The sequence below is a fragment of the Dyadobacter chenhuakuii genome (genome assembly GCF_023821985.2).
GTDB classification, from domain to species: domain Bacteria; phylum Bacteroidota; class Bacteroidia; order Cytophagales; family Spirosomataceae; genus Dyadobacter; species Dyadobacter chenhuakuii.
In genome coordinates this window covers 1,614,799-1,730,141 of the sequence record NZ_CP098805.1, presented here as the reverse complement: position 1 = coordinate 1,730,141, position 115,343 = coordinate 1,614,799, and the positions used below count along the sequence as shown (strand labels likewise).

The following is a 115,343-nucleotide window of genomic DNA, read 5'->3' as shown; positions in this document are numbered from 1 at the left end:
TGATCAGCAATTCCATCAAATTTTCTACGGAAAAGCCCGTAATAACCATTAAAGCAGAAATCGTTGATGGGGCAGATGTGGTGGCGTATGCTGCCATTAATCACGATCAGCTGTTCCATCACATTACATTTTCAGACAACGGAATCGGGTTCGAACAGGAATTTAGCGAGAAGATTTTCAGCCTTTTCCAACGGCTGCACGGCAAGCACGAATATTCGGGAACCGGGATCGGGCTGAGCATTGTGAAGAAAATCGTGGAGCAGCACGGCGGTTACATTTCGGCACATTCAAGCCCGGGTAATGGTGCTGTGTTTAACATCTGGCTTCCTGTTTAGCATTTTTAATTTTAACTACATAAAAAAATCGCCTCCCAGATAAGGAAGGCGATTTTTTTTAGCTAATGGATCCTTGATCCGTGTTAATAAGTGAGCTTATACACTTTACTATTTCCAAGCGAAACGGCATAGTAAGTGTTTGTATAAACTTTTTCGATGTCCGTTGGCATGTTCAGTCCGGCCATAACAACAGCACCGTCTTCACTGGTAACTGTTCCTGTATTTTGCTCAAACATGAAAGCGGATGAGAAACTGGCGAAATGTACAGCCAATGGCTTATTGCTGTCTGTTAGTACAACATCCACCAGTGTTGTGAAACCTTTTTTATGATCCGATACATTGCCATGCTGGTCAACAGTTTTGATTTCAGCCAGGCCCTCATTGAAAGGGAAACCTGTTAAAGATGTAACGTAGAACTTGCTGCCGTCCCAAGCGATACCCGTAGGAACAAAATCCACTGTCGGGCCGCCCACAGGTTTTTTCGGATTGTCGAAATCCGGGAAAGTAGCAAATACGCTTTTCGAGCCGTCACTTTTTCTGCGAATGATCATGTTACCCGCTGCGTCTGTAATGAAAAGATCGCCCTCTGGCCCCCATGTCAGATTGTACAAATTGGATTCCGCAGTTGCCGGATCAGGAAGCTGTGATTTTACAAAACTGCCAAGATCTTCAAAACTAAGCTCACTTGCTTTCAATGGGGCGTCGCCAGGGTTCCAGGACGAAACATTTGCTTTGTAAAGCCTGCCTTCCACGCCGTGAAGAATGTACAGCATTCCATCTTTGTATAAAAGGTGCGTAAGGCCGCTAGGCATTTTTTCAACGCTGCTTTTAGATAAAAAGCCGGTGATTGCAGGATAAACCGTGCCATCAGGCCCGATCATGGAAACCCGGCCGTCATAAGTGTCGCCCTTGTCGGTAGCGCTGCCTTGTTCCGTTACCCAAAGTCTGTTATTATCGCCCTTGGTAATAGCGATTGGAGCAATTAGCGCACCTTTTGAAAACTCAGTGGAACTGAATTCGACAGGGTCCGGCGCGTGGTCGGTGCAACTGAGGGCAGAAGCAAAAAGGAAAAAGCTCAGGCCAAGTAAACGAATGGTTTTCATAGGAAAGAGATTAGAGAATTGTGAGTAAAATTAGAAGCGGCAATATTAATAAAACAAGCTGCAAACGGACTATTCCGATATAGAGTTCTTATTTAATGGTAAGGTCACCCAGATGATCAGGCAGTGGGCCAGTTGTATGTAGGGTATGAATGATAATGATTCGTCTTAATAATGAAACTTCTTAACTGATAAAATGAAACTCAAAAGAATACTCGTAGCAACTGTTGCCTTTGCATTGGGTGTCAACACGCTTTTTGCCCAAAAAACAAAACCCCTTTTCCCTGACATGCCGGGGATGGTTTCTTACACTTTCCGCAAGAGCCTGGCCAAAGACCCTGCGGCTACGTTGGATACATTGCAGCAGCTTGGCATTAAAGACATGGAATTTTCAAGTTTGTTCGGAAAAACGGCAGCTGAGCTGCGCAAGCTTCTGGATGAGCGGGGGATCAAATGTTCATCCTTTGGTGTGCAATATTCGGACGCATTGAATAAAACGAAAGAAGTGGGAGAGAATGCTAAAGCGCTGGGGGCGAAGTTCGTACGCGTTGCCTGGATTCCGCATAAAGGCCCTTTCACATTGGAAATGGCTCAGCAGACTGTTGCTGATTTTAACAAGATCGGTAAGCAATTGAAAGAGGAATTCGGCCTCACATTTTGCTACCATAATCATGGTTATGAGTTTGAAAAACATGAAGACGGCACTTTGATGGATTATCTGATCCAGAAAACAGACCCGAAATATGTCAGCTTTGAAATTGATCTGTTATGGACTTTTTTCCCAGGCGCCGACCCTGCTGCACTGATCGCAAAGTATCCTAAGCGCTTCAAATTAATGCACATGAAGGATTTGAAAAAGGGAGTGACCGGAAACATGTCCGGAGGAACGCCTGTTGAAAACGACGTGGCATTAGGAACCGGACAACTCGACATTCCAGCCATTCTGAAAGCCGCGAAAAAATCGTCTATTGAACATTACTATATAGAAGACGAGAGCCCGAGTTACGCTACGCAGGTGCCGCAGACCATTGCCTATCTGAAAAGTCTGACTTACTAAATTAAAACGAAACCGGGCCGCTTAGCAGTCCGGTTTCGTTTTTTAAATGCCTACAGGGCAGGGTTAGCAAGCGGTTTAAAGCTTATTCTTCCGGATCGGCAATGTCTATCCAGGTAGGCGCATGGTCACTCGATTTCTCCCAACCACGGACCTCCTTATCCACACCCGCCGCAAGCAGGCGCGCATCCACGTGCGGACTTAGCAAAAAGTGATCGATGCGAAGGCCGGCATTGCGGCCGTAAGCATTTCTGAAATAGTCCCAGAATGTGTATATCGTTTCATCGGGATGCAATTTCCGGATGGCATCCGTCCAGCCCTGGTCCACAACCTTCTTGAAAGCCTCCCGGACCTCGGGACGGAAAAGCGCATCGTCTACCCACCGTTCGGGTTTGTAAACGTCCAGCTCAGTGGGCATCACATTGTAGTCCCCCGCCAGGACGACCGGCACATCGTAAGCCAGCAATTCCGCAGCGTGTGCTGTAAAGTGTTCGAACCAGCGCAATTTGTATTCCAGCTTCGGCCCGGGCGCCGGGTTGCCATTTGGCAGGTAAAGACAGCCTACGAGCATTCCGTTCACAATGGCCTCAATGTATCGGCTATGCAGATCATCTTCATAGCCGGGAAGCGTTCTGCGCACTTCTTTCAGTTCCAAGCCCCGTGACAGGATCGCTACGCCATTCCAGCTTTTCTGACCATGCCAAATCGCATTGTAACCCGCGTCCAATAGGGCTTTTTCGGGAAATTTCTCCTGCGGCGCTTTTAATTCCTGCAAACAAACGACATCGGGTTTTGTCATTTCCAGCCAGCGCAGCAGCACTGGCAGCCGGCCATTGACTCCATTGACATTATAGGTGGCAATTCTCATAGCAGTCGATCAGTGATTTGATTAAAATATGAATATAAAAATCAGTCCTGGTGAAAGTGAAGTCTGGCCGTTTGCCAGGAGACATTATAAGCCTGGATTTATCAAAAATAGCCTGCTATCGGCCCTAAGCCGGTAGAATAGGGCGTGGGCAAGCCTTTTTTCAATAACATTTACAGTACACAAGAGATGAAAATCAAGTTTTATGCGCCGCAATGGGGCAACACCCTGCCTTTTGACGCTTTTTGCAGCCATGTAAAATCAGCAGGTTACGACGGCGTTGAGATGGCGCTGCCTTTTGACCGGGAGGAAACGGACGTAATCCTGGAAGCGCTGGCCAAGCATGGCCTCGAACTGATTGGTCAGTATTGGCAGTCATTTGAACGGGACATTGATGCGCATGCGGCTAGTTATGAAAAGTGTCTTCGAAATCTGATCGCAGCCAAGCCGGTCTTTATCAACTGCCAGACCGGAAAAGATTACTTTTCTTTTGATCATAACAAGCGGCTTTTTGATCTGGCTGCTTCGCTTGCAGCAGAATCCGGCATCCCCATTATCCATGAAACGCATCGTGGAAAAAGTTTATACGCCGCGCATGTTACGCACGGATATCTTTCACAAATCCCGGATCTGCGCATTACGCTGGACATTTCTCACTGGTGCAACGTGCACGAGTCGCTGCTGGAAGATCAGGTGGAAGAGGTCGCATTAGCAATAGCACATACAGACCACATTCACAGTAGGGTAGGCCACGCCGAAGGGCCGCAGGTAAATGACCCCCGCGCACCCGAATGGGCAGAAACGCTTGAAACACATTTGCAATGGTGGGACCAGGTGGTTGCTTCGCATCACGCAAAGCAGTCGCAGCTCACCGTCACTACCGAATTCGGCCCTTCACCTTACATGCCGTCGTTACCATACGCACAAACGCCCGTGGCGAGCCAGTGGGACATTAATGTATACATGATGAATCTTTTAAAGGAACGATATCGTCAGGAGACCGCCTCTGCGAGACATTGATTGCTATAACATTCAGGCAAATGCATCATATTTTCAGGAACCAAAATCGAGATGGGGCGCTTGTATAATGTAGCATGGACCAGAAATCTTATCACGTAAAGAAAAGCCAGAGAGTCGTCGGAGTGTTAATTGCCGCCGCATTTACAGGTGTAATATCCGCATTGATCGCAGATACGCTTAAAGTGATCACGGAACATTACGAGGAGAATTTGCTTGAAAAGATCCATGAAAACGCCTATCTCATTTTTGTTTTGCCACTGATCGGCATCACGACGATCCATGTGCTCAGGCGATTTCTTTTCAGGAATAAGGCCAATAAAGGCATCAAAGAGGTTTTGGACACGATCAATAAAAATGGAAATACGCTTCCCGCATACAAGGTCCCTTCCCATTACTTTAACGGATTCCTGACAGTCATTTTCGGCGGATCAACTGGCATCGAAGTTTCCACAGTCGTTGCTACGGCGTCGGTAGGCGCATTATCGAGTCGCAAAGTGAGTTATCTCAAAAAATACAGGACCGATCTCGTTTGTTCGGGCCTGGCTGCGGGCGTTACAGCATTGTTCAATGCGCCTATTGCGGGTTTTTTGTTTGCATTTGAGGTTTTTACCAAAAGAAAAAGCAAGCTGCATACAGCCAGCGTCATTACGGCCGTGCTGGTTTCTTACCTGTTAACCCGCTATTTCTTTTTCAAACAGATATTCAATTTCAATGTCTCCGTTTGGAATGGCTACGCCTTGCCTTACTTTGTATTGCTCGGGGTTATCGCTGGATTTAATTCGGTGTACCTGACCAAAAGTGTCCTCTTTTTCAAACGTTTTTTCAGCTCTTTGAACAATGACCTCACCAAAATCCTGGCTGGTTCGTTGCTGATTTCGTTGCTTGTTTTCTTCTTTCCCAGCTTATATGGCGAAGGCTACGCCGGGATCAATAACCTGTTGAAACTCACGCCGGACACTGCAATGTCAACCATTTTACCATTGTTGCTGATCTTGCTTTTGAAACCGCTGGCAACCTCCATAACATTAGGCGCCGGGGGCGATGGCGGGGTTTTCGCACCCAGCTTATTCATTGGCGCGTTCCTTGGATTGATCGTTTGTACGGTCTTAAACCATTTTTTCGGCCTTAATCTGATCGCTGTCAATTTTATGGTCATCGGCATGGCAGCAGTACTGAGCGGCAGCATTCACGCACCCTTCACAGCGATTTTCCTGGTTTGTGCCATCGCTGATAACTATATGCTTTTCGTCCCTATTGTAGTGGCCAGCCTTATTTCCAAGCTGGTTGCACATTACATTTTCCCTTACACCGTCTACACATACAAAGCACCTGCTTTGGCGAAAGTGCAGCAGTAAGCATTCGGGAGATATCATAATAAGGTAATTTGTCAGCACATATATTTGACTAATTTTATTGGTCAAATATATCCTAACCTTATGATCCTACGCAGCGCGCTGTTTTGGCTCTGGCTTTCAGTCAGCAGTCTTTTTTCCTCATTTTGTTTTTCCCAAAGTGTAACTGAAATCCGGTCGTTTCAGGTAACTGAAGCAAAGCAGGCTGTTGCCGTTGATGCAGATCATTTTTATGTTATCAACAACAACACCATAACCAAACATACCAAATCTGACGGCAAGCAAGTTGCTGTTTGGGACGGCTCAAAAGAAGGCATCAAACATTTAAACAGCGGCGTGGTCATTAAAGGAAAAATGTATTGCGCCAACACAAATTACCCTGAAATTCCGATGGCAAGCTCCATTGAAATCTTCGATGTGAAGTCAATGCAACACATTGGTAACCATAGCTTTGGCATCGCTCAGCACGGCTCTTTGACATGGATAAATCAGAGAGATGGCTTTTGGTGGTGCGGGTTTGCACATTATTCCGGAAAAGAAGCCAGCGAAGGCAGGGACACCCGATGGACGGCGGTAGTAAAATACGATCCCGAATGGCGCCAGCTTGAATCCTGGGTTTTTCCCAAGCATATTATAGCTCTTTTTACGCCGAAAAGTAATTCAGGCGGCGCCTGGGGCGAAGACGGATTGCTCTATTGCACAGGTCACGACGAGCAGGACCTTTACGTCATGCGCCTCCCGAAATCTGGATTCACGCTCGAACACGTCCGTACGCTACCCGCACCAATGCACGGTCAAGGCATCGCCATGGACCATTGGGTAAAGGGCAAGCAAATCATCTACGGCATCAACCGCGCCGAAAAAAAAGTGATTGCAGCTGAAATCAAGTGAGAGGCTTGCTCTGAAAGCGGGTGGGGATGGTAAGTGTTGAGTTTCTAACATTTATTCCAAATCCCTAAGCTCGCTTCGAGCGCATGGCTTTTACGGTTTTTAGCTTTTCGTCGGAGGAGAGTTTGTTATATTCTTTTGATTCGAGGCCGTATAACGCAACTTTTCCTTCGGCGTTGCTGTGGACGCCCCAGCCGTATCGCTTCGTGAGTGGTGAGGCTCTTAGGCAGGGCTGGCCCTTGGAAAAGAATTTTTCGCGCTCTGCTTCAAGCTCCGCCTCGTCCAGACCCTGGCGAACGGCGTAAGTCTGGAAGATCACGTCGTCGGATGTGTATTGATAGGGATGGGTGCTGATGATTTCAAACTGAATGGTGGCGACAGATTTTTCGCCCCCCTTTGTTGGCGGCACTTCGCTCGCTTTGGCCTGGCTGTCTTCTGCAACCTGGATAAATGTATCGAAGTAATTAGTTGTATGCGTCTTCATTTGTTCGGAATAGATGTTTTTGATACTAATGTAAACAATATAAAAAGTCGGGAAGTAATTACAAAAAGTTAACTTTGAACAAACAAACTGATATAAAATGAAAGCGACATTTGCATTCTTATTTTTACTGATTTCGGCTCCTCTATGGGCACAACTTCCTGCTGCCGATGATCTGTCTACGTCCAAAGGCCCCCTGAAAATACAGCCGCTCAACCACGCCACCATGTCGCTGACCTGGGCCGGAAAGACAATTTATGTGGATCCATATGGCGGCACGAAAACATTCAAAGGCATTGCTGCACCCGATCTTGTCCTGATTTCAGACATTCACGGCGACCATTTCGATCCCAAAACATTGGATTCTCTGGACCTGAGCAAAGCCATCATCGTAGCACCGAAAGCGGTCATTGATATGATGTCGGACAAGCTGAAAGCCAAAGCCGTTGCAGTTAATAACGGTCAGACAATCAGCAAACTGGATATCTCTATCATGGGTATTCCGATGTATAACCTTCCCGAATCAGCGGATGCAAAACATACCAAAGGCCGCGGCAATGGTTATGTATTGAAATTTGGTGACAAAACGGTCTATATCAGCGGTGACACAGCCGGAATCCCGGAAATGCGCGCGTTGAAGAACATTGATCTGGCATTCGTTTGCATGAACCTTCCCTACACCATGGACGTGCCCGAAGCTGCCTCCGCAGTCCTGGATTTCAAACCAAAAATCGTTTATCCTTACCACTACCGCGGCCAAAACGGCCTAAGCGACACCGAAGCTTTCAAAAAGCTGGTGAATGCCGGCGATAAGAAAATCGATGTGAGGCTTAGGGATTGGTATTCTATTAAGTAAACATCAACCACAATTGACTCTTGACCATAACTGTGTTATATTTGAAAAAAGCACAGCTATGGTCATCACACGTCAGGATCGAAATATTATTATTGAGGCTAGCGACTCCATCAATATGGGCGCAGTCCAAAAGGTAATTGACTACATTAACATTCTCGAGATAGTTGCCAAGAATCAAGGCTCAGAGGAACAGGCTTCTGATTTGGCTGAATTGGTTAATAAGAGTTGGTGGTCTGAAAACAAATCGCGTTTTCTTCCATGATCGTTGTCATCGATACAAACATCTTATTTAGCGCCTGCATATCTCCAAACAACCGAATTTCCGAAATTCTTTTCAGCCCTCTGCCAAACATAGAGCGGATAAGTTGTTACTATGCAATGGCAGAGTTGTTCAAGCATCAGGCCAAAATTGTTCAGCTCTCCAGGCAGCCGATAGAAGCGGTGAGCACGTTGCTGTATACGATTATGAAGCAGGTTGATTTCCTGAATGAGAAAATGATAGCAACTGAACATTTTGAGGAAGCGGATAGGTTGACTGCCGGTGTTGACTCAAACGACTTGGCTTTTGTGGCGCTCAGTTTACAGAAAAACGGAATGCTATGGACAGGTGATAAAAAACTCACTAACCACTTAAAAAGCCTCGGGTTCGATCGTGTAGTTAACACGAATGATCTCTATGAGCTGTTGGATATCAGCTGAACTGTAAGGGTCTCCCGCCATTATATATTAAACCAGAATTGTCGCAAAACACCCTGCGATTTGTCGTATAATCCCTGTTGCTTGTGGCGGCTGGGCGGTATTTTTGTTTAGGCACCGACTGGTTTGAAAATGGCGACGCGTATCTCTCCCTATCTGACATTCAATGGTAATTGCAAGGAAGCAATGCACTTTTATAAGGATTGCTTTGGCGGGAAACTCACGCTCGAAACGATCGGCGACACGCCTTATGCCATAGAGTTTCCGGATGACATGCAGCATCAGGTTATGCATGCAATGCTTACGACTGTGGAGTTTACTATCATGGCCACTGATTTCATGGGTGGGCACGTGTTTGTTGCTGATAATGATATTTCTATCGCATTGTTATTTGATGATCAGCAGGAGATCATCCGTTGCTTTTCGAAGCTTGCTGCTGACGGAAAGGTTATTTACGCATTAAATCCTGAACCCACCGAGGTGCTTTTCGGTGTGGTCCAGGATCAGTTTGACATCATCTGGATGTTTAATTATAATACCAACTGCTATAACAGCCCTTGCTAAGCAATTACGTTAGCCATACTACTTTTTGACTGGAAGCATGATCTGCGCCGATGACGTCGCTGTAAAGTTCGGGCCGGCGTGCCATTCTGTAACGGTGACCACCCGCCTGGGTCAGTTTCTCCGGTGTGCATGTGGCGATCGCGATGTCATCGCCAAGTGTTCTGCATTCTGCTATAATGTCGCCAAATGGGTCGAGGATCATAGAGCAGCCGTTTTTGAGCTGATCGTCGTCCATCCCGATCGGATTTGAGAATATGGCATAAATCCCATTGTCATAAGCTCTTGCCGGCAGCCATTTCATAAGCCAGGCACGCCCTTTCAAGCCGTCAAATTCCAGCCGGAGCGCGGTCGGATCTTCATGCCTTTTTTCCCATAAAGCCGGATCGGCAAAGCCAGCGCCGGGGCGGGTGGAGGGTGTCATCATGGTCACGTGCGGCATGAAGATAATGTCCGCGCCAAGCAATGCAGTAGCACGCACATTTTCGACAATGTTATTATCGTAGCAGATTAGTATCCCGCATTTCCAGCCATACAAATCGAACACAACGTATTCGCTGCCCGGCGTGAGGTTGCTGTTGATGAACGGATGCAGTTTTCTGAATTTGGCGATCAAACCTGTTTTGTCCACGCAAACGTATGCCTTGAAAAGATTTCCCGCTTCGTCTTTCTCAAAAAGTCCGGCCAGTACGGCAATGTTATGTCTGGCAGCAATGTCTACGAGTTTCGTTATGCTGGGCCCGTCGGGAATGGGCTCGGCAAGTTCGGTGAGTTGCTCGCGATCGAGCTTTCTGGCGAATGTGTAGCCAGTCACGGAACATTCGTGAAAAGCGATAACCTGCGCGCCGTCGGCTGCTGCTTTCTCCGCCAGCCTGTCGATAGCGAGCAGATTGTAGGCCTTGTCACCGCTTTTGTTTTCAAACTGGGCCGTAGCAATTTTTAGGTTCTGCATACAAATAAGATCTTTTTGTACAAAGCTATATGCTATGAGCATAACTGGAAATAGAAAGCGCCGAGAAGTTGCAACCGAGTTTCTGAACGGTAAATTCCCGGCAGTCTGCATTATTGGATTATTTTATTTAATAATTAGATAAAAAAGTTGCCAGGTAAGGTTTGGTTAATGTTTTATTAATCATTTCTTAATAAGCCTCGCTTTACTTTGACCCATGGTTTGGCCAACCTGCTACACTTGAATTGCTGTCACCGACTTTAAATGACTTTATGGAAAATCAACTTTTATTAAAACGGGAAGTATTGCGAAGCTTCCAGAAATACCTCTTGCAATGCTGCCTGGCATTCGCTGTCACACTGCTGGCGGGGCACATGGCGCTGGCGCAGGAAACCAACATTTCCGGTGAAATCAGGGATGAAAAAAACAGCGCGATCCCTGGCGCGAGCATTGTTTTGCAAGGCACCGCAAAAGGAACTACAACCGACGCAGATGGCCGTTTTTCATTGAGCGTTCCAAGATCAGGCTCCGTGCTCATCGTGAGCTTTCTGGGTTATAAGCGCCAGGAAATTGTGGTGGGAAGCCAAACGAATTTTCAGATCAGACTGGAACCTAGCACCGACGACTTACAGGAAGTGGTGGTTGTAGGATACGGAACGCAGCGTAAACAAACGCTCACCGGTGCGATCTCCAACATTGTTTCCGAAGACATTAAAACCACCACGCATACGAGTCTTGCGCAGAGCCTGCAGGGAAAAGTGGCTGGTGTGCAGATCCGTCAGAACTCGGGGGAACCGGGTTCATTCAGTACAAGCATTAACATCCGTGGGTTTGGCGAGCCGCTTTATGTGGTGGACGGCGTAGCGCGTGACGGCGGTTATGAATTTCAAAAGATCAATCCGGATGATATCGAAAGCATTTCTGTGTTAAAGGATGCTTCTGCTGCGATTTTCGGGATACGGGCAGGGAATGGTGTCGTGATCGTAACAACCAAGAAAGGCAGTAAGGGCAAGCCTAAGTTCAGCTATAACGCGGTTTACGGACGCCAGAGCCCTACGGATGTTCCGCAAATGACTTCTGCATTACAATGGGCTGAAATGCGGAATGATGCTGCCAGAAACCTGGGCGAAACGCCGGTATATACTGCCGATGAAATCGAAAAATTCAGAAAAGGAGCGCCTGGATATGAAGGAACAGACTGGTATAAGACAGTTTTGAACAAATCAGCTTCACAGCAGCAACATTTTCTTTCGGCTTCCGGTGGGGAAGGGGCTGTGTCGTATTTTACGAGTTTTGGTTTTCAAAATGAAAATGGCCTTTTGAAAAGCAAGGATATGGGTTACAAAAAGTACACTTTCCGGGCGAATGTGGGCATTGATCTTACCCAAAACCTGAAAGCAGACCTGATCCTTTCCGGGCTATTTGACAAAAGAGATCAGCCTGGGGACAACTTTTTCAATATTTACAAAGGAACAAGGATTGCACTGGCGACAGAGCGGCCTTATGCCAATGACAATCCAAAATATCCTTCGTTGCTGAGCGGTGGCTACAATCCCGTTGCGCTTGCAGATGGCGACCTGACCGGCTACAATGAAGAAGCGAACAAATTTTTCCAGTCGACCTTTGCATTAACGTATTCGGTTCCGTTTGTTCCGGGATTGAAATTGAAGGGATTGGTAGCTTACGACAGCAACAATTACCGGAATAAATCAGTCTCAAAAAGCTATAACCTGTACACTTACGATGCAGCGACGGATAAATACACGGCGCATTTGCAACGGAATCCTTCACGCATTGGCAATAATTTTTCGGATAACAATCGTGTCACATTTCAGGGACAGTTGTTTTACAACACAGTAATCGCCAAGAACCACAACTTAGGGGCAACATTGGTTTACGAACAACAGGAATCCAAAAACCGCTGGGCGGGATTGGGAAGGGAATATGCTTTTTATACCAATGACCAGATTGACCAGGCCGGGCTTAACAACCAGACAACCAGTGGCTCAGAAAGCGAATATGCGAGCCAATCGTTTGTAGGAAGATTGAACTACGATTTTAAAGAAAAATATCTGCTTGAAGTTGCGGCGCGCTATGACGGTTCTTACCGCTACCACCCGGATCGTCGCTGGGGACTGTTCCCGGTGGTCTCGGCCGGCTGGCGGGTTTCCGAAGAACAATTTATGGACAAGATTCCATTGATTTCAAATCTTAAACTGAGAGGTTCTTACGGGCTTGTAGGCGCCGATGCAGGCGCGCCCTTCCAGTATGTGCCCGGCTTCTCACTCACGGGCGGGGGCGGATATGAGTTTACCAACGGCAACTATACAACCGGTGCCGCTTCACCCGCCATTGTTAACGAACAACTAACCTGGTTCAAATCGAAAATCAAGGACGTCGGCATAGACATTGGGCTTTGGGACAACCGCATCGACCTGACTTTTGATGTATACCAACGCGACCGCAAAGGCTTGCTGGCCAGAAGGAATGTTTCATTGCCCAACACATTCGGCGGAACATTGCCGGACGAAAACCTGAACAGCGACCGGGTGCAAGGAATTGAATTTTCCGCTGCCTACAATGGTCAGATACGCGATTTCAAATATGGCATTTCGGGGAATTTCAACTTTGCCCGCACCATGAACCGCTACGTGGAAAGAGGTGATTTCCTGAACAGCATGGATAAATGGAAAACAGGAACAACCAACCGCTGGAACGACGTCGTATGGGCTTATCAGTTAGAAGGCCAGTTCCAAAACAAAGATGAGGTGATTTATGCGCCGATTCAGAATGGCGACCTGGGTAACACACGTGAGCTTCCCGGTGATTTTAAATACAAAGATGTGGACGGAAACGGCATGATCGATGGGAATGATGCATTGCCTTTGTTCTTTGGCGGCGATCCGAAAATGTATTACGGCGTGACATTGAATGCTTCCTGGAAGGGTTTTGACTTCACAGCATTGTTCCAGGGATCGGGAAAATACAGCGTGCGTTTCCGCGAAGTATATGCTGAGGTTTTTGCCTTCCGCGGCAACACGCCAGAATATTTTTATGACAGATGGCATCTGGATGGTGATAATGAGTGGATTCCAGGAAAATGGCCTGCTTCGCGTTTCAATTATAATGTCGGTGCGATGTATGCAGAAAGCTCGGCGTGGCGGAAAGATGCTTCGTATCTGCGGTTTAAAAGCGCGCAGCTGGGTTACACTTTCAATTTGGCATGGCTTAAAAAGATCGGTATTGATGACGTGCGGATCTACGGAAATGCGCACAACATTTTCACCTGGGCCGATCCGTTCGTGAAGCCATTTGACCCGGAAAAAATTGAAGGATTGTTTGGCGCAGGCCTTACTTATCCCGTAACCAGAAGCTACAACTTTGGTATTAATGTTACATTCTAACAGCTGAAATAATGAAATTGACCAAACATATATTCATGCTCCTTGTGCTGCTAACGGCCATTAGCTGCGACAATGTGCTCGATAAGCAGCCATTGGACAAATTGCAGGGAGAAAACCTCTTTTCCAATCCGGAAGGGGTCAAATTATACATGGCGAATTTGTATTATCAATTGCCTATCGAGGATTTTACGTTTTTCAGACAGGGTTTCAACTGGAATACAGGCGACCCCAACAATGGTGGATTCGCACCTGCCATGATCACCGACGAAGCGGTTCACACGGAGTTTGGGGATTTCATCGGTAATGATGATTTTCAATGGTGGGACCAGGGTTACAAGCTCATCCGCGACACCAATATCTTGATCGACATTATCCCTACATTGGATGTGAGCGAAGACGAGACCAAAGCACTTGTGGGCGAAAGTGCGTTTATTCGTGCATATGCCTATTTTGCATTGGTAAAAAGATACGGCGGCGTTCCGCTGATCACGGCTGTCCAAAAATATGAAGGCGATGTGGAAGCGCTGAAAGTGCCGCGCAGCACAGAAAAAGAGACGTGGGATTTTGTCTTAAAAGAATGTGACATCGCCATTGCAAACCTGGCCGATTCATGGCCTGGCGGTGAGAGGCGTGCTACAAAATGGGTGGCTTATGCACTCAAATCCAGGGCTGCATTGCATGCTGCTTCGCTGGCAAAATATGGAGACAGGGCACCAATTTCCGGCACTGCGGTGGATCAGAAACTGGTTGGATTAGAAAAATCGGCTGCTGCGGAGTACTATAAGGCTGCCATAGAAGCTTCTGAGGCGATTATCTCATCGGGCAAATTTGCGCTTTACAAGCCTTCACCTGCCAGTCCTGAGGAAGCTGCGGAAAACTATCGAAAGCTTTTCGAAGATCCGAACATTGCGCCTACGGAAGCTATTTTTATCAAAGGTTATGCACGTCCAGGTTCAGGAACGGGACATAATTACGGCATCTGGTTTCAGCCCAACCAGACCGCTAACGGATGGCCGCACCCAGGCCGCATGAATCCGACGCTGGACCTGATCGATGCTTATGAAAGTTATACAAATCCAGGACAAAGTGCACCGGTTACCACGACCGTTGCGGGCAATGATGTGAGCGATTACAATGGTTTTGATCCTGCCAAGAATTACAAGCGTTACGACGATCCTGCTGGAATTTATAAAGATAAGGATGCACGCTTATGGGCAACGGCAATCCTGCCGGGGACTGCCTGGAAGGGCCAGAAGATTATCATTCAGGCGGGTTTCATCAAACCGGACGGTAGCGCACAGCTGTTTGGCGGTGAACCAATCAAGGTTGGTAGCGCGACCATTTATCCATACGGTGCAGCCGACAGGACACAATATTCAGGCTTCGATACCTGGGGAGGAAATAACACCCGCACGGGCGTCAGCTTCAAGAAATTTTTGAATGAGGGCGTGAATGTTGCGCCGGGCTGGAACCAGACCGTTTCTGACTGGGCAGACTTCCGTTATGCCGAAATTCTTCTGAATTACGCCGAAGCCATCGTTGAAAGCGGCACCGGAACGGCGACAAAAGGGGCACAGGCATTGAATGACATTCGCCGCCGGGCAGGCCATACCAAAGACATTCCTTTAACGATCGATAATGTGATCCGGGAAAGAAGGGTTGAGCTGGCTTTTGAGAACAAACGTTTCTGGGATTTGATCAGAAGGCGTGAATATCATACGCTATTCAACAACCGCGTACGCCATGCGCTTGTTCCTGTGCTGGATCTGCGTGTTACGCCTGCAAAATACATTTTCATCCGTCAGAACATTGCAAGGCTAAACCCGGCAACATTCGATTACAAGAACTATTACCGCTATGTTCCGGGTATCGGTGCGAATGGATTGGTACAAAATCCGCAGTATTAGGCCGTTCAGCCAGTGATCTGATTAGAAATTAAAACATTGAACTAAAATCGCAAAAATTGTGAAATCACCGATATACGTAAGCGCGCTGGCATTAATGCTCTTTGCGGCGGGCTGTAAAATAGACAATTACCCTGCACCGGATGCGCAGCTTTACGGAACTTTCCTGGATGCGGAAACCAATGAGCCGGTGGAGCAGGACATTATCCGCGGGAGTACGATCGAATATATTGAGCATGGTTATGCATCTCAAACAAAGCAGGTTATGCTAGTCAAAAATGACGGAACATACCGTAACAACCTGATCTTCGCGAATCAATACACGATTACACCGGTAAGGGGAAATTTTGTTCCTACTGAGCCGCAGGAAGTGACCGTTGCTGGCGAAACCCAGCTTGATTTTAAAGTGCAGCCTTACATTCGTTTGAAAGATGCGAAAATTGAAAAGTCGGGCTCCAAGGTGATCGCGACGTTCAAAATCCAGCAGACCGTAATCAACAATGTGCGGAAAATTGGTCTTTATGCACATCCTGAACCATCCGTAGGGGAGCCTATGCGGACTGTTTTGTCAGAAACGGAGATCAATGGGGCGACGGATCCCAACAAGGTATACAAGCTGGAAATTGATATTCCTTCTAACAGCAATAACTTGAAAACAGGTAACCAATATTTTTTCCGGGTCGGAGCGATTATTGATGCCCCGGAATCCAAGTTTAACTATGCGAAGGCGGTGCGGATTGCTTTGTGACGGAGCGATGAGCTGTTAGGCTGTGAGGGATGAGCGCTGTCAGGTGTGGTGTCCCTGGATTAAAATCCAGGGTTAGGTGTCTTTCGAGCCTGACGGCTCTTTTGAGACGAAACCTGATTTGGGCAGAAAAGAGCCATCAGGCTCGACCATTTTCTTGCGATGGATTTCAATCCATCGAATGCAGTGATGTTTTTTAATCCCTGGATTAAAATCCAGGGTTAGGTGTCTTTCGAGCCTGACGGCTCTTTTGAGCAGAAACCTGCTTTGAGCAGAAAAGAGCCGTCAGGCTCGACCATTTACTTGCGATGGATTTCAATCCATCGAATTCAGTGATGATTTTTTAATCCCTGGATTGAAATCTAGGGTTAGGGTGTGTTTCGAGCCTGACGGCTCGTTTGGGCGAAAGCTGCTTCGGGCAGAAAAGAGCCGTCAGGCTCGACCATTTACTTGCGATGGATTTCAATCATCGGCTTGATGATTTTTTAAATCCTGGATTAAAATCTAGGGTTAGGGTGTGTTTCGAGCCCGACGGCTCTTTTGGGCGAAAGCTGCTCGAGCAGACAAGAGCCATCAGGCTCGACCATTTCTTGCGATGGATTTCAATCCATCGGCTTGATGTTTTTTTAATCCCTGGATTAAAATCCAGGGTTAGGGTGTCTTTCGAGCCTGACGGCTCTTTTGAGGAGAAACCTGCTTTGGGCAGAAAAGAGCCGTCAGGCTCGACCATTTACTTGCGATGGATTTCAATCCATCGGTTTGATAATATTTCAATTCATCCAAAACTAAGATTTTTAAACTAAACCTTTAACCATGAAGTTTTTTCGATTCCTTTTACTCTTGCCTTTTCTTTCATTCGGATGTAATGGTTCGGATGGTGTTAAGCAACCTGTTGATCCTAAACCAATTGAGGAAGTTAAGTATGATGAAACCGGTGTGCTTTTTAAGAGCTACAAAGGACTGGTAATGGCCGGTTACCAGGGCTGGTTTACTGCCGAAGGTGATGGTGCTGGCCGCGGCTGGCATCATTACCAAAAAGGTGGCAAGTTCGAGCCAGGTTCCACTTCTATCGACTTTTGGCCGGATGTAAGCGACTATCCTAAAACGTATAAGACCGCCTTTAAATACAAAAACGGTGAAACAGCGCCGATTTACAGCCCATACGATGAAGAGAGCGTCGACCTGCATTTCAAGTGGATGAAGGAGCATGGCATTGACGGCGTTTATATGCAGCGGTTTGTGTCGGAAGTGAAGGGCGAGAGCGGCAAAAAGCATTTTAATAAAGTGCTGGCCAATGCATTGAAAGCTTCCAAAAAATATGGCAGGGCGATCAGCATTATGTACGATCTGAGCGGCTCTACATCTGCGGATATGGATTTTATCGTAAAAGATTGGGAGGAGCTGCAAAGCACATTTAAGCTTTTTGATAACAAAGAAAATCCGCAATATCTGCGCCATAACGGCCGGCCTTTGCTGGCGATCTGGGGCGTGGGATTCAATGACGGGCGCAAGTACACCATTGCAGATATTCAAAAACTCGTTGAAAAAGTAAAAGGGCCGACCAAAAAGGCTTCAATCTTGCTGGGCGTGCCTTATTACTGGAGAAGTCTGGGCAAGGATACGGAAAATTCCACTTTGCTGCATACAGTTGTAAAAAGCGTGGATGTGGTGATGCCCTGGGCAGTTGGGCGCTACAATGCATCCACGTATACGAGCGTTGCGGGACCTAATTTACCGGCCGACATCGCCTGGTGCAAGGCCAACAATGTGGATTACGCGCCGCTCGTTTTTCCTGGTTTTAGCTGGGGTAATTTGAAGAACGACAAATCGCTCTATAACGAGATCCCCCGCGGAAAAGGGGACTTCTTATGGCAACAGATTGCAGGTGCAAAGCTTTCGGGCGCCGAGGCGTTGTACGTGGCAATGTTCGACGAGGTGGATGAAGGAACGGCGATTTTCAAATGCCGGCGTGAAGGTGAATTGCCCGAAAATGCAGGCGGGAAATTCGTAGGGATAGAGGCGGATCTGAAAACGGATCACTATCTGTGGCTCACCGGACAAGGCGCCAAATGGTTTCACGGAGAGCCGGGTTTCAGTGCTAAGAAACCTGAAAGACCGAATTAAGTTTGGAAACGGGCGGTCAGGAATGTAAAACTTCCGGCATGTCCTTTTGAAATTCTTCCCCGTAAATCCGGCTGTATTCTCTGGCGAAATTCTCAAAAGTCGTTTTCGCCAGAGAATGCTTGCCCAAAAGCGCCAGCGCCTTGCATTTGATGGTCATCGCTTCTTCATTAACCGGGTCAAAATAAAAGATATAATTGGCAACTTTAATCATAAATTCCGGATCATCCGTGATTTTTACGGAAGTAACATAACGCAAGTAAGCATCGACGATCTCGTTCGAAATTTCAGATTTAAAGCTGTCCAGCCACTCATATTCCAGGTCGGCGAGAAATGTGCCGCGTTTGCTGATCTGCGACAGGTCTACAATGTCCTGCTTCGAAAGCACGCGCTTATCGGACACCAGCTTCAAATATTCGGCATAATCGACGTGGATCTGCTCATAATCAATGTTGACGCGCCAATAACCGCTTTCCTTGGAAACATGGCACCATTTGAGTTTGTCCAAAATCCCTTTCAGCTTCGCAATGTTAACGGCGCGGTTGTTGCGGGCACTCTCAGACGATTTATCGGACCAAAGCAATTCCTTCAATCTTTCAGAACTAATCCCTTCCCGGCGCACGGAATGTAACAGGATTACCAGGAAAAGCTCCTTCAACAAAGGCGTGAATAACCTTGTAATCTCAGTCCCTTCATCATCAAACAATTGCAGGTTACCAAAGAGCATAATGCTGCTATGAAGCGGAAGGACCTTCGTTTCAATGCTTTTTTCAGGAATGTTAATGACAGGAACGGTTGCAAGGCCAGCCTCCATGTCCGGATGTTTTTCGGCAGGAATAGGAAGAGTTGTTTGAACCGTTTCAACGGGTTTACGCCTTTTGTAAAAATATATCCCTGCAATCACGGCCACCGCCGCTCCGATGATCCAGAACATATTTCCTGGCTTCGCAGAAGCCTGCGCAATAGTGGGAACTGTTGCTAATGGCGGGGAGAAGAGGGAGTAGATCGAGACTTTTGTCTGGTTTTTGTCTGTCCGGAATAGGGTTACTGCGACAAACCTGTCTGTCGATTCATCGAAAAACAGGTCTGCAAATGATTCCGTATCAATGAATTCGAAAGGGATCTTTGAGCCGACGGCCTTGTATTCTGGCTTCGAAAGCGATCCGGTGATGAGCTGTAACTCAGAGTTGAATTTGTCTTTTGGGGAAATCAGCGCATAATATGCGTTTTCTTTTTCCCGGACGATCATGGAGTTGGCAAATACAAAATCCTCCTGAGGAGCTTTCAGCTCATATATTTTTTTAAATGTCCCGGTTTTGGTATTAAAATAAATGAGATCGTACCAGTTTCTCGGGTTCAGAATTTGCCTGCCGGTAATGCTGCCATATCCGCCCATTATGTACGCACCGCCCGTTGCCTCGCCTGCGGCCGCCAGATAACGCGGCGAAAAAACACTGTCTTGCGGGCTCGCTTGCGACCATTGTCCGGTTGCCGGCTTATATTTTTGAATAATGTTTTTGTATTCAAGATGGCCGTAACCGCCTAGTATATAAATCGTTGAATCCGTTTTGGAGTAAAATTTATTGGCATGCAGGAAATGCGTTTTCAATTCGGCCTTTACATTGTTTTTGTCCCATTTGCGGCCGATCGTATCAAAACTGGCGACCTGTTTTTCGTTGATAAAAAGGTTATAGATCCGGTTTTTTGATTTCTCATAAAACACCTGATTGTCCATAAAAAGTGGCTGGTTCTCATGCGGAATGCGCTTTGTCAGGTTGTTAGAAATGTGGTAGGATGTCAATGTATCGGTTCCAGCCACGTAAACGATCCCGGTTGATTGGTCGCAGGTAACGCGGGCCGGGCCTTGCACCAGGAACGTTTGCAATGGCTGCCATTCGTGATGCATCTTTTTGATCCATAAGGGATTCGTAACGAGGCCATCTGTATTTTTTGTCGTTCCAATTGCTTTAACCCCGGCCATTTCATCCAGATTCCACCGGTATTTTTCACTGCCGTTTTCGCTGATGGCCACATTCCGGATTTTCATCGGCGGAACGTCCGTCGTATTGAAGTTTTTGTATTTGTTTGCCCCAAAGAGAATCTTGAAACAGCCATTTTTCTCCAAAGCAACTGCCTGCCTGAATTGTTGCGTCCGGCTGAAAACCGTAAGCGTGCCAGTGCTTTTATCAAACACCAGCCTTATTTTGTTCCAATGCTGGTAAAGCGCGTTTTCGCTGATATCAAAGGCAATCTTGGAAAATTTATCGCCTATAACCACCTTAAAGCGGTCTTTATTCAAAGAAGAGTTGTCATAGAGAATGTCAATGTTCTTCTGGTCGTTTTCGATAAGACGGACAATGTAGCCGAAGTAATTTTTTTTGTGTTTGAGAAAAGAAACCTCAAAGGACAGCTCGAAATTTTTATCAAAACATAATGTCCCGTCCGGCGAAAGATCCAGGCCGGTCCTTTTATCCTGCACCGATTCAAAACTTTCAAAACCAAGTCCGTAAGATTGGGCAAGGCACAAGTTGATCATCCCGTATCCAAACTGGAATGCAAGCAGGATGACAACGACTTTTAAACATTTACACATATTCAAACGACCACGATCTGGCAGGGTACTAATATTGGCTTAATAAGTAAATATTAAGATTTTTTTGTCTCTATTTTACTTTGCTCCCAATTTATTTGTTTCACCAACAATCCAGCCAGGTTGCCGGGAAGCAAAAAAGGCACCGGAATAATATCCCGATGCCTTTTCGATATGCAACTTTAAGATTCTATTTTACCGGTTTCTTGAAAACAGCTGAGTCCACAGGCGTGTTTACGGATACTTTGTTGGTAATGAACGACATTGTGCCCATTTGCGCGTTGGTAATGTCCATGATGTTGGGAAATTTAACGCCTTCCACTTCCTTGTAATCCGAAAGCTCGATCTCGCCGCTCTGCCCATTCATGTCCACTTTTACCTTACTAACCAGGAATGTTTCCGCGTCCAGATATTCGTCCATTGATGTGCCTTCCTTCGAAGTTACTTTCAGGTGATACACATCTTTCTTGTCCAGTTTTTCTTTGCCGACAAGCTCCACTTTGTTGCCCTTTTCCTTATAGTTAACAAGGCCGCCAAACGGATCCAGGGATGCAATCTGTTGTTTCAGCTGATCGGCAGGCATATCCTCAGGCTCGCCCGTTCCGCCCATTTGTGCCGGACGGATCATCCAGCCCTTGGAATCGTCCACAACCTGCACCATTGAATTGCCCATAATAGTCGATTCATTGCGAAGCGATTTGCCCACCACAAGAATCGTTTTCGTTGGGATTTCCATTCCCTGAACAGCCAGTGAACGTTCGGTGATAACCGTGTTAACGGCTTTAATTTTATCCATTCCGCCAAGCGCAGCCACATGCTTATCCACGATTTCATCGACAGTTTGCGCAAAGGTGCTTGCCGAGATCAATGCCGCTGCAACAGCGACGAACAATTTGGTTGTTTTCATATGTAGGTTTATTTGGAGTAAGTAGCTTTTTATCCTCTTAAAGTACTGATAGTTAAATTACTACCGGGGTGTTCCGCCACCTGCCGGAGCCGGACCGGATTGCTGTCCGCCGCCTTCGCTTTTCACATCGTCGTTGTTAACCGATTTCGCCTTGCGTTTTGGCGCATCCATGGTCATCTTTCCGATTTTGTATGTAAATGTCAGCCTTATGCCTCGGTTGTACATGTAAATGTCGTTCACCTGATTGAATTCCAGCGATTTCAGTTCGGTGTGCATTTTGAAACGTCTGCTCAGGAAGTTTTCGGCTGCAAGTCCAAGGCTAGCTTTTTTATCCGCAAATTCTTTTTTCACACCCACGGTATAAAATCCGAAACCACCCTGGTAACCCTGCAACTGGACCGTATTTCCCTGCATAAATCCGAACGCCTGTGCGCCCCAGCCATTTTTGAATGTTGCCTGAGAAAACAACCCGCCGCTCACCACAAAACCTGTATTCTCCAATTTCCGTGTAACACCTTTTTCCAGTGTCTGACCAGTCAGTGTGGCATAATACATGTTGGAGAAGATCCCGAAGCTGATCTTGGAAGTGGCAGCCACGTTTGCGAAAATGTTTACACCATAAGCGTGCTGTTTTCCAATATTCTCATAAGTGGTAATAATGGCTCCTTCAAGCGTATCCGATGGCTGGCGCACTTGCGAGATGGCATTGTTGGTGACGCGGCCAAAGAAAGTGGCATTCACGAACGTCTTTTTGATGTTTTTACTAACGCCTAACTCGAAGTTGTTTGTAAGCTCGGGTCTCAGTTCCGGGTTACCGATGGTAATGTTCTGCGGGTTGGCAGAGTTGAAGTTCGGGTTCAGTTGCTGTAATCCGGGACGTTGGATCCGGCGGTTATAACCCAGTTTCAATGTTGTTCCTTTAAAAGTTTTGGAAGCATTTACACTCGGCACAAGCACGCCATAATTTCCTACGCCCACAGTTCCTTCATTGGTGCTTGCATCGATAAATGTATGCTCGTAACGCAAACCTCCTTTGAAAGTATAACGCTTCTTGGTTGTATAAGTGTAGGAACTGTAACCAGCCGCAATGTTCTGGTGATAGGTCAGATCTCCCGCGGGCTGATTCAGTTCGGGACGGAAGTCGCCGGTTGGTTCAGCGATCAGGAAGTTGTATGCGCTGGTAACCTCTCTGAAAATAGCTTTTCCACCAAATTCGAGCAACTGGTTTTTCTTGATAGGTGTCTGATAATCAGATTGAAATGTAAACTCTTGGTTGATGCTTTTGTTCAGGTTGCGCTGACGGTTAACGAGCTCGCTGCTGCCATTCAGGATATCTGCGTCAAAGTCGTTGGTCAGGTCGTTTCGGCTGTAAAGCGTCGAAATGCTCCATTCCTGCTGTGGTTTGAAAGTATGCAGGTAATCAATGTTCGCATCAATCGTTCCCGAAAGATTCTTCGCATCCACATTGCGGGCGGTGTTGAAGTCCATTTCACCCGTTTTCATGATGCGTGTCATCAGGTCCTGCTGGCTGCGGAAATTCCGGACCCCATAACGCACACCGGCCGTAATGCTTTGATTTTTGGCCAGGTCATAATCAAATCCAAGGTTGTAATTTCCAAATAATCCACGGCTTGATCCGTCGCCCGTTTGGCGCGTTACCGTGGAAACGTTGTCGACAATGCTGGTCTGTTCGAGGTTTGTTTTCGTGATCGTATTGTACATGCCGCGTCCGAAACCGCCGATGGTGAAACCAGCTTTTCCTTTGCGGTAACCACCATTCAGCGAGAGAATAGATCCTCTGTTTCCAATGCCGGAGTCCACATTCAGGTTCAATCCCTGCAAGCTGTTTTTCTTGGTAATAATGTTAATGATCCCGCCTGAACCTTCGGCATCGTATTTGGCCGATGGGCTTGTGATCACTTCCACTGTTTTGATCTGATCGGCAGGAATTTGCTTCAACGCATCTGCAACGCTGTTGGCAATGATCGTGCTCGGTTTGTTGTTCACCAGCACGCGAATGTTCTGGCTTCCGCGCAAAGACACATTACCGTCCAGGTCGACTGTTAGTAACGGCACTTTTCTCAAAATATCCGTCGCATCTCCGCCTTTTGCCGTAATGTCCTTTTCTGCATTATAAACAAGCCTGTCAACTTTTTCTTCTATCAAAGCAGCTTGTCCGGTAACCGTAACTTCGTTCAAAGTTTTCGTATTGGATGACAAAGTAATTACGCCAAGATCCAGTTCCTGGCCTTTCCCGATTGCAATGTTATCTATTGTTTTATTTACAAATCCAATAAACGAAATCAAGACTTTGTAATCGCCCGCTGCGAGCTTGGATAATGTGAATTTTCCTTTTTCATCGGCTACTGTTCCGTCCACAGCCTGGCCGGTTGCTTTATTATAAAGTGCAATGCTTGCGAATTCAATGCCTTTTGCGGATGAAGAGTCAACGATTGCGCCGGATAGTTTTGCGTTTCCTTTCGGAGTTTGGTCGCCCGCAGTTCCGGGCAGTGCTTTGGGCTGGGCGGTTCCGCCGGCACCTGGAAATTGTGCAATTGCAGGAGAAACGAGGGTGGCCAGAATGATGATTGAAGCTAGAAAAAGTTTATTCATTTTTATAGGATTGTATTTGCACCATAAAAATGCAACAGAATAAAAAAACCTTATAGTAAATTATGATAAAGGCTTGATTAAACGGGATGGATGAAGCGCTGGGACAGATGGAAGTGTGGGATGATATGCATGCAGATGCATAGCCTGATTTAGACATCTGTATCGTATATATGGAGATTAGAGAAATAATTAGGATTAAACTTTGAATCCTATTTGTAAAATGACTAAAATCGGTATGACTATCTCGGTTAAAGCCATATTATTTGCGTCATGCGTCTTGGGAATGCTGGCTTGCGGACCCGAGCTGCCTCAGGATGTACAGCTTGCGTACGAGGAACTGCCGGAAAAGCTGGATTATAATCAGCATGTGAAACCGGTGCTGTCCGACAAATGCTTCGCCTGTCACGGACCGGATAAAGCCAAACAAAAGGCCGGGTTAAGGCTTGATTTACAGGAAGCTGCATATAGTGTTCTTCCGGAAAATAAAGGGAAAGTGGCGATTGACCCGGGCAGCCTGAAAAACAGCGAAGTATTCCACCGCATTCTTTCAGGCGATCCTAATTATATGATGCCGACGCCGGCATCGCATTTGAGTTTGAACGCCAGGGAAAAGGCAATTTTGATCAAATGGATCGAAGAAGGCGCTGCTTACAAACCACATTGGGCCTTTGTGAAGCCTGAAAAAGTGGAAATCCCAGACGTCAAAAATAATAACTGGATCAAAAACCAGATCGATCATTTTATCCTGGCCAAGCTGGAAACCGAAAATCTCAGACCTTCCGCCGAAGCAGATAAAGAACTTTTACTGCGTCGGTTATCATTCGATTTGACCGGATTGCCTCCATCCATTGCAGAAATGGATGGCTTCTTAAATGACAAGTCGGCCAATGCTTATGAAAAACAGGTTGACCGGCTCATGAACTCACCACATTATGGCGAAAAAATGGCTGTCGACTGGCTGGATCTGGCGCGTTTTGCGGATTCGCATGGCTATACTGTGGATCGTCTCCGTGACATGTCACCTTACCGCGACTGGGTTATCGGCGCATTCAACGGGAATTTGCCTTATGATAAATTCCTGCAATGGCAGCTCGCCGGCGACCTGATGCCAAAACCTACAAAAGAAATGCTGATCGCTACTGCATTCAACCGGAACCATCAGCAGAATATGGAGGGTGGGATCATTGAAGAAGAGTTTCAAACGGAGTATGTCGTAGACCGCACCAATACATTCGGCGATGCAATGCTTGGATTATCAGTAGGTTGTGCCAAATGTCACGACCATAAATACGATCCGATTTCCCAAAAAAACTACTACGAGCTGTTCAGCTTTTTCAATAATGTAAAAGAAGCTGGACAAATTTCATGGGACGACGCCCTTCCCACGCCAACGCTCATGCTACCGACCGATGCGGAGGAGACGATGCTGAAATTCCTGAAATCGCGGGAAATGGAGCAGCAAAAGGCTGTCGTGCAAATGAAAAACAGTGATCAGGCTGGTTTCGAGAAATGGCTCAGCAGTGCTGGTTTGCGGAAGTTGGCGGGTGAAAGAATTCCGTTGGCGGGTTTACAAGCACATTTTTCGTTTGATAAAAGCGCATTAAGCAGTAAAGGTTTATCCAATGAGGTCAATCAGGCTGAAAAGGCGGTGATGAAACGGGAGTCGGGCCAGCCGGGCGGAAAGCCGGTTTTTGTGACGAATCGAGATGGTTATGCCATGCGATTTGACGGTGATGTTTTTTTGGATTTAAACCAAACCGGTGTTTTCAGAAAGTCGGAACCTTTCAGCATTGGGATCTGGGTGAATGTTCCTGAGGAAATGAAAGAGGGGGTGATTTTGCATAAGAGTCAGGCGGAGCGGCTTTATAATTTTCGAGGCTATCATCTCTATCTGAAAAATAATAAGCTGGAACTGAATATGGCGCATACTTCGCCTTCAAATGCGATTACAAAAGTTTCGAAAGACAATGTGCCGAGAAATAAATGGATCCAGCTGACAATCACTTATGACGGATCGTCGAAAGCTGCTGGTTTTAAGCTGTTTATGAATGGCGCAGAAATGGCGATGGTTACGGAAACGGATCAGCTGACCAAAGATATTTTATTCAATTCTAATGTGCAGCCCGGCCTTCAAATAGGTGCCTGGTGGCGTGGCAATGGTTTCAAGAATGGTCTGGCAGACGATATAGTAGTGTACAAACGGGCGCTAACCCCGTTTGAAATCGGCATTTTGGCAGCAAAAAATGATTGGAAGTCGATTATTTCCTCAGATCAAACCGCATGGACGGACGAGCAGCGGAAGGTGTTGAAAGAATATTATTTATCAGCTGTTTCTCAATCGGTTACCAAAGCGGAAATGGATCTTCAAAAGACCCGGACTGCGCTGGCTGATTCTACGGAGCATATCAAGGAATTAATGGTAATGCAGGAAATGCCAAAACGGAAAAAGGCGCACATTTTGCTGCGCGGAAATTACGATTCTTTCGGGGAAGAGGTTTTCCCTAACACACCCGAATCAATATTGGCATTCCCTGAAAATTTACCCAAAAACAGATACGGACTCGCGCAGTGGTTGACGAGTAAGGACAATCCGCTGACGGCCCGAGTCGCGGTGAACCGGTTCTGGCAGAACTTCTTTGGCACCGGGTTGGTGAAAACAACGGAAGATTTTGGTAACCAGGGAGAAATGCCCAGCCACCTTGAATTGCTGGATTGGCTGGCGATTCGTTTTCAGGAATCGGAATGGAATGTGAAAGAGCTTAATAAGCTGATTGTCATGTCGGCCACTTACCGGCAGCGCTCGGACGTTTCGAAGGAAGTGCGCGAAAGAGACCCGGAAAACCGGTTACTTTCGCACAGTCCTGCCAACCGGCTTACCGCCGAAATGATCCGGGATAATGCATTGGCAGCGAGCGGATTGATCAATAAAAAAATTGGTGGAAAGAGCGTCAAGCCTTATCAGCCGGATGGGCTTTGGGAGATTAATAATACAAGTTATCAACGGGATTCAGGCGACGCAATCTACCGGCGGAGCTTATATGTGATCACCAAAAGATCCGTCCCAAATCCTACGCTCGCCACATTCGATGCTACGTCGCGTAGTTTTTGCGTGGTAAGGCGGCAAAAAACCAACACCCCACTGCAAGCGCTTGTCACATTGAATGATCCGACGTTCAACGAAGCCATGAAAGTGATGGGGCAGCAAATGGCTTCAATGAAGAATACAAATGATGCCATTATAATGGCTTACCGCAGATTGACAGGCAGAAAGCCTTCGCCGAAGGAAGTTGTGCTTTTGATGGATCTGCAAAGAAAGCAGGTCGAAAAGTTTAGCAAAGAACCCGGAAAAGCGTTGGGCTGGCTTGCGCAAGGGCAGTTTGTTATTGACAAAAGAATGGATATGACCCAAATAGCGGCTAATGCAGTTGTAGCAAGCACGATATTGAATTCGGATGCATCCCTAACCAAGCGATGAACCATGGAAGACCATCATAAAGAACCGTTCAGGATCAATAGCCCTGAATTTGATATACTAAATAAAAAGCTGGAAAGGCGGAATTTCCTGGTTAAAACCTCGCTGGGACTGGGCGCGCTGGCGATGGGATCGCTATTTGGTTCGCAAAAGCTCTTTGGTTCCAATGCGGCCGCCACCACCGAAGGGGCGGCCGCATTGGAAGAAAAAGTCCTGAAAGCGCTGCCACACATTGCACCGAAGGCAAAACGGGTGGTTTACCTGTTCATGGCGGGCGGCCCTTCACAGTTTGAAACATTCGATTACAAACCAAAACTGGTTAATATGGCTGGCCAGAACTTGCCGGATTCAGTCAGGAAAGGGCAGAGGCTTACGGGCATGAGCGCGAACCAGAGTTCTCTGCCGGTGGTCCCGTCGGTTTATGGATTTAACCAGCATGGTAAAAGCGGCACTTGGGTGAGTGAGTTGATGCCGCATACTGCTAAGGTTGTGGATGAGTTGTGTATGATCAAATCCGTTTATTCCGAGGCCATTAACCACGATCCGGCGATCACTTTTTTCCAAACTGGCAATCAGCTCCCGGGCAGGCCGTCTATCGGTTCGTGGGTTAGTTATGGGTTAGGGACGGATAATCAGAATCTGCCATCATTCATTGTTTTGGTTTCTAAAAATGGTGCAAAAGATCAGCCTTTGTACGCCAGGCTCTGGGGAAACGGCTTTTTGCCTTCCAAACACCAGGGCGTTCAGTTCAGGTCGGGGAAAGATCCGGTGCTTTTCCTGAATAATCCCGAAGGCTATGACGGCGCCGACCGGAAGGAAATGCTGGATTATCTGGCAAAGCTGAATCAACTCCAAAATGAGCCCTACGGCGATCCCGAAGTGGACGCGCGCATTGCGCAGTATGAAATGGCTTTCCGGATGCAGACATCCGTGCCGGAAGTGATGGATACCGCCGGTGAACCGGATGAAGTTTTCGATTTGTATGGGCCGGACAGCCGTGATGCAGGGACTTATGCAGCCAATTGCATTCTCGCCCGCAAGCTTTTGGAAAAGGATGTCAAGTTTGTGCAGCTCTACCATCAAGGCTGGGACAACCACGGCGGACTGCCCAAAAGCATCGCCGAACAATGTAAAAACACAGATCAGGCGACGGCTGCATTGATCATGGATCTGAAACGCAGGGGTCTGCTGGACGATACATTGGTTGTTTGGGGTGGAGAATTCGGGCGCACCGTTTATTCACAAGGCAAGCTTACCGCCGATGATTACGGCCGCGACCATCACCCACGCTGCTTTACTATGTGGATGGCCGGGGCGGGAGTGAAGCCGGGAATCAGTTTCGGTGAGACGGACGATTTTAGCTATAATATTGTAAAAGATCCTGTCCATGTGCATGATTTTCAGGCAACATTAATGCACTTGATGGGCGTTGACCATGAGCAGTTGACTTATAAATTTCAAGGTAGGAGGTTCCGGCTCACGGATGTGCATGGCCATGTGGTAAAAAGTATCCTTACTTAGGCAATGTGCAGTGCAACCGTTTTAAGGGATTTTGTGTCAAAAGTTATGATGTACAAAATTTGCTTTCTGCTTGTAATGATTATTGGCGTTGCACTAACGGGCTGCAAAACTGCTGAATCAACACTTTCGATCCGGCAGGTCAGAAATTTCGACCCTAATGCTGCAAACCACATCCTTTTCCTGGATATCAAGATTAGTAAAGGGAAAGGGAAAATGGAAACGGTTGAGCTGGTTAATGCAGTTTCAGGAAAGGGGAAGCTGAAAAATTTGACTGCGCCTATTCATAGTCCGTATCGGATCCATGTAATCCCGCGCTATCTGGTTGATGATATGGAAAACGCATTGGTTTTCGAGCATCCGCTTTACAAGTCCGTAGAGGTTGCCAGCGAGGACGGACGTTTGACCAAACAGAATTTAAATGCAAAAGAGGCCATGCTTTCTGTTCGCATTCAAAACGATAATGGCCTGAAAAAGATCGAATTATACAGCATAACGCCTGGAAAAGAAAACATTAAAATCTACACACTTAACTTAGAATAGATGGCCAGATTTTTTACCCTCGTATTATTTTTAATTTCATCTTTTGCCTGCTTCTCTCAAACTTTTGAGGTCGATACTATCTATAAACAGGGCTCCATCGATAACAGGGTTAATGTTGTTATTCTGGGGGACGGTTTTACGCAGGCCGAACTTCCCAAGTTTACGGAAGAGGCCAGGAAATTTGCGGATTTCTTTCTCAACTACGCGCCGTACAATGTTTACCGCAACTATTTCAACTTTTTCTCTATTGCAACACCGTCCAGGGAGAGTGGCGTAAGCAATCCGGGCAATGCACCTGACGCGTATCCCGATCAGCCTGGCGGTAAGAAGGACACTTATTATGGAACGACATTCGGCGAATACATTCATCGCCTCGTTGTTGTCCAAAACTATCAGAATCTCACGAATGTGCTGGCTTTCAACTTTCCGACGGCCGATCTGGTCGTTATGCTGGTTAACACACCCTTCTATGGCGGTTCGGGCGGCGGCATTGCAGTCCATACATTGCATTCTGCTGCGAACACCATTGGCGTTCATGAAATCGGACATACTTTTTCTTTTCTGAATGATGAATACTGGGCTGGGCCGCAATATGGCTGGGAGGCGCCTAATATGACAGCCATTACCGATCCGGCAACAATAAAATGGAGGAACTGGCTGGATGAAACGAACATTGGTATATTCCCACACGGCGAAGGTGAGGCCGCTAAATGGTTTAAGCCAACGCACGCCAACTGCCTGATGGAATATCTCGACCGACCATTTTGTGCAGTTTGTAAGGAGGCCACAGCTGAGCGGATTTTGCAATATGTAAGTCCGATTGACCAGGTTTTCCCTAAGCCATCGCAGGGAATCGTGCTTTCGGAACAACCCAAAACATTTAAATTAACCCTGGTCGAGCCCGAGCCCAACAGCTTGAAAGTAGCATGGACCCTGGACGGAAAGTTGATCAGGACCGGAAGCGAAATAAGCTTAAATGTGACTGATATGGAGGAAAATTCGGGCACTTTAGTTGCCTCGGTATTTGACTCAACATTGCTAAGCAGACGGGATAACAGGGCGAATGAGCGTACTAAAACGGTTCAATGGACTTTGGTTAAAAGCAATGCGCCGCTTGTCTTTAAGGTAAAAATTTCTCATCCGGGCATTTGTCCGGATGCGTTTAGCCTGCTCACGGCATCGGGCTGTGCCGGAAATGTTTCCTGGTCCACGGGTGAAGCTGGCTTGTCCATTAATGTAAGCCCAAAGGCAACAACCGACTACACTGTAACATGCAAAACGCCCGGCCAGCCTGATTCAACATTAAAAGCAAAAGTCATCGTCTTTGATCAGCCAAAAGCCACTGCAACCAATACAGGCCCTTACTTTGAAAAAGAGACCATTGAACTTTCGGCCAACGGAGGCATCAATTATTCCTGGCAAGGACCGGAAAATTTCAAATCCCAAACCCAGACGGCACGGATCGAAAATGCAACTGTCAAAAATTCCGGCGTTTATGAAGTTCGGGTGGTAGACGGAAATGGCTGTGCAGACACCGCGACAACGGAAGTAAAAGTGGCGCCGATATTAGCTGTTGAAAATCCAGCCAATGCACTTGTACAGGTTTCACCTAATCCGGCAAGAGGTTTTGTGAAAGTCACTACGAAGCTGGCAGGAACGTCCCTGTTCACGCTGTTCGACATTCAGGGTAGAAAAGTAATGGAAAAGCAGTTCGAGCAGCAAACAGAACTGAATCTGAATAGAACGACGGGATTGTATTTATACAAATTCAGCAATGGTGGAAAAGAGGTTTCCGGGAAGCTGCTGATTGAATAAAGTTTACAACCCCTGTCACACTGAGCGGAGCCGAAGTGCGCCTCTGCTAGCAGCAACGCACTTCGGCTCCGCTCAGTGTGACAGGGGTTGTGTGTGACAGGGGATGTAACACATCTTACTCACTAACCGACTTTGGCTTGCGGCCTACTTTTGTGCGGTTTCTAATTTTGTCTGGTCTTGGGCGGATTTCTTTGTCCTGAAAATACAGCTTTAAGGATTCAAGAATGATATCTTTTTGCGTCAGGCCTTCCCAGTAACCGTAATCTTTCATGTTTTCCATTAAAATGTAGTCACAATCAAATGTTACTTTGGTGGGCGCTCCGTCTGCAACCTCATTGGTTTTGTTGTTATCAACCTCCTCCTGAATGTCAGCAACCCGCGGAAGCGGCGCAAAATCGAATTTCCTTTCCTTAGCCATCGTGTCAGTTATTAATTCGTTCTAAAATTTCTCGTGTCAGTTTGTAATAATCTTCGGCACCATTGCTATTCGGTGCGTAATCAAATATGGTCGTTCCGTTTGCCTGCGCTTCGGAAAGCGCAATATTGTCCCGGATATAAGATGCCATGAAAACATCACCCAATTGTTCTTTCGTCGCGTTGATCAGTTCATGGCTGATCTTCTTTCTGATTTTCGGGTTATATCTTGTTGCAAAAACGCCACCCAGGTTGGTGTTAGGGCTAATCTTTTTGATCTCCGCAGAATAAACCAGAAAATTCCGAAGACCCTCATAACTCAAAAACTCAGCCTGCAACGGGACATAATACTGGTGGCACGAAACCAGGGCCAACCGCGTATTCCCATACAACGCAGGCGGGCAGTCGATGATCACGAAATCGTAACGGTCCTTGATTTTTTCCAATGCAATTTTCAGGTTGAATGGAAATACGGGAGCCGCCTTAATGGTGTCTTCGCGGTGTATCAATTCTGCCGATCCAGGCAACACATCAATATCACCAACCCGCTTTACGATCTCATCAAATTCATATTCGCCGGTGATGAACGAGCCACTGTCTTTTTTAAGTCCTGCATGCTGAATGCCGAAACTTTTGGTAAGACTAGCCTGCGCATCCAGATCAATTACCAGCACCCTTGCATTGGCAAATTTGCTGAGACCGGCAGCAATACTCTGAGCCGAAGTGGTCTTTCCCACACCGCCTTTGTTGTTGACAATACTAATGATTTTCATTTAAAAGTATTATAAGTATAAAAAGATAATAGTTTATTTCCAGTTTGATACGTAAATAAACGTAAAATAATTTTATACCTAATCCTTATAATAGAAAGTCTCAAAAGTTTTTTGTGTTGTAAATGTATAGATCTTTTTAAAAGAATGATAAGTATTATATGAATTTATTTTTAGGGAGATCGTAAGTGGCTGATTTACAGGTTTAAAGCGTGTCAGCCTGATCGGGCCCGGATAGGGCCTTGGTGGTCCCCTGTCAGCCTGAGCGGAGCCGAAGGCGCGCTACTGCTAGGTGGACGCGCCTTCGGCTCCGCTCAGGCTGACAGGGATATCACATAATCATTTTCAAACAGAAGGCTTCACAACATCATGCGCCGAGCTCGCCAGCACCTTCGCTGTAACATACCGATGAATCCGATACATCAATAATGCGGTCACTACAACAGCAACAACCACCACGTTGCCTAATGTTGGGTAATGTTCAATAAATCCGGTGCTGGTTTCTGAGACGATGAACCCGGCGAGGAGGGAGGCGAGGCCGCCTGCGATTTGCTGGATGGATGAGTTGATTCCCATAAATGCACCGCGGTCCTGAGGCTCGGGAACTGCGGTCATCAGCGCCGATGCGGAGATCATTCGGCCGGTTATTCCTAGGAACAGGAGCACATTCAAAATGATAATAATCCAAAGTGGTGTCACACTGAGGTTGCAATAAATGAGGGTCATTACACAAGTGATTGCAGAGCCCGCGAGGAAGACTTTGTACTTCCCGATCTTATCACTAAGCTTCCCGATGAATGGACTGAAGACCAGCATGCAAAGTCCGGTGATCATATATAAAGTCGGAAGTTGTGCTTCCTGAATGCCGAGGTTGTTCACTCCATAAGCTGTCCCGAACGGCATCAGCATGAAACCTCCGGTGGCTAGTAATGTGGTCGCTGCAAAACCCTGAAGATATTCGGGACGTGATAATGTTTTTCCCAAATGCTGGAATGCATTGCTCTGCGTCTGGATTTTCAAATGTGCATTAATGGGTTTCATGTAAGTCACAATAAGGAAACCTACAACAAGGCTTAATCCCACGATCATCAGGAACGGGGCATGCCAGCTGAATTCCTTTGCAAGGTAAAGTCCGATGGGAATGCCCAGAACCTGGCTGCTTGCAAAAGCCATTTGCACAAATCCCATTACACGCCCGCGCGCATTGATCGGGAATAAATCTGTGATAATCGCAAAACTGATGGATCCGATCACGCCGCCGAAAAGGCCGGTAAAAACGCGCGCCATGAGCAAAAAGTGATAAGTAGGAGCGATGCCGCATAAAAACGTGCCGATAATGAAGCCCGTATAGAAGAACAAGAGCATCTTTTTGCGATCAAACTTATCAGCAAATCCCGCCGTAAGTAGGCCGGCCGCGCCCGCGCTGAACGCATAGGCCGATACCACGAGCCCGAACTGGCTCGTAGTGATGTCGAGCTTGTCGAGTAAAATGTATCCCAATGGCGAAAGCACCATGAAATCCAGTACGATCGTGAATTGTAATGTGGCTAAAATGGCTATAATAAACTTTTCATAGCCCGAAAATGTGCTTGGTTTAGATTCTGTCATAAGGTGTGGTTGGTTTCTAGTCTGTTAATTCTTCGCAGTTGAACCCCGCAGTGGTCACCAGGTGAATGACCGGTTCATGATGCGGATGCGTCGCTTCAATGCGCAGGACATTGTCACAATCCGATAGGTCAATGTTCCATTTGATGATTTCCGAGCAGCCGTTGAGAAGCGGAGTCAGGGACTTAACATGTTTTTTGCGGTTTATGTTGGTGCGGAATACCAAGATAAATTCCTGTTTGTTGAGATTATTTTTCATGTGAGCTAATTTAAAGACAGCCAAAACTCGCTGTTTCAAGGTTTTAAAGCTTTGATAACCAGGCCTAGCGTCAGATTTATCTTCTCTTCATCCAAAACAAATAGCGGCCGACCCGGCATACTTGATTTTGCAATGTGAAATTTCACTAATTGATACAGTGGGGCGAAAGCGATCGACCAGTAAATTTCAACCGGCAACGGAATGATTTCATTTCTTTCAATGGCCCGATTTACAAACCGGTGCATCGCATTCAGGAACCGCGTGTCAATATTGGACCGGTCGACCAAGGGCGAATGCTTGACTTGCTCCGTAAAAAACATGCTGTATGGATTCTCGAAACAATAATTCATCCTGTTAAGCCACTGCACTTTCAAGCCATCATCGAAGTGGGATTCGGGATCAAAATTGCGTAAAGTGGCCTCCACCATTTTTTGCATTTCCTCGGCATACAGCTGCTGGATCAGGTCTTCGCGGTCTTTGAAGTAAATGTAAATTGTCGCCACCGAAACGCCTGCCGCTTTCGCTAACTTATGCATGCTTAAACCTTCAAATCCTTGATCAACGATCATTTCAATCGCCTTTTCCCGAATGACCGTTTCTTTGTTAATGTCTCTGGTTCTCAATTCATAAAGTATCAAATTTCACCACAAATATAAATGAACGTTCGTTTATTTATTGGTTCTTTTACATTAAATAAATTCAATAAAATTCACTGTTTTAAGCTATTCAGTTAAGGTTATGATAAAATTCTCGATGATCTTTTTGTTATAACCTTTATAACCGCCCTGAAAATCTCGACCCGCTACATCGATAAATTCGGCCATTCGTGGGGAGTTTAGTTGGGTCAGCAGCGCTTCATAATCGCCATCATATTTTATAAAATATCCCGAATAAATAGTCACCTCCGGATTTTCATAAAGCACGAAATTCGGAGCGCGGTTCATTGGCGAAAACACGATTTTTTTACCAAATGTGCTGTCTAATCCCTGTGCACGGCCAAATGCATACCATGCAACTGCATTGACCTTCCCATTATCACGACGATCCAGGGCAGGTTTTACTTTAAGAAAATAGGAATAAGTTTGAGGAAATTGGTCTTGAAGGACATTTTCAGGTATAATGCGCTGTTTGCCAGCGGCATCTTTTTGATAAGGGAACAAAATATATTCTGTCACCGGATCCGCCGAAGATTTCAATTTAGAAGCTTTAATGATGGGTCGGAGGATGTCTTTTTCCAAAACAACCTGCATTCCGTTCTTGTTTTGGGCGTAAATAAGATTTGAGTCCTCCCCAATGATCGTAAACAAGTAGTATGCATCAGCTAATGTGGTAAGGCCCACGGAAATCTGGCATATGTCGCCTAATCGTTGCCCATTAATGTGCTCAGAACGCTTCACCGACAACTGCCAAGGCTTCGATGCAGCTAGTTCAGAAAAGTGGATATCTCTTTTTTTGTATTGTAAATTAGCGCTTTCACATTGTTCAAATGTGAATTGTACTTGATCCAAATTTCCAAAGATCACGATCGCCGAATAAGTTGCTGTATTGCCGAAAATGGGAACCGATCCGTAATTGGTAATTTGCTTTACATTTCGTTCCTGCTGAAAATAGGAGCGAAGCGGTTTCCCCGTTTCGGAGGTTAAGAAGCCATTGGGCGTGATAAATCCACAGATCCCGCCCGGAGAAAGCAGTTTTACAGAAAGCTCGAAAAACGCCAAATATGCATCCGTAGAGCCTTTTTTACAAAAGGCGTAGTGGAATTGGATAAATATTCTTTGCGCAATTGGAAGATGCTGGATGCGAATGTAGGGCGGATTCCCCAAAATGAAATCAAACTTCATACGCTTTCGAAATTGTTTGAGCGCATCGCAAAGTTTTAGATTCCAGTTGATACTAAGACCCAATGGATCGGTCAGCGCATCCAAATTTTTCCTGCAACTTTCCAAAGCATCCGGATCAATGTCCCAGCCATAAATCTGGTTTAGACGATCAGTAAGTTGGTGCGAAGGAGTCGTCTTGATAATGTGTTCAACGATAGGAACCAGAAATCTTCCATCGCCGCAAGCAGGGTCCAGGATTTTTTTGTGGGCCAGATCAGCATCATAAAACCCGGAATCTTGAAGGATTTTTTTAACAATATGAAGCGGCGTATAAACCTGGCCGAGGAGTTTTTTCTTTCCGTAAGTGCGTGTTTGAGAAGCCATTAAAAGTCGATGCCTTCCTTTGCGCCTATGACATTGGCTACAAAATCTCTTGGAGAAAAAATCTGGCTGGCGTCTTTGGCGAAAGGCTTAAAATCAGAAATATTAGAAGTGATGAGATGATCGCACCCATCTTTTAAAGCATTCATATATTGATAGGAGTCTTCAAGGTCTTTGAATGAAGAGTTCAAACCATCCATAAAGACTTGTTTATCCGTTTTACAGATGTGGAACATCGTAAGATATTGCTCAATTTGCATCTTTAATCTTTCTCCCCTAATGCCTTGTCTGTGCAAAACATAGGTAAATGTATAAATGGAGCCGGAGGATATTACGATCTGAACATCGTTTTGCAACGCCCAAAAAATAATGTAAGAGATCTCGACAGGCTGTCCAGTCTGGCGCATAAGGGCATGATCTAGCAGGACATTTGTATCAAAAAACAGCCTCATAAGCCGTAACGGTCTTTCATGCGAATGTCCTTGATTTCATCATCGGTCATGTTGTCCAGCGGCCCGCCTTTCGCACATCCCATAAGCTGATAGGCTAGGGAATTTTTAAAATCGGATTGGTTCTCAGCCTTATTTGATTTTGAGTATTCAACCAAATAGTCCTCTACAATGCTGGAAAGCGATGAACCATCCAACTGCGCATACTTTTTGGCATTATCGATGGCCGATTTTTTGACACTTAGCGTCAACTTAACCTTTGGTTCTTTTGTAGTTTTCATTTTACACGTGTGTTCTTGAATAAAACTATTTAAATATACGTATAAAAATCATTATTTCAACGTACAGATCCGGAAGCCGGGCAACTTCCTGATGTGGTTTGTCATAACGGGCGGATCAATATCGCGGAACAAAACTTCATATGTACTTTCATAAAATGTAAACGAAGTTCCGTCAGATCGGATGCGTTTTGTGCCGCTTTTATACAACGCTCCAATTTCTCCTTTTTCTAATGCAACCTTATCAATGAAACCAAGTAGGGAGGCGATGGTGCCTTCGGTGGGACATTGGTGAAATGAGATGCAGAAGTAATATGAAGTTTTGGAATTTGCTTTGTGCAGTTGCGACGAAGGAATGTTCAGGACATAGTCGGAGCCTAGCACGCCGGTGCGGCGCTTCATGGATTTGATATCGACGGAAAAGGAATGTTCCTCGGATTTGATTAAAAAGTCCTGTCCCCAATCCTGCCCGTCTGTTGCGCCGAAGGATTTGGTCGGCTGCGGTAAATGATAGCAATCTGCAAAAACGATTTCACCCAAGCTTCCGGTAAAACGCATCATCCTGGTTTGTGAAAGTTTGTCGTTGTGCTTATCCCAAATATTGGCAACGTGATGGTGGCGCAAAGAATGCTCCACGAGCTCGCGAGCAAAAATCCGCTGATTTTCGCTGATTGAGATTTGAATATACGAGCCCTTGGTCAGAACAATTTGCTCCATGCAAACCTAATCGCTAGTAAAGTAAGTACAAAACCGATCAAAATGGCACTAAACGGAACGTAAGTCCATGCTACTAAGTGGATTCTGTCGACAAACCACATTACACCGATGAGTGCAAAAATCAATGTCAGAAATCCGGAAATTTTGCCAAATCCGGGAATTAACGAAAATGGGATCTTGCTTTTGATCAACATGAGTGTCAAGCCCATTGAAATGATCGGTAGAAACTGCATGATAATGTTTGCCTGCCAAACACTCTGCCTTTCAAAAAGAAAAAGATAAATGTTGAGTGTAACAGCAAAAATACCTGGGATGCAAACTGCATAGACGAGCACGGCATAGACGTAACTCCAAAGTTTAACATTCTTGCTGCCGTCTGCCGACATTCCAATGAGCCAGGCGAGAATGGGTAACAACATGAAATAAATGGCCAGCGGCCAGGGATTTTCCGAAATGGAGTTAAAGAGTTGGGATAGTGTCATGTAGTAGATTGCAATAAAAGGGAAAGATAACAAAAGAGGAGGGGAATTTTACATTTGTAAATTTCCCCTCCTCCAAAAAATGAATCAGCTCGTCTCAACTCATAATCCTAACAAGAAGCCGATTGTAAAGTTTGCATCCCAGTCGAATACAAATTGCTGACAGCCAGTTGCATCTGTTACTGCTTTGTAAATGTTCACACCCGCTTTCGATTTCGCGTTCGTCAATTTCGAATAAGCGAGCGGCGCGCTCAGTGTGGTGAAGCGCTCTTTTCCTTTGCGCGATTCTTTGGCCATTTCGAAGGGAACGCCGCCAATGATGAAGCAGGTCTTTCTCAAATCCTCAGGAATTTGTTTGGCCTTCGCGCTTACTTCCTGGTACACTTTGGAATCGTCTGTTCCTTCCTGGAAATATTTGGCTCCGTATGATTCAAGCGCAGAAACTTTTCCATTCTCAATCCATGAGATTTTTGTGTTTCCGGAGCCAATGTCAACCACGAATGCTTTGCCAGCATAGTCAGCTGGTAATACTGATTTCAAAGCCAGCTGCCCTTCCTGCTCGGCGGTAACCTGGTTCACCACGTATCCGAGCGATTTCAAAACACGCGTTATTTTTACAGTAACATCTGCTTTCGCAGCACCTGAACTCACTACGAAGTGAATGTCTTTGCTGGCCACGCCGTAATCCAGCATTCCGCCAATGTACTTTTTCAGGCCAATTCTGACGTCTTCGTCCGTTGCCATATTTTCGGTCACAAGACTGTTTCCGAATTCTGATTTTTCAAGAGACCAGCGTTTTTCTTTGTCAACCTTAATAATGAATGAGTTGAAACCGCTTGCTCCCAGCTCAACAACACCGCGTAATTTGCCATCCACTGGCGCTGGCGGTGTGTAACTGAATGCTGAAACTTCTGTGGAAGTTGCTTCTGAATTTTCCGCAGGCGTCTCGGCCGAAGGCATATCTGGGTTGGTGTTACTCGCTTCCGTTTGCGGACTTTGCGCACGATCTTCGGCCATTTGGTTCAGGGCTTTTTCGCCGCCGAGATATTTATAACCTAAGAATATGGCCCCAATAATGATAGCGGTAATGATCAACCGGCCTGCAACTGTTAGTCTTTTCATTGATATTTTGTGTAAAATGAATAATGTAAATTGAAGTAAGGAAGAATTCTAGTCCAGTAACCCTTTGTAGCTCGAATCTTTCGGAGTTCCTGCCGAACGGTTCACCGGCTGCGGATTATCGAGCTGGATGAGTTTGAATTGTCCGGAGTTGTAAGCTTCCAGCATGGCTTGTCCTTTGTCTGAAAGCAGCCCGTTCTGAACGTCCACGCCGTTGATAAAGTCCAGTGACAAGTCCATCGCGCGCTTCATTTCTCCCAGTTTCTGGCTCATGTCGTCCTGAATGTATTCCATCGACTCATCGAAATAGAACTTTTTGTCCGGATTTCCTTTGAAAATGCTGATCGCCGTTCGCAATGCATTCGAGCTTTCCTTCACAATTCTATATTCCGCTTCTTTAAGTTTGACCTTGATTTCTGTTTCTTTAATAATGTAGTCAGCGCTTTTGTTGACTTTTTCCATAAATTCCAACACGGTTTTCATGTTTCGCTGCAACGGAAATAGCTTTTCATTCATCTCCTGTAAACCGGCTCCTTCAATGGTTGCCAAAGATGCTGTTTCCTTCATTCCCGGCCGGTCGAGCATGGTGCTTGCTTTGTTTGCTTCCGCAAATTTCTGCTTGATCTGCTCATTATTCTCGTTAATGTTCTTGTTCAATTTCACGAGCTGGCCAGCGAGCGTATTGATCTGACCCTGCATTTTTTCCCTTTTCTCTTTCAGGTCATCAATATAGATCTTCATGATCGCGATCGGATCCAGCTTGATAATCAGGCCGGTAATGTTGCGCATGAGTGTTTTGAAAAGGAAGAAAACCGCCGTCCTTACATCTTTGCTGGTGAACAGAAAGATAAGCAGCGCGAGTACAGCCATTAAAAAGCCAAGATAGAGTGTGTTTTTAGTTACTTCTATCAGGAAAGCTGCGATTTTATTCCAAAAATAAAGGGTTATGGCCCCGGCTCCCCCGATAAAAAGGAGTGAGGTTATGCCTTCGGGTTTGCTCCAGTATGATCGCTTCGATGGGTCTTCCTGCGAGCCTCCGATTTGTGTAAAATCTGGTGTAGCCATTGTTGATCGAAATGTTAGGTTATTTAAGATATTGATTGATTTTATTTAAATCCGACTTGATCTGATCTACGAAACTCAGATAGGTGATTTCAAAACTATCCTTGTTTGCATTGATCTTCGCACTTTGTTCTGCCACTTCTCCCGAGATTTGTCCGAGTCGGTTCTTGTTATCGTCCATCTTTTTTTGCAGATCCGCAATCTGCTGGGCAATGGCCTTATTGGAATCTTCCAGCCGCTTTTCCTCATCCTGCAGTGCGCCCACGCGATCATTGATCGCCCTTTCGACATCTTTCAAAAACGAAGCCCGGTCCTTATCCAAAATCCCCAGGTATTGATTGGCAGAAGTGTTCAAAACCGTTGTTTCCTTCACACCACCCATCGCCTTGAAACTTGCCCAGGCCGCCTGGAACTGCTTTTCCTCTCCTAATCCCAGGTCTTCCATACTCTGAAGTGCCTGCTTGTATTCGAAATAATCAGGTCCCGGAAGGTTGGCTTTTTCGAGCAGGCTCACGAAATGTTCTGTGAATTTCTTGTCGATGTTGCCCGTGCCCGCAGCATTCGGGGCGGTATTCGCGATGACTGGTTTGGGAGCTTCCGGTGCTGCCTGAGCTGCCGTTGTTGGCGCTGCTGCTGGCCTGATCGGTTCCTCACCCTCCTTGATAAAAAAGCTGAGTATCTTCTTTCCGATACCCGGTTCTGAATCTGCCATATGCGTCTAAAGTGTTGATTTTGTTAGATCAATATTACTAAAATTAAAAGGATTTCGTACCGTACGATAATTACCAATGGTGCCCTGAATTGATGAAGCCTCGTAAAATTTGGATAGAATTGACGGTGATTCTTGAATGCCGCCGGTTTTTTAATGAAGTTTGCCTCAAAAACTAAATCCTTATGCTTAAACTAGGTTTTAACAGCGCCATTCTGGGCGATTTTGGCTTCGAACACGTGGTTCAGTTTGCGGGTAATCACGGTTTTTCTTGTGTAGAAATGATGTGCTGGCCGTCGGATAATGCGGATAGCAGAAGATACGCCGGCGTCACGCACATTGACGTAAACAACCTCACACCCGAGCGGATTGCAGGGATCAGGCATACATTGAAGGAAGCAAATATTACCATTTCGGCGCTGGGTTATTATCCCAATCCGCTTGATCCGGACGAGGAGCGTTCCGGTTATTATATTGAACACATTAAGAAGGTGATCCGTGGAGCAGCGAAGCTTGGTATTCCTGTTGTTACGACATTCATTGGCCGTAATCCGGCGAAGAGCATTAAAGAGAATCTGGCCAAATTTGCGGATGTATGGCCGGCAATCGTAAAGGTTGCAGAGGAAAACAATGTCAAGATAGGGATCGAGAACTGCCCGATGTTCTTTACAGACGATGAATGGCCGGGTGGAAAAAACCTGGCTATTAGCCCTGCAGTTTGGGACAGGATGTTTGAGATCATACCAAGCCCGATTTTTGGTTTGAACTATGACCCTTCTCACATGATCTGGCAAATGATGAGTGAAACGAAGCCAATTTATGATTACAAAGACCGCCTGCACCACATTCATTTAAAGGATGCAAAAATTTACAAAGACAAGCTGGATAGGGTAGGCATTATGGCAAATCCGCTGGAATATCACTCCCCCAAATTACCCGGCTTGGGTGATGTAAATTGGCGCGCCTTATTCGCGGCTTTAACGGACGTGCGTTACCGGGGTCCGGTTGTCATCGAAGTAGAAGATAAGGCTTATGAGGGAAGCATTACAGATGTCCAAAGCGCAATCCTGACAAGCAGAAATTACCTCCGCCAGTTTCTCGGGTGAAACTAATAGCTCGTCAAACAGCCAGAATATGCATTCCGCCTGGGCAAATTTTAAAACATCAAATAAAGCAAAAAGGATAGCCTCTCGACTATCCTTTTTGCTTTATTTGATAACCCTTAATTATTGGATCAACTTGGCTTTTGCAGACAGGAATGCTGTTAGGGAAGCGAGTATGCCCACAATCCCGAATGACATTCTCAAATCGGCAAACTGAGCGACAATCCCGATCAACGGAGGTCCGATAAGGAAGCCAATAAAGCTGATCGACGAAACCGCAGCAAGCGCCATTCCCGCTGACATAGTGGTTGATTTTCCTGCCGCGCTGTAAACCAATGGCACAACGGATGAAACACCAAATCCTACTAAAAGGAAACCGAATGTTGCCGGAACCAGGAATGGGAAAAACACAGCAATAGCAAGTCCTGATCCCATCAAAGCGCCGCTAATCTGCAACATTTTCTTGCGTCCGATGCGGTTAGCAAGCCAGTCGCCAGCAAAGCGACCGCCAGTCATCGTGCCCATAAAGGCTACATAACCAAGTGTTGTCAATGAGGCAGGTACGTGAACGGCTTCCTGGAAGTAAACACCGCTCCAATCGAACATTGCGCCTTCGCAAACCATGGCACAGAATCCGATCAAACCTAGCATTAGCAAATCACGGTCGGGCTTTACAAACATGGGTTGCGCTTCACCTTCGTTCTTCTCGCTATCCGGCATTGTATGCTTGTAAGCCGTGAAGATAATGATGAATGCCGCCAGCGCGATCACGCTAAAATGAATATGAGGAGGGATACTAACCGAAATAAAGAAAGAGCCAATCATCGCGCTCACAAAGCCAGCCAAACTCCAAAGTCCGTGAAATGAGGCCATGATGGATTTTCCGTAGACCTGTTCCACTGCAACAGCCTGTGTATTTACAGCAATGTTGGTCAGGTTTCCCCAGAGCCCAAATGCGAACAGCGCAATGACAAGCTGCTCGGTCCTGGTTACAAAACCTATAAAAGACAATGTGACCGCATACAAAATGGCTCCGATAAGCACCATTTTTTTACTTCCGTAATGTGTCACCATCCAGCCTGAGATGGGTAAGCTGGCCATTAAGCCGATGGGAAGTGCCAAAAGAACTGTCCCCAAACCGCCTTCGGTCAGGTGCAGCATGTTTTTGATATCCGGGATCCGGCTCGCCCAGGCCGCAAAACTGAGGCCCTGAACGAAGAAGAAAGCAGCCACGGCCAGGCGCAGATACTTTCGGGAGTCGGAGGGAGCAAAAATTGAATAATTCATAGGAGAGAAAAATTAATGACAGATGTGTGCAGCACTATCAATTCGTATTTATTTGTTATGATTTTTTTAAGATGCCAAATTTTTAAGATAGTGAAAAACAAAGATTGCTTTTATTGTGAATCACTCTCCGATGCAAAAATAACGGATTATCAAACATTTTAATTCACCATTGTTGTACTTTTTAAATAATATTAAAAAGTATGTGTTGCACAAAAGTAAGAAATAGCATTTTCTGATTCAGCTTTTTTCAAATAGCGTAATCCATTTTGTAAATTGACCTTTCAGCCATCATAAAAATCATTGGATTAATGAAATTTGCCTTTACATCACTCCTTAATTTTCTGTTATTCATAAGTGCTTTTGGCCAGGAAAACAGCGGCGACCGGGTCGCCAGGATCAAAGCCACATTGCCTGTGATCGAGAAGATGTACAATGAATATGCTGAAAAGAACCATTTTCCTGCTGTGGCGTTCGGCATAGTGGCGGACGGTGAGCTTGTAATGTCCGGCGCGACCGGTTTCTCAGAAATCGCCACGGAGACCAAAGCGTCGCCTGGCTCTCTGTTCCGGATTGCCTCCATGTCCAAGAGCGTCACGGCGATGGGCATCCTGGCCCTTCGGAAGGAGGGAAAGTTGAAACTCGATGATCGCGCCTTTCTATACATCCCCGAGTTGAAAGATATGCCGTCGCTGACCAGTGATGCCCCGGCTATCACCATCAGGCACTTGCTAACCCACCAAGCGGGCTTCCCGGAAGATAATCCCTGGGGCGACAGGCAGCTGGACACAAAGGATGAGCAGCTTATTGAATTGATTAAAAAAGGAATTTCATTCTCAAATGTCCCCGGCGTGACTTACGAATATAGCAATCTGGGGTTCGCTATGCTGGGCAAGATCATTAGCAATGTTTCGGGGCAGCCTTATCAGGACTACATTAATGAGGTTGTTTTTAAGAAGTTAGGGATGACTAACACCATTTGGGAGTATACTAAGGCCCCTGCAAACCTGTTAGCACACGGATATCGCTTCGAGGACGAATTGTGGAAGGAAGAAGAATTGGAGCATGACGGCACTTATGGTGCGATGGGCGGTTTGATCACTTCTATCGATGATTTTAGTAAATATGTTTCTTTTCATTTGTCGGCCTGGCCGCCGAGCAATGATCCGGAAATGGGCCCGGTTTCGAGAAGTGACGTGAGGGAAATGCAGATGCCGTGGAATTTCAGCTATTTGAATGCACAATATAAATATCCCAATGGTCGTCCCTGTGCGATGGCTTCCGCTTATGGTTATGGATTGCGTTGGAGCCGCGATTGCGAAGGACGGACTGGAATCGGGCATACAGGAGGCTTGCCGGGGTTTGGGAGCCAGTGGCAAATCCTGCCTGAATACGGCATTGGAATCCTTGCGCATGCCAACCGCACCTACGCAGGCATGGCCAACATTAACACCGCCGTGCTTGACACGATTATTACATTAGCAGGTCTCAAACCGCTTCCTGTGGAAGTTTCTGCCATTTTAAGACAAAGAAAAGATGCATTACTAAAACTATTACCGCATTGGGAAGGCGCAGAACAGAGTGGGATATTTGCAGAGAACTTCTTTCCCGACAGGTCTGTAAATCACAGAAAGCAGGAGCTGGACGCCATTCTCACGCAAACCGGAAATGTGACCGGCTCAACGGAAATAAAGGCTGAAAACCAGTTAAGAGGAAGTTTTCTTTTAAATTGTTCTAACGGCAATGTGCGCGTTTTCTTCACCTTATCACCTGAAAACCCGGCATTGATACAGCAACTTGATTTTTCACTTGCCAAATAATTTTCTTAAAAATTTCATGACTAAATAGGGGAGTCGATTTTCTGGATTGTCTGAGAAGAAACAAAATCAGAAAATGATGAAAAAGATACTCTTATTAGCCATCTGCTTAATCGGTATTTCCGCCACAGACATCCTGGCGCAGGAAAACGAAACAATTTTCAAAAGCTCGGGTGTTCGGCGCTCCGGCGGATATGCGGCGATCTCCAATAAGTTTACAAAAATCAATGGCAGCTATGCCAATATGCCCGGCATTTACGGCGGCTGGTTTATCAATCGCCGCTTCATGCTAGGTTTGGGCTTTGCCGCCACAACCAATCACATCCCCGTCCCTTTGCAGGACCAGCAGTTCCCTGCGAGAAAAATGACCTATCAATACGGGCAAGCAGGCTTAATGACGGAATATGTAGTTGCTTCGACCAAATGGGTGCATTTCAATTTCAACTTGTTAACCGGGACCGGATTCACCATGCAATACGATCGCCGGGAAGTGGATGACTGGGATTTCGATTTTGACGATCACGATGGCGAAGATCCTAAGTTTTTCTTCCTCATGGAGCCGGGTGTACAGGTAGAATTCAATGTCTTAAAATGGATGCGGTTCAGCCCGGGTGTGTCGTACCGGCAGGCGTTTGGTGCAAAAGGAAACGGCCTTACCGATTCCGATCTGAGCAACATTACCTATAACCTCACATTGAAATTCGGCAAATTTTGACCGTTTTTTATGGATTTCCGGGATTGGGTAATAATGCTCCATTCAGTCCCCACATTACCCTATGAAAAATTGTCAGCGGCGTGTAGGACTGTCATATCGCTGATTATCTTTATGGAAGGCAATAGGAACAATAGTTTAGAGTTATATTAGCAACACACTATTTCGACAGCAAAAAGACATAAAATGAGAGTTTCAGGGTATTTGGTTTTCGGAATGTTATTTCTTTCGGCTTCAATGGTCCGGGCGCAAAATGTATACGACGTGATCGTTGCAGGACGCACCATCGGATCTTTAAAGGTCTTCGATGACCAGGGCAAGGATAATTTGGAGCAGCATCGCATTGAATCGGATTTCAAGGTGATGTTCTACAAGGGTAAATATTCGACCCAGGCGAATTATTCAGGAGGAAAGCTGGTGTCAGCAACCTGCGCGCATCATGTGAATGGAGATTTGAAGGAAAAGACACTTACTAAAAGTGCAGCAAAGAGTTCTTACGAAGTGTTGTTTTCGGGTGAAGACGGCGATGATAAGCCAAAGCTATCACTGAATATACCGATTAGCAGCACGATAACCGGCCTCTACTATAAGGAGCCGATCAATATCAATGAAGTTTACTCTGAGCGATATGGGAAAATGTGCAGCGTCAAAAAACTTTCAGAAGGAAAGTATGGCGTAACACTTCCCGATGGCAAACAAGGAATCTATTCTTATAAAGATGGGCTCTGCCGGGAAGTTAAAACGGACCTGGCTGGATTTAAGCTGCGAATAGTCCTTAACGAGAAAAAGCAAGTCAGTAGCTTATAACCCAAAAAAAAGCCGGTCCATTTGGACCGGCTTTTTTTTTGGGTTATAAACGCTTAGTCAACCGTAGGATAAGCTGTACTATCCTGTTTATTGTAGTAATCAGCCACTTGCGTGTTGTTGCTGGTCGTTATGTTCGTTGGCGTTTTGTAGTTCCGCGGTGAAATCAATGGGTTAATATCGACTCCTTCCGGCGTATAACGCTTGGTAACTACCAGCGTCACCGGGCGCGGTGCATACTTGGGCGTATTGCTCACGTAGCGGCTGCGTTGCTGCTTGCTGTAACTTTCAACTGTATTCAAATTATAAACGACAGCATCATTGCCGCGGTTAGCCTTGGCTTTTGCAGCTTTATTTGGGTGTTTATAATTGTGAACAGAAACTCCCGGATCAACAATAGACTGTGCCTGCGCACCGAACGTAACCAATCCTGTAAGCAATAATATAGATACTAAAAAAGATGACTTATTCATGATATTATCCGTTTAATCGAGTAACAAAACCTCCCGTTGTACGGGATTTCCATGAATATAAAAAATTTCTTGCCATCCTGCTAGGCGCTAAAATGCAGCCAAAAAGCTTGAAATGCGGATTTTGAGGTAACTTTCGGTGATTGAATTGTCAAATTATTGTTGGTATGACAATCTTAGGTTTTTAAATGATGGTGATTATTGAAAAATTTTTCCAAAATCACGAAAACAGGATAAAATTCGATTGAAGAAAATTTTTGAAAAAATCATCAATTTTAATCAAACTCTTACGGTTTTCTAATTTCTTCCTAATAATTGTGCCATTCCTGACATTATTGCAGCAATGCACGTGTGGAAGTCTGTATACCATTGCAAATGCGCTCCATAGGCAGATCATTGCTGTCTACCCCAAAAGGATCCTCGATCTCTTCGGCGATAACTTCAAGACTGGCAAGAATGTAAAACACAAACATTACGAATGGAACAACCAAAAAGTGCAGACTAAAAACGTAGCCGATTGGGAGAGTCAGGCAGTAAATGAAAATGAATTTTTTAATAAAAGAGCTGTAAGAGAGAGGAATAGGCGTGTTCTTGATCCGCTCACACGCTCCGCAAATGTTAGTAAAAGCTTCCAGTTCGTGATTTAGCAGAATCGTATGCTCGGGTAGCAAAACGCCTCTTTTTTGTAGTTCAATCACTTTGCTAAAGATCGCAGCGGCAATCTGGTTGGGAATATGATCGTGCACGCGAAGCGTTGCTTTTTTATACAATTCTGAATCCTCAAACTCCTCCGACCTGTAACCGCCCTGCAGATGATTTTTCAGAGCAAAAGCATAATTAGGAATCATCTTCATAAAAAATGCCCGCTCCAATTCATGTTCATTTCCAAGTAATGCATTGATTTTCAGAGCAAGGTTGCGGCTGATGTTCATTAATGAGCCCCACTGTTTGCGTCCTTCCCACCAGCGGTCATAAGCCGTATTGGTCCGGAATACGAGCAGCATCGAAATGACAAATCCTAATAGCGAGTGCATCAGGGAAATGTTTTTCAGATCCGTGTTTTCCTTTAATTTGAAATGAATCAATAAGAGATAGGCAATGGCTGTTGAATACACCGCAATGGTCAGAATCAGCGGCATGAGCTTGCGGACCGTGTCTCCTTTTTGGAAATAAAATATGTAGCGAAACCACTCCTTAGGATTGTAATCGATCATTTGAGTGTGAGATTGTCAATTAATTTGAAGAATTCTTTCAGGCACTTAGCGGTCAGTCGGGCGTCTTCCAATGCATTATGGGTTTCTTCTTCCCGCTCAAAACCAAAATAGGTGGCCACTGAACCCAGGCTCAGCGAGCGGGGAACCGTTTTGCCATTCTTCTCTAAAATTTGAAAAAACAAATAAGATACAGTGTGAAGATCAATCAGCTTATTGGAGAATCCCCACTTCATTTTCTCATTTCGGTATGCATAGCGAAGGAAATTAATGTCGTTAATGACACTTTGACCGCAAATGATGACATTGGTAAGGTTTGGTTTACCGGCATTTAACTTTTTAAGCCATTTTTCAAACTCCGGCAAGACATCGTAAATCATAGGCGCATCTTCCAGATCGGCCATTGACAGTCCATGCACTTCTTCCGATTTAACAGAAAAAGCCTCTTCGTTTTCGGGATAGACGTTTTGTAGGTAAGTGCCCAGCGACCGCCAGTTGTCGTCGAAAAACTCTGCTCCAATTTGTATGATCTCATTCCAGCCCGGCTCGGGGCCCGTCATTTCAATGTCTAATACGAGGAACGCCATGCCGTGGTTTTGATTGGTAACATAAAATTGGGACTCTTTTGAAACTCAAACTTATACTTTTGTGTACAAAAATAGAGAAACCTTACATTTTAGCTGATTCATTCATTATTCATTTATATAAAATGCCCATCGATTACAACGAAATCCCGTCGCCTTGTTTTGTTCTGGACGAAACGCTCTTACGCCAGAACCTGAGCCTGATCGATTCGGTGCAGCAGGCGGCCGGTTGCAAAATCATCCTGGCCTTGAAAGGTTTTTCTATGTTCAGCGCATTTCCGATCGTGAAAGAATATTTGAGCGGCGCAACGGCAAGCTCGCTGAATGAGGTGAAGCTGATCAATGATTTCATGGGTTACCAGGCGCATACATACATGCCGGCGTATCTGGATAATGAGTTTGCAGAGATCATGGAGCGCAGCAGCCACATCACATTTAACTCCCTGAGCCAATGGGAGCGGTTCAAAGATAGGGTAGAGGCATTCAAAGCTGCGAACCCAGACCATGAGCTTTCCTGCGGCATCCGCGTAAACCCGCAATATTCGGAAGTCGCGACGGATATGTATAATCCTTGCGTGCCTGGCTCGCGCCTGGGCATTACGCGGGACAAAATGCCGAACACCTTGCCGGATGGGATAGACGGCATCCACTTCCATACACTTTGTGAGAATGGTTCGGATACATTGGAGCGGACCTTGGAAGCATTGGAATCACGCTTCGGAGATTTGCTGCATCAGGCCAAGTGGTTGAATATGGGAGGCGGTCATTTGATGACAAGAGAAGGATACGATATTGAAAAACTAAAAAAATTAGTTAGTAATATAAGGGCTAAATATAACCTGGATGTGATACTGGAACCGGGTTCAGCCATAGCCTGGCGGACGGGTGTTCTGGTCACAAGCGTACTGGATGTGATGGATAGTCAAGGCATCGATGTCGCGATCCTGGACACGTCATTTGCGGCGCATATGCCGGATACATTAGAGATGCCTTATAAGCCTGTCATCGCAGGTGCCAGCATGGAAGCAGTCGCAGGAAAACCAACTTACAGAATGGGCGGTATGACATGCCTCGCAGGCGACTTCATTGGTGACTATTCGTTTAATCAACCATTAACGTCTGGAGATAAAATCATATTTGAAGACATGATACACTACACCATGGTTAAAACGACAACATTTAACGGCGTTAACTTGCCTTCCATTGGTATGGTGTCAGCTGGTGGCGATTTTAGATTGATCAAGTCTTTCGGTTACGAGAGTTTCAAAGACCGGTTATCATAGTAAATGCCTGATTTTGCTTAACATTCTCTCTTAAATCGAAAAGCCTCGTTCGAATAATCGTTATAAACACGACAGACCGAACGAGGCTTTTTCTATATTTCTTTTCGAAGAAATTTGAATCCTATTAACGTTAATTTCCCTGTGGAAGCATTGGAAACAGTCGCCTGATCTCTTCTGGTGACGGTTGTTTTCCATACTCAGTTATCTCAAAAACTTCCACAAATTTTATCTTCTCAGATTGCTCTTTTCCGTACCATTTTTCAACGGTCAGCTTAATCTCCGGGGTGATAGAAGAACGTTTTTCCGTAGCTGCCAATAGCCACTTTTTTCGCTCTTCAAGACCTTTCGGAACATTAGCAAGATCCTGATTTGTCCAAGGCAACCATTCGTAGAATTGGGAGACATGCGCGTCCAATCCATCGACTTTTTTAGTAATTGCTGTGGTGATGTCAATAGCAATGTCCGGACGGAAAGGGTTAGGACGCTGAAAACGATCCCGGAAGTAAAGAAAAACAGGGTTTTTAACCAGCGGAGGCACACTACTAAGAATATTAGGCACTATTACCAGGTAGGATGCATCCTGCACAATTACCCCAGTATTGCGGTGATCGGGATGATAATCGTTTGTTCTGGGTGCGATCACCACATCTGCATTCCATTCGCGGATTTTGCGGATCACTGCCAGCCGGTTTTCTAATGTGGGGAAAAGCTCGCCGTCGTGGTTGTCAAGCACGTCGTATTCGATGCCTAGTCGCTTCGCCACTTCCCTTGTTTCATTAAGCCGACGTTTAGCCAGTTCTCCGCCGCCAATATCCTGGTGGCCTGCGTCGCCATTGGTAAGGGAAACGAATTTAACCTTATGTCCCATGGAGGAGTAAATGGATGCGACGCCTCCGGCGCCAAGGTCGCAGTCGTCGGGATGTGCGCCAAACACAATGATTTTGAGCGGTGTTTTGGCAGCGTCCTTTGCGCTTTGTGAAAATGCGGGCGTTAGCCATATCAGCAGAAATGGCAGAAATAAAATTTTTCTCATATTGGTTAAAATGATTTAGGTTGGGATTGATGCAAAATAGGAATTAAAATTTGTAGTTTTTTTTATTCAAAATTTTATGCATTTTATGAAGTCACAAACGCACTTAAAACCTGTGCAAAAGCTTGTTTGGAGAAAATGGGGGCAGAAAAATTTACGCCTGCTAACCTTCCAGAGTAACAAGTGTTTAATGATTTTACGGTAATATTTAAAAAGCCCCCGCTTAGATTCTTCTAATATTCCTGTATCTTTGTATCCCGTAATCATAGAAAAAAAGCAACGTCTTATGGCTTCCAAAGCACGAAAGACCGCGAAGTACATTTTCGTTACGGGCGGTGTAACATCTTCACTTGGCAAAGGAATCATTGCCTCTTCATTAGCAAAACTACTGCAAGCCCGAGGGCTTTCTGTTACGATTCAAAAATTCGATCCATATCTTAATATTGATCCGGGAACCATGAATCCTTACGAGCACGGCGAGTGCTATGTAACGGACGACGGTGCTGAAACGGATCTTGATCTGGGCCATTACGAGCGTTTCCTGAATGTTCGCACATCCCAGGCCAACAATGTTACTACGGGACGCATCTACCACAATGTCATTACAGCTGAGCGCCGGGGGGATTTTCTGGGCAAAACTGTTCAGGTTGTCCCGCACATTACGGACGAGCTGAAAAGGAATATGCTCCTGCTCGGTCAAACCGGCGATTATGATATCGTTATTACGGAAATCGGCGGTTGCGTAGGGGATATTGAGTCACTTCCGTTCCTGGAAGCGGTTCGTCAGGTTAAGTTTGAGATGGAAGAACATAATACGCTTGTGATCCATCTGACCCTGATCCCTTATTTGAATTCTGCCGGAGAGCTGAAAACCAAACCGACGCAACATTCGGTAAGAATGCTGCAAGAAGCGGGGATCCAGCCGGATATCCTTGTTTGCCGCACGGAACATCCGCTTCCTTACGATATTCGCAAAAAGATCGCGCTTTTCTGCAATGTTCAGGTGAATTCTGTTATCGAGGCCATGGACGCGGATACGATTTACGCCGTTCCTTTGCTGATGCTGAAAGAAAGACTGGATCAGCGCGCGCTGTATATGCTCGATATTTACAACGATAAAGACGTCGATCTGGATTCGTGGAAGACGTTTTTGTCCCGCTATAAAAATCCGGTTGATTCCATCCGCATTGGTCTGGTAGGAAAATATGTTGAATTGCATGACGCTTACAAATCCATCGTTGAATCATTCATTCACGCCGGAGCAGCCAACGAGTGCAAAGTGAACATTGAATGGATCCATTCGGAAAGCCTTACAGCAGAAAATGCCGTGGAAAAATTGGAAAGCCTGGATGGTGTTCTGGTTGCGCCTGGTTTTGGTGAAAGAGGGATCGAAGGAAAAATCGCTGCGATCCAGTATGTGCGTGAAAACAACATTCCTTTCTTCGGAATCTGTTTAGGCATGCAAATGGCGGTTATTGAATATGCAAGAAATGTAATAGGCTGGGATGGAGCACATTCTGTTGAAATGGACGCGAACACCGATCATCCGGTTATCCACCTGATGAAAGATCAGAAGGACGTTTCCAACAAAGGCGGCACCATGCGTCTGGGAGCTTATCCATGCAAGATCAAGAAAGACACGCTGGCGAGCCGGATCTATGGTAAAACGAACATTAGCGAGCGCCACCGCCACCGTTACGAGTTCAATAATAAGTATCTCAAAGACTTCGAGGAAAAAGGACTGGTTGCAACCGGAATCAATCCTGACAACAACCTCGTTGAAATGGTTGAGCTGCCCGGGCATCCGTTCTACATTGGCGTGCAATTCCACCCTGAGCTGAAAAGCACGGTGATGAACCCGCATCCGATTTTTGTGAACTTCGTGAGTGCTGCACTTACTTATTCGCTGCAAAAGAGATCTGTTGAATCGCTTAACACCACAATCCACTGATCACAAAAAAGGCCGATAAGCAAAAAACTTATTACCTTTGCCGTCCCCTCGCGGGTTTACTATTTCAATCATTTCAAGTAAATAATGGATAAAAATTTTATCATCGGCTTAGTATTAATCATGCTAATGCTGATTGGCTACCAGATACTGGTTCCAAAACCTGTGGAACCTGCACCTGTGGAGCAAGTAAAACAAGTTACTACAAAACCCTCTGTTCAATCACCAACAGTCTCGGATTCAACCAACTTATCTGCTCAATCCACTGATTCAAATGCGGTAGCGCAAGTCGCTCCGAAAGACCTGGTTATCGAGACGAACGACACGCGTGTTGTTTTCTCTAACAAAGGAGGGGTCATGAAAGAGGTAATGTTGAAAAAATACAAAACCTACGATCAGAAGCCGCTTTACCTGATTGCGGAAAATCATAACAGTTTCCGGATCAACTTCCCGACCACAACAGGTGACGTGCGCTTGACGGACCTGTTCTTCACTACTGAGGCGCAAAATCAGAAAGTAGGGGAAAAAGACTCAGTAATAGTAACTTACCGCGCTCCGTTGAAAGGCAATCAGTTTGTTGAACAAACGTATGTTGTGCATGGAAGCGGTTATGTGATCGATTACGGCATCAAATCAAATGCTACCGGATCAAGTGACAAACTGGTTCAGCTGGACTGGAACAATGATCTGCTGCAATTGGAAAATGATATGCACAAAAACCGTGAGGTGGTCACGATCAACTATTATACCGATGATCTGCAAAGCCTTGCGACGAGCCCGACAGCAACAGAAGAGGATAAAACGGCCGAACCTGTCAAGTGGTTTACAATCAAACATAAATACTTCCTTGCCGGTCTGATCGCGGATAAGCATCCGTTTGGTAATGTAGCTGTAAGGGCTGACGTGAACCCTGCGGATTCTAACATCGTAAAGACAATGCATGTTTCGGCCGGAATTCCGATGTCTGCCATACAGAAAGGGGAGGCCAATTATCAGTTCTTCCTTGGACCAAACGATTATCACCTGGTCGATAAGGTTAAAGCCGAGAATTTCGACCAGAATGTTTATCTGGGATATGCGTTTTTAAAGCCTATCAACAAGTTTTTCCTTGTTCCGCTTTTCAACTTTTTGGAAAAATTTGTGAGCAATTATGGTCTTTTAATCATACTGCTGGTAATTTTTGTAAAAACAATCCTTACACCGCTGACTTACAAGTCATATATCAGCATGGCCAAGATGCGTCTGCTGGCACCCGAGCTGGAACAGATACGCAGCCAGAACCCGGATGATATGGCAAAGCAACAGCAAGATCAGATGAAGCTTTATCAGGAAGTAGGCGTAAGCCCGCTGAGCGGCTGTATCCCCGTGCTGGCGACCATGCCAATCCTGTTTTCGCTGTTCTTCCTGTTCCCCAACCTGATTGAGCTGCGGCAGCAACCCTTCCTGTGGGCGAGCGACCTTTCTACTTATGATTCGTTTATCAAGCTGCCCTTTACCATTCCTTTTGGTGTAGGAAACCACATCAGCTTGTTCACCGTGTTGATGACGGCGTCCAGCATTGGTTATGCTTATTATAACAATCAGATCACGCCAACGCAGCCTGGCCCGGTAAACATGAAAGTGTTGGGTTACATTATGCCGTTGATGTTCATGTTTGTTCTTAACTCGTTTCCGGCCGGTTTGACATTCTATTATTTTGTATCAAACGTGGTGACGATCGCGCAGCAGCTTTTGATCAAGCGTTTTGTGAATGAAGACAAGATCCGGAACATTCTGGAAGAAAACAGAAAGAAAAACGCGAATGGCGAGAAGAAGCAGACGAAGTTCCAGAAATATCTGGAAAAGTCGCTTCAAGCCGCAGAAGAGGCCAAAAAGAAGCAGGCTGAGCTTGAAAAGCGTTCGAAAAAGAAATAAAAGATTTAATATATCGTAATGTATAGGGCAATGTTTCCAACCGGAAATATTGCCCGTTTTTTTCTCTTAGACCGGATTTTGTAATTTGTCCGCCGTTACTCAATTTTCACCCACTGTTACGATGAAATCAATTATTGTAGTCATCTTCATACTTGCCGGTTTGAGCGATGCAGCATTTGCCCAGAATATTGCACAAACGGAAAGCAGATATAAAGCGGCGCTTGGAGATTATAAACAAGGACGTTATGCCGCAGCAATGGAGAAACTTTCGCCATTGACAAGTGTCAATTCAAAAACCACCTTCTCAGCTTACGCACATTACTATTATGCACTTTCCGCTTACCAATTGAAGCGTTTCAGGGAGAGCAAGCAAATGTTACTGCAATTGCAAAGCCGCTATCCGGGGTGGAACCGTATTGCCGATGCGCAATATTTGCTTGGTGCCATTGCGCTGGAAGAGGGCAAAACGGATGAAGGACTGGCACATTTGGCCAAAATCAAGGATTCTTCTTTGGCTAAGGATGTATTTTCTTTAAAACAACATTATTTCGGCTCGATTACGGATCTAGCTAAACTGAAAAGACTGCAAAAGCAATATGCGGATGATCGGGACATTGCATTGACCCTGGTCCACTTTATAGAGACTTCCCCAAGCTCAACACAAACTGACTTCCAGATCGCGGAGCAGCTTCAAAAGCAGTTTAAATTTAGTAAAAAAGAAAAAGTTGCCGTAGCAGAAGAAGCGCCAAAGCGCAGCATTCCAAAATCCGAAGGGCAGTGGACAAAAGGTTACTATGATGTTTCTGTGCTCCTTCCTTTTCGTTTGGATGAATTCAGCACGGGCAGGCGCCGTTCGAACCAGTTTGCTTACGACTATTACCAGGGCCTTATAATGGCCAAAGAACAGCTTGCCGCTGAGGGAATAAGCGTAAACCTCTGGGCATATGACGTGGGAGCTGATGCCAAAACGGTCGAGCCGATCGTTGAAAATAAGAATTTTCAGCAATCTGATATGGTGATCGGGCCGTTGTATCCTGCCACATTCGATGTCACTTCCAGCTATGTTGCCAATGGAAGGGCTATCATGCTTAATCCGCTTTCAACCGATGGCAACCTCTTGAAATCCGGCTCTAATATTTACCTGGCGCATCCATCTATCGCTTTTCAAATGCAAAAAGCGGCGCAATGGATGAAAACGCAGGCGATGGGATTGTCCGCTGCGATCTACTACGGTGGAACGTCAAAGGACTCTGCAATGGCATTTTCATATGCCAACGAATGGAAGAGTAAGGGAGGGAAAGTGCTGGAAATGCTTAAAATCCAAACGTCCCGCGAGTGGCTGGAAAACAATCTTTCCACCTTTGAAACTACAAAACCATCTCACATCGCCCTCTTCTCTACCGACGGATCTTCCGGCGCAATGTTGATGGAGGTGTTGAACGGACGTAAACTGACCACAACTCCGGTCCTGAGCACATCTACAAGTTTCAGCGCGCAGCAGTCCAGACTTAACCGGTATGCGTCCCGGCTTTACCTGATTGATACGGATTATGTAGACCGTGAAAAGGAGAACATTCGTGAGTTTCAAAAGAATTACTGGAACAAAACGAACACTTTCCCATCCGTTTACTCTTACCAGGGATTCGACCAGCTATTGTTTTTTATGCGTATGCTTGCCAAGCATAAAGATAGGTTTCAGGACGGCTTGCAATCCGCACGGCCGGCGGGTGATGAATATCTTTTGTCAGGATTTAATTTTACAAAAGCAAACGAGAACCAGATTACACCTGTTTTGAAACATAACGGCTCCAAATGGACGCCAGTAGACAGGTAACCCAAATTAGCGTATCCAATGAACATTGCAACGAGTCAGCATCTTTTTGAAAAAGCACAACATTTCATTCCTGGTGGCGTAAATTCTCCCGTCCGCGCGTTTCGTGCAGTAGGCGGTTCGCCCGTTTTTATCAAGTCAGCCAAGGGGCCTTATGTTTACGACGAGGATGATAATGAGTATATAGAATTAATCAATTCCTGGGGCCCAATGATCCTGGGACATGCTAACGAATTGATACAAAAGGCAGTTTACGATGCCATTCAGCATTCATTCTCTTTCGGTGCGCCAACGCGCCGGGAGGTGGAGATGGCTGAGCTTATCGTAAGTATGGTGCCTTCGATCGAAAAGGTAAGAATGGTAAATTCGGGCACTGAGGCTACAATGTCTGCGATCCGGGTGGCCAGAGGTTTTACAGGAAGAGATAAGATTATCAAATTTGAAGGCTGCTATCATGGCCACGGCGACAGCTTTTTAATAGCTGCGGGCAGCGGTGCCGTCACTTTCGGCACACCGGATAGCCCGGGCGTTACAAAAGGTGTGGCAAATGACACATTAACAGCACCATTTAATGATCTTGAAGCAGTTCAAACGCTCGTAAATGCCAACAAGAATGCAATTGCAGCATTGATCCTTGAACCTGTGGTTGGTAACATGGGCTGCGTCCTTCCTGCCGAAGGTTTTTTGCAGGGTTTGCGTACAATATGTGATGAGGAAGGAATCGTCCTGATCCTGGACGAAGTAATGACAGGCTTCCGTTTGGCAAAGGGCGGAGCACAGGAAAGATTCGGAATTACACCCGATCTAACAACGTTAGGAAAAATTATAGGTGGAGGAATGCCCGTAGGAGCTTACGGAGGCAGGGCTGACATTATGAACAAGGTGTCGCCAGCCGGTCCGGTTTACCAGGCAGGGACGCTGTCTGGCAACCCGATTGCGATGGCAGCGGGGCTAACCATGCTGAATTATCTGAACGATCATCCGGAAGTTTATACGCAACTGGAAGCATCGGGAGAGAAGTTATCAACAGGTTTCAAGGCATCCATGCAGAAGTTGGGTTTAAACTATACATTAAACCACATCGGCTCCATGTATACGCTCTTCTTCACGGATCAGCCCGTAACAGACTTTCCATCTGCAAAGTCGTCAGACCTTCCATTATTTGGCAGATATTTCCACGCTATGCTAGACCGGGGCATCTACATGGGCCCATCCCAATTCGAAAGCATGTTCCTATCCACTGCATTGGAAGACAAACACTTAGATAAAATCATAACGGCTAATGAAGAATCACTAAAAGAGATTCTAGATCTATAAAAATCGGCGACCATTCATTCATCGCATCCGCGACTGCTCATTCACTCATTCATCGCAGCGGCGACCGCTCATTCATTCATTCAAAATTAATTAATGCGCCAATACTCCATCATCATCCCTGTCTACAACCGTCCCGACGAGTTGCAGGAATTGCTGGAATGTCTTGTGCACCAGACTATTAAGCATTTTGAGGTGATCATTGTGGAAGATGGCTCAAAAATCATGGCGGATGCGGTTGTAAAATCTTTTGAAGATAAACTGAACATTAAATACTTCTTCAAAGAAAACGGTGGGCAGGGCTTTGCCAGAAACCACGGTTTCGAGCGTGCTTCGGGAGACTATTTTATTCTGCTGGATTCAGATGCGCTGGTTGAACCTGACTATCTGGCTGTTGTCGAGCAAAAGCTAAATACGCACTACGTCGATCTGTACGGTGGCCCCGACACAGATCATCCTTCTTTTACGCCTATACAAAAAGCGATCAGCTATTCCATGACCTCCGTTTTCACGACGGGTGGGATCAGGGGAAAGAAAAATAACATGGGCGGAACATTCCATCCCAGAAGCTTTAATATGGGCCTTTCCAGGCAGGTTTGGGAAAAAACAGGAGGATTTTTAACAAGCCGGATGGGAGAGGACATTTTGTTCAGCATTGCTGCTCTACGGCTCGGATTTCGCTCTGCATTGATCCCGGAAGCATTCATTTACCACAAGCGCCGCACGCAATTCATACCATTTTTCAGACAACTGAAATTTTTTGGAAGAGCCAGGATCAACATTGCCCGGTTTTACCCGGATGAACTGAAACTCGTGCACACATTCCCGCTGCTTTTTACCTTGGCAGTTTGCAGCATCCCCCTCTGGTTTTTGATCTTCAAGCCATTCTTCTATTTGGGCCTGATTGGATTAGCCACATACATTGCACTTCTTTTTATAGATGCATTCAGAAAAACAGGCAGCGCTGAGGTTGCATTTCTGGGCATAGGAGCCGCTTTTGTCCAGCTCTTCGGCTACGGAATCGGCTTTATGGAAGAAGGATGGAAACGGCTTTTCGAAAAAAAATCGCACCGGGAAACCGGCGCGACCATCGAATATCCATCATAACATTGGCTTCCAAATTACCGGGATCCCGGGGTTGAAACCCCGGGCTAAAGTATCTATCATATCTGACGATATTATCTTGGTTTCGATTGTGATTATATCATAATCACCAGATATCACAACCTGGGGTTTCAACCCCAGGGCCGCCTACAACGCCTTTTCGCAAAAGAACCAGGAAACCAGGGGTTAAAACCCCTGGCCAAAATATGGAACAGGGGTAAACCCCTTTAAGGTGAAGATATTATAACCTGGCGTTTCAACCCCAGGCCGCTTGCTGGCTAGCAGGATGGTCTGCTGGTGGCTAGCAGGATGGTCTGCTGCTGTCTAGCAGGATGGTCTGCTACTGTCTAGTCGCATGATCCGCCATCTGCTCAGACGCATGATCCGCTAGCGACCCGGCAGCCTCCATCACAACGCCTTCTGGCAAAAATAAACGATCTCCTCACCAGGCAAAGCATACCGGCTAACCTCCGCTTTGGTCAGCTCATCCATCACAAATCGGTCCTCCTTAACAGTAAAACCACCTTTCTCCAACTCGCGACCATAATTTCGTCCAAATAACCGCAAATGGTCATTTTGTAAAAAGTACTTTTCCCTTTCCTTGGGATCTGTAATGGTGGCATCTTCATAAGTCACTTCATACTTCATGTCCTGTGGCGATTGGATCAATGCCCAGCCGCCAGGTTTTAGAACACGGTGCAGCTCGCTCATCGCCAGAATATAATCGTCCACGTGCTCCATTACGTGATTACAAAAGGCAACGTCAAATGTATTTTCTGGGAACGGAATCGAATGAATATCCATCTTCACCTTTGCCAATGGTGACTCAATGTCAGCTGTAATATAATCCAGGTTTTTCATCTGCTCGAAGCGATCTATGAAGCAATATTCTGGTGCTACGTGCAGGACTTTGAGGTTGGCGGTAAAGAAATTGGTTTTTCTTTTAAGATATAGACCCATTAGCCTATGTCGCTCTAAGGAAAGGCAACTCGGGCAAAGTGCGTTCTCACGGCTGGAAGTGTTGCGGCCGTAAGGCAGGAATTTCCGGTAACGGCTTTCGCAAACAGGACATTCAACCTGATTACCAATGTAAAAAATGCTGAGAAAACGGGCAACCCAATGTCCGACCAGTTGCAGATAGGGCCGGGGAATATACCTTAATACTAAACTAATGATGGATTTCATTAAATCAATTAACTAAAAATTAATAATTTTAGGATCATAATAAGGAAAAAAGTAATAAATGATTCCATCAATCGATCCGAAACCACCTGGCAAAAGGCTAATTAAACGAATGTCAACGCGTACGAAATGGATGATATTGGCTCCATTCGGCTTGTTGATTTTCAGTTTTGGCCTGACCGTCCTGAGCGAGGCAGCACACCAGCGCCGGACAGGAGTTCCTACGCAGGTTTGGGTTGTTTTGGGATTGTATAGTCTTGCGCTGATCAATGGCGGCCTCATCATGTTTGGCGAAGCCCTCCGGTTCCGGATACTACTGGACGTCCGCAGGGAAACCCGGCGCAGCATGCGTCAGCTTGTTCGGAAAATCAACATTAAGTCTGCCAGCAAGCATAAACCGGGTAAAAAAGCAAAAAGCCCTACCAAAACAGATTGACAGGGACTAGTTGAATTCCTTTTCGTAGATGCTAAATTATTTTTTATTAGCTTCAAACTGAGCCTTTATTGCTTCAACATCAACGTTGCGTACTTCTGGCTTGCGTAAAAGATCTTTGATTTTCGCTGTGCGGTTATTAGCTACTGCTTTGTTTCTGCGACTCTTACGTTTTAATTCCGTAACTCCCATTGTAAAATATTGTTTTGTGAAAGAGCCGCAAAATTAATCATTTTCATGTAAATAATGCAGACAATAGTCACAAATATTGCCTAACCTGCCCTAACTTTACGGTTAAATTGGCCTACAAGCCAAATTAATTACAAATACTGACACCAATTGACGTTCGATAGCCGGCAAACTTCACTTGCCGGTTCATCGCTTTCAGGTTCCGGTGCGCAGTACATTTACCGAATGAATTCAATGAGTAAACCATCCCTTGCCCGCGGAACCCGAGACTTCGGTCCCGAACAAATGGCAAAACGTACTTTTATTTTTGACACCATCCGCCGCTCTTTCCAACGATATGGATTTTTGCCTTTGGAAACACCAGCCTTCGAAAACCTCTCGGTTCTAATGGGCAAATATGGCGATGAAGGCGATCAGCTTTTGTTCAAAATACTGAACTCCGGAGATTTTAGCGGAAAGCTTACTGATGCGGACTGGCAGGAAGGTTCAAAACCATTAACTTCGAAAATTTCTGAAAAAGGACTGCGTTACGACCTTACGGTTCCCTTCGCCCGTTATGTGGTGATGAACCGGGGAACATTGGTGATGCCTTTTAAAAGATATCAGATCCAGCCTGTCTGGCGTGCAGACCGTCCGCAAAAAGGCCGTTACCGTGAATTTTATCAATGTGATGCAGATGTTGTAGGAACCGATTCGCTGCTTTGCGAAGCGGAGATCGTTTTGCTTCTGCACGAGATCTTACCTGCATTAGGGATCAATGATTTTACCGTGAAGATCAATAACCGGAAAATCCTCACAGGCATTGCGGACATGATCGGTGCCCATGGGATGGAAGGCCCGCTTTGCGTTGCGATTGATAAATTGGATAAAATAGGAAAAGATAAAGTCGTTGAAGAGCTCGTTGAACGTGGCTTTTCCAGCGACAGTGTTACGCAACTTGACCCAGTTTTTAGTCTTTCCGATGGTGACGAACCTTTTACGGCTTTGAAAAACTGGCTGGGGAGTTCGGAAATTGCAATGAAGGGCGTGCAGGAGTTGGAAGAAGTTTGGGATCTCGTAAAAACCCTCGGGCTGGAAAATCCTAAGATCCAATTTGATGTAACATTGGCGCGCGGCCTTTCCTATTATACAGGGGCTATTTTCGAAGTGAAAGCGAACAATGTTCAAATTGGCAGCATTTCCGGCGGTGGTCGTTATGATAATTTGACGGGCACTTTTGGCGTTCCAGGCATTTCCGGCGTAGGCATTTCGCTCGGCGTCGACCGGATTTATGATGTCATGGAAGAACTCAATCTCTTTCCTGAAAACCAAAAGACGGCAACTAAGGTTATGATTTCAAACTTTGACCAGCCAGCATTCCGTTTCGGGTTGTCTATCTTGCCAAAGCTGAGAGCAGCGGGCATTAATGCTGAAATTTACCCTGATTCGGTAAAACTTAAAAAGCAGCTGGATTATGCCGACAGGAAGAACATTCCGTTCGTTATTTTGATAGGGTCGGATGAAATGGAAACGGGTCAGCTGACTTTGAGAAATATGAAAACAGGCGAGCAGCAGAAGCTAAATATTAACGACATCATTGCGTCACTCGCCGAAAAAAATAACTAAACTTAACTTACAGACCAAACCGTTGCTTAGCGGAAGCCCACAACACGATGAATGACAACATATTAAGAATTGCAATACAAAAATCCGGAAGGTTGAGTGAAGACTCTTTAAAATTGATCAAAGAGTGTGGGATCAGGTTTGATAATGGTGCCGGAAAGTTGAAAACCGACGCTACAAATTTTCCTGCTCAAATCCTTTTCTTGCGGGACGATGATATTCCTGGATATGTTGAGGACGGCGTGGCGCATTTGGGTATCGTAGGTGAGAATGTTTCTGAAGAGTCAAATCGGGACGTGGATACGGTTCACAAGCTGGGTTTCTCGAAATGCAGATTGTCAATCGGCGTTCTACGCGAGCACGATTACAACAACGTATCTGACCTTGAAGGAAAGAGCATTGCTACGACTTATCCGCGTTTGTTGGAGAAATATCTGAGTTCGAATAATGTGAAAGCCCAAATCCACGAAATTAGCGGATCGGTTGAAATTGCGCCCAGCATTGGTTTGGCAGACGCTGTTTGTGACATTGTAAGTTCCGGCAGCACACTTTTGAGCAACGGCTTGAAAGAGGTGGAAACCATTTTCCGCTCAGAGGCGGTCATGATTGCAAGCAAGCATCTTTCGGAGGTGCAAAAGGATCTTTTGGATCAATTGCTTTTCCGGATCAAGTCTGTTCAGGTTGCGAAGAATAACAAATATATTTTGCTCAACTGCCCCACCAGCGCTGTGGAGAGCATTACGAAGTTTCTGCCCGGAATGCGTGCCCCAACGATCCTGCCGCTGGCCACAGAAGGTTGGTGTTCCTTGCATTCGGTGATCAATGAAAATGAGTTTTGGGAAAATATCGAGAAAATCAGACAGGCTGGTGCAGAGGGGATTCTGGTTATTCCAATTGAAAAAATGATCTTATAATTGTATGAATATTGTTCCATTTCCTGAAAGAGATCAATGGCCCGCATTGCTGGCCCGCCCCGTTCAGGAAGCACAGGATATCGAAGCAAAAGTAAATCCGATCCTCGATAAGGTAAGGAAAGAAGGTGACGAAGGCATTAAGGAACTGGCGCTGAAATTCGATAAAACAGTGCTGGATAACATTGCTTTCACAGAAGCAGAATTGAGTGGCGCTGCTGACAAGTTGGATGAGACTTTAAAGGAAGCGATCGGACAGGCTTATCAGAACATTTACAAATTTCACGAAGCCCAGCTCCAACCGGCCGAAAAGATTGAAACCATGCCGGGCGTAACTTGCTGGCGTAAAAGTGTTGGGATTGAGAAAGTTGGAATATACATTCCCGGCGGTTCCGCGCCATTGTTCAGCACTGTATTAATGCTTGGAATCCCTGCCAAAATTGCGGGTTGTAAGGAAGTTGTGTTATGCACGCCTTCGGATCATCCGGCGATTTTATATGCAGCGCAGTTAGTGGGCGTTACCAAAGCATTTCGGATAGGAGGGGCGCAGGCGATTGCGGCAATGGCTTATGGAACGGAATCTGTTCCAAAGGTTTACAAGATTTTTGGACCTGGTAATCAGTATGTTACCACTGCTAAAATGCTGGTCAGCAAGGAAGGCATCGCCATTGACATGCCTGCCGGACCATCGGAAGTTGCCGTTTATGCGGATGATAGCGCCATTCCTGCATTTGTAGCCGCTGATCTTTTATCCCAGGCCGAGCACGGTCCGGACAGCCAGGTGTTGCTTGTTTCGACCAGCAAAAAGCTCTTATCAGCTGTCAATCTCACATTATCCTCACAAATGGACAAGCTCCCCAGACGCGATCTGGCTGCTCAATCCATTGCCAACAGCAAAGCCATTCTGCTCGACAACGAGGAGGATGCCATTGATCTGCTAAACCAATATGCAGCCGAACATTTAATATTAAGTGTTGAGAATGCAGAAGCGGTTTCAGAACAAATAGTCAATGCGGGCTCAATATTCCTGGGCAATTATACACCTGAATCATGCGGTGATTACGCCTCAGGCACCAATCACACATTACCCACCAATGGCTACGCACGTGCATATAGCGGCGTCTCTGTTGATAGTTTTGTAAAAAAAATCACCATTCAGAACATTACTAAGGAAGGAATCCGGCAAATTGGCCCCGTTGTGGAAGCCATGGCAGCAGCCGAGTCACTGGATGCACATAAGAAAGCAGTTAGCATCAGGCTGAAAAGTCTTTTGTAGGAAGGAATTTTTAATGCTGGAAAAATGTCTTAAATTTGGGGACATTTTTCAACTCAATCAAAAGAGCGATGACAGCATACATGGTTAATGAACGGCTCGGAGGTTATGGCATTCTGAAGCATGCTGTAAAGAATGATTTCGATCTTGCTTACCTTGCAGCAAATGGCGTGCCGAAAGCATCCATTCAGCATCTTGCGGATTCCGTAGGCATGGATGTGAAAGATATCATTGCATTATTGCCTGTAACATCCCGCAACCTGCAACGTTACAATGATGTGGATCTGCTTAGCAATGTTGTTTCAGATCATCTCATTTCGCTTGCAGATCTCTTTTCAATAGGAGTTCGGGTGCTAGGTAAAGAATATTTTCTGGATTGGCTCAACAATGAAATTCCTGCTTTGGGGCAGGAGAAACCCATCAGTTTTCTGCGTACACACGCAGGCATAGAACTGATTAAAACAGAGTTGGGACGAATCGAACACGGTATTTTTGCTTAATGGAGCTATTTAGGATTACACGCACTATTTATAAAGACGATTTGACTGGGATTGGCGCTTTTCACCATGGTGGAAGGTGGAACTCGCCCGGCAGACCAATGCTCTATGCGTCCTCACACAGGTCGCTTGCTATGCTGGAAGTGCTGGTTCATGCCAGCCGGTCCACGCCGCCTCCAGACTATGTTGTTGCGGTGCTTTTTGTGCCTGATGACATTAAATCACTCGCTGCATACACTGTGGAAGACTGGAAACAGGATCCGCAATGGAGCAAGTCGGTGGGTGACGATTGGCTGGAAGACAGCAAGTCGTTGCTATTGAGAGTTCCGTCGGTGGTGGTGAATTCGGAGTATAATTATTTAATCAATCCGTCGCATCCTGCTGCCAGTGAAGTGAAAGTGATTCATATTGAGCCATTTGAATTTGACAAACGACTATTCTTTTTTTCAAAAAAGTAAATAACCGCATCCGAGCGATATAAAACGGACCGCATGAAAAATACATTTGACCTTACTAAAATTCTTCGTCCGCATATACTTTCACTAGCGCCCTATTCGTCGGCAAGGGATGAATACACAGGACATTCAGGTATTTTCCTGGATGCGAATGAAAACCCTTACGGCTCGGTGACGGAAGAAAATTACAACCGTTATCCCGATCCTTACCAGTCTGAAATCAAACAGAAGCTTGCGCCAATCAAGAACATTGATATCGACCGTATTTTCTTGGGAAATGGAAGCGATGAGCCGATAGATCTGCTGACAAGAGCAACCTGCACACCTGGTCAGGACCACGTGATTATCTTGCCGCCCACTTATGGAATGTATGAAGTAAGTGCTTCCATTCACGACGTCATCATTGATAAAGTGTCATTAACGACAGATTATCAGATTGATGTGGAAGCGGTGCTTAATGCAGTGACGCCGAAAACCAAGATTATCTGGATCTGCTCACCAAACAATCCAACCGGCAATGTTATGCAGGCCGACGCCATCTCGGCTATCCTCGAAAGTTTCGACGGGCTGGTGGTTGTGGACGAAGCTTACATTGATTTTACAGACACACCTTCATGGATACAACACCTGGATCAATACCCGAATCTGGTGGTGCTCCAGACATTCTCTAAGGCGTGGGGATTAGCCGGGATCCGCGTGGGAATGTGCTTCGCCAGCCCGGAGCTGATCCGCATTTTGAACAAGATCAAACCGCCTTATAATATCAGCCTGCCAGCTCAGAAAGCGCTATTGGAAGGTTTGGAAGGAATTGATAAAAAAGATAAAATGATCGCAGAAATTCTCAAAGAAAGGACTTCTCTGTGTAACATGTTAACGGATTTATCGTTGGTGATAAAAGTGCATGCAACTGATGCCAATTTTCTACTGGTGCAATTCGATGAAGCAAAGGCAATCATGGATTATCTGATCAGCGAAGAGATCATTGTCAGGGACAGGTCTCGGATTCATCTTTGTGACGGTTGTTTGAGAATTACAGTTGGCACGCAGGAAGAAAATGAAGCATTAATCGACTCTTTGAAGAAATATCAAGCAAAAAGCGTGACGGTGTAGCACGCTTTTTTAGAAGAGCACAAAAATTCAATATCCCCGATAAAAACTCATTATGAAGAAATTAGCCTTAACGTTTGCCTTTATCCTCAGCTTTGGTTTTGCACATGCTCAATATGACAACTGGGCAGTTGGTTTTAAATTGGGCGAGCCAACAGGGATCAATATCCGTAAGTATTTCAACAACATTCATGCGCTGGACGTAACGATAGGGACTTATGGCGGAATCTTGTCCAACGACCGTAAGTACAGAGGAGACGAAGGAATTTACAAAAACGCCGGCGTTTCCCTGCAAGTGCATTACTTATGGCATACGCCGCTTTTCAATTCTGAAGCCGTGCACGTTTATTACGGATTAGGTGGACAGGTAAATAGCCGCAGATCATACCCAAAACGCTTGAATGGCAATTATGAAAAAGATATTTCATTAGGCGGATCGGTTCTGGGTGGAATTGAATACTACATTCCTGACAACCGCATTTCTGTTTTTCTGGAAGGGGGAACATATCTTGAACTGCTTCCAAGACCATTTTATTTGAGCCCTAACATTTCGGGAGGCATTCGCTTCAACCTGTAAGGTGTTTAAGGTTTATAGTTCATCGGCAGGGTCGGGGAAGACGTATACGCTTACCAAGGAGTATCTTAAACTTGCCCTGCACTCCAATTCAGAGACTTATTTCAGGCATATATTAGCTGTCACATTCACGAATGCGGCAGCTAATGAAATGAAAGACCGCATCCTGCTTATGCTGCGGATCTTTTCAGATTTCTTCAATTCGGATGCCGATCCACATCCCATGCTCCGTGATGTGGTAACGGAAATGTATCCCGATACGCTTCAAGATCAAGAACTTTTCCAAGGTGCGTGCCAGCTGATCGCCGGTCGCGCGCAACTCGTTTTCAGACAGATCCTGCATCGCTATTCCGATTTTTCGGTCATGACGATCGATAAGTTTACACAACGGCTTATCAGCAGTTTTACCGATGAACTTGGGATCCCGTTTATTTTTGAAACACAGCTGGACAGTGATTTGCTGGACGACGCCGTAGACCGCCTGCTCGCACGTATCGGGCAGGATGGCGAAGAGGTGCTCACAGAGATCGTTGAAAGATATTATCGCGAAAATGCCGAGGAAGGGAAAAGCTGGGGCACACTACCCATGCAAATCCGCGGGACTGCTGGCACTTTGCTGAGTGAGCAAAGTTACATGCAGATGAAGCGGGTGGAGGATCTTAAAATGCAGGATTGGATCGCCATACGCAACCAGATGCGCGCATTCGTTCGCGAGCGTGAGGCGCATTTGGCGAAACTTTCGAAGCATGCATTTGAATTGATACAATCCACTTTTCTTACTGAAAAAGATTTTCACCAGAGCGGGAGAGGCATTTATGGTTACTTCCGGGACAGGGCCGAAGGGAAGAAAATTTGGGCAGAACCAAATTCCTACGTTTACAAAACCATCGGAGAAGGGGTTTGGTATGGCGCCAAGGCCCCAGTCTTAATTAAAGACGAAATTGAGAAGGTTAGGACAGACCTGGAAAATTATTTTCACCAGATCGAGAACATCCGGACTTCCGAAACGCAGAAAATTACGCTTTACGGACAGCTGGACAGGCACATTTATAACCTGTCGCTGCTGGGTGAGATCAGGAAGGAATTTGATGCGCTTTTGAAACAAAATAACCAGGTTCACATTTCAGACTTCAATCGAAAGATCGTCGAAATCGTTGCCAGGGAGCCTGTCCCATTTATTTTCGAGCGGTTAGGAGAGCGCTATAACCATATTTTGGTCGATGAGTTTCAGGACACATCCAAGCTGCAATTCGCCAATTTGCTTCCGCTGATTGAGAATGCATTATCAGGCGGTTTTTTCAATCTGATCGTAGGAGATGCCAAGCAATCAATTTACAGGTTCCGGGGCGGTGATATGGACCTTATTTTACATCTCGCCACCAGCCAGGTGATGGCGCTGGCGAATGTGTTGGGGAACAGTTCGTATAATGCCGAGCGGTTACTCAGCCTGGATAATTATCTGGATGTAAATCATTTGAAAGTCAACCGGCGCAGCCGTCGGGAGATTACGGATTTCAATAACAACTTCTTTGCCTTCGTTGCCGAAACGGTCGGCGCGGAGAATGTGCTTATCCAGGATGTCTATGATCAGAATTTCCAGCAGGAAATTCCAGATAATGTGCCGAATGGCGGCCATGTTGAAATTGAGTTTCTCGAACTGCATGAGGAAAACGACGAGACGGAAGAGATCGGAGCCACCGACAGCATTGTCAGGCGTTCTTTGGAACTGGTGAATGAGTTGAAAATGCAAGGTTACGACTGGCGTGACATGGCTATTTTGTGCAGAAAAAAAAGGGAAGCAACTGCCCTGGCCAGCACACTTAAAGAAGCAGGATTACCCTTGATATCGGACGATGCGCTTTCCTTAGGCTATTCCAGATCGGTGCATTTTATCATTTCCTTTATGAAAGTGCTGCTTAGCTCCGACCACCGGTTGGCGCGTTACGAGGCAGCTTATTTATTTCATCACGTCGTCAGGAGAGAGAATCCGGCAGCGAGTGAATACGAGCAGATACGCATTTTGTGCGAAGAGAGTGGTTTGGATACATTTTTGGAATATTTTAAAAAATGGAACATTAACCTGAGTTCATTCAGAATGCGGCAATTGTCCGTGTTCGAATTGAGCGAGCAGCTGATGCAGCGTTTCGGATTGTTTGCAAACCATTTCGAGAACGAATATCTGTTCCGTTTTCTGGATGTGGTGATGGATTTTGGAAACAGAAAAAGCAATCACCTCGGCGATTTCCTTACTTATTGGGAATCGGCAAGGCATAAGCTTTCTATAACAATCCCAGACGAAACCAATGCCATCCGCATTACAACCATTCATAAATCGAAAGGTTTGGAGTATCCTGTGGTGATCGTGCCCTATGCACATTGGAAAGTGACGCCTAATGCCAAGCTCGACCGCCTATGGCTCGATCTGGATGATGTCGATTATGATGAACTTGCATTGGCCAATCAGCCCGAAAAAAAGCTGAGGAGCTCAATGGTCTCAGTCGTGAAAGACCTTGAAAACACCGTCGTTGCCACGCAGTATACAGATGAGCGTACACGCACATTGGTTGAAAATCTGAATTTGTTATATGTCGCTTTCACGCGTCCCGTGCAGCGATTGTATATCCTGGCCAAACGCGAAAGAAAGTGGGAATCGGGACAGCAGGTTAGCAACTGGCTGCAAAGTTATCTGGCGCAGGAGGGTGTTGAGCCTGCCTGGAATGAAAGTGAGTCCAGATACGTCATCGCTAATGGCCATAGCGAACCCATGCACGCGCATAGGAAGTCTGATGCACAGCCATTTGTATTGAATCACATTCTTAGTAATGATCGTACGGAATCCTTGCGCCTCAGAAGAATGGCAGACAGGATCTTCGATGTGGAAACATTCGAACCCAAACATGACCGTTTACAAAAAATACGTTACCTCTTAACCCGCCTCAAAACCATTTCCGACCTGCCACTTGCCTTGGACCGGCTGGTAGGCGAGGGGATTTTTACCAAAGCAGAAACAGCAGCGATTGAGGCACAAACCAGGGATTTATTGAGCGATCCCGAGCTGTCAAATCTTTATCAGGATACTGGTAAGGTGCAGACAAACAGAGAGTTATTAATACCAGGAGGCAAGTTGCTGCACATTGACCGGGTTGTAGAGCAAACGAACGGCGAGTTCATTTTCATGTCGTTCGTGGGGGGAAGCAATGCCGACGAGCCGCGCAGGCATTTGCGGAAGCTGATCAAAACATACGATGGCGCGGGCAAGAAGTCTCGCGGTGTGCTGATCACGCTGGAAAATGAACTGGTTGAATGGGTTACCGCAAAATCGAGCGAATAGGACAGTTCGAAGTAGAAGTAGTTTATATTTAATATCCGCTGAAATTCTATAAAATAGTTAGGGGAAACGCTTCATATCAAGAGGGGTTTCCGTTTTTTTCCTGATATTTAGCGGAAATTCCTCAGCAAGTCCATTCCGCTATTTGTCGTTTATGCGCCTATCTTTCCAACAACAGATTTTAATTGGTATAATCTTCTCTATTGTTTTAGTTGTTGTAGTAGGGCTTACGTCTTACAATGCGATAAAGATGCAGCAGGAAAATACCGGCTGGGTGAACCATACCCGGGAAGTAATGGCCATTTCAACGAATGTCCGTAACAAGCTGCTTACTGCGGAATCCAATGTCCGGGGATATGCGCTCACCAATAATGTACAGTTCGAAAACAATTACCGCCAGGCCGCTGACAATGTATGGCAGCAATTGGATGCCATGCGGAAGTTGGTAAGGGATAATAGAATACAAATAAGCCGGTTGGACTCACTCATGCCGATCATGCAAGTGCGGCTGGACCTGATGGATCAGCAATATGAGCTGCTCAAAGCCGGAAATGTCAAGCCCGACACCATTAAAGCGATCGTCTTAAAAGGAAAAGTCCTTTCTTCACAGATCGATTTTGTTTTTAAACGCATTGAAAACCAGGAAGAAGGCTTGCTTGCAGAGCGTGAGCAACTTGCTGCCGACAGCTCATCCGAGGCGACACAATACATTGTTTTTGGAACGCTCGTGTTCCTTTGCGTCGTTTTCCTGCTATACTATTTTATCAGAAGAACCTATAATGCACAGATCGCTTCCGAAAATGAGACGATTAATGCTAATAAGCAGCTCGAAAAGTTGTCGATTGAGGATCAGGAAAAAAATTGGATATTAAACAATGCAGTTAAACTTGCAGAGGCCATTCGCGGAGAGCCCACACATCGCGAACTGGCGCGCAAATTTTTAAATAAGCTTGTAGAGGTCACCGGCTCGCCGGTAGGGACCATGTATCTGGTCAACCGCTCGGGAGATCTTTTACAGCTCGCCAGCACTTATGGAATTGAAAACGCTGCGTCAGTTCCGGATGAAATCAAATTTGGTCAGGGTATGCTGGGGCAAATGGCATCTGACCAGGTAGGACTAAGGAAAGTGGAAGTCCCCGCCGCATATTTTAAAATTGCGAGCACGACGGGAAGTACCAACCCTGCCATGGTATATATCAAAACTGTTTCATTTGAAGGTGCGGTGACGGCGGTTATAGAAGTGGGTTATCTCAATGATCCCGGCGATAAGGTTTCCAAATTGTTGGAAATGGTTTCGGACAATGTTGCCGTTGCCATCGTGGCTGCACATGCGCGTGAGACCACCAATGAGCTGCTCGAAAAAACCCAGCTGCAAGCGGAAGAACTCGAAAGCCAGCAGGAAGAACTGCGGGTTACGAACGAGGAACTCATGCGCCAGACGCAGCTTTTGCAGGTTTCGGAAGAAGAATTGCGGGTGCAGCAGGAAGAGTTGAAACAAATTAATACTGAGCTGGAAGAAAAAGCTTTTATGCTGGAAGAGCAAAAAAGCACCATTGAGGAAGCGCGTGATCAGATACAGATCAAAGCCGACGAACTCGAAAAAAGCGGCAGGTTCAAAAGCGAATTTCTGGCGAATATGAGCCATGAGCTCAGGACCCCATTGAACAGTATTCTCATCCTTTCCAGAATCCTGGGCGAAAACAAAGGAGCGAGGCTCAACGAAGAAGAACAGCGCTATGCTTCTGTAATTTTCAATTCTGGCAATGATCTGCTGACATTGATCAATGACATTCTCGATCTTGCAAAAGTAGAATCGGGTAAGATAGAGCTGATGCACGAGCATGTAAGCACCGAACTTTTGTTATCCGAGGTCAGGAACACATTTCAGAAAATAGCGGAGAACAAAGGACTGGAACTGAAAATTGAAAAATCTGAGTCTTGCCCTGACACACTGTTTTTGGATCAGGTCAGATTGTTGCAGATCATTCGGAACCTTGTTTCCAATGCTGTAAAATTCACCTCGGCGCCGGGCACAGTTTCGTTGAATATCAGACAAGAAGCGTCACATTTGTTTTTCGAAGTTTCGGACACCGGCATCGGGATCGCGCCTGAAAAGCAGCAGTCCATTTTCGAAGCTTTCCAGCAGGCCGACGGCTCTACCAGCCGGAAATATGGCGGAACGGGACTGGGACTTTCCATCAGCCGTGAGCTCGCTAATTTATTCAAAGGCTCCATTTCTCTAAGAAGTGAAGCAGGAGTAGGATCAACATTCACATTAAAAATACCCGTACAAGATCAGGAGCCGACTTCGGAAGCCGCAGTGATGCCTCTTGAAATGGTTGAAATCCAGAAGCCGGTGGCAAAAGTGCCGGAGCATGAGAACGGCAAAGAATACCGGTTGCTACTGGTTGAAGATGATGAGATTTTTGCGGCGGATATGTCGTCCAAAGCACGGGATAGCGGATTTGAAGTAGTAGTAGCCGACACGGGCAGGAAAGCCATGGAGCTGGTGCAGAGTTTCCGGCCCACGGCCATCATTCTGGATATGCACTTGCCCGATATGTCCGGGGATGAAGTTTTGAAAGAACTGAAAGCAGACCCAAAAACAAGTCTCATTCCTGTTCACACGGTTTCTTCGGGTTCCTATCTGGACATGGATATGGTCAAGGAAGGAGCAATCGGATTTATGCAAAAGCCCGTGGACGAGAAATCGGCGGAGCATATATTTACTTTGCTGAAACTGGAATCCGGCAAGACCGAAAAGCAAAAGATCCTGCTCGTTGAAGACGATCAGTATCAGAGCAAGTATCTGGGAGATTTCCTGACTGCGAACAACATTTTTGTGCTATATGCATTTTCAGCAGCCGAAGCATTAGAGATACTTAATACAAAAACGGTCGACGGCATCATTCTGGATATCCGGCTTTCGGACATGAATGGCCTCGATTTGCTGGACGAGATCAAGAAGCATTCAGTTTGGAGCGCAGTGCCTGTTGTGATTAACACAGCGGAGGATCTGGACCAGGCGGACCTAACACGTGTAATGAAATACGCGCATCCGGTCGTGATGAAAACCAAGAAGTCGAATGAGCGGTTGTTGGATGAAGTAAAATTATTCCTGAAAAACATTCAGCCCAAAACATTCAAAGGACCTGAGAAACGGGATGCATTCAGCAATCCGGTAGTCCATTCCGAGAATGTTTTCGTAGGTAAAAAAATACTGGTCGCTGACGACGATATGCGCAATATATTCGCTTTGAGCGCGGTGCTCGAAGAGTCGGGTTTCAAGATCGAAATCGCTACGAACGGCCGGGAAGCCATTGAGAAACTGGAAGATACACCCGAAATTGATCTCGTTCTGATGGACGTAATGATGCCGGAAATGGATGGGATAGAGGCGACGAGAAAGATCAGGGAAGTGCCCAGATGGGCCAACCTGCCCATCATTGCGGTAACGGCCAAGGCGATGCAGGGCGATAGGGAACAATGTCTTGCGGCAGGTGCCAATGACTATATTTCCAAACCTGTGGACGTGGATAAGTTGCTGTCATTAATTAAAGTGTGGCTGCATTCAGCCTGACATATGGTTGTTTTAGAATATTCACAGCTCGAAGAATTGATCGTCCGCATCCGCGAGATTTCCGGTTTCGACTTTTCCGGTTATGCGCGACCATCGCTGCTGAGAAGAGCGGGCCGTTACCTGGCTAAATACGGCATGGACCTGGACGAGCTCATACAGCACATCGAGCCCGGCGGAAGCATTGTATACGACCTGATCCAGGAACTGACGGTCAATTATTCTGAAATGTTCCGCGATCCCGAATATTTCAAACGGGTAAGGACGGAAGTATTTGGTTACCTGGAATCTTACCCGTCATTGCGGTTCTGGGTGGCCGGATGTGCATCGGGCGAAGAGGCGTTTTCAATGGCAATCCTGCTTAAAGAGGCCCAACTCATGAGCCGTTCGCTGATCTATGCAACTGATCTGAGCAATAAGGTGCTTACTTCGGCCAGGGAAGGGGTTTTTACTTTGGGAAACGCAAGATCATTTTCCGAAAATTATCTCCTGGCGGGGGGGAATGGCTCATTATCGGATTATTATCATGTCGCTTACAATAAAGCCGTTATATCCCCGGAATTGCGGAAAAATATTGTTTTTTCATTGCATGACCTTACCGGTGACGGGGTTTTCAATGAGTTTCAATTTATAAGCTGTCGCAATGTAATGATCTATTTTACGCTTGAACTGAGGCAGCAGGTTTTCAAGCTTCTTTATGATAGTTTGAGCATGTTAGGGTTTCTTTGTTTGGGAAAACGAGAAACATTGCGTTATTCGGGGCTTGAAGCCCATTTCAAAATAATTGACAGTGCACTGAACATTTATCAGAAAATCAAATGAACAGCGCGAAAGATGAATCGCTGAGTCTTGTACTAATGGGCGGCTCGTCGGGAAGCTTTGTGATCCTGGAAGACATTATTAAACTTTTAAAGGGACCGATCTCGTTTGCCGTTATTTTCGTATTGCATAGGGGAAGATACAGTTCATCGGTGTTGCCTGATTTATTTAAAACAAAAACCGATGTTCACATGAGCGAACCGCATCATCTTGATCCGATTACCTCGAACACGATTTACTTTGCATTGCCGGATTATCATCTTCTGGTCGGAGAGGATCATCGGTTCTACTACGATCACACAGAGCCGGACTTTTTTTCACGACCGTCCATTGACGCGACATTTATGTCTGCGGCAATGTCAGGCATTCCCCTGAAAGCCGCTATGCTGTTTTCAGGGTCAAGCCAGGATGGAGCCGCGGGATTAAAACTCCTGGCCGAAAAGGGCTGTCCGACCTATGTGCAAAGTCCGGCGTTTGCGGAATTTCCGCGCATGCCGGAAGAAGCATTATTAAAATATCAAAAACACAAGCTGTTAGAGGAGAATGGGTTTTACGAAACGATCAGCGATCTACTTTCATAGAATAAATTAAGATGGAAAACACAAAAATTCTGCTGCTCGACGACCGTGAAGAAAACCTCATTTCGTTGAAAGCGATTCTAAGCAGGGATGATATCGAGATTTACTCCACAACTTCTGCCAACGAAGCATTGCGCATAGTATGGGAAAATGAGATTGCGGTGGCACTTGTCGACGTCCAGATGCCTGGTATGGATGGTTTTGAATTTGCAGAAACCTTGCTTTCCAATCCGAAGACCAAAGAAATTCTGATCGTTTTTGTGACCGCCATTTCGAAAGAAACAACCTATGCGGTGCGCGGGCTCAAAACCGGCGCGATCGATTATCTGTACAAACCGCTGGACCCTTATATAACCAATGCAAAGGTCGACTCGCTGATCAGGCTGGCCAGGAGCCAGAAAGAGATTCGTGACAAGAACAAATTACTTGAAAATTACGCAACGATCATTCTCAATTCCCCCGACATTATTGCAACCGTTGAACCGGAAACGGGCAACATTATATCTATTAACCCATCAGTTGAAAAAATTCTTGGAATATCTCCCAGTCACCTGGTAGGAACCACAATCCTGGATCTGCTGGTAGAACCTGGAAATGCTTCTTTACGTGAGGTTTTGGTTAGGAAGAGCTACGTAGGTGGGGAAACCATCGTTGTGGAAGACCGGTTCTTCGGGCGGTTAAGACAACCTGTCTGGCTCGAATTGCGCATTATGTATAAAAACAGGCTCCTGTTTGTAAACCTGCATGATGTAGAAAAAAGGAAAGAGCATGAAAGAGCATTAATCGACGCACAAAGTCTTGCCGAGAAAGCCCGGAAGGCGAAGGAATCATTTCTTGCAAACATGAGCCACGAAATACGTACACCGCTTAACGGTATCATCGGGCTGGGGAATCTGCTCAGCGCAACACCCCTCGACGCATCCCAGCGCGACCTGATCGACATGCTGCGCCAGTCGTCCGGATCCCTGCTCAACATTCTCAATGACATTCTGGATATATCCAAAATTGACGAAGGGAAATTCTCTATTATCCCGACGTCCACTGACCTCCGTGTGCTCGGTAAAGGGATTATTGACCTGATGCGCTTTAAAGCAGATGAGAAAAAGCTGAACCTCAGCCTGGCTATCGATCAAAATCTTCCGGAATGCGTCATGGCCGACGGAATGCGCCTGAACCAGATTTTGCTGAACCTGGTGGGCAATGCATTAAAGTTCACACAGGAAGGCGGAGTCGTTTGCCGTGTGGATCTGATCTCAGAAACGCAGTTTGGCCACAAGATTAAATTCAGCGTCGACGATACGGGCATAGGCATGTCTGAGGAGCACCTTGCCAATATTTTCTCGGAGTACGGACAAGCTTCTGAAAACACGTCGCATCAATACGGAGGAACGGGCCTTGGACTGACAATTTCTCAAAAGCTCGTGCGGCTGATGGGCAGCGAGCTGGAAGTGAACAGCAAATCCAATAAGGGAAGCCAGTTCTTCTTCACCTTAATCCTGCCGGATGCCAATGAAAAAAGCGTTGAGCCAAAACCTTCGGTAGCATTCCAGGATTTGCCGCCATTTACGGGGAAGACAGTCCTGGTAGCCGAGGATAATCCGATCAACGCATTGCTTTTGAAAAAATACCTGAAAACCTGGTTATTGGATGCGACCATGGTTTTGAATGGCCGGGAAGCCATTGATGCATTGAGGGAAAAAAAATATGACCTGATCATTATGGATACAAGAATGCCCGAAATGGATGGCTTTCAGGCCGCAAGCTTTGCCCGGAAGCAGCTGATGATTCAAACGCCGATTCTTTCGCTTTCGGCCACGGTGTTGCCTGAGGAAATTCAGCAGGCCCTGGCATCGGGTATGAATGATACATTATCCAAGCCATTTGAGCCGGAAAAATTGCACCGGAAGATTGCCGCCTTGCTGGGAGAGGAATAGCGTTAGCAGACAATCAGCCGGAAACATATTTCCCAAATGTGGAAAGTCTTATTCATCGCGACGATTTCATCGCGACGATTTCATCGCGACGATTTCATCGCGACGATTTATTTCCGTTTGCAGTAATGATTGGTTGAAGGATTTCGTTTATTAATTATTCATAATCGTTACGCTTAGTTAAAATGAAAATCATAAAAAACAGTTGGTGTTTATTACTGCTGGCTGCCCTCGCTGGATGTAGTTCCTCAAAAACCATGACATATGAGTCGAAATGGAACGCGCCTTTTTCATATGTGGATGAAGTCAAACCAGATCAGCAGGATCAGAAATCAAGGCTCAGATACGGAATCATTAATGATGAACATTACGTTTATCTGACCCTGAAAACCAAGGATCCGACCACCATTCAAAACATCCTTTCCAGCGGCCTGAAAATCTCTTTCAGCCCCGACGGACAGAAAAAAGATCAATACTCACTGCTGTTTCCGGTTGTAATGAAAGAAGACCGGAAAGCGTTAAAACGCGTGGATACTGATCTTCCCAACAGCCTCGGACTCGACCTGCTTCTGGATTCGTATAACAAAGAGGCCGTTTGGAAAGACAAACAAGGCCAGCATTTCATCAATCTGGTGGCACAGGACGGCAGCATTAAGTCCAAGATCCTGATGGACCAGAATGGAGAGCTTACAGAACAGATTGCAATCCCGTTCAGCCTCATGGGCGTGAACGCCAGAGAAACCGCAATGCTTGGTGTTAACATTAAAGTGGATGGACAGTCGTCACAATCCGGATTCAGCCCACGCATTGGCATAGGTTTAGGGGGAGGAATCGGAATGGGAGGCGGAATGGGTGTAGGCATCGGATCGGGCGGCTATAACTCGCGTTATAACGGCAACGACCGTAATGTGGACATCAAGCTTGAAGTTCAGCTTGCCCGTGCTAACTAGCATTGAAAATGAAGTCCGCCGGCACAACGGCGTCCCGGCATTCCGGCGGACCAAAACGGTAAATTGTGAACAAGAGCAACATTAAGAGAGCATTCGGTTATTTAAAGTTCAGAAGAAACTTCATCAGATACAGCCTCAATAAAGCGCGCAGTTACGAAATCGTGCTTTTCTGGTTGAAAAGTGTGCTCACAAGATCTCAGTTTTTGATCCTGTCGGGTATCCTGGTCGGCATCACGTGCGGCCTTGCGGGCGTGATCCTCAAATCGCTTGTACATTACATTCACTATGTAATTACCTACAAGGTCTACTTCGAGCAGCAGGTTTTCTTTTATATTTTGTTTCCCTTTCTGGGCATCGTCATCACGACGCTGGTTGTGATTTTTATATTCAAAGGGCAGGACAAAAAAGGCATCCCCGTAATCCTGTACGAGATCGCGCAGAATTCAAGTGTGGTCTCTTCGGTCAAAATGTACTCACAGATCGTTCAAAGTGCGATCACCGTGGGGTTGGGAGGGTCGGCTGGTTTGGAGAGCCCTATCGCAGTTACAGGGGCTGCAATCGGGTCTAATTTTGCTCAGACATACAAGCTGGATTATCGCGAACGGACATTGCTGCTCGCAGCAGGCGCAACGGCTGGTATTGCCTCGGCTTTTAACGCGCCTATCGCAGGGATGATGTTCGCCTTTGAGATCCTGCTGGTAGGCGTCGTGTTTTCTGATTTTATCCCCTTGGTCGTTGCGGCAGTTTGCGGCAGTCTTATCTCAAAGATCTTGCTGCAGGAAAATGTTTTATTCCAATTCAAGACGCGTAACCCGTTCGATTATCACAACATTCCGTTCTATTTAATTCTCGGCGTTCTGTGCGGACTTTACGCCCGGTATTTCGTTTTAATAGCCAAATACATTGATGAGTTTTTTCACGGGCTGAAACTCACGCGGATCAGAAAAGCCATGCTCGGAGGCGCTATCCTGTCGGTCTTGTGCGTGCTCTATCCGCCGCTCTTTGGCGAAGGTTATGACACCATTAAAGCCATCACCAATGGGCAGATGCAGTCGGTAATTGAGAACAGTTTGTTCCGCTTCATCGGCTACCGCGAATGGGTCGTTGTGGTCTTCGTTGCGCTCATCTGTTTGCTCAAAGCATTCTCCGCTTCGATCACCATTTTCAGTGGTGGGAACGGTGGAAATTTTGCGCCGTCTCTTTTTGCGGGCGGCTCGCTTGGCTACGTGTTTGCGCTCATCTGCGTGCAGGTCGGCGCCACCGATGTGCCCATCAATAATCTTGTGATCGTCGGCATGGCGGGTGTCATGAGCGGCGTACTTTATGCGCCCTTAACCGCGATATTTCTGATCGCCGAATCTACTTCCGGTTATGATCTTTTTATCCCCTTAATGATCGTTTCGGTCATCTCATATTTAATGGCGAAATGGTTTTCGCCCATCTCGCCCGACCTCAGAAAACTCGCAGAGCAAGGCAAGATTTTCACCCGCGAACACGACCGGAATTTACTCTCGCTGCTGCACATTCTGGACCTCATCGATAAGGACATTCAGACGGTAAGCCAGTACGCAACACGCGAGGAGCTGGCTGAGCTGGTGCGGGTGGGAAGGCGCAATATGATCTCGGTCGTGGACGAGGATAAGAACCTGGTTGGTACAATTTCTCTGGACGACATCCGGCCGCTGCTTTTCAATCCGCAGCTGTATGATATGCTCACGATATCAAACCTCATGAAAGTCCCGTCCGTAGTCATCAGCGACTTCGACAGCATTGTAAGTGTTGTCAAAAAGTTCGATGAAACGGGTGCCTGGAACTTGCCCGTAGTGAAAGTGTCCGGGGAGTTTGTAGGGTTCATTTCCAAGTCCGCCATCCTGAACAGTTACCGCCAGTTGCTGCGCGCACATTCGGGATAAATATTCACGCATAAGCGCTTCATAAACTACCTTATTACGCATTGAAATCCAGCGCTTAACAGGGCAGGTTATGCCATTGCTTAACGATCCACGTGAAACATTTCCGAAATCCCGCTCAGAGGCATCAAAAATCCACTTTTTCATTCATAATGATGCAAAGCATTGTTTGACAATGTGTTAAACTTGCTATATATTTGCATAATACTTGAATGCTCAACTATATGTCAACAATTAAACAAATATAACTCAATCATATGTCAACCATCACGCCGTCATTAAAATTGTTCCTGAACCTCACCACAGTGCAGGCCTTGATTACCAAGCGATTCGATGCAAAACTGAGCAGTCATGGCATTAGTCTCAATGAATTTCTGATCTTGTTTCACCTGGGAGAAGCGCCCGAAGAGAAGATGCGCCGCGTTGATCTGGCTGAAAAAATCGGCCTGACAGCCTCAGGAATTACCCGGATGCTGTCGCCCCTGGAGAAGCTGGGAATGGTGAAACGCGAAGCCAATAGCCGCGACGCGCGGGTGTCGTATGTGAAGCTGGCAAACGCTGGTAAGCGGATCCTTACCGACGCAACTGCCACATCGGAGCTTTTGTCAGAACAGATTCTTTCAACCCTGAGAACAAAAAAACTGGACGACCTTTCAAAAATGCTCGTCGAAATGGGCGGCACAATTGAATAGACGCAGGCCATAATGCATGCATATTCGTACATCAAAAAGAAAACCCGCCGCATTGCTTTTCAGCATCGGTGGGTTTCTGCTTATAGGGCTTTTAAAGGCGGTTTTACTTCGCTTTTCGCACGTAAATATTGCCATTCATATTCTTCATCATAATTTCGCTTCCGCCGCCATTGATCTTGCCTTTTACCCAGTCATCGATCGAAACCTTATACATTCCGTCCTTGCCCGAGCGCGTGGCCTGCGGAGCGCTTTTGTCCACGTCCACATCGAAGTCGCTGAATATTTCGCCCCGGTCTGATTTCAGTTTTACATCGAATTTTGCAGTCGCCGGAATGGTCACATCCACGTTGCCGTTCAATGTCGAGAATGCCATGGGCGAGGTGTTGTCGATGGTCTTAAAGTTAGCTTTCAATGTTCCGTTAATGGTGTTCGCAACGGCCGATCCGGCAATGTTCGTAAGCGTGATGTCGCCGTTCACATTCTGGATTTCCATCTCGCCGGATACGTTCTCAATGACAATGTCTCCGTTGTTTACAGTACCAACTTTGAGGCCAAATTTCTGGGGCACTTTGATCTCCAGAAGCATCGTTGTGTTCACCATTCTGGTCGTCAATTTGACAACATTATGCTCTTCGGTTGCGGTCAGTTCGAGGCCTCCGTTTCGGGTGATCCGCTTCATGCCACCGGCTGCTTCGTCTTTGGGTTTGTCCGGCTTTTCGGAGCTCTTAACGACCGCGTCAATGATAACCTGGTTGCCCGAATAACCCGTCACTTTGATGGTCCCGTTTATCAGGTTGACTTGTAAAGATCCGGGTTTTGCAGGGTCTGTAAGCGGCACCACGAGTTGTTCTTTCGTTCCCGTCTGCGCCTGGGAAGGACTCGTGAAACAGGCTATCAACGCGGCAATCGAGAGGGTCAATAATGGGTTGGTTTTCATTTTTGTTATGATTGTTTTTTAATATAAATATTCCCGTTGAATGTTTCAAACTTATAGGTAGGGCCGCCTTTACCAATGCGGATCCTGGTTTCTGTGCTGAGTTTGTAGACAGTTTTATTGGGCTTGTTTTCTTCATTTTTCACCACTTTTACCGGCAGTGATTCTGTGTTTGGAAAGTCTGTATAAAATTCCCCGTTAAAGCTTTTGAACTGACAGTCGGCGGAAAAATCCGACGGATAGCTGATCTTGATATCACCATTCAATGTCTTAAAATCCGATTCGCCCGGAGGAAGTGAAACATAGTTGGCGACAACATTCCCGTTAATGGTCCGCGCGATAGCCGCACCTTTTGCATTCACCAGCGTAATGGCGCCATTGACATTGCTGACGCCTAATCGACCCGTAACATCCTTCACATCCACATCGCCACCGTTTACCGTCGACATATGCAGGTTCATGGCATAGGGGACTTTTACAGTGAAATCCAGCTCAAAATCGTACTCGATCCTGGGGCCGTCATTGTTACGCCTGCCGTGGTTGGGGCGCGAGTCAAATGGTTCGGAAATGTAAGCCGTAATGCTGTCCGCTTTCTGCTCAAAATTCAGTTTAAACTCCTGCTTTCCCTCGTCTACGATGGCGTTGGTTTTGCCCGTAATTTTCTTGTCCACTTCAATCAAAACCTTACTTCCGTTATAGCCCTCCACCTTTATGGAGCCATTAATGTTGTAAATGGCCAGCACATTGGCCGATGCATTCTGAGATAGAGTAAACTCTTTACTCACGCGCTCCTTGAATTCAAGCTTTTGTGCGGGCGACTGGGTACAACAAAGCACCGCTCCCGCTAATAAGGGGATTGCAAAAAATTTCATAGCTAATAGTTGGATTATGGTTGTAATTTAAGATAAGTCCTTGATTGACTGCTCGATCTTGTTCTTCACCAGGTCATTGAGCCCCTCTCTGTTCAGCAGCTTACGCAGTTCTTTCACAGAGCCTTTTTCCTGCAATTTTACCATCACATCGGCCAGCGCAACCTGAACCATTGGTGAATCCTGCACAGCCAGCGATTTCACCAGGCCTTCCCGCACCACCGCATTCGTGGCAAATTGCGTAAGCGCTTCCAGTGCCACCAGGCGCACATTCACATTTGCATCGTTGTTCAATGTTGAAAAAAGTGCGTCGATCACCTTCTCGTCGGCGTGGGTAATGTCGCTTGTATAGCTCACTGCACGTAGCCTTTCTGTTGCCGAAGGGTTGTCGATCAGCGCCAGCATCATGGTGCTTTTCATCTGTTCCACCTGCGTTGCGAGCGTTTCGATTTGTTCCTGATATGCGCTCGCAGACACATTATTTTTGCTTGTTTTATGGCCGATAACCCAGCCTAAACCCACCAGCAGCAAGCTGAATGCGACCTGAACTGACCATTGCGGAAGTACAAAATCCCTGAGTTTTTGGATAAATGTTTGCCTAGAAAACGGCGTGCTGGTTTCCTCCGTGGCTTTAAAATTATCAAGCATGGCGTAAAAGTTGACCCGTATTTCCTCGCTTGGCTCCGGGACTTTCATCTTGCCCAGACTTTCCCAAAGTTGCTTGTCAGACGCGAATTCCTCCTGGCAATGCACACATTCGGCAAGGTGCCGCTCCACATTTAGTCTGTCCACCTTGTCCAGATCGTTGTGAAGCCAGTCTTCCAATTTATCCTTTGCATGTTCGCAACGCATGTCCTTATCGTCTTTCATTAGTAAAAAACTTTTTTTTCAATTCACCCAAAGCTCTGTGCACCCGCACCTTCACCGTCCCTTCGTTAATGTTCAGAACTTTCGCAATCTCATCGTATTTCATTTCCTGGAACCGGCTCAATACGAGCACTTCGCGGTAATCGTCACTCAATCCGGCCATTGCTTTATGCAGGAAATCGGCATTTTCTTTTTTCTCAAATCCTTCGTCTGCCAATGTGCCTCCACCGATCTTATCAGCCATTTCATTCACATCATAATGATCTTTGGAGCGGTTTTGCCTCGCGGAGTCATTCAGGATATTCCTGGCCAGATGATACATCCATGTCCTGAATTCACCTTCACCCGTAAACGTATGCTTGTATTTGAGCATCCTGTAAAACACATTCTGCACGAGATCTTCGCTCATGTCCCTTTTATGCGTCATATGATAGAAAAACGCAAACAAAGGGCGGTTGTACCGTTCAAAAAGCAGGCCCATCTTGTCCAGATCCCCGGCCTTAACCCTCAGCATGAGTGAATTATCTGTCAGCGTATTCAAACGGTTCGTCTTTTGTGGTGATCCTGATGTGGAAACCGGGCGTGCGGGAAAAGGTTACAGGAATTTATAAAAATAAATTTGAAAAATCCGTATCCGTCTCTTTACTAATGCATTATATACAAACAAGGCCGGTTTCCCGGCCTCCTTAAGATCAGTGTTAATGTCGTCTTGCACCCGATGAAGTTTATTCCGACCGCAGCGATTTTACCGGGTTCATTAATGCTGCCCTAACCGATTGAAACGACACCGTAAGCAGTGCAACCGCCACCGAAACCAGGCTTACCAGTGCTAAGGCCCACCATGAAACGTCGATTTTATATTCAAAATCTTCCAGCCAGCGGCTCATCAGCCACCAGGAAGTGGGCAGTGCAATCACGATTGCTACCACAACGAGTTGGAGAAAATCCTTCGACAGCAGCGCAACAATGCCCGCTACCGACGCGCCCAGCACTTTGCGAACGCCAATCTCTTTGGTCCGTTGCTCCGCCGTAAAAATCGCCAGCCCGAACAGTCCCATGCAAGCGACCAGTATGGTTAATCCGGCAAAAATCGCTAATATTTTACCTGTTTTCTGTTCAGTTTTGTAGGTCTCATTAAATCTTTCATCCAGGAATGAATAGGTGAAAGGCATATCAGGTTTAAAGCTTTCCCACTGGTTTTTCATTTTGGCAAGCAGGCCAGAAACCTCCTTGTTTTTTGTCTTAATGATCATCCATCCTCGGTCCTGGCTCAATGTCATCACCAGCGGTGAAATTTTCTCGTGCAATGATTTGAAATGGAAGTCTTTTACGATGCCGATCACGTGGTAAGCGCTGCCTTTGCCCTCATTGTTCCGCCGCGAAAGCGTTTTCCCGATTGCATTATGCTGCCATCCCAGCGCTTTTGCGGCTGTTTCGTTCAGGATAACGGCGGTTGAATCCAAGCCATAAGCTTTTGAAAAATTGCGTCCCTGTGCCATTTCCATGCCCAATGTGGCCAGGTAATCGTAGTCCACTTCGTAACGGAGCGTTTTGAGAAGTTGCGAGGGATTGTCCTCCGGCGTGATCATATAATTGTTGTTATCGGAAGGCCCGGCAGGCACAAAGCCGGACAAGCTGACGTTGCTTACACGCGAATCCCGCATCAGCTCATCCTTGAAAACCGGCATATTTTTGCCCAGCGCCCAGGCCGGAACAACCAAAACCTGGTCTTTTTCATAACCCAGTTTTTTGTTTTGGATAAATTTCAATTGCTGATATACGACCGTTGCACCGACCATTAATGTGATAGAAACGAAGAATTGAAAAACCACCAAGCCACTTCTCAGGCCAACATTTTTACCGGAAGAATTAAGTTTAACAGCCGCGTTGCCGCCTTTGAGAACGGCAATAGGCTTGAATGACGAAAGGAAAAAAGCAGGATAGCTTCCTGCAAAAATGCCGACAAACAGACCGAAGATCAGCAAAGCGGGAATCAGCGCGGGAAGTGCTTCCAGGCTGAAACCGAGATTTTTACCCGAAAGACTATTCAGCAACGGCAAACCGGCCAGACAAATAAGCCCTCCAAACACCAATGCAATGCCCGTCAGTAAAATGGATTCCATCAAAAACTGCGCGACCAGCTCGATCTTTTCCGATCCCATCACTTTCCGCACACCCACTTCCCGGGCACGCTTGGAAGAACCGGCCGTGGATAAATTCATGAAGTTAATGCACGCAATGAGCAGCATAATCACTGCAATGGCACCAAAAATGTACACATATTTCAAATCCCCATTGGTGCCCAGATCATACTGAAAATCTGAATGCAGGTGAATTTCGGTTAGGGGTTGCAGATAAAGGCCGAGGTTATTTCCTTTCTTTTTGAATTCAGCAAAGGTAAGGCCAAGGGCTGTTTTGAGCTGGGGGCCCATGTATTTCTCCACGGTTTGCGGGAGTTTCGCATTCAGCTGGTTGTAATCGTAGCCCTCAGGCAAAAGGAGATAAGTGTAAAACTCGGAGATCATCCAGGAGGTCGATTTGGCATCTTCCAGGGAAGACATGGATGCCAGCATATCAAATTGAATATGCGAATGTGCAGGCATTTCCTCCATTACGCCAGTTACCTTATAAGGCGTTTTCCAGTCCTTAAATGTGATTATCTGACCGACAGCATCTTGTTTTCCAAAATACTTCTCAGCCAGTTTGGTTGAAATAACAATTGTATTAGGCTGTATGAGCGCCGATTTTACATTCCCTTCTACGAGCGGAAATGTGAAAACTTGCAGGAAATTAGAGTCGACGAATGCAAGCTCATCGTCGGTATAAATTTGTTGGTTGCGTAACACCATCGGAGCGCCTCCGCGCCTTAACCTGGTGGCTTCCAAAACCTCGGGATAATCGGCTTTGAGGGCAGCGGCGGTGGGAGGCATTACATGCGCTTCCTTCATCTCACCGCCTTGCATTACTGCTTTGAAAACCACCCGCACGATCCGGTCGCCGTTCTCATGAAAGCGATCGAAACTGAGCTCGTCCAGCACATAAAGGCTGATCAGCAGGCAGGAAGCCAGCCCAATGGCCAGGCCCGTAATGTTGATAGCAGAAAAGGCGCGGTTGCGGAGCAGGTTGCGCCAGGCGATTTTGAAATAGTTTTTTAACATAACAGCAGGAGAATGAGAGCGGATTGTATTTTATTTTTATGGCTAACAGATCGGTACATTGTATAACATAGTTCTTTGTATAAAATATATGCCAATTTACTTAACGGCTCTTAACAAGCCGTTTACACGCATCTCCATCTTTCAAAATGTCCGCATTCGGACACTTTTCGTACGAAAATGATCAGCATCACAAAGGCTCGCGCGTCACGGTGCTTGGCGGTTCGAAGGAGCGTTGTTACATTTGATATAAAGCAAATCACCCATGACAGACCTGGAAAACTATCTGCAATCTTATTTTAAGTTCGAGCCGGGCGATCTGACCACCGTCGCTTCCTTTTTTAAGCCGGAGTTTGTCAAAAAAGGTGATTATTATCTCAAAATCGGGAAAAGTTGCGATAAATTAAGCTTTCTCCAATCGGGCCTACTGCGGGTTTATGTGGATTTGGAAGATAGGGAGGTAACGCAGTGGATTTCTTCAAAGGGTTATTTCATCACCGATCTTTCCAGCCTTGTTTTCGGCAAACCTTCCCGCTGGAACATTCAGGCGCTTACAGATACGACATTATACACCATCGATAAAGCCGATTATGACCGGATAGGGGACTTCGTTCCAAAATGGCACCAGACCGAAAAGTTGTTCATTGCGCACTGCTTCGTCATGCTGGAAGAACGCGTGTTCTCATTCCTGTCCATGACCGCCGAGCAGCGTTATAATGTCCTTTTCGAAAGCAGCAGAGAGATTTTCAATCAGGTGCCGCTGCAATACATTGCCTCTATGCTAGGCATGACGCCCGAAACGATCAGCCGCATCCGTCGAAAGCAGCTCATTTGATTTCTTGACATAGGTCAAGTGGCGTTGATTGTGCCGATTATACTTTTGTAAAGTCATTAATCAACCAGCCATTTGTATGTTTATAGGTCATTATGGATTAGCATTCGGAGTTAAGAAAGCAGCTCCCCAAATATCGCTTCTGACATTGTTCGTCGCCGTCGAATTTGTCGACATTCTCTGGCCATTCCTGCTGTTGTTGGATGTTGAGCAGGTGAAGGTTACGCCGGGCATTACGGTTGTTACGCCATTTGATTTCGTACATTACCCTTACACACACAGTTTGCTGATGGGCATTGTGTGGGGAGCATTGGCAGCATTGGTTTATTGGTTTTTCAAAAAAGATATCAAAAGCGCTGTGATTGTAGGCCTGGCGGTGCTGAGCCACTGGTTCCTGGATGCCGTAGTGCACATTGCCGATTTGCCGCTGACTCCTTTTTCAGATACGAAAGTCGGGATGGGGCTTTGGAATTCGCTGGAAGGGACGCTCGTTGTGGAAAGCATCATCTTTATAATAGGCGTCGCGCTTTATTACAGGGGTACAAAGGCTATTAATAGCAAAGGAAAATGGCTTTTCTGGCTGCTCGTTGCCTTCTTTATCATTATTGACATCTTCAACATGTTTGGCCCGGCACCGGAAGATTCGATTCCTGCATTGTTTGTTTCCTTCGCAGTGTTGCAGTTAATCGTCCTTTCATTGGCGCATTTCGTGGATAAGAACCGTGCTTCCTTATAATTTGCAAGCGACGTATTGCCGCCAACATTGCTTGCTACCAATATTACATGCCTCCGGCATTTTTCAAACCGCGTCCTTCGTTTTTTTTTCCTACCAATATTACATGCCTCCGGCATTTTTTGAACTGTGTGCTTCGTTTTTTTTCTACCAATATTGCATGCCTCCGGCATTTTATGAACCGCGTCCTTCGTCTTTTTTTCTACCGATATCGCATGCCTCCGGCATTTTATGAACCGCGTCCTTCGTTTTTTCCTACCGATATTGCATGCCTCCGGCATTTTATGAACCGTGACCCTCGTTTTTTTTCCTACCAATATTGCATGCCTCCGGCATTTTATGAACTGTGTGCTTCGTTTTTTTCCTACCAATATTGCATGCCTCCGGCATTTTATGAACCGCGTCCTTCGTTTTTTTTCCTACCAATATTGCATGCCTCCGGCATTTTATGAACCGCGTCCTTCGTTTTTTCCTACCGATATTGCATGCCCCCGGCATTTATGAACCGCGTCCTTCGTTTTTTTTTCTACCGATATTACATGCCTCCGGCATTTTATGAACCGTGTCCTTCGTTTTTTTTTTCTACCGATATTGCATGCCTCCGGCATTTTCAAACCGCCTCCGTCGTCTTTTTTCTACCGATATTTCATGCCTCCGGCATTTTATGAACCGCGTCCTTCGTCGTTTTTCTACCGATATTACATGCCTCTGGCATTTCTGGAACCGCGCGTTTTGTTTTTTGCCGCCAATATTGCATGCCTCCGGCATTGCCTTAAAATCGCGGAGCGATGCAATATTGGTAGCAAAAAATTGAACGGGAGAAAGCCGGAATGCCGGAGGCATGTAACGACCAGCACTCCGTACCATGCTATTTCGTTTTGAAAATGTATTCCTTTCCGGCTTCGGTTGGAAAATCAAATGCCAATCTTCCGGCTTTTACAAGGTTTGAGCTTGCTGGCACTGTTTGAATGTTTTTATAAAATGCATTTGAATTTTCGCCTTTTGCAGCCTTTAACGCAACCTTCGAAGCAGCCTTCACAGCCACAGGAACGCCTATACGGCAGTTTCCTCCCAACTTGGAGCGAATGATGAGCTGAGTGATTTTACCATTGGCCCAGGCGATGTCGAGCTCGAAACCGCCCCTGGCTTTCATGCCTTTTACTTCGCCGCTTGTCCAGTTGTCGGGGATGGCAGGAAGGATGTTGATGAGGCCGTCGTGGCTTTGGAGCAGCATTTCGGTGATGCCGGAAGTGCCGCCAAAGTTACCGTCGATCTGGAATGGTGGGTGAGCGTCCAGCAGGTTAGGGTAGGTTCCTCCGCCTTTTGCATAGTCGGTTCCTTCGACGCCTGTCAGTTTCAATTGCTCGCGGATCAGCTTGTAAGCGTGATTTCCATCGAGTAGCCTCGCCCATACATTGATTTTCCAGCCTTTACTCCATCCTGTACCGCCGTCGCCGCGCAACTCCATGGTTTTTCTGGATGCTTCTGCAAAATTTGGCGTCGTTATCGGTGAGATCTGGCGGCCGGGGAACAAGCCGAATAAATGTGAAATGTGGCGGTGTTCCGGTTCTACATCCTCCCAGTCTTTGTACCATTCCTGCAAATTTCCCTTTTTACCGATTTGCATGGGGAACAACTTGCTGCGCTTTTCAATAAGCATTTGTCTGTATTCCGCGTCGATTCCTAACCTTTCGGAGGCTTCGATTAAATTCGTGAAAAGGTCCCAGATAATGGCCATGTCCATGGTGGTGGCAACCGAAACTGAACCTTTAAAGCCTTTCTCTGTTAAGAAAATGTTTTCAGGTGTGGTGGATGGTGCGGTTACCAGCTTGCCGTTTTTATCCTCGATCAGCCAATCCAGACAAAACTCTCCGGCTGATTTCATCAAGGGATATGCTGTTTTGGACAAATATTCTTTATCACCGCTAAACTGGTAATGTTCCCACAAATGCTGGCATAACCAAGCGCCGCCCACCGGCCAGTTGGCCCAGGAAGGGCTTCCGCTGACCGGATTTGTCGTTGCCCAGATGTCCGAATTGTGATGGAGCGTCCAGCCTTTTGCGCCGTAAAAATTTTTGGCTGTTTCCTTTCCGGTCACGGCAATGTCGCCAATCAGGTTTATTAATGGTGTATGCAGCTCCGATAGATTGGCCGTTTCTACCATCCAGTAATTCATTTGTGTATTAATGTTGGTTGTGAAATTGCTGCTCCATGGCGGGCGCACTTCGCGGTTCCATATGCCCTGCAGGTTGGCAGGAATGCCGCCGGGACGGGAACTTGAAATGAGTAAATAACGGCCAAACTGAAAATAAAGCGATTCCAAACCCGCATCTTTCGCACCCTCGGCATATGCTTTCAGGCGTTCGTCCATAGGAAGCTCCGTCTGTGGATTGCCATTGATAACAAGGCTTACGCGGTCGAAAAACTTTTGATAATCGGTGATATGGTCGCTTTTCAGGGCATCGTAGCTCTTCGTTTGTGCTGCTGTCAGGAATTTTTCTGCGATTTGCGACTCGTCTTTTCCTTCTTTGTCAGGACATTTATCAAAACCATTGAAGCTGGTTGCTGCCGACAAAATCAGAACAACTTCGGTCGCGCCCGTGATGTGCAATCCCTGCGCATCGGCAACCGTTTTGCCATCCGACTCCTTTACTTTCATACGCAGCTCAAACCGCATTCCCCGGCATTTGGAAGGATCATTATAGATCACCGGCTGCTCCATGGTTTGCATGTAACTGGGATCCGTATGCGCAGGCGCCTGTCCCTTCATCGCCACCTGATCTTGCCCGATCGCCACATTATTATATACAAGCTGGCTTTGTGTACTTGCAGTGAAATTCAATGCGCCCTTTTTGCTCGCCTTCAGTTTCACGATCATTACCTGATCCGGCGCTGAAATGAAGATTTCACGCGTGTAATCGACGCCGTTTATCGTAAAAGAAGTGGAAGACAATGCATTGGAAATGTCCAGGTCACGCTTGTAGGCGGTAGGCTGGCCTTCAAAATCGTGCTTAATGATCAGATCACCCAGCGGCTCGTACGATTCTGTGAAAATGCCTTGCAGTTTTTGGGTCAGCTCCTCGGCCAGTTTGTAATCTTCGTTAGCCAGTGCCGTCCGGATTTGCGGGAGATAGTTCTTCGCATTTGGATTGGGATTCGTGTTCACCGGCCCGCCCGACCAGAGCGTTTCCTCGTTTAGCTGGATGATTTCTTCATTAACCCTTCCAAAAACCATCGCACCAATGCGGCCATTCCCGATGGGCAATGCTTCATTCCAGTTTTTGGCAGGTTGTTTATACCAAAATTTCAGATCGGATTGCGCGAAGGCAATGTTGCAGGTATGAAGGTAAATGAATGTACAAATAGAAAAGCGGAGCGCCCTTCCCGCACCGGAAAGTCGGATTTTGGTTAATCTCATAAATGGTTTTTAAAGTATTTCAATTGGGACAGGTTAACAAGATTGTATCGTTTGTATTCTACTATTCTATTTGAATTTTGTAACTTCGCTTCATGGCAAATTCAGAAACACTCGAAGAATTTTATCAGCACAAGTTTAACTGGCTGCCCGATAACCTCCAACAGGACATCGGGCATTTCAATGTATTTCGTTTGGAAGACTGTATGGGCCCGAATTCGGCACCTATCCAGTATAGCCGTAAGGATTTTTACAAAATTACCCTTATCCGTGGAAAGAACATTTACCATTACGCGGATAAAAGCCTCGAAACGGACGGTGCAACATTGATTTTCTTCAATCCGCAGGTACCATACACCTGGGAAGGGGGCCCTGACAGCATTTCAGGTTATTTCTGCATTTTCACAGAGGGCTTCTTTTCCGGTCGGATCAGGGACGGATTGGGTGATCTGCCGATGTTTACACCTGGTGGAAAACCAGCTTTCCTGCTTAATGAAGCTCAGGAAGCACATATAGAAGGGATATTCAAGAAAATGCTGGAAGAAATTGATTCGGATTATCAATATAAATATGATCTGCTGCGCAACTATGTGACCGAAACAGTGCATTATGCAATGAAAATGCAACCCTCCGAGTCGCTATATCAGCATCCGAATGCCAATTCCAGGATCACAGCTGTATTTACTGAGCTCTTGGAAAGGCAATTTCCCATTGAATCCCCGTCTCAGCGTTTTACTTACAGATCGGCCAATGATTTTGCACAGCAGTTATCGGTTCATGTGAACCATCTGAACCGTGCCATCCGCGAAACGACGGGAAAAACAACCACTACGCACATTGCAGAACGCATTGCCAGTGAGGCCATTGCACTTTTGAAGCATACCAACTGGAACATTTCCGAGATCAGTTATAGTCTCGGATTTGAGGAACCTGCGCATTTCAACAACTTTTTCAAAAAGCAAACCAGTCAGACGCCCACTTCTTACCGCGTTGTTTGAATTTTGCAATCATCTGTTTGAACCGCGCAATGCAGGATTTTACCCGGTGACCTAATTTTGTTTCATCAAATTAAAACAAACAAAAAAATGGAAACTGCTAAAATTTGGTTCGTAACAGGTGCTTCAAAAGGATTGGGGCTGACATTGGTTCAAAAACTCCTGGCTAATGGCTACAAAGTGGCTGCTACTTCGCGGAGCCGGGAAGATTTGCAAAAAGCGGTAGGCAATGACAGCCCGCAGTTTCTGGCGCTGGCAACTGACCTGAAAAGCGAGGCGAGCGTGCAGGAATCGATCGAAAAAACCGTTGCACATTTTGGCCGCATTGATGTGGTTGTGAACAATGCAGGTTATGGTTTGGTAGGAAGCGTGGAAGAGCTTACCGACAGCGAAGTGCGCGATAACTTTGAAATCAATGTATTCGGGGTGTTTACAGTCATTCGTAAAGCGATGCCTTACCTGCGTGCGCAGCGCTCCGGCCACATTCTGAACATTTCATCCATAGGAGGTTTTATGGGCGGTTTCCCTGGGTTCGGTGCTTATTGTGCCACAAAATTTGCGGTTAATGGCATGTCTGAGTCGCTGGCGGAAGAAGTAAGGTCGTTCGGCGTGCATGTGACGGTTGTGGAGCCGGGCTATTTCAGGACCAACTTCCTGACCGATTCATCCATTGGCCTTCCCAAAATTCAGATTGAGGATTACAAAGAAGTGCGTGATTCTCAAAATGCACATCAAAACGAAATTAACGGAAAACAGCCTGGCGATCCGGAAAAAGCAGCTGGCGCTATGATCCGCATCGTGGCAGAAGCCAATCCACCTATGAACCTCTTCCTGGGCAGCGACGCATTTGCCATCGCAAACGGGAAAATCGCTGCCGTTCAAAAAGAACTGTCAGACTGGAAAGATCTGACAGTTTCTACGGACTTTTAACATTAGAAGCTGAGAACATATTTTAATAAAGGGCAGACTGCTTTGCGGTTTGCCCTTTTAGCATTATCCCCAATATTGAACGGGCAACTGGTGTGAAACGGCTGCCTGATTAGTAAATTGGCAGAAAATAATTACTTTGCTGTTAAATTGGCATTCTTCAAAACGCAAAAAACAGCACCGTAAAACCTGCATGGATTATTTTCTCGTTTCGTTTTTCCTGATCCAGTACGTCCGGTCTTCATTGCAGACAGCCACAAGCCTTCCGGAATGGGACCGCAAATTGCTGATCGGCCGTTACACCAGTATCGCGTTACTTGTTACGTATTATGTGACGGACACGCCGGACTGGTTTTCCTGGCTCTGGCATCTATTTATGATTATAGTCCTGCTCATTCTTTTAACTAAGGATGAGTTTCTGCAGATGAAATCGGTTTCGCAGTCGGTTGTCCCGTTTGTGGTCATTTCTATTATAAATGACGTCGTAGATCTGGTTGCTCCGAAATTCCACGATCAATATCACGATTTTCTGGACATTGCGGTCGCTTTCGCATTCATACTCTGCTTTGTGATCTGGTTCTATGCCCGCAAGCAGCAGAAAGTATTGTTGAAAGAACGGGAGGATCGTTTGCGTGAGGAACTGGCCAGTAAAGCACAAAAGGAATCATTGGAATATCTCGTTGCCGAGCGCACAATGGAGCTTACGGCGCAGAAAGAGGAACTGCAAAAGGCAATTGAAGACCTGAAATCTACGCAAAACCAGCTGATACAGAGCGAAAAAATGGCTTCGCTGGGTGAGCTTACTGCAGGGATTGCCCACGAGATCCAAAACCCGTTGAATTTCGTCAATAACTTTTCCGAAGTGTCGGTGGAGCTTTGCCAGGAATTGGAAGAAGAAGTGGATAAAACTTCAATTGCGGACGAGGATAAGGATTATATCAAAGGCATTATCGCCGATTTGAGTCAAAACCAACAGAAAATAACGCATCACGGCAAACGCGCCGACTCTATTGTAAAAGGGATGCTGCAACATTCCCGCGCATCGTCAGGGGAGAAAGAAATGGTGGAAATCAATGCGTTGGCTGACGAATATATGCGCCTCGCTTACCATGGTCTGCGCGCCAAGGACAAAGAATTCAATGCAGCGCTGGTTACGGATTTCGACCCTACTATTGGTAAAGTGCTGGTCATGCCGCAGGATCTGGGAAGGGTTTTTCTGAATCTTTTTACCAATGCATTTTACGCCGTTGCGGAGAAAAAACGACTGCTTACAGAGGCTGGCAAGCTGGACGATTACAGACCGGAAGTCAAAGTTTCCACGAAAATGTTTGCCGGTAAGCTTTATATAAGGGTGTCAGATAACGGCACCGGCATGCCGGATCATGTGAAAGCGAAGATATTCCAGCCTTTTTTCACAACCAAACCAACAGGCCAGGGAACCGGATTGGGCCTTTCGATGAGCTACGATATCATTACCAGTGGGCATAACGGAACGCTGGATGTGGAGACCATTCCGGGGCAAAAGACAGAGTTTAAAATTACAATTCCTGTTGCCTGATTACGCGACAGTTTCACGCGACAGTTTATAGATTTGATATGAAAATACTTGTAGTGGACGACGAGGAAGACGTAAAGTCCCTTTTTGAACAAAAATTCAGGAAGGAAATCCGCAGCGCGCAGTTTGAATTTTCATTCGCGTTTTCGGGCGAGCAGGCTTTGGCTTTTCTTGCCGACCATCCTTCTGAGGTCGTTATGATCTTGTCGGACATTAACATGCCCGGCATGAGCGGCATTGAGTTGTTGAAGACCATCCGGAAAGATTTCCCCGCTGCGCCGCCGCAGGTAATGATGATCACGGCTTATGGCGACAGCAACAACCACGATCAGGCGATGCAGCTCGGAGCGGACGATTTCCTGACGAAGCCGGTCAATTTTGTTGAATTAAAAGAGAAATTGCTTAAATCCTTATGAAAGCCAAGATACTGGTAGTGGATGATGAGGCTGACCTGCAGTTACTGATCAAACAAAAATTCCGTAGACAGATCCGCGAGCAGGAATACGAATTTATCTTCGCCGAAAACGGCTTCAAAGCCCTCGAAGCACTCGTGCTGCATCCGGACACGGACATGGTGTTAAGCGACATTAACATGCCCGAGATGGATGGTTTGACGCTGCTCATCCGGCTGGGCGAAGTGAGCCCGATCCTCAAATCGGTCATCGTGTCGGCGTATGGGGATATGGACAACATTCGTACAGCCATGAACCGCGGCGCGTTTGATTTCCTGACCAAACCCATTGATTTCAAGGATCTTGAAGTCACCATGGAAAAGACGCTCACCTATGTGGCACAACTCCGGGAAACCCTGCGCGCCGTTCGGGAAAATGATATTTTAAGAATGTATGTCGACTCGTCCGTGCTGCAATTTATGACGCAGGACGCATTCGAAAAGTCATTGATGACCAGCGAGAACATTGAGGCGACGGTCGTTTTCATGGATATGTGCGGTTTTACCTCCATTTCTGAAAAAGAGCCCGCCGATCTGGTCGTGAAGCTCATTAACAAGTATTTTGATGTGATGGTGAAAGAGATCATCGCGCAGGGTGGTCTGGTCGATAAGTTTATGGGAGATGCTGTGATGGCGGTTTTCCGGGGTGAATATCATTTGGACCGCGCCATTGAATCTTCACTGGCCGTAAGAAACCAGATCAACAATTTTAAAGAGGAACCAGAAGGGCATACGGGCTATTTTCCAAAGGTTTCCATCGGGATTAATTCGGGAGAAATGGTTTCGGGGAACATTGGTTCCGCGGCCCTGAAACGGCTGGATTATACTGTCATCGGCGATGCCGTTAATGTAGCTCAGCGCCTGCAGAATGCGGCAAAGCCCGGCCAGGTTCTACTTCCGGAGTCTGCTTATCTTGCTGTAAAGGAGGCATTTAATTGTAATCTGGTAGGGGAGGTTGTTTTGAAAAATAAGGCAAATCCTGTTAAGATTTACGAAGTTTTGGAATAGCCATGAATGTTCAGGAAGCAGAAATTTACATCGTTGACCAGTTTCGCCGGAAATTACCCGACACATTGTATTATCACGGCCTGCACCACACGCTGGACGTCACGAATGCAGCATTGCACCTCGCCAGGCTTGAAGGCATAACCGATCCCGAAGCACTTGACCTGCTCAGAACAGCAGCTTTGTACCACGATTCAGGATTTATGGTCACCTACCACGGCCATGAGGAGGCCGGATGTGACATTGTGCACCAGTCGCTGACCCGCTTCGGTTACAATGCGGATCAAATCGAAGTCATTTGTGGCATGATCATGGCCACCCGGATCCCGCAGAGCCCGAAAACACATTTAGAAAAGATCATTTGTGACGCGGACCTGGATTATCTCGGCCGCGCAGACTTCGAGCAGATCGCCGAAACATTGTATCGGGAGCTCAAAGTCCGTGATATGGTTTCCGACATGGAATCATGGAATGCTTTACAAAAAACATTCATTAGCGGTCATGCTTACTGGACAGAATCGGCACGGCGCCTTCGGGACATTCCCAAGCAGGAGCGCTTGAAAACCTTGTTATAGCAGCCGCATTTTCTCGTTCTGCACGCGGATCCGCTGGCAAAGGATACGCAGCACATTTCTCAGGATCTCATCACGCTCTTCCATCAGTTCAAAGAAATCTTCCTGATCAATGCGGAAAACGAGTGTGTCCGTTTCAGCAATTGTTGTCGCAGATCTGGGCTCCGTATCGAGCAACGCGAGCTCGCCGAAAATCTCTCCCTTATCAAATAATGCAAGCTGCTTCTTGCCGTCGTAAATCCCGATTTGCCCCGTATATATAATGTACATGGAATCGCCGGGATCTCCTTTTGCAAAAATTTGCTGCCCGTCGCTGTAAGTGATTTCCTTCATGATCGGCGCAATGGAGCTCAGGACATTCTCGGGGGTCTGGGCGAAAAGTTGGGTGTTTTTTAAAACAATCACTCGCTCCATTTCCGAAATTTGCTGTGAAGTTTCTGCGTGTTTCATGGTTGTTGTTGTGAGATTAAGGCCTGTGGCTTGTGTATTCGATACGCCCAATTTCAACCGCGCCGCATCCCTGATGAGCCGGGAAGTGTGGCTGGTGAAGCTTCCGATGAGCGCGATTTCGTTGTCCGTATGGCTCTTGTTAATCGCCAGCGCAATGGTCCATTCGGTAAATAATTTTTCTTTCTGGGTAAGAATGTAAGGTACTAATGATACGTCAGATTCCTGGTTGCCCATGTACTGGCGCAAAGCTTCCCGTTTCTTTTGAATAGGGATATTTTCAAACAATGCGTGCAGCGATGGATACAGCATGCGCGGCAAAAGGCTCTCGATCATTTCGAGAGAATTGGCCCGCTTCTCGCGGGACGCATGCCGGATTCCCTTCCAGGCATTTTGCACAGCGTCCTTATCGTACTGCATCATGAAAAGGTAAAAAAGGCGCTGGCTTGTCAGTTCCAGTTCGTAATCCAGGGTGTTATTCCAGCGTTCATCCGCTTCCTGCTCATCCATCCCGTTCAGGAGCATGGAGGCGTGAAATAGTTCTTTTTCTACAAATTCAGAAATAATGTGCTTATAATCAGCCATTAACGAATAATTTGTCAATGCTTTCAATGCGTCCCGGTGAATATAAGTATCTAAATAATTAGAATGTATTGAACTTTCTGAATTAAATAAATTTATATTATGGTAAATATTTTTAATAAGTTTAAAAAGTATTTGAAGTATAAATTCGTGTTTCGTTTTTTCGGCCACCTTAATGAGCGTTTGCATACGCTCGCGGGAAGGATCATTTTGCAGCCATTCCTCCACAATACCAATGCCCGAGTCGCCGGATTTGATAAGCGACGCAACGGTTTGCCGGTTGAGAGAGCCAGTAAGCGATGGCTTCAATTCACGTAAAAGTTGCGGGGAACCCACAGTTGCAGCTACTTCCAAAGCATAGTTCCGAACCTTTTCCGACCCACTCCGCAGGCACATTTTGACATACTCTTCATGTGCTTTCAGACCCGTAATTTTGACACAGTCCAACGCCACCAGTTGTGCGTGTTCATCCTCCGAAAGAAACAGTCGACGCAATGTGCCATGGATCAGCGGCAATGCTTTTCCGGCCTCCCAGCTTCCCAGGATCGACCCCTTCACAATGTCCAGATCTTCATGCGCCAGGAAGCGCGCCAGCTGCTCTTCGGTAAGCTGCGATTTGGATGCTGCAATCCTGACGGCCAGTGTCTGGCAAGCTGTGTCAGGTTCAGTCTCAATGTATTTTAAAAACGTCTCCGAGAGCTCCGGTTTTTCAAGTCCGGCAAGCGTTTGTAATGTTTTCAGGCGAACAGCAGTAAACGGATTTTTCAATAGGGAATCTACATTCTTACGGAAGACAGATTCCTTGTTCCGGGCAAGCCAGTCAATCGCATTTAGCACTTCCTCTTTCCTGTCGCTCTTTAAGTTTTCAGTAATAATGGGCAATGCTTCCGACGGTGAAGCCATTTCGCCGCTGCGGATGAAACGCTTGCTGATCGCGCTTTTCAACTCCTGAATGTAATGCCCATAAGCTTTGCGGAATATGATCAGCGCCGCCACCGCGAATAGGAGGGAAAGGTCGAATGTGAGGCTGATATTGCTAAGCTTCTGCGTGTAAATGATCCATAGCAATGCGCCGGCAATGAGCATACCCAATGGCTCAAACAGCCCCTTCGCCAATGTATGTCCCTTCAAGCGGGTCTTGGTGGAAAGCGGCTGAAACAACACCAGGAAAACAGGGTCGAAAATGGTTCTTCGCACCAGTTCAAACAACAGGTAAGCGGCACAATAATACACCAGCAGCGAAGGCTCGTCCTTTCTGAAATATGACGATATGAGCAGGCCGAGCGAGATAACAATGGTCGTCAGCGGCAACAGGAACAGCGTAAGCCTAACCCCGAACCGTTCCACCGTTTTACCCGAGAAAATCAATTTTACAAATGTAGCAATGATATAAGTGGCTGCGAGCAGCGTTCCCACGAACACGATCACATCGTGCTGGCTGTGGAATTTATATTTGACATTCACAAAGAAATGATACTCAATCCAGGTCGCGGCTGCCGCAACGAACACCATACCCAGACAAAGTGACGTAAGGAGCTTATTTCCGCCAAAGTATTTTTCAATGATCCTGGAGTCCGAGGCGGTGATTTGTCTTGGCCTCGCGTGGTGCGGATTCGGGATTTCGGTGAACCGGAAAGTCAGGATCTGGGTGTAAAATGCGAGGGCAAAAAATACGAGCGAAATGACCAGCAGGATCATTAAAACAGACGGAGAATGGATCAGAACGGCCAGAACAGCACCCAGCGCCTTAGCAGGCATATCGCCCGATCCGATGACGCTGAACAGCCTTTTGCTTTGGCGTACATCAAAAACCAATGCAGATAAGCCCCAGAATTCCAGGTTAATGAGCAGGTAAATGATCCGGTAACCCACCATAATGGCAATTGCGGTAGCAATGCCATGACCCGCCCAGAGCAGGCCCATTACCACCAGGACCATCAACAGTGACGACAGCATCGTACCCAGGCTCAACCTTTTCAGAAGCAAATGGTGCTCAAAGTATTCGTACACTTTCCCCGCCGCCATAACCGCAAGTGCTGCTGCTACATAGGCGATGGGCAGGGAATATTCGGGATGATTTTCGAGCAGAAGAACGTTGGCCGAAACGTAAACCAGCGTTGTTCCAACATTGATAAAGAAATTGTGAAAGAAGAAAAGGATCGTCTGGGGATTGATGGAACTGAAAATCTTGCTATTTTTAATCTGGGATATCATATGTTCGGAATGCTGTCGTCGCTTATGTAAATTAAACACTTATCCCCGCACGATCAAAACGGATGGGCAGTGCGATAACCAAAGGCTATGCGACTCAACGGCCTTTTTCCAGCTTTCCAGACTGATAATCATCACGTCTTTTTCAAGCAGGAAATCCTTTTCCAGGACATTCTCGTTATACAGCGTAACCCGGTCGTTACCAAGTCCGTTTATGGCATCCAGCTCAGCCTGGATATCAGGCGATTGGCTGGCAGCATTGGTGGGATCCATGATGGTAAGCTTCACATTTTCGTGCAACACAAGCTTTCTTACATATTGGAACAAAACCTTGTCATCCGGTGAGAAGATCGGCACAAATATATTGTCAGCCCTTTCGAGCTTATTCTCGATGAAAATGCCGACCGGAATCTTCACGGACTTGATAATGTGCGTCGTGCGTTCGTCAAAAACACCCGAGTGGAAGAGTTTTTCCTTGCCCGTAATGGTGTCAAAAAGCCTTTCCCTATTGATCATCCTGGAAGTGAAACCCAGGATTTTACCTAAAAATGTGCCTTCGAAAACATTGCGTCCGATTCCGATCATCAGCATGTCATAGTCTCCGCCATTGGCAGTTTCGATAATGTCGTGCTCGATGTCCTGCGATGGTTTCAGCACCGTTGCTAATGTTGCACCCAGACTGGCCGCTTCTTCGGTAATGGGCCGGAATGTTTCCCGCTGATATTCTTCTGTGTTCACCTGGTTCAGGTAACTGCTCGGTGAAAGGTGCAATGCTGTTATGTGGTGTGATTGAAGTTGTTTTTGAATAAAATGATAGGCAATGCGCATCATTTTTCGTCCTCCCTGGGGACTTGCAAATGCGATCAGAATGGAAAATCTGGATTCTTCGATGGCTGTTTCCAACGCCTCTGATTTATTTTCAGGCAGGAAACGGTCGATCAGGTCCAGGGCAGGACCGGTCATACAAGTAGTTGCAAGAGCCATAATGACCATCATCGCAAAGATTTCTGGCGACAGCACGCCGATATCATAGCCAATGTTCAGTACAACAAGCTCCATAAGCCCGCGGGTGTTCATGAGGGAACCGATAATTAAGCTGTCACGCCAGGATTGGTTTACAAAACGCGCCGCAACAGCACTTCCGATAAACTTTCCGGTTGTCGCCAGGAGGATGATCAATCCCGTGATTTGCCAGAGGTAAGGATCATTCAGCAGGCCGATCTGCGTCCGCAAACCCGTAAAAACGAAGAATAACGGCAACAGCAAGACCAGGGAAACGTCCTCCACTTTTTCGATGAACAGATTCCGGAAGCTCTGGTTCGCAGGCATGATCACCCCAGCCATAAATGCTCCGAACAAGGCGTGAATGCCGATGACCTCGGTGCAGTAGGAAGAAAATATTAATACAAGAAAAAACAAACCGACCACCGGTTTCGTCAATCCTTCGCGGTAGGAGTAATGGTCACCCAAGCGTTTCAGAATGGGTTTCAGCACTTTCAGCATGAAAAGGACATAGGCAGCCGCCAGAAGAATTGTATATATGGAGCTCACAAAATCACCTGCTTTGACAATAGCGATTACGGCGGCCAGAATACACCATGCGGTAATGTCGTCGGTGGCAGCGCAAGTGATTACCATCATGCCGAGCTTCGTACGTGAAAGCCCACGCTCCTGAACAATTCTGGCCAGAACCGGAAAGGCCGTGACACTGAGCGCTATACCAATAAAAAGGGAGAAGGATAGGAAGCTGATGCCGTCCGGGGCAAATTGTTGATATAAATAAAATGCAAGCCCTACACCGAGCGCAAATGGCAGGATTATGCTCGCATGACTGATCACGACCGCTTCCTGTGCCTTGGTTTTGAGGACTTTAAGGTCCAGCTCCATGCCAATGATAAACATGAAAAGGATCAGCCCCACCTGGCTCAGGAACTGCAAGTTACCCAGCGATTGCGTAGGAAACAGAAATGTAGAGAACTCGGGAAAATACATGCCGAGCAACGACGGGCCGAGGAAAATACCAGCGGCTATTTCACCAATAACAGTAGGTTGCCCGATGGATTTACAGATCCAGCCAAAAATCCGCGCGACCAGGATGATCGTAATGATCTGCAAAAGCAGGGTAGCGAGCGGGTGTGTCAGGTTATGACTGAAAGTGTCTGTAAACTGGTCCCAGGACGACGCTGTGGAGGCTGGGTTGTTGGCTAGTAAGTCTGCTTTTTCCAGGGTTTGGCCTTGCCGGATAAAGAAGTAAAGCAAAGCGGAAAAGGCACCAATTGTAATTGTGTAGAAAAGTATATTGCGAATGCTCTTCATTGTCAGTAATGAGTGTAAAGCACGCAAAATAGCGAATAAATGCTGAATGCGGGTTTCCAGACTGTTAAGAATGGAAACCCGTATTTAGATTTTCAGCTCCATAAGCGGTCGTGAGAGCGCTTGTCGTTCCAGTCCGGCGTAGGGGCGAAGAAGCTTTTGTCCTTCGGATTCAGGTGTTTTTTAACTTCTTCTTCGTTCAGTTCAATACCAAGTCCGGGCGCTTCCAGCGGCACAGGTGCATAGCCTTTGTCAATCAGTTTGCGACCGTCCGTTGTCTTCACCAGGCTTTCCCACCAGGGCACATCCACCGAATGGTGTTCCAGTGCCAGGAAGTTCTGCGTGGCGGCTGCACAATGCACATTGGCCATGAAGCTCACCGGTGTGCCCGCAAAGTGCATGGCCATTGCAATGCCATTGTCTTCGGCATAGTCTCCGATGCGCTTGGTTTCCAGCAAACCGCCCGACGAAGCCAGGTCCGGGTGCACAATGTCCACGGCCCGTTTTTCGATCAATGCTTTGAAACCTTCTTTCAGGTAAATGTCTTCGCCGGTTAATGTCGGGGTTTCCAAAGCGTCGGAAATGGTTTTCCACTGGTCCGTATATTCCCAGGGCACCATATCTTCCAGCCAGGCAAGGCGGTATTTGTCCAGCGCCTTACCCAGCCGAATGCCGTTATTGAGGTCAAAATGGCCATAATGGTCTGTGGAGAGCGGGATTTCGTAACCTACAACGCTACGCACATCTTCCACGACCCTGGCCATTTCATCCAGGCCTTTCGGCGTGATCTGGATCGCTGTAAACGGGTGTTTTGTGTTGGCATAGGAATGATAATCGCCTGCCCACTGGGAAAATCCGCCGCCCCACACCTTATTGTTCACAACGCTGTTTTCACTGTTCCGCAACATGCCGATGGAAACGTCCATTTTCAGCCAGGTATAGCCCTGATCCTGCGTTCTGAATTTGATCTTTTCTTTGAATTCATTGATGTCATTGGATTCCGGAGTATCTGCGTAAAGCCGCACCTTATCCCGGTAACGACCGCCCAGGAGCTGCCAGCAGGGCACATTATAAGCCTTTCCGCAAAGGTCCCAGAGCGCCATTTCAACGCCGCAGACGCCGCCTGCCTGGCGACCATGGTAACCAAACTGTTTGATCGATTTGAAAAGCTGCTCTACATTGCAGGGATTCTGACCTAACAAATGACTTTTCAAAAACAATGCATAACGCTCGTCCGCACCGTCGCGCACTTCTCCCAAACCATAAATTCCCTGATTCGTATCAATGCGGATAATGGGTGTGCGGCCAACATTCTGAACAATGCAGTAGCGTAAATCGGTTATTTTCAGTTCGGATGGTTTCGAAGCGCGATTGACCTTTGAAGTGGCCTGTGCAATGGTGTCTTCGGTTGACATGGACATAAAGCCGCCCAAGGCTATCCCCCCAACGGCTGTTTTCCTCAGAAAATTCCGGCGGCTGTCTTTGGTGGTGGGATTACTGATCTCGGCAGCTGCGGCGACTTTTTCAGCTTGTTCAACTTTTTTGTTAGAAGCAATAATGTCTGTTAAAATGCTTTTCATAAGTATTGGTTTAGAAGTTAGCAATTTGGCAATCGCCCTTAGTAATTCCTTTCTTTGAGATAATCGTCCAATTCCTTCTTGGTCATAGGCAGTTTGCCCGGATAGTTGTTGACCCAGTTCAAAAAGTCCTTCTGGATTGCAGCAGACCATTTTGTGTCAATTTCACCAGGCGTATATTTTCCTTCTTTGAGCCTTAAATGTCCAAATTCATCACGCAGCGCAGTAACCTCGGAGGTTAGCACGAGCTCCTCCGCCAGGTGGGCCGGAATGAAGATCGTCCCATACTTTCTAGCTAAAACCACATCACCAGGCAGTACAATAGCACGACCGATGCGGATGGGCGTATTAATGTTAGTAAGCATCATTTGCTGAATATAAGACGGGTCCTGGCCCTTCATCCAGGCATTGAAGCCTTTAATCTCACTCAATCCTTCCACGTCACGCACCGAGCCGTAGAAAATGACGCCGCGTTTGGACTTAGCATAAATGGAATTCCCCAGATTATCACCGATCAATGTTCCGTCAGCGATTTTGCCATAGCCGTCCGCTACGTAAACGTCACCGTCTTTGAGCACATCAATAGGCCAGGAATTGGTGCCGCCCGTTTGTACGCGGCCTTCCTTTTTGCCCGTTTCCTTTACTAAGGCCTCCAAATCGGGGCGGGAGGGAACATATTGGGCGGTTACGACGCGGCCGGTCATGGCGCTGTCGGGATAGATCAGCTGCCATTCGCCTTCAAACTGGTTGTGATAACCTTTGTTACGTAACACGCCCCAGGCTTCTTCCATGGAAATGTTTTTCAATCTGGCCAGGATCGCATCGGACACTTTTGGGCGGCCGTCCGGGGATCGCTCGCCCTTCCACGCCGACGTGTAGGCTTTGATCTGATCGGGAGTGGGTGAGATAGCTTGCGCCGTGGCTGTAAGACCAAACAGCACAAGCGCTCCCGCAAGCAGGTTTTGTTTTAGCATAAGTAAAAAAATTAAGGGTTAGTAATTTTATTTGTCCCAAAAAATTGGCGTTCCAAGCTCGTCAGGGCCCATTCTTGCTACTGCTTCTTTGTAGTTAGCTTCATTCACCGAACGTTCGCGCACCGGGTAAACCAGTCTTTTGATAAAGTCTTTTACCGATGGATCTTTGCCAGGGTACATATTGATGGGCAAGACAGGAAAACCGCTTCTGCGGAAATTAGCCCACGCCTCTGAGCCATTCAGGAAAGAGGAAACCCAATATTGCGAATTGATCTGCTCCAAAGCTTTTGCCGGAACGAATGGGTTGGCAGTCAGATACGCGGTCTGGGCAGCCTCGGGAATTGTTGCGGACACATCATAAGTTGCCATTTGCGCCATGTGAGCCTTTACACCAGCCTCATAAAGTGCTTTTACATTGCCCGTTGCCCAGCCACGCTGCACAGCTTCCGCTAAGAGAAGCGAAGTTTGGGAACAGGTGATAAAGAACTCGGGTGCGTCAATTTTCCCGACCGTTCTGCGATTAATCTGTGAGTATTTAAATGCAGAGCCGATTTTCCCCGGAAATCCGGCCACGCTTGTGATGGTTGATTCGTTGTAACCATACGGCATTCCTTCCTGGTTGGCTGGGTTGGTATCTTCTGCGCCAGCAGTAGCGATCGGGTTGCCGGGCGCTTCGTACTTCACGGCGATCACTTTGAGGCGTGGGTCGGCAGTTGTTTTGAGATAATCGATAAATGCCTTGCCCATATACACATTACCACGCTCGGTTCCCTGAAAATAGCCGGCAAGCGGATGATTGAATGTGCTGTTAAACGCGATATAGGCATTATCTGCATTAGAATCTTGCAAGCCTCCGTTGGCCGGATCAACGGCGATGGCAACAAATTGCTTCGCTTTGGCAGGATCCAGTTTTGTGTAACGCATGGCAGCACGAAGCAATAGCGAATTGCCAAGTTTTTTCCATTGTGCAATGTTGCCTTTAAAGAACAGGTCTCCGCTTTCGATGGGTTTTGTAGCGTCGAGCGCCTTTGTTCCCTCTGTCAGTTCTTTTAGGATATCTTCGTAAATCAGTTTTTGATCATCATATTTCGGCAAATTGATACCTTCCAGAAATGCTTTTCCCGCTTGGAAATAGGGTACGTCGCCGTATGTATCAACCAAAACCATAAATACATACGCCTTCCAGATTCGGGACATGTTGTACAAATTACTCCTGGCCGCATCGTCCTTGGTTTGCGAAATAACTGTCGTCAACAGGTTTACAGGGCCATTTTGCAGGTATAGCGAATTGAAATTGGCGTTCGAATTGGGATCAGAAACGACATTATGATTTCCGCCTTCAACGACACCGGTAAAGGGCGTATTGATCTGCTGAACAATTTGCATTTGATAGTTATGCGTTGCAATGGCAGAAGAAAATTCAGCATTGGAGAAAAAATAGATCGGGTCGAGGCTGGTAGCCTGCACCGGATTTACGTTAACCTCTTCAAAACCCTTGTCGCAGGAAGTTGCAAGGAGGGTGAGGATGATTAGATATTTGGGTAGATGTTTCATATTAATTTTGAATGAGTGACCGGGTCGCCGGGCGATGAGTGAATGAGTGAATGGTCGGTTTGTTAGCATTCCTTTACAATTTCAAGTTTAAGTTGAGACCGTAGCTTCTGGTGGTTGGAAGCGTGTGGGTTTCAATGCCTTGTAAATTGTCAGAGGAAGACACCTGGGCCTCAGGATCGAGGTTGTCAATGTATTTTTTGATCATCAGCACATTGTTACACATGGCAGAAATCGTCAGTCCTTTTATGAAAGTTTTTTCTTTCACAAATCGTGACAGATCGTAGCCGATCGTGATAGACCTCCACCGCACAAACGCGCCATTGTAAACAAATGGTGATGCCAGGTTGGTACTCCTGTATGCCGTGTAAAACTGCTCTGCTTCCACTTTCGTATCATTCGGGGCACCATCTGCTTTTACGCTTTCAAGCAATACACCGCCTTCACGTCCGGCTAAGGATGATTTGGACAAACCTTCACGCAGGAAATTAAGGTTGGAGTTGGAAAGGATTTTATTACCCGCCTTGAAATCGATCTGCGTGCCTATCCGTAATCCTTTCACATTGATTGTGTTCACCCAGGCGCCAACCCATGTCGGTATAGCGCTTCCGAATGTGGTGAGGTTGCCTTGCTGGGGCAGACCGCCCGATGTGATAATTCTGCCTTGCGCGTCCCTTTTGTAGTCAAATCCGCGAAGCGAAGCCAATGGCTTGCCTACTTCGTGCGAAACAATTCCAAAAAATTCGCCGGTTCCTACATCAAATCGCTGCTGACCAGCTGCCAGCTCAATCACTTTGCTAATGTTATAGCTTCCGTTGAAACCGGTTTCCCAGGTAATAGCATCGGTTTTCACAGGAACAATCGTCAACAAAAATTCAACTCCCTGGTTACGCAGCTTACCCACGTTCACTTTGGTCTGGCTGAATCCGGAAGTATTTGAAATGTCTACATTCAGAATTTCGTCAACCGTGTTTTTTCGGTATAATGAAAGATCAATGTTCAGCCGGTTATCGAAAGTTTTCATTTCAAGACCGACCTCCGTCTCTTTCACTTTTAGTGGTCTCAAATTCGCATTCGGGCTCACCGTCGACGGGAAAGTGCCTAACGCTGTCCCGTTGAACGGGTTTGCATTAATACCATAATAGAGGTTATTTGAATAGGGATCGGTATCCCCACCTACTTCGGCATAAGCTGCGCGCAACTTTCCATAATTCAGCCAGTTAGGTGCATTGGCAAACGCCTGGCTGAAAACGAAACTCGCGCTGACAGATGGATATAAGTAACTGTTTGACTCCGGGTTCAGCGTAGAAAACCAGTCGTTACGCCCGGTGACATTCACGTAAAGGAAGTTTTTGAACGAGAATTCGGCAGCGCCGTAAATGGAGTTTACTTTCTTTTTGCTGTATCCATAATTTGGCGTTTTAACCTGACCGTTGGCAATGGTATACAGATCCCGCACGTAGAAGTTCGTAACCGCAGTGGAGATGTTGTCGCTGACTTGTAGCATCTGGTTGCCACCGAGGGTGATATCTATACCAAAATCACCGAAAGTACGGTTTGCACCGATCAGAACGTCCAGGTTGCGCTCACGGAATGTGGCTACATCCTGGTAATAGTAACCATTAAATCCAGTCGTAACGGCACTGATCGAGCGCGTTCCCGTTGGACGGTTGTAGTTGTATGGACGGGTGTAATAGTCCTGCCCAACGCGTCCCTGCACAAACAGCCAGCTTGTAAAATCATATCGCACGGATGTGTTTCCAAAAATCCGGTCGCGGCGCACATTCTCAAAGCGGTCGTATGCGACCCAGTACGGATTATTCCGGTTTGTAAAACGCGCCAGTGGCATTTCATTTCCGTTTGCATCCTTGCGGTTTTTCAGCCAGTCGGAATTAATGCTCGTTGCCATCGTGTAAATGGTCGTATTCGCATTCATATCCTGGATCCCGATCTGGGGCGGATTCTTGTTATGCTCATTCGAATAGTTCGCATTCAATTGCGCCGAGAGCTTATCCGAGAATTTGTAATTCAAACCCAGGTTAAAAATCTTTTTATGGTAGTCAGAATTTGGCATGATTGCGTTTGCGTCCGTGTTGGCAAATGACAATCTGAAATTTCCCTTCTCATTCCCACCCGAAAGGGCAACCGAATTCGTGAAGCTGGTTCCGGTGCGGTAAAAGTTTTTGATACGGTCTTTATTGGGCGAGTAGGGCTGTGTGCTACCGTCGAATTGCGGGGTAGGCGCGCCGTCCATTCTTTCTCCGAATGCAAATACGCCTGAGCTTTGTGCCTCTGCGGTTGATGTGGGCCGTTTTCCAAATTCGCCCTGACCATATTCGTATTGGAAATCGGTGTAGTCCAGTGCTTGTTGTGCCTGGAAATTGGAATTCACCTCAACGCCGATTCCAGTTGTCTTGCTTCCGCTCTTTGTGGTGATAATGATCGCTCCATCCTTAGCCCGGAAGCCGTAAAGCGCAGCGGCCGCAGCACCTTTCAAGACGGTCATGGATTCGATATCATCCTGGTTAATGCTCTGCAAACCGTCGCCGGCATCTGACGAACCGCCAGTGGGATTGCCCGTTCCGTTTCCGTTCGATCCGCCCGCAGAAACGCTGCTATTATTAATGGGAATGCCGTTTACAATGATCAGCGGCGAGTTATTTCCACCAAAAGATGACTGACCACGGATACGGATCTTTGTTGATCCGCCCGGTCCGCTTGCTGGCGGCGTTACATTCAAGCCGGCCACTTTTCCCTGCAAGCTGTTTCCCAGGTTTGTCGTGCGGTTTGTTGTAAGTTCCTCTGTATTAACGGTTGCAGTGGAATAACCCAGCTTTTTTGCATCCCTTTTTATACCCAAAGCCGTAACGACAACCATTTCCAGATTGCGTTCGTCGGGTTTCATGGAGAGATCATAAGTGGTCTGATTTCCAATGGTCACTTCTTCTGGCGCGTAGCCCACATACGAGAACACCAAAACGCCGCCCGCATCCGGAACGCTTAGTTGATAAGTCCCTTCTGTATTGGTAGCAGTGCCCACTTTCGTTGACTTTACCACAACGCTCACACCTGGAAGCGGCTGGCCTTTTTCGTCAGACACTTTTCCCGTAATGGTCCGGTCAATGGAAGTACGATTGTCTGTGATGCCTGGAATCACACTGCCAGGTTCCGCATTGCCTTTGGTCAGCACAATCTGCTTACCTTCAATCTTATAGGCAATATTAACGGGCTTGAAAAGCTGGTCGAGCACGTCCGCCAGCGTTTTATCAACTACATTGATCGAAACCTTTTGCTGTGAGCGGATTAGCGCCGAATTATACGTAAACCGGACCTGCGTGAGCTTATTCAACTTGTTGAGCACCATCTTAATCTCCTGGTTGTTCACCTGGATCGTGACCTTCTGGTTCAGCATATCCTGTGCGCCCACAACCCTCGCAAGCGAGAGGTGTGCGAAGATAAAGGCAATTAATAATTGGTAAAGTGACATTCGCATCGCGCTGCAAACCAGCCGGGACAAGAGTCGATGTTTTTTCATACGTGTAATGGTTAGTTTGGTACTTGAAAAATTGGCACTACAAATTCACTGAGGGCGCAGGATGCCACAGGCTATGGCATCAGCAATGTTTGTTTAGTTGCACCCTTTGCTGGTGATGACAACTTTGCCGTTCACCATTTCATAACCAGCGTCAATTGCTTGGCAAATCGCACTGAGTCTCTGTTTAAGGTTTTCATCATTGAACTGGGCACTAATGCTGCAATTCGCGAGCATATCATGATCATAATCAATCACAATACCGTACATGTCCTGTAAAGCTTTAAAGACCTGGGACACAGGCATATCATCGAAAATCAGCTCCTTCTGGACCGAAAGCTCGGATAGCAGCTGCCGGTTGATTACCATTCCTTTTAGCAGCTTATTATCTTTCCGGTTGAACACAGCCTGTTGATTGGGATCGAGCACAATCATTGAAACCTTCTTATCCGGCTTCTTTTGCAGCGTCTCATATTCTGTTTTTGGGTAAACAGACACCCGACCGGTCCTGACCAGCACCATTACCGTATTTTCCCGATCCAAAGCCTTCACCCGAAAGCTTGTTCCCAACACTTTCGTAACGGTTTCATTGGTATAAACTAAAAATGGACGATCAGGATTTTTAGCCACATCAAAGAATGCTTCGCCGGTTAAAACGACTTTTCTTTCTCCGTGTGCAAATGTGACGGGGTAACATATCGTGCTTCCCGGCGACAATGTTGCCACGCTATTATCACTCAGAAAAACCGTCATTTCCGTTTCAGTGGCATTTTTTTGCACGATTATAGAGTCAACCGCGCTGCTTTTCGAGCTTACCAGAACAGGACTATCCGGGCGATTATGCGTTTTATAAAACCACAGACCCACTGCCGACACGAACACAAAAATGGCAGCGACACGCCAGAGTGGTTCTGCGAGTAAGTGATAAATGCTTTTGTGCTTGTGTGTATTTTTTTGAAGCTCGGCCAATCTGCAAATTTCTCCGATTTCATGTTGCAGCATTTCATCGCTCAGGTTATCCTGATACATGTCGGATACAGTCAGCACGAGTTCTTTCGCCATGCCGATTTCTGCGGCCTTATCCGGATTTTCAGCGATCCATTTAAGCCAGAATGCAGTGATTTCCGGAGTAGGGGCTATCACCCATTTCCGGAACCTTTCATCTCTGGCGAAGTCTTCAACCGTATGATGGCGGTAACCCATAAATAAAGCGTAAGGTCTTTAAATATGTATGTCCGTTTTTTGGGTTGATATAACCAAAAAAATGAAAATATTTTTTGAAATAGTGATAAAATAGCTTTCAGAAGCGTGAATGCGCGGTTTAAAGAAGGGATGCTAAAACAAATAAAGCCCATACAAATTGCGCGGGTGCCCATATCTGCCGGATATCTTTCAATGTGCGGTGCAAAAGATTGGAAACGCTTTGACGTCCCAAACCCATAATGTGGGCAATGTCTTCGTTGTCAAGGTTTTGGTAAAAGCGCAGGTAAATGATTTCCTGCTGCCTTTTGGAGAGCAGCGTAATAATGCGTTGCAGGTGACTGGACTGGGAGTGAGCGCTTTCATCCGCAATGATCTGCGACTCGACAGGCGCATCATCCTGCACAATATCAAAATATTCCTGACCCGGTTCCTGAAAGCGTTTCAGACGAATGCCTTCCTTGATCAGCTTGTGTCTCAGTGCTTTGAGCAGATAGGATTTTACAAATGCGGTTTCTGAAAGATGCTCGCGGCGTTCCCATAATTCGAGATATAGTTCCTGGATGGAATCGCGGATGAAGTCGGGATCAGATGAAAATTTGGTGGAGTAGTTGTAAAGAGCGCGGTAATGCACCTGAGCTAGCTGCCCCAATGCGGCAGAGTCTCCAGCCTTGAAACGCTGCCAGAGCTGGATATTAATGTCAGAAAGGTTTGATATGTTTGCTTCGTTATTCAAAACTTTGGACCATTAACATTGTTTTAAAATTTCAATGAATTATGCTATTGAAAGCCGCACGTAGTTTTATTCTCTTTTAATATTTCAGGAAGTGTGATTTTAGTAAAAAATGAGAGGAAGAACTTGGAAAAAGATGGCTGTGCTGAACAGGAATCTGTGCAACACAGCCATTTACGCGGGATTTGAATCTTACTTGGTCACTTTCAATTTACCCTGCATTAATGTGTAATGTCCTGGGAATGTGCATACATACTGGTAAGTGCCAGTCTGTTTCGGCGCAACAAAATAGATGCTTTCGGATTTTTCAGGCTCCACAATGTTGCTATGGAACAGAACGTCGCTTGTTCTGGGAACGTAGTTCAATTCCGAGCCTTTCAAGCCCAGATTAAGTCCTGCCTCACCAACCGCATTGGCAGTTCCAGGCTTGGTAATCACCAGGTTATGGAGCATATCGTCGTTGTTATTAAACACAATTCTAACACGGCTCCCAGCTTTCACTTGAATTTCAGAAATATCGAATTTCAATCCCGGAACGGTGCCGATCGTAATCGTCTGATCCGGGCCGTTGGTCCAGCTGGCAGGCATTTCCACCACACGCTTTGCGGACGGTGCCGAATTAGCCGGTTCTGCGGATGCACTGGCAGCAGTGTGGGCACTGTGGTCAACCGCAGCCGCCTTAACCGTTGTTGTAAATGCCGATGCATTCACCGGATTGCCCGACGCAATTTCATTTAATGTATAATAACCGGTTGCATGCAGCAATGAATTGCCATCCGCACCTTTCACGCCTTCCGCCTTGATTTCATGAATATAACCCTTGCGAAGCAGGGCCGGATCAAGCACCAAACGCACTTTCAAGCCATCTTCTGAAACTACAATTCCCTTCAAAGGCACTTCCTGCGTGTTAACGATCGGGCTGCCGTAGGTTTGGTGGTATTTGTAAGTGAAGCTGTTGAGCTTGTAAGCATCCTGGTCCGCAGCCGCTTTTTTGTCGACCGGGCTTGTGAATGTAATTTCAAAACCATCCGGCATAGAACGCACGTTTTTCATTTCAAATGGCATCTTACCTGTCCATACCAGTCGCTGAATGCCGAATTCCTGCTTACCGGTTGCTGACCAGCCACGGCTCGTCTGGCCTACAAACATAGAGCCATCCAATCCCCATTCCATCCGTAAAATTCCGGACATAAACCCTTCACGGAAAGGGAAAACGGTTCCCTGCCATACGCCATTCACTTTTTCCAGATCCACGCGTGTAATAATGCTGTGTCCCTGATCCCCCACGAACATTTGTCCGGCAAAAGGACCGAAAGCGCCGTTGGTAACATCTTCTTTGAAATCCGAAGTGGAGATTCCCACGAGTGTATGCGGGAACCAAACAGCCGGCGCCTTCAAGCCAGGCAGTTTTTTGGCAACATCATAAAGTGGCTCGCCCGTGTTCGGGACGTCGGAAGGAGTCAGTTTCACAGGTGAACCTTCTTCCTTGCTCCAGCGCAAACCAGCCGGGTTTCCTGCAAAATCGCCCTTTTCCAGATGCGTCATACGGCCGGAGCCAACCCAGTCGCCCTGGTTTTCAGTATAAAAAATATCGCCTTTGTACGAGCCGAAGCCGGAAGGGGAGCGCAGGCCTGTTGCATAGGGG

General features: G+C 46.4%; 93 protein-coding genes (2 of these 93 only partly in view). 51 read left to right on the top strand and 42 right to left on the bottom strand.

Going from position 1 to position 115,343, the window contains the following annotated elements; genetic code table 11:
• Positions 1-335 carry the 3' end of a sensor histidine kinase gene (locus NFI80_RS07245; RefSeq protein WP_235163645.1) on the top strand. The gene continues 2,686 nt to the left of window position 1, outside the view, so the window shows 335 of its 3,021 coding nt (coding positions 2,687-3,021); its start codon lies beyond the left edge, outside the window; it ends in the stop codon at positions 333-335.
• An 83-nt stretch (positions 336-418) separates the two neighbouring features.
• Here NFI80_RS07245 and NFI80_RS07240 read toward each other — a convergent pair whose 3' ends face one another.
• Entirely contained in the window at positions 419-1,438 is a 1,020-nt protein-coding gene (locus NFI80_RS07240; RefSeq protein ID WP_233798514.1) for a ScyD/ScyE family protein, read from the bottom strand.
• 193 nt (positions 1,439-1,631) lie between these two features.
• Here NFI80_RS07240 and NFI80_RS07235 point away from each other — a divergent pair, with 193 nt between their 5' ends.
• Positions 1,632-2,492, top strand: a complete 861-nt coding sequence (locus NFI80_RS07235; RefSeq protein ID WP_235158849.1) for a sugar phosphate isomerase/epimerase family protein — start codon at positions 1,632-1,634, stop codon at positions 2,490-2,492.
• Positions 2,493-2,574: 82 nt separating this feature from the next.
• On the opposite strand, the gene xth is transcribed toward NFI80_RS07235, so the two are convergent.
• A complete protein-coding gene (gene xth, locus NFI80_RS07230; protein WP_235158848.1) occupies positions 2,575-3,357 on the bottom strand; it encodes an exodeoxyribonuclease III in 783 nt (260 codons plus the stop codon).
• A gap of 186 nt (positions 3,358-3,543) precedes the next feature.
• On the opposite strand from xth, the gene NFI80_RS07225 reads away from it, so the two are divergent.
• From NFI80_RS07225 to NFI80_RS07215, 3 genes are all read left to right on the top strand, one after another.
• The gene (locus NFI80_RS07225) at positions 3,544-4,374 is read left to right on the top strand and encodes a sugar phosphate isomerase/epimerase family protein (protein WP_235163646.1); all 831 of its coding nucleotides are present in this window, start codon (positions 3,544-3,546) and stop codon (positions 4,372-4,374) included.
• A gap of 74 nt (positions 4,375-4,448) precedes the next feature.
• A complete protein-coding gene (locus NFI80_RS07220) occupies positions 4,449-5,729 on the top strand; it encodes a chloride channel protein (RefSeq protein WP_235163647.1) in 1,281 nt (426 codons plus the stop codon).
• Between the two features lie 81 nt (positions 5,730-5,810).
• Positions 5,811-6,617, top strand: a complete 807-nt coding sequence (locus tag NFI80_RS07215; RefSeq protein WP_235163648.1) for a hypothetical protein — start codon at positions 5,811-5,813, stop codon at positions 6,615-6,617.
• Positions 6,618-6,681: 64 nt separating this feature from the next.
• Here the strand turns inward: NFI80_RS07215 and NFI80_RS07210 are convergent, their stop codons facing one another.
• A complete protein-coding gene (locus NFI80_RS07210; protein ID WP_235163649.1) occupies positions 6,682-7,098 on the bottom strand; it encodes a DUF6157 family protein in 417 nt (138 codons plus the stop codon).
• Between the two features lie 97 nt (positions 7,099-7,195).
• On the opposite strand from NFI80_RS07210, the gene NFI80_RS07205 reads away from it, so the two are divergent.
• From NFI80_RS07205 to NFI80_RS07190, 4 genes are all read left to right on the top strand, one after another.
• Positions 7,196-7,951, top strand: coding sequence for an MBL fold metallo-hydrolase (locus NFI80_RS07205; RefSeq protein WP_235163650.1), 756 nt, complete (start codon positions 7,196-7,198; stop codon positions 7,949-7,951).
• Between the two features lie 58 nt (positions 7,952-8,009).
• Complete coding sequence (locus NFI80_RS07200; RefSeq protein ID WP_235163651.1) at positions 8,010-8,213, top strand: hypothetical protein; 204 nt, start codon at positions 8,010-8,012, stop codon at positions 8,211-8,213.
• Positions 8,210-8,650, top strand: a complete 441-nt coding sequence (locus NFI80_RS07195) for a PIN domain-containing protein (protein WP_235163652.1) — start codon at positions 8,210-8,212, stop codon at positions 8,648-8,650. The genes NFI80_RS07200 and NFI80_RS07195 overlap by 4 nt, the downstream gene beginning before the upstream one ends.
• 129 nt (positions 8,651-8,779) lie before the next feature.
• Positions 8,780-9,211, top strand: a complete 432-nt coding sequence (locus tag NFI80_RS07190; RefSeq protein WP_235163653.1) for a VOC family protein — start codon at positions 8,780-8,782, stop codon at positions 9,209-9,211.
• A gap of 4 nt (positions 9,212-9,215) precedes the next feature.
• Here NFI80_RS07190 and NFI80_RS07185 read toward each other — a convergent pair whose 3' ends face one another.
• On the bottom strand, positions 9,216-10,160 hold the full coding sequence (locus NFI80_RS07185) for a nitrilase family protein (protein WP_235158837.1): 945 nt from the start codon (positions 10,158-10,160) through the stop codon (positions 9,216-9,218).
• A 269-nt stretch (positions 10,161-10,429) separates the two neighbouring features.
• Between NFI80_RS07185 and NFI80_RS07180 the strand changes: the two genes are divergently transcribed.
• The 4 genes from NFI80_RS07180 (at position 10,430) to NFI80_RS07165 (ending at position 18,334) form a co-directional block, all read left to right on the top strand.
• On the top strand, positions 10,430-13,561 hold the full coding sequence (locus tag NFI80_RS07180) for a SusC/RagA family TonB-linked outer membrane protein (RefSeq protein WP_235163654.1): 3,132 nt from the start codon (positions 10,430-10,432) through the stop codon (positions 13,559-13,561).
• An 11-nt stretch (positions 13,562-13,572) separates the two neighbouring features.
• Positions 13,573-15,468: a RagB/SusD family nutrient uptake outer membrane protein gene (locus NFI80_RS07175; RefSeq protein ID WP_235163655.1), complete on the top strand. Its 1,896-nt coding sequence runs from the start codon at positions 13,573-13,575 to the stop codon at positions 15,466-15,468.
• Between the two features lie 58 nt (positions 15,469-15,526).
• A complete protein-coding gene (locus tag NFI80_RS07170) occupies positions 15,527-16,213 on the top strand; it encodes a DUF3823 domain-containing protein (RefSeq protein WP_235163656.1) in 687 nt (228 codons plus the stop codon).
• An 810-nt stretch (positions 16,214-17,023) separates the two neighbouring features.
• Positions 17,024-18,334, top strand: coding sequence for a glycoside hydrolase family 99 protein (locus NFI80_RS07165; RefSeq protein WP_235163657.1), 1,311 nt, complete (start codon positions 17,024-17,026; stop codon positions 18,332-18,334).
• Between the two features lie 16 nt (positions 18,335-18,350).
• Here NFI80_RS07165 and NFI80_RS07160 read toward each other — a convergent pair whose 3' ends face one another.
• The 3 genes from NFI80_RS07160 to NFI80_RS07150 all read right to left on the bottom strand — a co-directional run bounded on the left by NFI80_RS07160 (position 18,351) and on the right by NFI80_RS07150 (position 24,441).
• A complete protein-coding gene (locus NFI80_RS07160) occupies positions 18,351-20,924 on the bottom strand; it encodes a galactose oxidase (protein ID WP_235163658.1) in 2,574 nt (857 codons plus the stop codon).
• A gap of 187 nt (positions 20,925-21,111) precedes the next feature.
• Entirely contained in the window at positions 21,112-21,828 is a 717-nt protein-coding gene (locus NFI80_RS07155) for a LolA-like protein (RefSeq protein ID WP_233798494.1), read from the bottom strand.
• A 60-nt stretch (positions 21,829-21,888) separates the two neighbouring features.
• The gene (locus tag NFI80_RS07150) at positions 21,889-24,441 is read right to left on the bottom strand and encodes a TonB-dependent receptor (RefSeq protein WP_235163659.1); all 2,553 of its coding nucleotides are present in this window, start codon (positions 24,439-24,441) and stop codon (positions 21,889-21,891) included.
• Positions 24,442-24,676: 235 nt separating this feature from the next.
• Here NFI80_RS07150 and NFI80_RS07145 point away from each other — a divergent pair, with 235 nt between their 5' ends.
• The 4 genes from NFI80_RS07145 to NFI80_RS07130 are packed head-to-tail and all read left to right on the top strand — an operon-like array spanning position 24,677 to position 31,789.
• On the top strand, positions 24,677-27,916 hold the full coding sequence (locus tag NFI80_RS07145; protein ID WP_235163660.1) for a DUF1553 domain-containing protein: 3,240 nt from the start codon (positions 24,677-24,679) through the stop codon (positions 27,914-27,916).
• 3 nt (positions 27,917-27,919) lie between these two features.
• Positions 27,920-29,434 (top strand): DUF1501 domain-containing protein, encoded by a 1,515-nt coding sequence (locus NFI80_RS07140; RefSeq protein ID WP_235163661.1) that lies wholly within the window; start codon positions 27,920-27,922, stop codon positions 29,432-29,434.
• Positions 29,435-29,479: 45 nt separating this feature from the next.
• Positions 29,480-29,974, top strand: a complete 495-nt coding sequence (locus NFI80_RS07135; RefSeq protein ID WP_235163662.1) for a hypothetical protein — start codon at positions 29,480-29,482, stop codon at positions 29,972-29,974.
• Positions 29,975-31,789 (top strand): M64 family metallopeptidase, encoded by a 1,815-nt coding sequence (locus NFI80_RS07130; RefSeq protein ID WP_235163663.1) that lies wholly within the window; start codon positions 29,975-29,977, stop codon positions 31,787-31,789. It begins immediately after the preceding gene.
• A gap of 115 nt (positions 31,790-31,904) precedes the next feature.
• Here NFI80_RS07130 and NFI80_RS07125 read toward each other — a convergent pair whose 3' ends face one another.
• From NFI80_RS07125 to NFI80_RS07065, 13 genes are all read right to left on the bottom strand, one after another.
• A complete protein-coding gene (locus NFI80_RS07125) occupies positions 31,905-32,207 on the bottom strand; it encodes a hypothetical protein (protein ID WP_026628879.1) in 303 nt (100 codons plus the stop codon).
• 4 nt (positions 32,208-32,211) lie between these two features.
• Positions 32,212-32,976 carry a ParA family protein gene (locus NFI80_RS07120; RefSeq protein ID WP_026628878.1) on the bottom strand — a complete coding sequence of 255 codons (765 nt, stop codon included), beginning with the start codon at positions 32,974-32,976 and terminating at the stop codon, positions 32,212-32,214.
• Between the two features lie 342 nt (positions 32,977-33,318).
• The gene (locus tag NFI80_RS07115; protein ID WP_235163664.1) at positions 33,319-34,581 is read right to left on the bottom strand and encodes an MFS transporter; all 1,263 of its coding nucleotides are present in this window, start codon (positions 34,579-34,581) and stop codon (positions 33,319-33,321) included.
• 16 nt (positions 34,582-34,597) lie between these two features.
• Complete coding sequence (locus NFI80_RS07110; protein ID WP_233798486.1) at positions 34,598-34,837, bottom strand: hypothetical protein; 240 nt, start codon at positions 34,835-34,837, stop codon at positions 34,598-34,600.
• 35 nt (positions 34,838-34,872) lie between these two features.
• Positions 34,873-35,460, bottom strand: a complete 588-nt coding sequence (locus tag NFI80_RS07105; RefSeq protein ID WP_235163665.1) for a TetR/AcrR family transcriptional regulator — start codon at positions 35,458-35,460, stop codon at positions 34,873-34,875.
• A 99-nt stretch (positions 35,461-35,559) separates the two neighbouring features.
• The gene (locus tag NFI80_RS07100; RefSeq protein ID WP_235163666.1) at positions 35,560-37,041 is read right to left on the bottom strand and encodes an HsdM family class I SAM-dependent methyltransferase; all 1,482 of its coding nucleotides are present in this window, start codon (positions 37,039-37,041) and stop codon (positions 35,560-35,562) included.
• Positions 37,041-37,490: a PIN domain-containing protein gene (locus NFI80_RS07095; RefSeq protein ID WP_255703396.1), complete on the bottom strand. Its 450-nt coding sequence runs from the start codon at positions 37,488-37,490 to the stop codon at positions 37,041-37,043. Before NFI80_RS07095 ends, NFI80_RS07100 begins: the two co-directional genes overlap by 1 nt.
• Positions 37,487-37,768, bottom strand: coding sequence for a DUF6364 family protein (locus NFI80_RS07090; RefSeq protein WP_235163668.1), 282 nt, complete (start codon positions 37,766-37,768; stop codon positions 37,487-37,489). The genes NFI80_RS07095 and NFI80_RS07090 overlap by 4 nt, the downstream gene beginning before the upstream one ends.
• A gap of 51 nt (positions 37,769-37,819) precedes the next feature.
• Positions 37,820-38,482, bottom strand: coding sequence for a hypothetical protein (locus NFI80_RS07085; RefSeq protein WP_235163669.1), 663 nt, complete (start codon positions 38,480-38,482; stop codon positions 37,820-37,822).
• Positions 38,464-38,964, bottom strand: a complete 501-nt coding sequence (locus NFI80_RS07080; protein ID WP_235163670.1) for a hypothetical protein — start codon at positions 38,962-38,964, stop codon at positions 38,464-38,466. The genes NFI80_RS07085 and NFI80_RS07080 overlap by 19 nt, the downstream gene beginning before the upstream one ends.
• Positions 38,965-39,063: 99 nt before the next feature.
• On the bottom strand, positions 39,064-40,083 hold the full coding sequence (locus NFI80_RS07075; protein WP_235163671.1) for a Ppx/GppA phosphatase family protein: 1,020 nt from the start codon (positions 40,081-40,083) through the stop codon (positions 39,064-39,066).
• A 48-nt stretch (positions 40,084-40,131) separates the two neighbouring features.
• Complete coding sequence (locus NFI80_RS07070; protein WP_235158807.1) at positions 40,132-41,145, bottom strand: hypothetical protein; 1,014 nt, start codon at positions 41,143-41,145, stop codon at positions 40,132-40,134.
• A gap of 19 nt (positions 41,146-41,164) precedes the next feature.
• A complete protein-coding gene (locus NFI80_RS07065; RefSeq protein ID WP_235163672.1) occupies positions 41,165-41,854 on the bottom strand; it encodes a hypothetical protein in 690 nt (229 codons plus the stop codon).
• Between the two features lie 182 nt (positions 41,855-42,036).
• On the opposite strand from NFI80_RS07065, the gene NFI80_RS07060 reads away from it, so the two are divergent.
• Complete coding sequence (locus NFI80_RS07060) at positions 42,037-42,957, top strand: sugar phosphate isomerase/epimerase family protein (RefSeq protein ID WP_235163673.1); 921 nt, start codon at positions 42,037-42,039, stop codon at positions 42,955-42,957.
• A 120-nt stretch (positions 42,958-43,077) separates the two neighbouring features.
• Here the strand turns inward: NFI80_RS07060 and NFI80_RS07055 are convergent, their stop codons facing one another.
• The gene (locus tag NFI80_RS07055; protein ID WP_235163674.1) at positions 43,078-44,241 is read right to left on the bottom strand and encodes an MFS transporter; all 1,164 of its coding nucleotides are present in this window, start codon (positions 44,239-44,241) and stop codon (positions 43,078-43,080) included.
• Between the two features lie 308 nt (positions 44,242-44,549).
• Here NFI80_RS07055 and NFI80_RS07050 point away from each other — a divergent pair, with 308 nt between their 5' ends.
• The 3 genes from NFI80_RS07050 (at position 44,550) to NFI80_RS07040 (ending at position 47,574) form a co-directional block, all read left to right on the top strand.
• On the top strand, positions 44,550-46,058 hold the full coding sequence (locus NFI80_RS07050) for a serine hydrolase domain-containing protein (RefSeq protein ID WP_235163675.1): 1,509 nt from the start codon (positions 44,550-44,552) through the stop codon (positions 46,056-46,058).
• A gap of 76 nt (positions 46,059-46,134) precedes the next feature.
• Positions 46,135-46,770, top strand: coding sequence for a hypothetical protein (locus tag NFI80_RS07045; RefSeq protein WP_235163676.1), 636 nt, complete (start codon positions 46,135-46,137; stop codon positions 46,768-46,770).
• Between the two features lie 183 nt (positions 46,771-46,953).
• Positions 46,954-47,574 (top strand): DUF6134 family protein, encoded by a 621-nt coding sequence (locus tag NFI80_RS07040; protein WP_235163677.1) that lies wholly within the window; start codon positions 46,954-46,956, stop codon positions 47,572-47,574.
• A gap of 53 nt (positions 47,575-47,627) precedes the next feature.
• Here NFI80_RS07040 and NFI80_RS07035 read toward each other — a convergent pair whose 3' ends face one another.
• From NFI80_RS07035 to NFI80_RS07025, 3 genes are all read right to left on the bottom strand, one after another.
• Positions 47,628-48,044 (bottom strand): hypothetical protein, encoded by a 417-nt coding sequence (locus tag NFI80_RS07035; RefSeq protein WP_233798471.1) that lies wholly within the window; start codon positions 48,042-48,044, stop codon positions 47,628-47,630.
• Between the two features lie 329 nt (positions 48,045-48,373).
• Entirely contained in the window at positions 48,374-49,255 is an 882-nt protein-coding gene (locus NFI80_RS07030; protein WP_235163678.1) for a bestrophin family protein, read from the bottom strand.
• Positions 49,252-49,839 carry a 3'-5' exonuclease gene (locus NFI80_RS07025; protein WP_233798469.1) on the bottom strand — a complete coding sequence of 196 codons (588 nt, stop codon included), beginning with the start codon at positions 49,837-49,839 and terminating at the stop codon, positions 49,252-49,254. Before NFI80_RS07025 ends, NFI80_RS07030 begins: the two co-directional genes overlap by 4 nt.
• A 122-nt stretch (positions 49,840-49,961) precedes the next feature.
• Between NFI80_RS07025 and nspC the strand changes: the two genes are divergently transcribed.
• Positions 49,962-51,119: a carboxynorspermidine decarboxylase gene (nspC, locus tag NFI80_RS07020; protein ID WP_235163679.1), complete on the top strand. Its 1,158-nt coding sequence runs from the start codon at positions 49,962-49,964 to the stop codon at positions 51,117-51,119.
• A 130-nt stretch (positions 51,120-51,249) separates the two neighbouring features.
• On the opposite strand, the gene NFI80_RS07015 is transcribed toward nspC, so the two are convergent.
• Positions 51,250-52,152 (bottom strand): PIG-L deacetylase family protein, encoded by a 903-nt coding sequence (locus tag NFI80_RS07015; protein WP_235163680.1) that lies wholly within the window; start codon positions 52,150-52,152, stop codon positions 51,250-51,252.
• 283 nt (positions 52,153-52,435) lie between these two features.
• Between NFI80_RS07015 and pyrG the strand changes: the two genes are divergently transcribed.
• The 5 genes from pyrG (at position 52,436) to NFI80_RS06990 (ending at position 60,263) form a co-directional block, all read left to right on the top strand.
• Complete coding sequence (pyrG, locus tag NFI80_RS07010) at positions 52,436-54,100, top strand: CTP synthase (RefSeq protein ID WP_026628857.1); 1,665 nt, start codon at positions 52,436-52,438, stop codon at positions 54,098-54,100.
• An 84-nt stretch (positions 54,101-54,184) separates the two neighbouring features.
• On the top strand, positions 54,185-56,011 hold the full coding sequence (yidC, locus tag NFI80_RS07005; RefSeq protein ID WP_235163681.1) for a membrane protein insertase YidC: 1,827 nt from the start codon (positions 54,185-54,187) through the stop codon (positions 56,009-56,011).
• A gap of 121 nt (positions 56,012-56,132) precedes the next feature.
• Positions 56,133-57,845, top strand: a complete 1,713-nt coding sequence (locus NFI80_RS07000) for an ABC transporter substrate-binding protein (RefSeq protein ID WP_235163682.1) — start codon at positions 56,133-56,135, stop codon at positions 57,843-57,845.
• Positions 57,846-57,863: 18 nt separating this feature from the next.
• Positions 57,864-59,159: a glutamate-1-semialdehyde 2,1-aminomutase gene (gene hemL / locus NFI80_RS06995; protein ID WP_235158790.1), complete on the top strand. Its 1,296-nt coding sequence runs from the start codon at positions 57,864-57,866 to the stop codon at positions 59,157-59,159.
• A gap of 93 nt (positions 59,160-59,252) precedes the next feature.
• On the top strand, positions 59,253-60,263 hold the full coding sequence (locus tag NFI80_RS06990) for a glycosyltransferase family 2 protein (RefSeq protein ID WP_235163683.1): 1,011 nt from the start codon (positions 59,253-59,255) through the stop codon (positions 60,261-60,263).
• Between the two features lie 405 nt (positions 60,264-60,668).
• Here NFI80_RS06990 and NFI80_RS06985 read toward each other — a convergent pair whose 3' ends face one another.
• Positions 60,669-61,445: a class I SAM-dependent methyltransferase gene (locus tag NFI80_RS06985; RefSeq protein ID WP_235163684.1), complete on the bottom strand. Its 777-nt coding sequence runs from the start codon at positions 61,443-61,445 to the stop codon at positions 60,669-60,671.
• A gap of 109 nt (positions 61,446-61,554) precedes the next feature.
• Here NFI80_RS06985 and NFI80_RS06980 point away from each other — a divergent pair, with 109 nt between their 5' ends.
• Positions 61,555-61,878 (top strand): hypothetical protein, encoded by a 324-nt coding sequence (locus tag NFI80_RS06980; RefSeq protein WP_235158786.1) that lies wholly within the window; start codon positions 61,555-61,557, stop codon positions 61,876-61,878.
• A gap of 36 nt (positions 61,879-61,914) precedes the next feature.
• Here NFI80_RS06980 and NFI80_RS06975 read toward each other — a convergent pair whose 3' ends face one another.
• Complete coding sequence (locus NFI80_RS06975; protein ID WP_169719995.1) at positions 61,915-62,067, bottom strand: hypothetical protein; 153 nt, start codon at positions 62,065-62,067, stop codon at positions 61,915-61,917.
• Positions 62,068-62,298: 231 nt separating this feature from the next.
• Between NFI80_RS06975 and hisS the strand changes: the two genes are divergently transcribed.
• From hisS to NFI80_RS06900, 15 genes are all read left to right on the top strand, one after another.
• Positions 62,299-63,669, top strand: a complete 1,371-nt coding sequence (gene hisS / locus NFI80_RS06970) for a histidine--tRNA ligase (protein WP_235163685.1) — start codon at positions 62,299-62,301, stop codon at positions 63,667-63,669.
• A 47-nt stretch (positions 63,670-63,716) separates the two neighbouring features.
• A complete protein-coding gene (gene hisG, locus NFI80_RS06965) occupies positions 63,717-64,580 on the top strand; it encodes an ATP phosphoribosyltransferase (RefSeq protein ID WP_233798459.1) in 864 nt (287 codons plus the stop codon).
• 4 nt (positions 64,581-64,584) lie between these two features.
• Positions 64,585-65,853 carry a histidinol dehydrogenase gene (gene hisD / locus NFI80_RS06960; RefSeq protein ID WP_235163686.1) on the top strand — a complete coding sequence of 423 codons (1,269 nt, stop codon included), beginning with the start codon at positions 64,585-64,587 and terminating at the stop codon, positions 65,851-65,853.
• Positions 65,854-65,921: 68 nt separating this feature from the next.
• Positions 65,922-66,350 (top strand): Xre family toxin-antitoxin system antitoxin, encoded by a 429-nt coding sequence (locus NFI80_RS06955; protein WP_233798457.1) that lies wholly within the window; start codon positions 65,922-65,924, stop codon positions 66,348-66,350.
• The gene (locus tag NFI80_RS06950; RefSeq protein ID WP_235163687.1) at positions 66,350-66,805 is read left to right on the top strand and encodes an RES family NAD+ phosphorylase; all 456 of its coding nucleotides are present in this window, start codon (positions 66,350-66,352) and stop codon (positions 66,803-66,805) included. The genes NFI80_RS06955 and NFI80_RS06950 overlap by 1 nt, the downstream gene beginning before the upstream one ends.
• 33 nt (positions 66,806-66,838) lie before the next feature.
• Entirely contained in the window at positions 66,839-67,912 is a 1,074-nt protein-coding gene (hisC, locus tag NFI80_RS06945) for a histidinol-phosphate transaminase (RefSeq protein ID WP_235163688.1), read from the top strand.
• A 52-nt stretch (positions 67,913-67,964) separates the two neighbouring features.
• Positions 67,965-68,486 (top strand): hypothetical protein, encoded by a 522-nt coding sequence (locus tag NFI80_RS06940; protein WP_026628845.1) that lies wholly within the window; start codon positions 67,965-67,967, stop codon positions 68,484-68,486.
• 1 nt (position 68,487) lies between these two features.
• Entirely contained in the window at positions 68,488-71,814 is a 3,327-nt protein-coding gene (locus tag NFI80_RS06935) for a UvrD-helicase domain-containing protein (RefSeq protein WP_235163689.1), read from the top strand.
• 247 nt (positions 71,815-72,061) lie between these two features.
• Positions 72,062-75,391, top strand: coding sequence for a response regulator (locus tag NFI80_RS06930; RefSeq protein ID WP_235163690.1), 3,330 nt, complete (start codon positions 72,062-72,064; stop codon positions 75,389-75,391).
• A gap of 3 nt (positions 75,392-75,394) precedes the next feature.
• Positions 75,395-76,210: a CheR family methyltransferase gene (locus NFI80_RS06925; protein ID WP_233798452.1), complete on the top strand. Its 816-nt coding sequence runs from the start codon at positions 75,395-75,397 to the stop codon at positions 76,208-76,210.
• Complete coding sequence (locus NFI80_RS06920; RefSeq protein WP_235163691.1) at positions 76,207-76,788, top strand: chemotaxis protein CheB; 582 nt, start codon at positions 76,207-76,209, stop codon at positions 76,786-76,788. The genes NFI80_RS06925 and NFI80_RS06920 overlap by 4 nt, the downstream gene beginning before the upstream one ends.
• Positions 76,789-76,799: 11 nt before the next feature.
• Positions 76,800-78,719: a response regulator gene (locus NFI80_RS06915; protein WP_235158774.1), complete on the top strand. Its 1,920-nt coding sequence runs from the start codon at positions 76,800-76,802 to the stop codon at positions 78,717-78,719.
• A gap of 254 nt (positions 78,720-78,973) precedes the next feature.
• Positions 78,974-79,666 (top strand): hypothetical protein, encoded by a 693-nt coding sequence (locus NFI80_RS06910; RefSeq protein ID WP_233798449.1) that lies wholly within the window; start codon positions 78,974-78,976, stop codon positions 79,664-79,666.
• A gap of 65 nt (positions 79,667-79,731) precedes the next feature.
• Entirely contained in the window at positions 79,732-81,579 is a 1,848-nt protein-coding gene (locus NFI80_RS06905) for a chloride channel protein (protein ID WP_235163692.1), read from the top strand.
• Between the two features lie 254 nt (positions 81,580-81,833).
• On the top strand, positions 81,834-82,268 hold the full coding sequence (locus tag NFI80_RS06900; protein ID WP_235158772.1) for a MarR family winged helix-turn-helix transcriptional regulator: 435 nt from the start codon (positions 81,834-81,836) through the stop codon (positions 82,266-82,268).
• Positions 82,269-82,371: 103 nt separating this feature from the next.
• Here the strand turns inward: NFI80_RS06900 and NFI80_RS06895 are convergent, their stop codons facing one another.
• The 5 genes from NFI80_RS06895 to NFI80_RS06875 form a co-directional block, all read right to left on the bottom strand.
• Positions 82,372-83,205 carry a DUF4097 family beta strand repeat-containing protein gene (locus NFI80_RS06895; protein WP_235163693.1) on the bottom strand — a complete coding sequence of 278 codons (834 nt, stop codon included), beginning with the start codon at positions 83,203-83,205 and terminating at the stop codon, positions 82,372-82,374.
• A 5-nt stretch (positions 83,206-83,210) separates the two neighbouring features.
• The gene (locus tag NFI80_RS06890; protein WP_235163694.1) at positions 83,211-84,074 is read right to left on the bottom strand and encodes a DUF4097 family beta strand repeat-containing protein; all 864 of its coding nucleotides are present in this window, start codon (positions 84,072-84,074) and stop codon (positions 83,211-83,213) included.
• A 27-nt stretch (positions 84,075-84,101) separates the two neighbouring features.
• Positions 84,102-84,941 carry a zf-HC2 domain-containing protein gene (locus NFI80_RS06885; protein WP_235163695.1) on the bottom strand — a complete coding sequence of 280 codons (840 nt, stop codon included), beginning with the start codon at positions 84,939-84,941 and terminating at the stop codon, positions 84,102-84,104.
• Entirely contained in the window at positions 84,928-85,452 is a 525-nt protein-coding gene (locus tag NFI80_RS06880) for an RNA polymerase sigma factor (RefSeq protein WP_233798828.1), read from the bottom strand. The genes NFI80_RS06885 and NFI80_RS06880 overlap by 14 nt, the downstream gene beginning before the upstream one ends.
• A gap of 211 nt (positions 85,453-85,663) precedes the next feature.
• Entirely contained in the window at positions 85,664-88,096 is a 2,433-nt protein-coding gene (locus NFI80_RS06875; RefSeq protein ID WP_235163696.1) for an ABC transporter permease, read from the bottom strand.
• Between the two features lie 262 nt (positions 88,097-88,358).
• On the opposite strand from NFI80_RS06875, the gene NFI80_RS06870 reads away from it, so the two are divergent.
• Both NFI80_RS06870 and NFI80_RS06865 read left to right on the top strand, forming a co-directional pair.
• The gene (locus tag NFI80_RS06870) at positions 88,359-88,928 is read left to right on the top strand and encodes a Crp/Fnr family transcriptional regulator (RefSeq protein WP_235163697.1); all 570 of its coding nucleotides are present in this window, start codon (positions 88,359-88,361) and stop codon (positions 88,926-88,928) included.
• Positions 88,929-89,004: 76 nt separating this feature from the next.
• Positions 89,005-89,661 carry a metal-dependent hydrolase gene (locus NFI80_RS06865; protein WP_235163698.1) on the top strand — a complete coding sequence of 219 codons (657 nt, stop codon included), beginning with the start codon at positions 89,005-89,007 and terminating at the stop codon, positions 89,659-89,661.
• Between the two features lie 865 nt (positions 89,662-90,526).
• Here the strand turns inward: NFI80_RS06865 and NFI80_RS06860 are convergent.
• Positions 90,527-93,076 carry a glycoside hydrolase family 95 protein gene (locus tag NFI80_RS06860; RefSeq protein WP_235163699.1) on the bottom strand — a complete coding sequence of 850 codons (2,550 nt, stop codon included), beginning with the start codon at positions 93,074-93,076 and terminating at the stop codon, positions 90,527-90,529.
• 92 nt (positions 93,077-93,168) lie between these two features.
• Between NFI80_RS06860 and NFI80_RS06855 the strand changes: the two genes are divergently transcribed.
• The 6 genes from NFI80_RS06855 to NFI80_RS06830 all read left to right on the top strand — a co-directional run bounded on the left by NFI80_RS06855 (position 93,169) and on the right by NFI80_RS06830 (position 98,581).
• Complete coding sequence (locus NFI80_RS06855; RefSeq protein ID WP_235158759.1) at positions 93,169-94,071, top strand: helix-turn-helix domain-containing protein; 903 nt, start codon at positions 93,169-93,171, stop codon at positions 94,069-94,071.
• A gap of 87 nt (positions 94,072-94,158) precedes the next feature.
• Positions 94,159-94,998: an oxidoreductase gene (locus NFI80_RS06850; protein WP_235163700.1), complete on the top strand. Its 840-nt coding sequence runs from the start codon at positions 94,159-94,161 to the stop codon at positions 94,996-94,998.
• A 190-nt stretch (positions 94,999-95,188) separates the two neighbouring features.
• Positions 95,189-96,553: a sensor histidine kinase gene (locus tag NFI80_RS06845; protein WP_235163701.1), complete on the top strand. Its 1,365-nt coding sequence runs from the start codon at positions 95,189-95,191 to the stop codon at positions 96,551-96,553.
• Between the two features lie 38 nt (positions 96,554-96,591).
• Positions 96,592-96,966, top strand: coding sequence for a response regulator (locus NFI80_RS06840; protein WP_026628826.1), 375 nt, complete (start codon positions 96,592-96,594; stop codon positions 96,964-96,966).
• Positions 96,963-98,009, top strand: coding sequence for an adenylate/guanylate cyclase domain-containing protein (locus tag NFI80_RS06835; RefSeq protein WP_235158754.1), 1,047 nt, complete (start codon positions 96,963-96,965; stop codon positions 98,007-98,009). Before NFI80_RS06840 ends, NFI80_RS06835 begins: the two co-directional genes overlap by 4 nt.
• Positions 98,010-98,011: 2 nt before the next feature.
• Complete coding sequence (locus NFI80_RS06830; protein WP_235163702.1) at positions 98,012-98,581, top strand: HD domain-containing protein; 570 nt, start codon at positions 98,012-98,014, stop codon at positions 98,579-98,581.
• Here NFI80_RS06830 and NFI80_RS06825 read toward each other — a convergent pair.
• The 9 genes from NFI80_RS06825 to NFI80_RS06785 all read right to left on the bottom strand — a co-directional run.
• Complete coding sequence (locus tag NFI80_RS06825; RefSeq protein ID WP_235163703.1) at positions 98,576-101,821, bottom strand: cyclic nucleotide-binding domain-containing protein; 3,246 nt, start codon at positions 101,819-101,821, stop codon at positions 98,576-98,578. The genes NFI80_RS06830 and NFI80_RS06825 overlap by 6 nt on opposite strands.
• Before the next feature lie 39 nt (positions 101,822-101,860).
• Positions 101,861-104,134: a cation:proton antiporter gene (locus NFI80_RS06820; RefSeq protein ID WP_235163704.1), complete on the bottom strand. Its 2,274-nt coding sequence runs from the start codon at positions 104,132-104,134 to the stop codon at positions 101,861-101,863.
• 92 nt (positions 104,135-104,226) lie between these two features.
• The gene (locus tag NFI80_RS06815; protein ID WP_235158748.1) at positions 104,227-105,711 is read right to left on the bottom strand and encodes a mandelate racemase/muconate lactonizing enzyme family protein; all 1,485 of its coding nucleotides are present in this window, start codon (positions 105,709-105,711) and stop codon (positions 104,227-104,229) included.
• Between the two features lie 38 nt (positions 105,712-105,749).
• Positions 105,750-106,682 carry an RraA family protein gene (locus NFI80_RS06810; RefSeq protein WP_235163705.1) on the bottom strand — a complete coding sequence of 311 codons (933 nt, stop codon included), beginning with the start codon at positions 106,680-106,682 and terminating at the stop codon, positions 105,750-105,752.
• 27 nt (positions 106,683-106,709) lie between these two features.
• Positions 106,710-108,236 (bottom strand): SusD/RagB family nutrient-binding outer membrane lipoprotein, encoded by a 1,527-nt coding sequence (locus NFI80_RS06805; RefSeq protein WP_235163706.1) that lies wholly within the window; start codon positions 108,234-108,236, stop codon positions 106,710-106,712.
• Positions 108,237-108,309: 73 nt separating this feature from the next.
• Positions 108,310-111,768 (bottom strand): SusC/RagA family TonB-linked outer membrane protein, encoded by a 3,459-nt coding sequence (locus NFI80_RS06800; protein WP_235163707.1) that lies wholly within the window; start codon positions 111,766-111,768, stop codon positions 108,310-108,312.
• 93 nt (positions 111,769-111,861) lie between these two features.
• The gene (locus tag NFI80_RS06795) at positions 111,862-112,968 is read right to left on the bottom strand and encodes a FecR family protein (protein WP_235163708.1); all 1,107 of its coding nucleotides are present in this window, start codon (positions 112,966-112,968) and stop codon (positions 111,862-111,864) included.
• A 118-nt stretch (positions 112,969-113,086) separates the two neighbouring features.
• Complete coding sequence (locus tag NFI80_RS06790) at positions 113,087-113,701, bottom strand: RNA polymerase sigma factor (protein WP_233798427.1); 615 nt, start codon at positions 113,699-113,701, stop codon at positions 113,087-113,089.
• Positions 113,702-113,890: 189 nt separating this feature from the next.
• Positions 113,891-115,343, bottom strand: the 3' portion of a protein-coding gene (locus NFI80_RS06785) for a plastocyanin/azurin family copper-binding protein (protein ID WP_233798426.1). It continues 548 nt past the right edge of the window; the window shows 1,453 of its 2,001 coding nt (coding positions 549-2,001); its start codon lies off the right edge, out of view; its stop codon occupies positions 113,891-113,893.

What these genes read in the sequence shown, in the direction of transcription:
- NFI80_RS07240 (WP_233798514.1), bottom strand. Translation starts at nt 1,438, where the DNA reads ATGAAAACCATTCGTTTACTTGGCCTGAGCTTTTTCCTTTTTGCTTCT.
- NFI80_RS07235 (WP_235158849.1), top strand. Translation starts at nt 1,632, where the DNA reads ATGAAACTCAAAAGAATACTCGTAGCAACTGTTGCCTTTGCATTGGGT.
- xth (WP_235158848.1), bottom strand. Translation starts at nt 3,357, where the DNA reads ATGAGAATTGCCACCTATAATGTCAATGGAGTCAATGGCCGGCTGCCA.
- NFI80_RS07225 (WP_235163646.1), top strand. Translation starts at nt 3,544, where the DNA reads ATGAAAATCAAGTTTTATGCGCCGCAATGGGGCAACACCCTGCCTTTT.
- NFI80_RS07220 (WP_235163647.1), top strand. Translation starts at nt 4,449, where the DNA reads ATGGACCAGAAATCTTATCACGTAAAGAAAAGCCAGAGAGTCGTCGGA.
- NFI80_RS07215 (WP_235163648.1), top strand. Translation starts at nt 5,811, where the DNA reads ATGATCCTACGCAGCGCGCTGTTTTGGCTCTGGCTTTCAGTCAGCAGT.
- NFI80_RS07210 (WP_235163649.1), bottom strand. Translation starts at nt 7,098, where the DNA reads ATGAAGACGCATACAACTAATTACTTCGATACATTTATCCAGGTTGCA.
- NFI80_RS07205 (WP_235163650.1), top strand. Translation starts at nt 7,196, where the DNA reads ATGAAAGCGACATTTGCATTCTTATTTTTACTGATTTCGGCTCCTCTA.
- NFI80_RS07200 (WP_235163651.1), top strand. Translation starts at nt 8,010, where the DNA reads ATGGTCATCACACGTCAGGATCGAAATATTATTATTGAGGCTAGCGAC.
- NFI80_RS07195 (WP_235163652.1), top strand. Translation starts at nt 8,210, where the DNA reads ATGATCGTTGTCATCGATACAAACATCTTATTTAGCGCCTGCATATCT.
- NFI80_RS07190 (WP_235163653.1), top strand. Translation starts at nt 8,780, where the DNA reads ATGGCGACGCGTATCTCTCCCTATCTGACATTCAATGGTAATTGCAAG.
- NFI80_RS07185 (WP_235158837.1), bottom strand. Translation starts at nt 10,160, where the DNA reads ATGCAGAACCTAAAAATTGCTACGGCCCAGTTTGAAAACAAAAGCGGT.
- NFI80_RS07180 (WP_235163654.1), top strand. Translation starts at nt 10,430, where the DNA reads ATGGAAAATCAACTTTTATTAAAACGGGAAGTATTGCGAAGCTTCCAG.
- NFI80_RS07175 (WP_235163655.1), top strand. Translation starts at nt 13,573, where the DNA reads ATGAAATTGACCAAACATATATTCATGCTCCTTGTGCTGCTAACGGCC.
- NFI80_RS07165 (WP_235163657.1), top strand. Translation starts at nt 17,024, where the DNA reads ATGAAGTTTTTTCGATTCCTTTTACTCTTGCCTTTTCTTTCATTCGGA.
- NFI80_RS07160 (WP_235163658.1), bottom strand. Translation starts at nt 20,924, where the DNA reads ATGTGTAAATGTTTAAAAGTCGTTGTCATCCTGCTTGCATTCCAGTTT.
- NFI80_RS07155 (WP_233798494.1), bottom strand. Translation starts at nt 21,828, where the DNA reads ATGAAAACAACCAAATTGTTCGTCGCTGTTGCAGCGGCATTGATCTCG.
- NFI80_RS07150 (WP_235163659.1), bottom strand. Translation starts at nt 24,441, where the DNA reads ATGAATAAACTTTTTCTAGCTTCAATCATCATTCTGGCCACCCTCGTT.
- NFI80_RS07145 (WP_235163660.1), top strand. Translation starts at nt 24,677, where the DNA reads ATGACTATCTCGGTTAAAGCCATATTATTTGCGTCATGCGTCTTGGGA.
- NFI80_RS07140 (WP_235163661.1), top strand. Translation starts at nt 27,920, where the DNA reads ATGGAAGACCATCATAAAGAACCGTTCAGGATCAATAGCCCTGAATTT.
- NFI80_RS07135 (WP_235163662.1), top strand. Translation starts at nt 29,480, where the DNA reads ATGATGTACAAAATTTGCTTTCTGCTTGTAATGATTATTGGCGTTGCA.
- NFI80_RS07130 (WP_235163663.1), top strand. Translation starts at nt 29,975, where the DNA reads ATGGCCAGATTTTTTACCCTCGTATTATTTTTAATTTCATCTTTTGCC.
- NFI80_RS07125 (WP_026628879.1), bottom strand. Translation starts at nt 32,207, where the DNA reads ATGGCTAAGGAAAGGAAATTCGATTTTGCGCCGCTTCCGCGGGTTGCT.
- NFI80_RS07120 (WP_026628878.1), bottom strand. Translation starts at nt 32,976, where the DNA reads ATGAAAATCATTAGTATTGTCAACAACAAAGGCGGTGTGGGAAAGACC.
- NFI80_RS07115 (WP_235163664.1), bottom strand. Translation starts at nt 34,581, where the DNA reads ATGACAGAATCTAAACCAAGCACATTTTCGGGCTATGAAAAGTTTATT.
- NFI80_RS07110 (WP_233798486.1), bottom strand. Translation starts at nt 34,837, where the DNA reads ATGAAAAATAATCTCAACAAACAGGAATTTATCTTGGTATTCCGCACC.
- NFI80_RS07100 (WP_235163666.1), bottom strand. Translation starts at nt 37,041, where the DNA reads ATGGCTTCTCAAACACGCACTTACGGAAAGAAAAAACTCCTCGGCCAG.
- NFI80_RS07095 (WP_255703396.1), bottom strand. Translation starts at nt 37,490, where the DNA reads ATGAGGCTGTTTTTTGATACAAATGTCCTGCTAGATCATGCCCTTATG.
- NFI80_RS07090 (WP_235163668.1), bottom strand. Translation starts at nt 37,768, where the DNA reads ATGAAAACTACAAAAGAACCAAAGGTTAAGTTGACGCTAAGTGTCAAA.
- NFI80_RS07085 (WP_235163669.1), bottom strand. Translation starts at nt 38,482, where the DNA reads ATGGAGCAAATTGTTCTGACCAAGGGCTCGTATATTCAAATCTCAATC.
- NFI80_RS07080 (WP_235163670.1), bottom strand. Translation starts at nt 38,964, where the DNA reads ATGACACTATCCCAACTCTTTAACTCCATTTCGGAAAATCCCTGGCCG.
- NFI80_RS07075 (WP_235163671.1), bottom strand. Translation starts at nt 40,083, where the DNA reads ATGAAAAGACTAACAGTTGCAGGCCGGTTGATCATTACCGCTATCATT.
- NFI80_RS07070 (WP_235158807.1), bottom strand. Translation starts at nt 41,145, where the DNA reads ATGGCTACACCAGATTTTACACAAATCGGAGGCTCGCAGGAAGACCCA.
- NFI80_RS07065 (WP_235163672.1), bottom strand. Translation starts at nt 41,854, where the DNA reads ATGGCAGATTCAGAACCGGGTATCGGAAAGAAGATACTCAGCTTTTTT.
- NFI80_RS07060 (WP_235163673.1), top strand. Translation starts at nt 42,037, where the DNA reads ATGCTTAAACTAGGTTTTAACAGCGCCATTCTGGGCGATTTTGGCTTC.
- NFI80_RS07055 (WP_235163674.1), bottom strand. Translation starts at nt 44,241, where the DNA reads ATGAATTATTCAATTTTTGCTCCCTCCGACTCCCGAAAGTATCTGCGC.
- NFI80_RS07050 (WP_235163675.1), top strand. Translation starts at nt 44,550, where the DNA reads ATGAAATTTGCCTTTACATCACTCCTTAATTTTCTGTTATTCATAAGT.
- NFI80_RS07045 (WP_235163676.1), top strand. Translation starts at nt 46,135, where the DNA reads ATGAAAAAGATACTCTTATTAGCCATCTGCTTAATCGGTATTTCCGCC.
- NFI80_RS07040 (WP_235163677.1), top strand. Translation starts at nt 46,954, where the DNA reads ATGAGAGTTTCAGGGTATTTGGTTTTCGGAATGTTATTTCTTTCGGCT.
- NFI80_RS07035 (WP_233798471.1), bottom strand. Translation starts at nt 48,044, where the DNA reads ATGAATAAGTCATCTTTTTTAGTATCTATATTATTGCTTACAGGATTG.
- NFI80_RS07030 (WP_235163678.1), bottom strand. Translation starts at nt 49,255, where the DNA reads ATGATCGATTACAATCCTAAGGAGTGGTTTCGCTACATATTTTATTTC.
- NFI80_RS07025 (WP_233798469.1), bottom strand. Translation starts at nt 49,839, where the DNA reads ATGGCGTTCCTCGTATTAGACATTGAAATGACGGGCCCCGAGCCGGGC.
- nspC (WP_235163679.1), top strand. Translation starts at nt 49,962, where the DNA reads ATGCCCATCGATTACAACGAAATCCCGTCGCCTTGTTTTGTTCTGGAC.
- NFI80_RS07015 (WP_235163680.1), bottom strand. Translation starts at nt 52,152, where the DNA reads ATGAGAAAAATTTTATTTCTGCCATTTCTGCTGATATGGCTAACGCCC.
- pyrG (WP_026628857.1), top strand. Translation starts at nt 52,436, where the DNA reads ATGGCTTCCAAAGCACGAAAGACCGCGAAGTACATTTTCGTTACGGGC.
- yidC (WP_235163681.1), top strand. Translation starts at nt 54,185, where the DNA reads ATGGATAAAAATTTTATCATCGGCTTAGTATTAATCATGCTAATGCTG.
- NFI80_RS07000 (WP_235163682.1), top strand. Translation starts at nt 56,133, where the DNA reads ATGAAATCAATTATTGTAGTCATCTTCATACTTGCCGGTTTGAGCGAT.
- hemL (WP_235158790.1), top strand. Translation starts at nt 57,864, where the DNA reads ATGAACATTGCAACGAGTCAGCATCTTTTTGAAAAAGCACAACATTTC.
- NFI80_RS06990 (WP_235163683.1), top strand. Translation starts at nt 59,253, where the DNA reads ATGCGCCAATACTCCATCATCATCCCTGTCTACAACCGTCCCGACGAG.
- NFI80_RS06985 (WP_235163684.1), bottom strand. Translation starts at nt 61,445, where the DNA reads ATGAAATCCATCATTAGTTTAGTATTAAGGTATATTCCCCGGCCCTAT.
- NFI80_RS06980 (WP_235158786.1), top strand. Translation starts at nt 61,555, where the DNA reads ATGTCAACGCGTACGAAATGGATGATATTGGCTCCATTCGGCTTGTTG.
- NFI80_RS06975 (WP_169719995.1), bottom strand. Translation starts at nt 62,067, where the DNA reads ATGGGAGTTACGGAATTAAAACGTAAGAGTCGCAGAAACAAAGCAGTA.
- hisS (WP_235163685.1), top strand. Translation starts at nt 62,299, where the DNA reads ATGAGTAAACCATCCCTTGCCCGCGGAACCCGAGACTTCGGTCCCGAA.
- hisG (WP_233798459.1), top strand. Translation starts at nt 63,717, where the DNA reads ATGAATGACAACATATTAAGAATTGCAATACAAAAATCCGGAAGGTTG.
- hisD (WP_235163686.1), top strand. Translation starts at nt 64,585, where the DNA reads ATGAATATTGTTCCATTTCCTGAAAGAGATCAATGGCCCGCATTGCTG.
- NFI80_RS06955 (WP_233798457.1), top strand. Translation starts at nt 65,922, where the DNA reads ATGACAGCATACATGGTTAATGAACGGCTCGGAGGTTATGGCATTCTG.
- NFI80_RS06950 (WP_235163687.1), top strand. Translation starts at nt 66,350, where the DNA reads ATGGAGCTATTTAGGATTACACGCACTATTTATAAAGACGATTTGACT.
- hisC (WP_235163688.1), top strand. Translation starts at nt 66,839, where the DNA reads ATGAAAAATACATTTGACCTTACTAAAATTCTTCGTCCGCATATACTT.
- NFI80_RS06940 (WP_026628845.1), top strand. Translation starts at nt 67,965, where the DNA reads ATGAAGAAATTAGCCTTAACGTTTGCCTTTATCCTCAGCTTTGGTTTT.
- NFI80_RS06930 (WP_235163690.1), top strand. Translation starts at nt 72,062, where the DNA reads ATGCAGCAGGAAAATACCGGCTGGGTGAACCATACCCGGGAAGTAATG.
- NFI80_RS06925 (WP_233798452.1), top strand. Translation starts at nt 75,395, where the DNA reads ATGGTTGTTTTAGAATATTCACAGCTCGAAGAATTGATCGTCCGCATC.
- NFI80_RS06920 (WP_235163691.1), top strand. Translation starts at nt 76,207, where the DNA reads ATGAACAGCGCGAAAGATGAATCGCTGAGTCTTGTACTAATGGGCGGC.
- NFI80_RS06915 (WP_235158774.1), top strand. Translation starts at nt 76,800, where the DNA reads ATGGAAAACACAAAAATTCTGCTGCTCGACGACCGTGAAGAAAACCTC.
- NFI80_RS06910 (WP_233798449.1), top strand. Translation starts at nt 78,974, where the DNA reads ATGACATATGAGTCGAAATGGAACGCGCCTTTTTCATATGTGGATGAA.
- NFI80_RS06900 (WP_235158772.1), top strand. Translation starts at nt 81,834, where the DNA reads ATGTCAACCATCACGCCGTCATTAAAATTGTTCCTGAACCTCACCACA.
- NFI80_RS06895 (WP_235163693.1), bottom strand. Translation starts at nt 83,205, where the DNA reads ATGAAAACCAACCCATTATTGACCCTCTCGATTGCCGCGTTGATAGCC.
- NFI80_RS06890 (WP_235163694.1), bottom strand. Translation starts at nt 84,074, where the DNA reads ATGAAATTTTTTGCAATCCCCTTATTAGCGGGAGCGGTGCTTTGTTGT.
- NFI80_RS06885 (WP_235163695.1), bottom strand. Translation starts at nt 84,941, where the DNA reads ATGAAAGACGATAAGGACATGCGTTGCGAACATGCAAAGGATAAATTG.
- NFI80_RS06880 (WP_233798828.1), bottom strand. Translation starts at nt 85,452, where the DNA reads ATGCTGAGGGTTAAGGCCGGGGATCTGGACAAGATGGGCCTGCTTTTT.
- NFI80_RS06875 (WP_235163696.1), bottom strand. Translation starts at nt 88,096, where the DNA reads ATGTTAAAAAACTATTTCAAAATCGCCTGGCGCAACCTGCTCCGCAAC.
- NFI80_RS06870 (WP_235163697.1), top strand. Translation starts at nt 88,359, where the DNA reads ATGACAGACCTGGAAAACTATCTGCAATCTTATTTTAAGTTCGAGCCG.
- NFI80_RS06865 (WP_235163698.1), top strand. Translation starts at nt 89,005, where the DNA reads ATGTTTATAGGTCATTATGGATTAGCATTCGGAGTTAAGAAAGCAGCT.
- NFI80_RS06860 (WP_235163699.1), bottom strand. Translation starts at nt 93,076, where the DNA reads ATGAGATTAACCAAAATCCGACTTTCCGGTGCGGGAAGGGCGCTCCGC.
- NFI80_RS06855 (WP_235158759.1), top strand. Translation starts at nt 93,169, where the DNA reads ATGGCAAATTCAGAAACACTCGAAGAATTTTATCAGCACAAGTTTAAC.
- NFI80_RS06850 (WP_235163700.1), top strand. Translation starts at nt 94,159, where the DNA reads ATGGAAACTGCTAAAATTTGGTTCGTAACAGGTGCTTCAAAAGGATTG.
- NFI80_RS06845 (WP_235163701.1), top strand. Translation starts at nt 95,189, where the DNA reads ATGGATTATTTTCTCGTTTCGTTTTTCCTGATCCAGTACGTCCGGTCT.
- NFI80_RS06840 (WP_026628826.1), top strand. Translation starts at nt 96,592, where the DNA reads ATGAAAATACTTGTAGTGGACGACGAGGAAGACGTAAAGTCCCTTTTT.
- NFI80_RS06835 (WP_235158754.1), top strand. Translation starts at nt 96,963, where the DNA reads ATGAAAGCCAAGATACTGGTAGTGGATGATGAGGCTGACCTGCAGTTA.
- NFI80_RS06830 (WP_235163702.1), top strand. Translation starts at nt 98,012, where the DNA reads ATGAATGTTCAGGAAGCAGAAATTTACATCGTTGACCAGTTTCGCCGG.
- NFI80_RS06825 (WP_235163703.1), bottom strand. Translation starts at nt 101,821, where the DNA reads ATGATATCCCAGATTAAAAATAGCAAGATTTTCAGTTCCATCAATCCC.
- NFI80_RS06820 (WP_235163704.1), bottom strand. Translation starts at nt 104,134, where the DNA reads ATGAAGAGCATTCGCAATATACTTTTCTACACAATTACAATTGGTGCC.
- NFI80_RS06815 (WP_235158748.1), bottom strand. Translation starts at nt 105,711, where the DNA reads ATGAAAAGCATTTTAACAGACATTATTGCTTCTAACAAAAAAGTTGAA.
- NFI80_RS06810 (WP_235163705.1), bottom strand. Translation starts at nt 106,682, where the DNA reads ATGCTAAAACAAAACCTGCTTGCGGGAGCGCTTGTGCTGTTTGGTCTT.
- NFI80_RS06805 (WP_235163706.1), bottom strand. Translation starts at nt 108,236, where the DNA reads ATGAAACATCTACCCAAATATCTAATCATCCTCACCCTCCTTGCAACT.
- NFI80_RS06800 (WP_235163707.1), bottom strand. Translation starts at nt 111,768, where the DNA reads ATGAAAAAACATCGACTCTTGTCCCGGCTGGTTTGCAGCGCGATGCGA.
- NFI80_RS06795 (WP_235163708.1), bottom strand. Translation starts at nt 112,968, where the DNA reads ATGGGTTACCGCCATCATACGGTTGAAGACTTCGCCAGAGATGAAAGG.